The 110,383-nt window shown below is 62.8% G+C and carries 116 protein-coding genes, 1 tRNA gene and 1 riboswitch; of the genes, 71 read left to right on the top strand and 46 right to left on the bottom strand.

What is annotated here, in order from left to right; all coding sequences use genetic code 11:
- Positions 1-380: 380 nt before the first annotated feature.
- From rcdA to ftsH, 18 genes are all read left to right on the top strand, one after another.
- On the top strand, positions 381-908 hold the full coding sequence (rcdA, locus tag NKI01_RS03155; RefSeq protein ID WP_023719617.1) for a protease adaptor protein RcdA: 528 nt from the start codon (positions 381-383) through the stop codon (positions 906-908).
- Positions 909-1,213: 305 nt separating this feature from the next.
- Positions 1,214-1,726 (top strand): crossover junction endodeoxyribonuclease RuvC, encoded by a 513-nt coding sequence (gene ruvC / locus NKI01_RS03150; RefSeq protein ID WP_352480921.1) that lies wholly within the window; start codon positions 1,214-1,216, stop codon positions 1,724-1,726.
- A 56-nt stretch (positions 1,727-1,782) separates the two neighbouring features.
- On the top strand, positions 1,783-2,052 hold the full coding sequence (locus NKI01_RS03145; RefSeq protein WP_023719615.1) for an AbrB/MazE/SpoVT family DNA-binding domain-containing protein: 270 nt from the start codon (positions 1,783-1,785) through the stop codon (positions 2,050-2,052).
- Positions 2,030-2,452 carry a type II toxin-antitoxin system VapC family toxin gene (locus tag NKI01_RS03140; protein ID WP_352640139.1) on the top strand — a complete coding sequence of 141 codons (423 nt, stop codon included), beginning with the start codon at positions 2,030-2,032 and terminating at the stop codon, positions 2,450-2,452. The genes NKI01_RS03145 and NKI01_RS03140 overlap by 23 nt, the downstream gene beginning before the upstream one ends.
- A 13-nt stretch (positions 2,453-2,465) precedes the next feature.
- A complete protein-coding gene (ruvA, locus tag NKI01_RS03135; protein WP_352494155.1) occupies positions 2,466-3,086 on the top strand; it encodes a Holliday junction branch migration protein RuvA in 621 nt (206 codons plus the stop codon).
- A gap of 67 nt (positions 3,087-3,153) precedes the next feature.
- A complete protein-coding gene (locus tag NKI01_RS03130; RefSeq protein ID WP_352717049.1) occupies positions 3,154-3,438 on the top strand; it encodes an AbrB/MazE/SpoVT family DNA-binding domain-containing protein in 285 nt (94 codons plus the stop codon).
- Entirely contained in the window at positions 3,435-3,839 is a 405-nt protein-coding gene (locus NKI01_RS03125) for a type II toxin-antitoxin system VapC family toxin (protein ID WP_352640141.1), read from the top strand. The genes NKI01_RS03130 and NKI01_RS03125 overlap by 4 nt, the downstream gene beginning before the upstream one ends.
- Positions 3,836-4,876 carry a Holliday junction branch migration DNA helicase RuvB gene (gene ruvB, locus NKI01_RS03120; RefSeq protein ID WP_352454896.1) on the top strand — a complete coding sequence of 347 codons (1,041 nt, stop codon included), beginning with the start codon at positions 3,836-3,838 and terminating at the stop codon, positions 4,874-4,876. The genes NKI01_RS03125 and ruvB overlap by 4 nt, the downstream gene beginning before the upstream one ends.
- 125 nt (positions 4,877-5,001) lie before the next feature.
- Positions 5,002-5,472 (top strand): tol-pal system-associated acyl-CoA thioesterase, encoded by a 471-nt coding sequence (ybgC, locus tag NKI01_RS03115; protein WP_023719610.1) that lies wholly within the window; start codon positions 5,002-5,004, stop codon positions 5,470-5,472.
- Between the two features lie 296 nt (positions 5,473-5,768).
- On the top strand, positions 5,769-6,479 hold the full coding sequence (tolQ, locus tag NKI01_RS03110) for a protein TolQ (RefSeq protein WP_254816465.1): 711 nt from the start codon (positions 5,769-5,771) through the stop codon (positions 6,477-6,479).
- A gap of 9 nt (positions 6,480-6,488) precedes the next feature.
- The gene (locus NKI01_RS03105) at positions 6,489-6,947 is read left to right on the top strand and encodes an ExbD/TolR family protein (protein WP_352494160.1); all 459 of its coding nucleotides are present in this window, start codon (positions 6,489-6,491) and stop codon (positions 6,945-6,947) included.
- 8 nt (positions 6,948-6,955) lie between these two features.
- Entirely contained in the window at positions 6,956-8,113 is a 1,158-nt protein-coding gene (gene tolA / locus NKI01_RS03100; RefSeq protein WP_352961831.1) for a cell envelope integrity protein TolA, read from the top strand.
- Positions 8,114-8,193: 80 nt separating this feature from the next.
- Positions 8,194-9,465 (top strand): Tol-Pal system beta propeller repeat protein TolB, encoded by a 1,272-nt coding sequence (tolB, locus tag NKI01_RS03095; protein WP_502897679.1) that lies wholly within the window; start codon positions 8,194-8,196, stop codon positions 9,463-9,465.
- 44 nt (positions 9,466-9,509) lie between these two features.
- Complete coding sequence (locus NKI01_RS03090) at positions 9,510-9,887, top strand: four helix bundle protein (protein WP_352480916.1); 378 nt, start codon at positions 9,510-9,512, stop codon at positions 9,885-9,887.
- Between the two features lie 231 nt (positions 9,888-10,118).
- On the top strand, positions 10,119-10,625 hold the full coding sequence (gene pal / locus NKI01_RS03085; RefSeq protein ID WP_352480915.1) for a peptidoglycan-associated lipoprotein Pal: 507 nt from the start codon (positions 10,119-10,121) through the stop codon (positions 10,623-10,625).
- 187 nt (positions 10,626-10,812) lie between these two features.
- Positions 10,813-11,922, top strand: coding sequence for a tol-pal system protein YbgF (ybgF, locus tag NKI01_RS03080; protein WP_023719604.1), 1,110 nt, complete (start codon positions 10,813-10,815; stop codon positions 11,920-11,922).
- Between the two features lie 54 nt (positions 11,923-11,976).
- Entirely contained in the window at positions 11,977-13,398 is a 1,422-nt protein-coding gene (tilS, locus tag NKI01_RS03075) for a tRNA lysidine(34) synthetase TilS (protein WP_352961829.1), read from the top strand.
- A gap of 106 nt (positions 13,399-13,504) precedes the next feature.
- A complete protein-coding gene (gene ftsH, locus NKI01_RS03070; protein ID WP_023677989.1) occupies positions 13,505-15,430 on the top strand; it encodes an ATP-dependent zinc metalloprotease FtsH in 1,926 nt (641 codons plus the stop codon).
- Between the two features lie 596 nt (positions 15,431-16,026).
- Here the strand turns inward: ftsH and NKI01_RS03065 are convergent.
- A complete protein-coding gene (locus NKI01_RS03065; RefSeq protein ID WP_502896311.1) occupies positions 16,027-16,692 on the bottom strand; it encodes a hypothetical protein in 666 nt (221 codons plus the stop codon).
- An 874-nt stretch (positions 16,693-17,566) separates the two neighbouring features.
- Between NKI01_RS03065 and glmM the strand changes: the two genes are divergently transcribed.
- The 5 genes from glmM (at position 17,567) to serA (ending at position 24,108) form a co-directional block, all read left to right on the top strand.
- Complete coding sequence (gene glmM, locus NKI01_RS03060; RefSeq protein WP_352494163.1) at positions 17,567-18,919, top strand: phosphoglucosamine mutase; 1,353 nt, start codon at positions 17,567-17,569, stop codon at positions 18,917-18,919.
- A gap of 226 nt (positions 18,920-19,145) precedes the next feature.
- Positions 19,146-19,973, top strand: a complete 828-nt coding sequence (locus NKI01_RS03055; RefSeq protein ID WP_352961826.1) for an outer membrane protein — start codon at positions 19,146-19,148, stop codon at positions 19,971-19,973.
- A 234-nt stretch (positions 19,974-20,207) separates the two neighbouring features.
- Positions 20,208-20,957, top strand: coding sequence for an outer membrane beta-barrel protein (locus NKI01_RS03050; RefSeq protein WP_352480911.1), 750 nt, complete (start codon positions 20,208-20,210; stop codon positions 20,955-20,957).
- Positions 20,958-21,146: 189 nt separating this feature from the next.
- The gene (locus tag NKI01_RS03045; RefSeq protein WP_352480910.1) at positions 21,147-22,322 is read left to right on the top strand and encodes a phosphoserine transaminase; all 1,176 of its coding nucleotides are present in this window, start codon (positions 21,147-21,149) and stop codon (positions 22,320-22,322) included.
- 187 nt (positions 22,323-22,509) lie between these two features.
- A complete protein-coding gene (gene serA, locus NKI01_RS03040; RefSeq protein ID WP_352961823.1) occupies positions 22,510-24,108 on the top strand; it encodes a phosphoglycerate dehydrogenase in 1,599 nt (532 codons plus the stop codon).
- An 84-nt stretch (positions 24,109-24,192) separates the two neighbouring features.
- Here the strand turns inward: serA and NKI01_RS03035 are convergent, their stop codons facing one another.
- The gene (locus tag NKI01_RS03035; protein ID WP_352961821.1) at positions 24,193-25,095 is read right to left on the bottom strand and encodes a DMT family transporter; all 903 of its coding nucleotides are present in this window, start codon (positions 25,093-25,095) and stop codon (positions 24,193-24,195) included.
- A 216-nt stretch (positions 25,096-25,311) separates the two neighbouring features.
- On the opposite strand from NKI01_RS03035, the gene NKI01_RS03030 reads away from it, so the two are divergent.
- On the top strand, positions 25,312-26,610 hold the full coding sequence (locus NKI01_RS03030; protein ID WP_023680654.1) for an adenylosuccinate synthase: 1,299 nt from the start codon (positions 25,312-25,314) through the stop codon (positions 26,608-26,610).
- Between the two features lie 74 nt (positions 26,611-26,684).
- Positions 26,685-28,391 (top strand): hypothetical protein, encoded by a 1,707-nt coding sequence (locus NKI01_RS03025; protein WP_352961819.1) that lies wholly within the window; start codon positions 26,685-26,687, stop codon positions 28,389-28,391.
- A 31-nt stretch (positions 28,392-28,422) separates the two neighbouring features.
- Here NKI01_RS03025 and NKI01_RS03020 read toward each other — a convergent pair whose 3' ends face one another.
- The 4 genes from NKI01_RS03020 to NKI01_RS03005 are packed head-to-tail and all read right to left on the bottom strand — an operon-like array spanning position 28,423 to position 31,488.
- On the bottom strand, positions 28,423-28,722 hold the full coding sequence (locus NKI01_RS03020) for a CcdB family protein (protein ID WP_352480906.1): 300 nt from the start codon (positions 28,720-28,722) through the stop codon (positions 28,423-28,425).
- A complete protein-coding gene (locus tag NKI01_RS03015; protein WP_352850089.1) occupies positions 28,722-28,988 on the bottom strand; it encodes a type II toxin-antitoxin system CcdA family antitoxin in 267 nt (88 codons plus the stop codon). The genes NKI01_RS03020 and NKI01_RS03015 overlap by 1 nt, the downstream gene beginning before the upstream one ends.
- Positions 28,989-29,021: 33 nt before the next feature.
- The gene (locus tag NKI01_RS03010; protein ID WP_352788741.1) at positions 29,022-30,842 is read right to left on the bottom strand and encodes an ABC-F family ATP-binding cassette domain-containing protein; all 1,821 of its coding nucleotides are present in this window, start codon (positions 30,840-30,842) and stop codon (positions 29,022-29,024) included.
- Between the two features lies 1 nt (position 30,843).
- Positions 30,844-31,488: a thiamine diphosphokinase gene (locus NKI01_RS03005; RefSeq protein WP_023721026.1), complete on the bottom strand. Its 645-nt coding sequence runs from the start codon at positions 31,486-31,488 to the stop codon at positions 30,844-30,846.
- Positions 31,489-31,615: 127 nt separating this feature from the next.
- Positions 31,616-31,730: riboswitch (TPP riboswitch) on the top strand.
- A 43-nt stretch (positions 31,731-31,773) separates the two neighbouring features.
- Here NKI01_RS03005 and thiB point away from each other — a divergent pair.
- The 5 genes from thiB (at position 31,774) to NKI01_RS02980 (ending at position 37,422) form a co-directional block, all read left to right on the top strand.
- Complete coding sequence (gene thiB / locus NKI01_RS03000) at positions 31,774-32,787, top strand: thiamine ABC transporter substrate binding subunit (protein ID WP_352961817.1); 1,014 nt, start codon at positions 31,774-31,776, stop codon at positions 32,785-32,787.
- A 248-nt stretch (positions 32,788-33,035) separates the two neighbouring features.
- A complete protein-coding gene (thiP, locus tag NKI01_RS02995) occupies positions 33,036-34,652 on the top strand; it encodes a thiamine/thiamine pyrophosphate ABC transporter permease (protein WP_352961815.1) in 1,617 nt (538 codons plus the stop codon).
- On the top strand, positions 34,649-35,440 hold the full coding sequence (thiQ, locus tag NKI01_RS02990) for a thiamine ABC transporter ATP-binding protein (RefSeq protein WP_023721024.1): 792 nt from the start codon (positions 34,649-34,651) through the stop codon (positions 35,438-35,440). Before thiP ends, thiQ begins: the two co-directional genes overlap by 4 nt.
- A gap of 254 nt (positions 35,441-35,694) precedes the next feature.
- Positions 35,695-37,164, top strand: coding sequence for a M48 family metalloprotease (locus NKI01_RS02985; RefSeq protein ID WP_023721023.1), 1,470 nt, complete (start codon positions 35,695-35,697; stop codon positions 37,162-37,164).
- Positions 37,165-37,236: 72 nt separating this feature from the next.
- Entirely contained in the window at positions 37,237-37,422 is a 186-nt protein-coding gene (locus NKI01_RS02980; RefSeq protein ID WP_352640153.1) for a hypothetical protein, read from the top strand.
- Here the strand turns inward: NKI01_RS02980 and NKI01_RS02975 are convergent.
- Positions 37,419-38,276 (bottom strand): RNA polymerase factor sigma-32, encoded by an 858-nt coding sequence (locus NKI01_RS02975; RefSeq protein WP_031194549.1) that lies wholly within the window; start codon positions 38,274-38,276, stop codon positions 37,419-37,421. The genes NKI01_RS02980 and NKI01_RS02975 overlap by 4 nt on opposite strands.
- Positions 38,277-38,604: 328 nt before the next feature.
- Here NKI01_RS02975 and NKI01_RS02970 point away from each other — a divergent pair, with 328 nt between their 5' ends.
- From NKI01_RS02970 to NKI01_RS02960, 3 genes are all read left to right on the top strand, one after another.
- Positions 38,605-39,378 carry an amino acid ABC transporter substrate-binding protein gene (locus tag NKI01_RS02970; protein WP_023721021.1) on the top strand — a complete coding sequence of 258 codons (774 nt, stop codon included), beginning with the start codon at positions 38,605-38,607 and terminating at the stop codon, positions 39,376-39,378.
- Between the two features lie 121 nt (positions 39,379-39,499).
- Positions 39,500-40,180 (top strand): ABC transporter permease subunit, encoded by a 681-nt coding sequence (locus NKI01_RS02965; RefSeq protein WP_023721020.1) that lies wholly within the window; start codon positions 39,500-39,502, stop codon positions 40,178-40,180.
- Positions 40,177-40,950: an amino acid ABC transporter ATP-binding protein gene (locus NKI01_RS02960; protein ID WP_352588268.1), complete on the top strand. Its 774-nt coding sequence runs from the start codon at positions 40,177-40,179 to the stop codon at positions 40,948-40,950. The genes NKI01_RS02965 and NKI01_RS02960 overlap by 4 nt, the downstream gene beginning before the upstream one ends.
- A gap of 74 nt (positions 40,951-41,024) precedes the next feature.
- Here the strand turns inward: NKI01_RS02960 and NKI01_RS02955 are convergent, their stop codons facing one another.
- From NKI01_RS02955 to NKI01_RS02930, 6 genes are all read right to left on the bottom strand, one after another.
- Positions 41,025-41,606 (bottom strand): CarD family transcriptional regulator, encoded by a 582-nt coding sequence (locus NKI01_RS02955; RefSeq protein WP_006327799.1) that lies wholly within the window; start codon positions 41,604-41,606, stop codon positions 41,025-41,027.
- A 367-nt stretch (positions 41,607-41,973) separates the two neighbouring features.
- Positions 41,974-42,312: a ferredoxin FdxA gene (gene fdxA / locus NKI01_RS02950; protein ID WP_023721018.1), complete on the bottom strand. Its 339-nt coding sequence runs from the start codon at positions 42,310-42,312 to the stop codon at positions 41,974-41,976.
- Positions 42,313-42,460: 148 nt separating this feature from the next.
- On the bottom strand, positions 42,461-42,847 hold the full coding sequence (locus NKI01_RS02945; RefSeq protein WP_023721017.1) for an RNA-binding S4 domain-containing protein: 387 nt from the start codon (positions 42,845-42,847) through the stop codon (positions 42,461-42,463).
- A gap of 12 nt (positions 42,848-42,859) precedes the next feature.
- Positions 42,860-46,288 (bottom strand): helicase-related protein, encoded by a 3,429-nt coding sequence (locus NKI01_RS02940; RefSeq protein WP_352961813.1) that lies wholly within the window; start codon positions 46,286-46,288, stop codon positions 42,860-42,862.
- 716 nt (positions 46,289-47,004) lie between these two features.
- The gene (gene phbB, locus NKI01_RS02935) at positions 47,005-47,730 is read right to left on the bottom strand and encodes an acetoacetyl-CoA reductase (RefSeq protein WP_352588271.1); all 726 of its coding nucleotides are present in this window, start codon (positions 47,728-47,730) and stop codon (positions 47,005-47,007) included.
- A 104-nt stretch (positions 47,731-47,834) separates the two neighbouring features.
- The gene (locus NKI01_RS02930; protein ID WP_352480897.1) at positions 47,835-49,019 is read right to left on the bottom strand and encodes an acetyl-CoA C-acetyltransferase; all 1,185 of its coding nucleotides are present in this window, start codon (positions 49,017-49,019) and stop codon (positions 47,835-47,837) included.
- Between the two features lie 278 nt (positions 49,020-49,297).
- Here NKI01_RS02930 and phaR point away from each other — a divergent pair, with 278 nt between their 5' ends.
- Positions 49,298-49,906, top strand: a complete 609-nt coding sequence (phaR, locus tag NKI01_RS02925) for a polyhydroxyalkanoate synthesis repressor PhaR (RefSeq protein WP_023721013.1) — start codon at positions 49,298-49,300, stop codon at positions 49,904-49,906.
- A gap of 127 nt (positions 49,907-50,033) precedes the next feature.
- Here the strand turns inward: phaR and NKI01_RS02920 are convergent, their stop codons facing one another.
- Positions 50,034-50,480 (bottom strand): hypothetical protein, encoded by a 447-nt coding sequence (locus NKI01_RS02920; RefSeq protein ID WP_023721012.1) that lies wholly within the window; start codon positions 50,478-50,480, stop codon positions 50,034-50,036.
- A 101-nt stretch (positions 50,481-50,581) separates the two neighbouring features.
- Between NKI01_RS02920 and NKI01_RS02915 the strand changes: the two genes are divergently transcribed.
- A complete protein-coding gene (locus NKI01_RS02915) occupies positions 50,582-51,235 on the top strand; it encodes a TetR/AcrR family transcriptional regulator (protein WP_352494173.1) in 654 nt (217 codons plus the stop codon).
- A 42-nt stretch (positions 51,236-51,277) separates the two neighbouring features.
- On the opposite strand, the gene NKI01_RS02910 is transcribed toward NKI01_RS02915, so the two are convergent.
- Positions 51,278-52,426, bottom strand: coding sequence for a citrate synthase (locus NKI01_RS02910; protein ID WP_023721010.1), 1,149 nt, complete (start codon positions 52,424-52,426; stop codon positions 51,278-51,280).
- Between the two features lie 91 nt (positions 52,427-52,517).
- Here NKI01_RS02910 and NKI01_RS02905 point away from each other — a divergent pair, with 91 nt between their 5' ends.
- The 6 genes from NKI01_RS02905 (at position 52,518) to NKI01_RS02880 (ending at position 60,775) form a co-directional block, all read left to right on the top strand.
- Positions 52,518-53,606, top strand: coding sequence for a citrate synthase/methylcitrate synthase (locus tag NKI01_RS02905; RefSeq protein WP_352480894.1), 1,089 nt, complete (start codon positions 52,518-52,520; stop codon positions 53,604-53,606).
- A 201-nt stretch (positions 53,607-53,807) separates the two neighbouring features.
- Positions 53,808-54,590, top strand: a complete 783-nt coding sequence (locus NKI01_RS02900; protein ID WP_023721008.1) for a 3-hydroxybutyrate dehydrogenase — start codon at positions 53,808-53,810, stop codon at positions 54,588-54,590.
- Positions 54,591-54,616: 26 nt separating this feature from the next.
- Positions 54,617-55,747, top strand: a complete 1,131-nt coding sequence (locus tag NKI01_RS02895; protein ID WP_023721007.1) for a patatin-like phospholipase family protein — start codon at positions 54,617-54,619, stop codon at positions 55,745-55,747.
- A 379-nt stretch (positions 55,748-56,126) separates the two neighbouring features.
- A complete protein-coding gene (locus NKI01_RS02890) occupies positions 56,127-57,338 on the top strand; it encodes an efflux RND transporter periplasmic adaptor subunit (RefSeq protein WP_023721006.1) in 1,212 nt (403 codons plus the stop codon).
- A gap of 2 nt (positions 57,339-57,340) precedes the next feature.
- Positions 57,341-60,517, top strand: a complete 3,177-nt coding sequence (locus tag NKI01_RS02885; RefSeq protein ID WP_352961808.1) for an efflux RND transporter permease subunit — start codon at positions 57,341-57,343, stop codon at positions 60,515-60,517.
- A gap of 99 nt (positions 60,518-60,616) precedes the next feature.
- A complete protein-coding gene (locus tag NKI01_RS02880; RefSeq protein ID WP_023678456.1) occupies positions 60,617-60,775 on the top strand; it encodes a DUF3309 family protein in 159 nt (52 codons plus the stop codon).
- Positions 60,776-60,812: 37 nt separating this feature from the next.
- Here the strand turns inward: NKI01_RS02880 and NKI01_RS02875 are convergent, their stop codons facing one another.
- Positions 60,813-61,790 carry an SDR family oxidoreductase gene (locus tag NKI01_RS02875; protein ID WP_352961806.1) on the bottom strand — a complete coding sequence of 326 codons (978 nt, stop codon included), beginning with the start codon at positions 61,788-61,790 and terminating at the stop codon, positions 60,813-60,815.
- A gap of 92 nt (positions 61,791-61,882) precedes the next feature.
- Here NKI01_RS02875 and NKI01_RS02870 point away from each other — a divergent pair, with 92 nt between their 5' ends.
- The gene (locus tag NKI01_RS02870) at positions 61,883-62,794 is read left to right on the top strand and encodes a LysR family transcriptional regulator (RefSeq protein ID WP_023721003.1); all 912 of its coding nucleotides are present in this window, start codon (positions 61,883-61,885) and stop codon (positions 62,792-62,794) included.
- On the opposite strand, the gene NKI01_RS02865 is transcribed toward NKI01_RS02870, so the two are convergent.
- The 4 genes from NKI01_RS02865 to NKI01_RS02850 all read right to left on the bottom strand — a co-directional run bounded on the left by NKI01_RS02865 (position 62,752) and on the right by NKI01_RS02850 (position 65,860).
- Positions 62,752-63,933, bottom strand: a complete 1,182-nt coding sequence (locus NKI01_RS02865; RefSeq protein ID WP_352494176.1) for an MFS transporter — start codon at positions 63,931-63,933, stop codon at positions 62,752-62,754. The genes NKI01_RS02870 and NKI01_RS02865 overlap by 43 nt on opposite strands.
- Positions 63,934-64,102: 169 nt before the next feature.
- Complete coding sequence (locus tag NKI01_RS02860; protein ID WP_352480892.1) at positions 64,103-64,564, bottom strand: cupin domain-containing protein; 462 nt, start codon at positions 64,562-64,564, stop codon at positions 64,103-64,105.
- A 164-nt stretch (positions 64,565-64,728) separates the two neighbouring features.
- Positions 64,729-65,037: a DUF1244 domain-containing protein gene (locus tag NKI01_RS02855; protein WP_023721000.1), complete on the bottom strand. Its 309-nt coding sequence runs from the start codon at positions 65,035-65,037 to the stop codon at positions 64,729-64,731.
- Positions 65,038-65,062: 25 nt separating this feature from the next.
- Complete coding sequence (locus NKI01_RS02850) at positions 65,063-65,860, bottom strand: N-formylglutamate amidohydrolase (RefSeq protein ID WP_023720999.1); 798 nt, start codon at positions 65,858-65,860, stop codon at positions 65,063-65,065.
- Positions 65,861-66,145: 285 nt separating this feature from the next.
- On the opposite strand from NKI01_RS02850, the gene NKI01_RS02845 reads away from it, so the two are divergent.
- The 3 genes from NKI01_RS02845 (at position 66,146) to NKI01_RS02835 (ending at position 69,317) form a co-directional block, all read left to right on the top strand.
- Complete coding sequence (locus tag NKI01_RS02845; RefSeq protein WP_245278666.1) at positions 66,146-66,592, top strand: DUF1036 domain-containing protein; 447 nt, start codon at positions 66,146-66,148, stop codon at positions 66,590-66,592.
- Positions 66,589-68,019, top strand: coding sequence for a pyruvate kinase (gene pyk, locus NKI01_RS02840; RefSeq protein WP_352494178.1), 1,431 nt, complete (start codon positions 66,589-66,591; stop codon positions 68,017-68,019). Before NKI01_RS02845 ends, pyk begins: the two co-directional genes overlap by 4 nt.
- A 215-nt stretch (positions 68,020-68,234) precedes the next feature.
- Entirely contained in the window at positions 68,235-69,317 is a 1,083-nt protein-coding gene (locus NKI01_RS02835) for an NAD(P)H-dependent flavin oxidoreductase (RefSeq protein WP_352788774.1), read from the top strand.
- A 75-nt stretch (positions 69,318-69,392) separates the two neighbouring features.
- Here the strand turns inward: NKI01_RS02835 and NKI01_RS02830 are convergent, their stop codons facing one another.
- Together NKI01_RS02830 and ykgO are read right to left on the bottom strand one after the other, a co-directional pair.
- Positions 69,393-69,992: a tetratricopeptide repeat protein gene (locus NKI01_RS02830; protein WP_023720995.1), complete on the bottom strand. Its 600-nt coding sequence runs from the start codon at positions 69,990-69,992 to the stop codon at positions 69,393-69,395.
- 95 nt (positions 69,993-70,087) lie between these two features.
- The gene (ykgO, locus tag NKI01_RS02825) at positions 70,088-70,213 is read right to left on the bottom strand and encodes a type B 50S ribosomal protein L36 (protein ID WP_006327841.1); all 126 of its coding nucleotides are present in this window, start codon (positions 70,211-70,213) and stop codon (positions 70,088-70,090) included.
- Positions 70,214-70,449: 236 nt separating this feature from the next.
- Between ykgO and NKI01_RS02820 the strand changes: the two genes are divergently transcribed.
- Positions 70,450-70,872 (top strand): lysozyme inhibitor LprI family protein, encoded by a 423-nt coding sequence (locus NKI01_RS02820; RefSeq protein ID WP_023720994.1) that lies wholly within the window; start codon positions 70,450-70,452, stop codon positions 70,870-70,872.
- A 70-nt stretch (positions 70,873-70,942) separates the two neighbouring features.
- On the opposite strand, the gene NKI01_RS02815 is transcribed toward NKI01_RS02820, so the two are convergent.
- From NKI01_RS02815 to NKI01_RS02780, 8 genes are all read right to left on the bottom strand, one after another.
- Complete coding sequence (locus tag NKI01_RS02815; protein WP_352640164.1) at positions 70,943-72,019, bottom strand: 5-(carboxyamino)imidazole ribonucleotide synthase; 1,077 nt, start codon at positions 72,017-72,019, stop codon at positions 70,943-70,945.
- Positions 72,016-72,513: a 5-(carboxyamino)imidazole ribonucleotide mutase gene (gene purE / locus NKI01_RS02810; RefSeq protein ID WP_352961802.1), complete on the bottom strand. Its 498-nt coding sequence runs from the start codon at positions 72,511-72,513 to the stop codon at positions 72,016-72,018. The genes NKI01_RS02815 and purE overlap by 4 nt, the downstream gene beginning before the upstream one ends.
- Before the next feature lie 99 nt (positions 72,514-72,612).
- On the bottom strand, positions 72,613-73,818 hold the full coding sequence (locus NKI01_RS02805; protein ID WP_031194547.1) for an aminotransferase class V-fold PLP-dependent enzyme: 1,206 nt from the start codon (positions 73,816-73,818) through the stop codon (positions 72,613-72,615).
- 17 nt (positions 73,819-73,835) lie between these two features.
- Positions 73,836-74,297, bottom strand: coding sequence for a RidA family protein (locus NKI01_RS02800; protein ID WP_023678474.1), 462 nt, complete (start codon positions 74,295-74,297; stop codon positions 73,836-73,838).
- 34 nt (positions 74,298-74,331) lie between these two features.
- Positions 74,332-75,126, bottom strand: coding sequence for an amino acid ABC transporter ATP-binding protein (locus tag NKI01_RS02795; protein ID WP_352855444.1), 795 nt, complete (start codon positions 75,124-75,126; stop codon positions 74,332-74,334).
- 4 nt (positions 75,127-75,130) lie between these two features.
- A complete protein-coding gene (locus tag NKI01_RS02790) occupies positions 75,131-75,781 on the bottom strand; it encodes an amino acid ABC transporter permease (protein ID WP_352640167.1) in 651 nt (216 codons plus the stop codon).
- 1 nt (position 75,782) lies between these two features.
- Entirely contained in the window at positions 75,783-76,448 is a 666-nt protein-coding gene (locus NKI01_RS02785; protein ID WP_352917721.1) for an amino acid ABC transporter permease, read from the bottom strand.
- 71 nt (positions 76,449-76,519) lie between these two features.
- Positions 76,520-77,401: a transporter substrate-binding protein gene (locus NKI01_RS02780; protein WP_352917720.1), complete on the bottom strand. Its 882-nt coding sequence runs from the start codon at positions 77,399-77,401 to the stop codon at positions 76,520-76,522.
- Between the two features lie 127 nt (positions 77,402-77,528).
- Here NKI01_RS02780 and NKI01_RS02775 point away from each other — a divergent pair, with 127 nt between their 5' ends.
- Positions 77,529-78,332: an IclR family transcriptional regulator gene (locus tag NKI01_RS02775; RefSeq protein WP_352961799.1), complete on the top strand. Its 804-nt coding sequence runs from the start codon at positions 77,529-77,531 to the stop codon at positions 78,330-78,332.
- A gap of 34 nt (positions 78,333-78,366) precedes the next feature.
- Here NKI01_RS02775 and NKI01_RS02770 read toward each other — a convergent pair whose 3' ends face one another.
- The gene (locus NKI01_RS02770; protein WP_023678480.1) at positions 78,367-78,570 is read right to left on the bottom strand and encodes a YdcH family protein; all 204 of its coding nucleotides are present in this window, start codon (positions 78,568-78,570) and stop codon (positions 78,367-78,369) included.
- Positions 78,571-78,811: 241 nt separating this feature from the next.
- Between NKI01_RS02770 and NKI01_RS02765 the strand changes: the two genes are divergently transcribed.
- From NKI01_RS02765 to NKI01_RS02735, 7 genes are all read left to right on the top strand, one after another.
- Entirely contained in the window at positions 78,812-78,991 is a 180-nt protein-coding gene (locus tag NKI01_RS02765) for a YdcH family protein (protein ID WP_023678481.1), read from the top strand.
- 204 nt (positions 78,992-79,195) lie between these two features.
- The gene (gene ispG / locus NKI01_RS02760; RefSeq protein WP_352961797.1) at positions 79,196-80,449 is read left to right on the top strand and encodes a flavodoxin-dependent (E)-4-hydroxy-3-methylbut-2-enyl-diphosphate synthase; all 1,254 of its coding nucleotides are present in this window, start codon (positions 79,196-79,198) and stop codon (positions 80,447-80,449) included.
- 4 nt (positions 80,450-80,453) lie between these two features.
- Positions 80,454-81,308, top strand: coding sequence for a lytic transglycosylase domain-containing protein (locus NKI01_RS02755; RefSeq protein WP_352961795.1), 855 nt, complete (start codon positions 80,454-80,456; stop codon positions 81,306-81,308).
- A 174-nt stretch (positions 81,309-81,482) separates the two neighbouring features.
- Positions 81,483-82,679 carry a phosphoglycerate kinase gene (locus NKI01_RS02750; protein WP_352961793.1) on the top strand — a complete coding sequence of 399 codons (1,197 nt, stop codon included), beginning with the start codon at positions 81,483-81,485 and terminating at the stop codon, positions 82,677-82,679.
- A gap of 140 nt (positions 82,680-82,819) precedes the next feature.
- Entirely contained in the window at positions 82,820-83,845 is a 1,026-nt protein-coding gene (locus tag NKI01_RS02745) for a class I fructose-bisphosphate aldolase (RefSeq protein ID WP_352961791.1), read from the top strand.
- A 152-nt stretch (positions 83,846-83,997) separates the two neighbouring features.
- Positions 83,998-84,735 carry a DUF899 domain-containing protein gene (locus NKI01_RS02740; protein WP_023720981.1) on the top strand — a complete coding sequence of 246 codons (738 nt, stop codon included), beginning with the start codon at positions 83,998-84,000 and terminating at the stop codon, positions 84,733-84,735.
- Positions 84,736-84,820: 85 nt separating this feature from the next.
- Positions 84,821-85,552 (top strand): SGNH/GDSL hydrolase family protein, encoded by a 732-nt coding sequence (locus tag NKI01_RS02735; RefSeq protein WP_023720980.1) that lies wholly within the window; start codon positions 84,821-84,823, stop codon positions 85,550-85,552.
- A gap of 117 nt (positions 85,553-85,669) precedes the next feature.
- On the opposite strand, the gene NKI01_RS02730 is transcribed toward NKI01_RS02735, so the two are convergent.
- On the bottom strand, positions 85,670-85,831 hold the full coding sequence (locus tag NKI01_RS02730; protein ID WP_008873884.1) for a hypothetical protein: 162 nt from the start codon (positions 85,829-85,831) through the stop codon (positions 85,670-85,672).
- A gap of 203 nt (positions 85,832-86,034) precedes the next feature.
- Here NKI01_RS02730 and NKI01_RS02725 point away from each other — a divergent pair, with 203 nt between their 5' ends.
- From NKI01_RS02725 to NKI01_RS02715, 3 genes are all read left to right on the top strand, one after another.
- Positions 86,035-86,202: a hypothetical protein gene (locus tag NKI01_RS02725; RefSeq protein ID WP_023720979.1), complete on the top strand. Its 168-nt coding sequence runs from the start codon at positions 86,035-86,037 to the stop codon at positions 86,200-86,202.
- Between the two features lie 135 nt (positions 86,203-86,337).
- Entirely contained in the window at positions 86,338-86,745 is a 408-nt protein-coding gene (locus tag NKI01_RS02720; protein ID WP_023720978.1) for a hypothetical protein, read from the top strand.
- Positions 86,746-86,763: 18 nt separating this feature from the next.
- Positions 86,764-87,483 (top strand): helix-turn-helix transcriptional regulator, encoded by a 720-nt coding sequence (locus tag NKI01_RS02715; RefSeq protein WP_023678491.1) that lies wholly within the window; start codon positions 86,764-86,766, stop codon positions 87,481-87,483.
- A 61-nt stretch (positions 87,484-87,544) separates the two neighbouring features.
- Here the strand turns inward: NKI01_RS02715 and NKI01_RS02710 are convergent, their stop codons facing one another.
- The 3 genes from NKI01_RS02710 to NKI01_RS02700 all read right to left on the bottom strand — a co-directional run bounded on the left by NKI01_RS02710 (position 87,545) and on the right by NKI01_RS02700 (position 89,877).
- On the bottom strand, positions 87,545-88,240 hold the full coding sequence (locus NKI01_RS02710; protein WP_352961789.1) for a DUF1013 domain-containing protein: 696 nt from the start codon (positions 88,238-88,240) through the stop codon (positions 87,545-87,547).
- Between the two features lie 353 nt (positions 88,241-88,593).
- Positions 88,594-88,734, bottom strand: coding sequence for a DUF1127 domain-containing protein (locus NKI01_RS02705; RefSeq protein ID WP_023720976.1), 141 nt, complete (start codon positions 88,732-88,734; stop codon positions 88,594-88,596).
- Positions 88,735-88,866: 132 nt separating this feature from the next.
- Complete coding sequence (locus tag NKI01_RS02700) at positions 88,867-89,877, bottom strand: NAD(P)H-quinone oxidoreductase (RefSeq protein ID WP_352588315.1); 1,011 nt, start codon at positions 89,875-89,877, stop codon at positions 88,867-88,869.
- 124 nt (positions 89,878-90,001) lie between these two features.
- Here NKI01_RS02700 and NKI01_RS02695 point away from each other — a divergent pair, with 124 nt between their 5' ends.
- The 3 genes from NKI01_RS02695 (at position 90,002) to NKI01_RS02685 (ending at position 91,858) form a co-directional block, all read left to right on the top strand.
- Positions 90,002-90,196, top strand: a complete 195-nt coding sequence (locus tag NKI01_RS02695; RefSeq protein ID WP_023720974.1) for a DUF1192 domain-containing protein — start codon at positions 90,002-90,004, stop codon at positions 90,194-90,196.
- 95 nt (positions 90,197-90,291) lie between these two features.
- Complete coding sequence (locus NKI01_RS02690; RefSeq protein ID WP_352480880.1) at positions 90,292-91,539, top strand: MFS transporter; 1,248 nt, start codon at positions 90,292-90,294, stop codon at positions 91,537-91,539.
- Between the two features lie 31 nt (positions 91,540-91,570).
- The gene (locus NKI01_RS02685) at positions 91,571-91,858 is read left to right on the top strand and encodes an ArsR/SmtB family transcription factor (RefSeq protein WP_023720972.1); all 288 of its coding nucleotides are present in this window, start codon (positions 91,571-91,573) and stop codon (positions 91,856-91,858) included.
- 147 nt (positions 91,859-92,005) lie between these two features.
- Here the strand turns inward: NKI01_RS02685 and NKI01_RS02680 are convergent, their stop codons facing one another.
- Together NKI01_RS02680 and NKI01_RS02675 are read right to left on the bottom strand one after the other, a co-directional pair.
- The gene (locus NKI01_RS02680; protein WP_023720971.1) at positions 92,006-92,662 is read right to left on the bottom strand and encodes a glutathione S-transferase family protein; all 657 of its coding nucleotides are present in this window, start codon (positions 92,660-92,662) and stop codon (positions 92,006-92,008) included.
- A 61-nt stretch (positions 92,663-92,723) separates the two neighbouring features.
- Complete coding sequence (locus NKI01_RS02675; protein ID WP_352588320.1) at positions 92,724-93,590, bottom strand: alpha/beta fold hydrolase; 867 nt, start codon at positions 93,588-93,590, stop codon at positions 92,724-92,726.
- A 97-nt stretch (positions 93,591-93,687) separates the two neighbouring features.
- Between NKI01_RS02675 and NKI01_RS02670 the strand changes: the two genes are divergently transcribed.
- The 3 genes from NKI01_RS02670 to NKI01_RS02660 all read left to right on the top strand — a co-directional run bounded on the left by NKI01_RS02670 (position 93,688) and on the right by NKI01_RS02660 (position 95,051).
- A complete protein-coding gene (locus NKI01_RS02670) occupies positions 93,688-94,212 on the top strand; it encodes a winged helix-turn-helix transcriptional regulator (protein WP_023720969.1) in 525 nt (174 codons plus the stop codon).
- 76 nt (positions 94,213-94,288) lie between these two features.
- The gene (locus NKI01_RS02665) at positions 94,289-94,519 is read left to right on the top strand and encodes a hypothetical protein (protein ID WP_023720968.1); all 231 of its coding nucleotides are present in this window, start codon (positions 94,289-94,291) and stop codon (positions 94,517-94,519) included.
- Positions 94,520-94,619: 100 nt separating this feature from the next.
- Entirely contained in the window at positions 94,620-95,051 is a 432-nt protein-coding gene (locus NKI01_RS02660; RefSeq protein ID WP_023720967.1) for a GlcG/HbpS family heme-binding protein, read from the top strand.
- A 10-nt stretch (positions 95,052-95,061) separates the two neighbouring features.
- On the opposite strand, the gene NKI01_RS02655 is transcribed toward NKI01_RS02660, so the two are convergent.
- The 3 genes from NKI01_RS02655 to NKI01_RS02645 all read right to left on the bottom strand — a co-directional run bounded on the left by NKI01_RS02655 (position 95,062) and on the right by NKI01_RS02645 (position 96,742).
- The gene (locus NKI01_RS02655) at positions 95,062-95,463 is read right to left on the bottom strand and encodes a hypothetical protein (RefSeq protein ID WP_023720966.1); all 402 of its coding nucleotides are present in this window, start codon (positions 95,461-95,463) and stop codon (positions 95,062-95,064) included.
- Between the two features lie 198 nt (positions 95,464-95,661).
- Entirely contained in the window at positions 95,662-95,844 is a 183-nt protein-coding gene (gene rpmF, locus NKI01_RS02650) for a 50S ribosomal protein L32 (protein WP_006203806.1), read from the bottom strand.
- Between the two features lie 139 nt (positions 95,845-95,983).
- Positions 95,984-96,742, bottom strand: coding sequence for a transglycosylase domain-containing protein (locus NKI01_RS02645; protein ID WP_031194544.1), 759 nt, complete (start codon positions 96,740-96,742; stop codon positions 95,984-95,986).
- Positions 96,743-96,821: 79 nt separating this feature from the next.
- On the opposite strand from NKI01_RS02645, the gene NKI01_RS02640 reads away from it, so the two are divergent.
- Complete coding sequence (locus NKI01_RS02640; protein WP_352494184.1) at positions 96,822-97,739, top strand: polyprenyl synthetase family protein; 918 nt, start codon at positions 96,822-96,824, stop codon at positions 97,737-97,739.
- Between the two features lie 178 nt (positions 97,740-97,917).
- Here NKI01_RS02640 and NKI01_RS02635 read toward each other — a convergent pair whose 3' ends face one another.
- From NKI01_RS02635 to tkt, 3 genes are all read right to left on the bottom strand, one after another.
- Complete coding sequence (locus NKI01_RS02635; protein ID WP_023720962.1) at positions 97,918-99,807, bottom strand: potassium/proton antiporter; 1,890 nt, start codon at positions 99,805-99,807, stop codon at positions 97,918-97,920.
- Positions 99,808-100,025: 218 nt separating this feature from the next.
- Positions 100,026-101,036: a type I glyceraldehyde-3-phosphate dehydrogenase gene (gene gap / locus NKI01_RS02630; protein ID WP_023720961.1), complete on the bottom strand. Its 1,011-nt coding sequence runs from the start codon at positions 101,034-101,036 to the stop codon at positions 100,026-100,028.
- Positions 101,037-101,194: 158 nt separating this feature from the next.
- Entirely contained in the window at positions 101,195-103,186 is a 1,992-nt protein-coding gene (gene tkt, locus NKI01_RS02625; RefSeq protein ID WP_352847187.1) for a transketolase, read from the bottom strand.
- A gap of 260 nt (positions 103,187-103,446) precedes the next feature.
- On the opposite strand from tkt, the gene NKI01_RS02620 reads away from it, so the two are divergent.
- The 4 genes from NKI01_RS02620 (at position 103,447) to NKI01_RS02605 (ending at position 105,948) form a co-directional block, all read left to right on the top strand.
- Entirely contained in the window at positions 103,447-103,719 is a 273-nt protein-coding gene (locus NKI01_RS02620; protein ID WP_006200774.1) for a DUF4164 domain-containing protein, read from the top strand.
- Between the two features lie 4 nt (positions 103,720-103,723).
- A complete protein-coding gene (locus tag NKI01_RS02615) occupies positions 103,724-104,089 on the top strand; it encodes a cell division protein ZapA (protein ID WP_023720959.1) in 366 nt (121 codons plus the stop codon).
- 174 nt (positions 104,090-104,263) lie between these two features.
- On the top strand, positions 104,264-104,923 hold the full coding sequence (locus NKI01_RS02610; RefSeq protein ID WP_023720958.1) for a peroxiredoxin: 660 nt from the start codon (positions 104,264-104,266) through the stop codon (positions 104,921-104,923).
- Between the two features lie 152 nt (positions 104,924-105,075).
- Complete coding sequence (locus tag NKI01_RS02605; protein ID WP_352847189.1) at positions 105,076-105,948, top strand: MBL fold metallo-hydrolase; 873 nt, start codon at positions 105,076-105,078, stop codon at positions 105,946-105,948.
- A gap of 204 nt (positions 105,949-106,152) precedes the next feature.
- Here NKI01_RS02605 and NKI01_RS02600 read toward each other — a convergent pair whose 3' ends face one another.
- The 3 genes from NKI01_RS02600 to NKI01_RS02590 all read right to left on the bottom strand — a co-directional run bounded on the left by NKI01_RS02600 (position 106,153) and on the right by NKI01_RS02590 (position 109,176).
- Positions 106,153-106,668 (bottom strand): hypothetical protein, encoded by a 516-nt coding sequence (locus NKI01_RS02600; protein ID WP_352480872.1) that lies wholly within the window; start codon positions 106,666-106,668, stop codon positions 106,153-106,155.
- Between the two features lie 368 nt (positions 106,669-107,036).
- Positions 107,037-107,948, bottom strand: a complete 912-nt coding sequence (rpoH, locus tag NKI01_RS02595) for an RNA polymerase sigma factor RpoH (protein WP_352961786.1) — start codon at positions 107,946-107,948, stop codon at positions 107,037-107,039.
- A gap of 187 nt (positions 107,949-108,135) precedes the next feature.
- Entirely contained in the window at positions 108,136-109,176 is a 1,041-nt protein-coding gene (locus NKI01_RS02590) for an RluA family pseudouridine synthase (protein ID WP_352961784.1), read from the bottom strand.
- A gap of 26 nt (positions 109,177-109,202) precedes the next feature.
- Between NKI01_RS02590 and NKI01_RS02585 the strand changes: the two genes are divergently transcribed.
- The 3 genes from NKI01_RS02585 (at position 109,203) to NKI01_RS02575 (ending at position 110,155) form a co-directional block, all read left to right on the top strand.
- Positions 109,203-109,586: a fimbrial protein gene (locus tag NKI01_RS02585; protein ID WP_352480870.1), complete on the top strand. Its 384-nt coding sequence runs from the start codon at positions 109,203-109,205 to the stop codon at positions 109,584-109,586.
- Entirely contained in the window at positions 109,583-109,990 is a 408-nt protein-coding gene (locus NKI01_RS02580; protein ID WP_352961780.1) for a VOC family protein, read from the top strand. The genes NKI01_RS02585 and NKI01_RS02580 overlap by 4 nt, the downstream gene beginning before the upstream one ends.
- A gap of 90 nt (positions 109,991-110,080) precedes the next feature.
- Positions 110,081-110,155 (top strand) — tRNA-Glu (locus NKI01_RS02575).
- Positions 110,156-110,383: the final 228 nt, after the last annotated feature.

Below are 110,383 nucleotides of genomic sequence, written 5' to 3'. Positions count from 1 at the left end.
GGCGGCTTAGCCGGCCATCTGTGCTGTTACGGCACAGATGCTGGGCGCTTGATCGAAAAATATGCCCTGCGTTAAGGCTTTGTTAAGCTTTACAGGCGTTTACTATGTCCATCCAGTGATCTGGATTCTTACCGAGTGGTTGGAGCCACTTTGTTTGACGCCTCCCTGTTAAACTCCTGAGAGCCGCCTTATCCGCGGCTCTTTTTTTGTTCGCCAGCATGGAGCCCCTTGGGCCAAATGCGGCCGTTAACCGTTTGTTAAACATGTGCTTGCCTTCGCCGGCAGCGAAGCGCATTTTCAAGCTTCAGTCGTTTAGGCTGCCGGACATGGCGGCCAAGAGCCGAATCGGCCGGCTGTCAGGCAAGTGCAGGGGCGCAGCGATGAACGAGCCTTCGAAGGCGAGCGCGAACACCATCAAGCTGGCGGAGCGCCGGGTTTTCTCCCAATCCTTCAAGCCGCTCTATCAGGAAGGCATGGGCTTGGTCGAGCAGGCGGCCGAATATCTCGACGGCAAGGGCCGCGCCGAGGCCAAGAAGCTGTCGAGGCTGGCGGCGACGCTTTATGCGGCCGAGTCGATGCGGCTGACCACCAGGCTGATGCAGGTCGCCTCGTGGCTGCTTTTGCAGCGGGCGGCGAATTCCGGCGAGATGACCCGCGATCAGGTGGCTTCCGAAAAATCCAAGGTGCGTCTCGACACCGCCTCCGCGCATGACGAGGCGCCCGGCTGGGCCGAGCTGCCGACGGATTTCGTCGACCTCGTCAACCGCTCGCTGCGCCTGCAGGCGCTGGTGCGCCGCATGGACGAGGAGATCTATGGCGGCCTCGCCGAGGTGCCTCAGTCGAGCCGTCGCCTCAATCCGGTCTCCGACCAGATCACGTTGCTCAACACGGCTTTCGCCCGCGGCTGAGAGACCGTTTGGAAACTCTACTCCAGCGGCCATCTGGCGGCGTTTTCTCCGCTTACCTGCAGCGCCGCGTCCTTTTGGACACGCAAAGGACACTGCAGCACTTTGATTGCGCATGATCCCCTCGGGATCACGCGTGGGCTCACGGACCAAATGTCCGCTGCGCTCCGGTTCTCGAAACCACCACCATATGACTCGCCGGAGCGACTTTCGAAACGGTCTCAGAGGCTTTGTGGACATCACGAGCCCCGTTTCTGGTTTGTTCACATTTCGCTGGCATCGCTGCCCGCCGAAGGTAGACTTGGCGGATGGGGGAAGCGATTCGCATCATCGGCATCGATCCGGGGCTTAGGCGCACCGGCTGGGGCATCGTCGAAAGCCTTGGCAATTCGCTGCGCTTCGTCGCTTCCGGCACAGTACGGTCCGACGACAAGGCGGCGCTGGCGGTGCGTCTTTGCCAATTGCATGACGGGCTTGCCGAGATCCTGCATGCCACGATGCCGCACGAGGCGGCGGTCGAGCAGACCTTCGTCAACAAGGATGCCGCGGCGACGCTGAAACTCGGCCAGGCACGCGGCATCGCCATGCTGGTGCCGGCGCGCGCCGGCCTTGCCGTTGCCGAATATGCGCCCAACGCCGTCAAGAAGGCGGTGATCGGCGTCGGCCATGGCGACAAGAAGCAGATCCATATGATGGTCAAGGTGCTGATGCCGAAGGCGACTTTCGACACCGACGACGCCGCCGATGCGCTGGCCATCGCCATCTGTCACGCGCATCACAGGCAGAGCATCGCCTACAGGATGGCGATGCTGGCCGAATAAGTTTGTTCTTGACTTGTTCTCCAGTGAACAATAAGTAATACCAACGAGGTATTACCATGCGCGTTACCACCAAGGGCCAAGTGACCATCCCGAAGGAAATACGGGATCATCTGGGTATCGGCCCGGGCTCGGAGGTGGAGTTCGTCCCCACCGAGGACGGTGCTCGTGTCATTGCGGTCGACGAAAACATGTCGAAGGAGGAAGCCTCGCGCAGATTCAGCCAGATGCTCGGCCGTATGGCTGGTACGCTGGATCTGGGGGGCATGACGGCGGACGAATATGTGGAATGGCTGAGGGGCCCGCGTGAAGACCTCGACATTGATTGACACAAATGTCCTGATCGACGTTTGGGGTCCTGCCGGACAGGAGAGGAAATGGTCGGCGTCGGCGATCACCGCATGCCGGCGCGACGGCGCGCTTGTCATCAACACAATCGTCTGGTCCGAACTCGCGCCGCTGATTGCAACGGAGCAGGCCCTTCGCCAAGCAGCCGACATGCTCAAGATCGAGCGTGAACTCCTGCCGTGGGAAGCGGCCTTCCTCGCTGGTGTCACGCACTCCCGCTATCGCCGCGCCGGCGGCCTCCGCGAACGAGCGCTGCCGGATTTCTTTATTGGAGCCCATGCGGTTGTCGCTGGGCATCGCCTGCTGACGCGCGATGCCGCGCGCTATCGCAGCTATTTCCCGGACCTCGATATCATCTCTCCGGAAACCCACCCCGCATGATCGGCACGCTCAAATGATCGGCAAGCTAAAAGGCACGTTGGACGAGATCGACGAGGATTTCTGCATCGTCGACGTGCATGGCGTCGGCTATGTCGCCTATTGCTCGGCGCGCACGCTTGCCGCATTGCCGCCGCCCGGCGAGGCGGTGATATTGTTCATCGAGACCTATGTGCGCGAGGATATGCTGCGGCTCTATGGGTTCCAGTCGGTGCTGGAGCGCGAATGGTTCCGGTTGTTGATGAACAATGTGCAGGGCGTCGGCGCCAAGGTGGCGCTGGCAATCCTGTCGACGCTGGCGCCGGCCGACCTCGCCAATGCGATTGCGTTGCGCGATATCGCCATGGTCAGCCGCGCGCCGGGTGTCGGCAAGAAGGTGGCGGAGCGCATCGTCACCGAGTTGAAGAACAAGGCGCCGGCCTATGCGGGCACTGCCTCCGGCACCATCGGCCTGAGGCAGGAGCTCGGCGAGGGCGTTGCTTCGGCGCCGATTACAGACGCCGTCTCGGCGCTGGTCAATCTCGGCTATTCGCGCGACACCGCCGCCAATGCGGTGGCGGCGGCGCTGAAGACGGCAGGCGAGGAAGCGGACGCATCGAAGCTGATCCGCTTCGGGCTGAAGGAGCTGGCACGGTGAGACGTTGCTGGAAAGTGAAATTCCGACTACTATGTGATCGGTAAGAATTTTCTCCAGGAGTAAGAATATGGGCGCATATGCCAGTCTGACCTCCAAGGGACAGCTCACGATCCCAAAGGACGTCCGCGACGCCTTGTCGCTCAAGACAGGCGACACGATCGCCTGGACAGTCATGGATGGTTACCTGATCGGAACGCCGCGCAACCTCGGATTTGCCGACCTCGCCGGGTTCTTGGGAGATCCGCCTGGCGGTCCCGCTACGCTGGAGGAAATCGACGCCGCTATGCGGGATGCGGTCGGCCGGCATGTTGTCGGGGATAGACCAAATGACGGACAAGAGGGTGCCGCTTGACGTCGATCGGCATCGATACCAACCTTCTGCTTCGCATGGTGCTCAACGATGATCCGGAGCAGCGGGCGAAGGCGCTTGCGTTCGGCCGCGGCCTCAGTCTGGAAATGCCCGGCTTCGTGAGCTTGATCGTGCTGGTCGAATTCAGCTGGTCGTTGGCTTCGCGCTACAGGCAGCCCAAGGAACAGGTGCTGGCCGCGATCCAGAGGCTGCTCAAGATCAAGACGCTGGAGTTCGAAGACTTCGATGCCATCGTCATCGCGCTCGAACGATCGAATTCAGTGCAGGTCGACTTTGCCGACGCGTTGATTGCGGAGCACAATCGAAAATTAGGTTGCACGCACACGGTCACCTTCGATCAGCGCGCTGCCAAGGCCATTCCCGGTATGGAACTGCTCGCATGAGCCTTTCGCCACGCCTCATTGCTCCCGACAGACGCGGCGAGGACGCCGAGCAGACCTTGCGGCCGCAGACGCTCGGCGACTTCGTCGGCCAGGCTGCGGTGCGGGCCAATCTCAAAGTGTTCATCGAAGCCGCCAAGGGCCGCAGCGAAGCGCTCGACCATGTGCTGTTCGTCGGGCCGCCCGGCCTCGGCAAGACGACGCTGGCGCAGATCATGGCGCGCGAGCTCGGCGTCAATTTCCGCTCGACCTCGGGTCCGGTCATCGCCAAGGCCGGCGATCTCGCGGCGCTGCTGACCAACCTCGAAGACCGTGACGTGCTGTTCATCGACGAGATCCACCGGCTCAACCCGGCGGTAGAGGAAATCCTCTATCCGGCGATGGAGGATTTCCAGCTCGACCTGATCATCGGCGAGGGGCCTGCGGCGCGCTCGGTCAAGATCGACCTGGCCCGCTTCACGCTAGTCGCCGCCACCACCCGGCTCGGCCTGTTGACCAACCCGCTGCGCGACCGCTTCGGCATTCCGGTGCGGCTCAATTTCTATTCCGTCGAGGAACTCGAGCAGATCGTGCGGCGCGGCGCCCGCATCCTTGCCATGCCGCTCGGCGACGACGGTGCTTTGGAGATCGCCCGGCGGGCGCGCGGCACGCCGCGCATCGCGGGCCGGCTGTTGCGCCGGGTGCGCGACTTCGCCAGCGTTGCGGGCGACGGCCATGTCGACCGCAAGATCGCCGACGAGGCGCTGACGCGGCTGGAGGTCGACGGGCTCGGCCTCGACGCGCTCGACCGCCGCTATTTGTCGATGATCGCCCGGAATTTCGGCGGCGGGCCGGTCGGCATCGAAACCATCGCCGCTGGGCTTTCCGAGCCGCGCGATGCCATCGAGGACATCATCGAACCCTTTCTGATCCAGCAAGGCTTTATCATGCGCACTCCGCGCGGCCGCGTGCTGGCGGCCAATGCCTGGCGGCATCTCGGCCTCGACGCGCCGAAGGACCTGGCGCAGCAGCAGATCAGCCTATTCCAGGAAGAGCCGTAAGTTCCGCTGCTTATGGCTTCGGTGCTGGCAGTTCCCGGCCCCGCCCTCCAGGTCTTGATCATCGCCGGTCTATGCGCAAAACAGGTGTTGCTTAAAACAGGGCCCGTCGGGCCAAAAGGACAGCAATGGACGATCACCGTGAATCGGCATTGTCCGCCGGGCTTTCCGGCGCGCTGACGGAATTCGGCCATCGATTGATGGCGCGGGTCTATTATGCAGACACCGATTTTTCCGGCGTCGTCTACCACGCGCGCTATCTCGAGTTCTTCGAGCGCGGCCGTTCCGATTATCTGCGCTTGGCCGGCGTCCACCACACCGAGCTTGCCGAGGGCAAACATGGCGAGAAAATAGTCTGGGTGGTGCGGCGCATGGAAATCGATTTCCGCGGTTCGGCCCGCATGGACGACATCCTGACCATCGATACGCGCACCGACGAGATTTCCGGTGCGCGGATCGTCATGGCGCAGCAATTGAAGCGCGGCAGCGAAGTGCTGGTCGAGGCGCGGGTCGAAGCGGCGATCGTCGGCGACAACGGACGGCCGCGGCGCTTTCCCAAGGACTGGATCGCAGCTTTCATGCCAAGAACGCGCAAATAAAGATTCAGAGGCGGACGATCCCGGAACTTCCGGTCCACGCCAGAATCGCCGGGCGACCTATCAGGGCGCGGCAATGCGCCGCGCTGTACGTCCTAACCCATCCTTAACCATAACGGTCCATGAAGGGATTGGTTAAGATTGGAAGAATCCAAGCGCCTTCCTTTCACCAATATTTGCCCCGAAAAGGCCGCCAACGGTGCATTTGGGGTTATTCCGCCAGCCTAACGCGAACGGACCACAAGGGATGCCCATGGGCCAGCCGCCAGCCACGCCCGGAAAATCTTTAAGGACGTAACATGGAAAACATCGCTCTCGCCGAACCGGGCGCGCATTTATCGATTTGGGCCTTGTTCATGCAGGCCGGTTGGGTGGTCAAGCTGGTCATGATCGGCTTGCTCTGCGCCTCGATCTGGACCTGGGCGATCATCGTCGACAAGCTCGTCGCCTATGCCCGCATGCGGCTGGCGCTCAACCGCTTCGAACAGGTGTTCTGGTCGGGACAGTCGCTGGAAGAACTTTACCGCACGCTCGCCGACCGCAAGACGACCGGCATGAGCGCGATCTTCGTCGCCGCCATGCGCGAATGGAAGAAGAGCTTCGAGAAGGGCGCGAAATCGCCGCTCGGCCTGCAGACCCGCATCGACAAGGCCATGGATCTGGCGCTGACCCGCGAGATGGAAAAGCTCGAAGGGCGGCTCGGCTTTCTCGCCACCACCGGCTCGGCGGCGCCCTTCATCGGCCTGTTCGGCACGGTTATCGGCATCATGACCTCGTTCCAGGCGATCGCCGCCTCGAAGAACACCAGCCTGTCGGTGGTCGCGCCCGGCATCGCCGAGGCGCTGCTGGCGACGGCCATCGGCCTGCTCGCCGCCATCCCTGCCGTCATCGCTTACAACAAGCTGTCGTCCGACGCGAGCAAGATCGCGGTGCGCATGGAGGGGTTCGCGGATGAGTTCTCCGCCATACTCTCGCGCCAAATCGATGAAAAAGTCGCGCAGAAGGCCTGAGGAACGATCATGGGAATGTCCGTAAGCGCAGGTGGCGGAGGACGCGGCGGGCGCGGCCACAGGCGGCGCGGCCGCCATCACGCCTTGATATCGGAGATCAACGTCACGCCGATGGTCGACGTGATGCTGGTGCTGCTGATCATCTTCATGGTCGCGGCGCCGCTGCTGACGGTCGGCGTTCCGGTCGATCTGCCGGAAACTCAGGCCAAGCCGATTGCGGCCGACACGCAACCGATTACCCTATCAATCAATGCCGCCGGCCAGATTTTCATTCAGGAAACCGAGATCCCGATCGAGGAACTGGTGGCAAAGCTGCAGGCGATTTCGAAGACCGGCTATGACGAGCGCATTTTCGTTCGCGCCGACAAGGCAACCAATTATGGAGCGGCTCTGAAGGTCATGGGCTATGTCCAAGCCGCTGGCTACAAGAACATGAGTCTCCTGTCACTGCAGGAACAGGATCAGTAGACAAGAACATGCGGACCGGCCTCACCACATCGGTGATCTTGCATACGGTGGCGCTGGCCTTCGGCCTGTTCACGTTGTCCTCGCCGCCCGCGATGCCCGCGTCTGATGCGGAATCGGTGTCGGTCGAGATCGTGCCGATGGAAGCGACGGCACAGATCCTGCAAGGCGACAAGAAGGCTGTGATGCACGACAAGCCGGCGCCGGTGCCGACGCAGCGTCCCGACATCGTTCCCGACTCCCAGAAAGTCGGCGATAACAGCGTCGACACCGACAAGCCGCCGACACCTGAGCCCAAGCCCCAGCCAGTCGACATGACGGCGGCCCCGCCACCCGCGCCGACGCCGGTCGAAAAGCCCAAGCCCGAGGACGTGCCGAAGCCGAAGGAAGAGCCGAAGCCAATTCCCGCTACGGAGGTAGCGCCGGTGCCGCAGCCGAAGGAAGAGGTCAAGCCAGAACCGGTCAAGCAGACCGAGCCCAAGCCGACGCCGGCCAAGGAGCCGACGCCCACGCCGCCGCAGGACAAGACCGCCGCGATCGATCCACAGCCCGAGGTCAAGCCGGACGCCGTCGCCGAGGCGATTGCCAAGGAACCGCCAACCGAGGAGGCGCAGCTTCCCGACTCGGCCCCCGCGCCTGAGGCTCGGCCGAAGCCGCAGCCGGTCCAGGCCGAAAGCGCCAAGGCGCCGGAGCGCAAGGATGCCGACAAGCCGGTCAAGGAAGCCTCATCCAAGCCGAAATCGGACGACAAGCAATTCAACGCCGACGAGATTTCGGCTCTGCTCGACAAGCGGAAGCCGGCCGGTGGCGGCGCCAAGCGCTCGACCCAACAGTCTTCGCTCGGCGGCGACAAGGATCAGGGCCAGAAGCTCTCCAAATCGGAGATGGGAACCCTGGAAAATCAGCTTCAAGGATGCTGGACCCTGCCAGTCGGAGTGGAAGGCGCGGAGGATCTCGTCGCCGTGGTCCGCTTCAATCTTGACGCGTCGGGCAAGCTGGATGGCCGGCCTACTGTCGAAAAGTCGAGCGGAAACCGCCCGTTTGACGAAAGTGCCGTTCGCGCGGTTCAGAAATGCGACATGGCTGGCTTGCAGGTTCCCGCAGGCAAGCAGGACATCTGGTCCGACATCCAGGTCACTTTCGATCCGAGGGAGATGCTGGGCCTCTAGGCCGGCGCCCCCATAGAATCCTTGAAGAGAAGCGAGAAGACATGAAATCCATTCTCAAGCCGCTCCTGGCGATCGCAGCGATGGCGCTGGGCATGACCGTTGCTGCCACCCTGCCGGCGCGGGCGCTCGTTGAGCTCAACGTCAACAAGGGCAATGTCGAGCCGTTGCCGATCGCCATCACCGATTTCCAGGGCGGCGATGCGCTCGGCGCCGAGATTTCCGACATAGTAAGTGCCGACCTGAAACGCTCCGGCCTGTTCGCGCCGATCGACAAAAGCGCCTTCATCGAAAAGATCTCGAACCCTGATGCGACGCCGCGCTTCGAAGACTGGAAGGTGATCAATGCGCAGGCGCTGGTTACCGGCAGTGTCGGCAAGGAGGCTGACGGCCGTGTCCGCGCCCAGTACCGGCTGTGGGACACCTTCGCCGGGCAGCAGATGTCGGGCGAACAGTTCTTCGCCAACGACGCCAATACAAGGCGCGTCGCCCACATCATCGCCGACGCCATCTATGAGCGGCTGACCGGCGAGAAGGGCTATTTCGACACGCGCGTCGTCTTCATCGACGAGTCCGGTGCCAAGAATGCGCGCAAGAAGCGGCTTGCCATCATGGACCAGGACGGCGCCAACGTCCGCTATCTCTCGAACGGCAAGTCGATTGTGCTGACGCCGCGCTTCTCGCCCAACCGGCAGGAAATCACCTATATGTCCTACGAGAGCGGTCAGCCGCGGGTGTACCTGCTGCAGATCGAGACGGGGCAGCGCGAGCTGGTCGGCAATTTCCCCGGCATGACGTTTGCGCCGCGCTTTTCGCCGGACGGCCAGAAAGTAATCATGAGCCTTCTGCGCGACGACGGAAATTCCAACATCTTCGCCATGGACCTGAGAAGCCGCTCGACGACCAGGCTTACCAATTCGACCGCCATCGATACCTCACCGTCCTACTCGCCCGACGGCAGCAAGGTGGTGTTCACCTCGGACCGCGGCGGCCGGGCGCAGATCTATGTGATGGGCGCCGACGGCTCGGGCCAGACCCGCATCTCGTTCGGCGACGGCGTCTATTCGACGCCGGTGTGGTCGCCGCGCGGCGATCTCATCGCCTTCACCAAGCAGACCGGCGGCGAATTCCAGATCGGCGTCATGCGCACCGACGGTTCGGGTGAGCGCATCCTGTCCACCGGCTTTCAGCAGGAAGGGCCGACCTGGGCACCCAACGGCCGGGTGCTGATGTTCTTCCGCGATTCCAATGGCGGACCAAAACTTGTGTCGGTCGACCTCACCGGCCGCAACGAACAGTCGATCCCGACAGCGAACTTCGCCTCGGATCCGGCCTGGTCGCCGCTGCTCGAATAGAGGAACTGAGGAATTGACGAACTGACGAGTTGAAGAACTGAAGAATGGAGAAGCCAGGGGCCTACATCGAGCACGCGAGGGATTTGGAAGTCTATAAGCGCGCCTATGCGGTTTCCCTTGGGGTACACAGAGCCACGCTTGCTTTTCCGAAAATGGAGCAATACGCGCTCGCCGATCAACTACGTCGTTCCAGCAAGGCGATCTGCGCCAATTTGGCTGAGGGTTTTGCCAAACAGACCCGCTCCAAGCCCGAATTCGCACGCTTCATTTCGATGGCCATAGGGTCATGCAGTGAAGTGGAGACGTGGATTTCGTATGCGTTCGACCTCGAGTATATCACACAGGTGCAACGCGACGACTGGTTGCAATCCTATGCCCGCATCTACGGAATGCTGGTCAATCTCAGAGAGAAGCTGAGGTGATCTCTTTCCTCAATTCCTCAACTCTTCAATTCTTCAATTCCCTCTTTTTCATGTTTTGGCCGCATTTCCGCCTACGGTCCGCGCTCATTGTCGCCCTTGAGTAGCCCTCGGCAGAACGGTTGTGGACGGCAGCCGAAACCAAATTTTAACCGTGTTTCTTGAGCGCCGGTTAACCCAAACGTGGTTACTGGACGATCAATGAAATCACTCGAATTGCGAAGGAGAGGCGGCATGGGCCGTATCGCAGCACTTACCACAAACCCGGTCATGATCGCGCTGGTCGCGATGCTCGCGATCACCGGTTGCGCCTCGAAGAAGACGCCAAACAGCGCCGCCGATCTCGGCCTCAACGGCGCTGGTGCGGCAACGCCCGGGTCAGCCCAGGACTTTACCGTCAACATCGGCGACCGCATCTTCTTCGACACCGATTCGTCGTCGATCCGCGCCGATGCGCAGACGACGCTGGCGCGCCAGGCACAGTGGCTGAACCAGTACAAGCAGTATGCCATCGTCATCGAAGGCCATGCCGACGAGCGCGGCACGCGCGAATACAATCTGGCGCTCGGCGCCCGCCGTGCTGCCGCCACCCGCGACTTCCTGGTCGCCAAGGGCGTTTCGGCGCAGCGCCTGAAGACCATTTCCTATGGCAAGGAGCGTCCGGTCGCGGTTTGCGACGACATCTCCTGCTGGTCGCAGAACCGCCGCGCCGTAACCACCCTGGGCGGCGCCGGCTCCTGATCGGCATAAATGCAACACTTGGTGCGAAAGGCGGCCAAAGGGCCGCCTTTTTCATATCTGCCCGCTCCAAACAAAATTTGGCCGAAGTCTCACGTCCTGTTAAGAGCCGAGAGCGTCTGGCTAGTCCCAGTTGGCTGGTCTACTTCGAGTGAGAGGCGCGCAACAACGGTTTCACGGCGAGAGGCACATGCATTTCAGATCGGTCTTGAGCGGCACGCTTGCGCTGCTGCTCGTATCAAGTATCGCGGCACTTGCTGACGGGGCAAGCGGCACCGAGCAGTCATCGGAAAGCGGCTTTTCCTTCCATCTGCCGACGATCAAACTGCCCGGCATTTTCGGTGAAAAGAAAAAGCCGGATCAGGTTCAACTCGCGCAACAGGATGGCACCGGCACTCCGGCGCTGGAGGAACAGCTCCGGCAGATGAACGGCAAGATCGAGGAACTCAACTTCCAGGTCCTGCAGATGCAGGAGCAGATCCGCAAGCAGCAGGAAGACAACGAATTCCGCTTCCAGCAGTTGGAAGGCGGTCCGCAAGGCGCGCAGCAGCCGGCCGAGCAGAAGAAGTCCGAGGCGGCGCCCAACAGCGACAACCCCAACGGCGACAGTAACGTGGCGGAGGCGCCTGCAACGCAGGCTCCGGCCGCTGCCGACACGCCGCCAGCCGGCGACAAGAGCGTCGAGGACGTCATCGTCGAATCGCCCAACGGCGATCCCGGCAAGCTGATCCCCGGCGCGCCGCCCAAGACGTTCGGCACCATCACCGTCGACAAAAACGGCAATGTCGTCGAAGCCGATGGCAATGCGCAGGCGAACGCGCCGGAGCAGAATACGGCCCCAGCCAACGGCGCCAACGCAGCCGGCAACAAGGCCGGCAAATCCGACGATACGGTGGTCGCGGCACTCCCCTCGACCAACGACCCGGAGGAGCTTTACCGCAACTCTTACCAGTTCATCCTGTCGGGCGACTACAGCACCGCCGAACAGGGCTTCCGCGACCATATCGCTCGGTTTCCCCGGGACGCCAAAGCGGCGGACGCGCATTACTGGCTCGGTGAATCGCTGCTCGGCCAGCAGAAATACCGCGATGCGGCCGAGACTTTCCTCGCAGCCAGCAAGGACTATCCCAAGGCCAAGAAAGCGCCAGACATGCTGCTGAAGCTCGGCGTCTCACTGGTCGGGCTGAAGCAGCGCGACGTGGCCTGTGCCACCTTCAGCGAGATCGGCAAGCGCTACCCCGATATTTCCGGCGCGCTCAAGGAGCGGGTCAAGCAGGAAAGGGCACTCGCGGCGTGCTAGTTTTTCTGTTGCACGTCGTTGCCCCAAAACCGGGCCCACTTTTGGGCGACATGCATGACGCTCGACACCGAGCCTGATCTTTCGGATTTTTCGCGGATCGACTTTTCCAACGGCGCTGTTGTGGCCGTGTCCGGCGGCAGCGACTCGACCGCCCTTCTCCTCCTCCTCAAAGCCCATCTCGACCGTACCGCACCGGCAACGAAATTGCTGGCGGTGACGATCGATCACCAATTGCGGCCGCAAGCGGCAGCGGAAGCGCAAGCCGTGGCCAGGCTGTGCGCGGCGCGCGGCATTGCCCATCGCATCGTCGTCTGGTCGGGGCACAAACCAGCGACCGGCCTGCCCGCCGCCGCGCGCGAAGCCCGATACCGGCTGCTCGCCGAGGCCGCCGAAGCGGCAGGCGTCGGGCTGATCCTGACCGGCCACACCGCCGACGACCAGGCCGAGACCGTGCTGATGCGGCAAGCGCGTGACGAGGTGCCAAGTGAGGAGAGGCCGCGGGGCCTTGCCGGCATGGCGCCGGCAACCCTCTACGACTGGCGGTACTGGATCGTGCGGCCGCTGCTCGGCGTGCGGCGTGCGGCGCTGCGCGAATTCCTCCGGCGCGAACAGGTCGCTTGGGTCGAGGACCCGACCAATGCCGACACTGCTTTCGAGCGCCCGCGCGTCCGCGCAGCACTTGTTGAAGGCGACGATGCGCTTCGCATGGCTGAAACGATGGAGCTGGCCAGAAAGGCGGCGGTCGAGCGTGAGCAGTTAGGACAGCGCGCGGCCATGCTGATCCGCGGCTTGGCCTCCAGGCCGGCCGCCGGCCTCGTCCGCCTCGATCAGGATTTTGCGACGGTCGCCGACCGCCGGGCGGCTATTTATGCGCTGCGCATCCTGCTGGCGGCGACCGGCGGTACCGCCTTCCTTCCCGACCAGGCCCGCGGCGAAGCCCTTTTCGGCCGGCTCCGGGCCGGGCCGCTTTGTGCCACATTGTCGCGGAGCGTGGTCGATGCCCGGCGTACCGGCATCTTTCTGCATCGTGAGTTGCGCGATCTGCCGCCCGCTGTTGCGGTTTCCGACAATGCCCTTTGGGACGGCCGCAGACGGATCACATTGAGCGACAGTTCAGGTGCATTGTTGATCGCGCCGCTGTTGGTTGCCCCGCTCGGGGTGGCTCTTGCCGCAAAGCGGGCAATTGCCGGGCATGGCACGCCGGCAAGCCTTGTGCGTGCCGCCTTGGCCGCCGAACCAGCGCTATGGCGGGATGGCGAATGCCTTGGTCTGCCTGGGCAAGGCCCGGGTTTGCCTGAGGAAAGCCCGATGCCGGCGGCGGTCGCCGCATATCCGGCAGTCGCGCCCTTCGCCCGTTTCCTGCCGTCCTTCGATCTGGCGCCGGCCGATGCCGTCGCCGCGTTGCTTGGCGCGGCGCCGGTTCCAGCCGCGCCATTCGGCGGCCACAGTGCCGGCCTACCACGGGCGAAAGCTTAACCGAGACCTGCTGTTATGCTTGGCAAGGGGAGACGCTCTCCCTATGTTAGGGCCAAGTTTCCTCTCACGACGTGCGTCCGCCCAGCGGGCGCCAACGGGACAATTGATGAATCCAAATTATCGCAACCTCGCGCTCTGGGCGATCATAGCGGTCCTGCTCATCGCTCTCTTCAATCTTTTCCAGACGCCGCAGACGCGTGGAGCCTCGAGCGATGTCCCCTATTCGCAGTTCCTACAGGAGGTCGCGGCGGGACGGATCAAGTCGGTGACCATCGCCGGCGCCCGTATCTCCGGCAACTACACGGACAGCTCCAACGGCTTCCAGACCTATTCGCCTGGGGACCCGTCGCTGGTTTCGCGGTTGCAGGACAAGAACGTCACCATTAATGCGCGTCCTGAATCCGACGGCTCCAATTCGCTGTTCGGCACCCTGATCTCCTGGCTGCCGATGATCCTCATCCTCGGCGTCTGGATATTCTTCATGCGCCAGATGCAGTCCGGTTCCGGCCGCGCCATGGGCTTCGGCAAGTCGAAGGCGAAGCTGTTGACCGAAGCGCATGGCCGCGTCACCTTCCAGGACGTCGCCGGCGTCGACGAAGCCAAGGAAGATCTGGAAGAGATCGTCGAGTTCCTGCGCGACCCGCAGAAATTCCAGCGGCTCGGCGGCAAGATCCCGCGCGGCGTGCTGCTCGTCGGTCCTCCCGGAACCGGCAAGACGCTGCTCGCCCGCTCGGTCGCCGGTGAAGCCAACGTGCCGTTCTTCACCATTTCCGGCTCGGACTTCGTCGAGATGTTCGTCGGCGTCGGCGCAAGCCGCGTCCGCGACATGTTCGACCAGGCCAAGAAGAACGCCCCTTGCATCATCTTCATCGACGAAATCGACGCCGTCGGCCGCCATCGCGGTGCCGGCCTCGGCGGCGGCAATGACGAGCGCGAGCAGACGCTGAACCAGCTGCTGGTCGAGATGGATGGCTTCGAATCCAACGAAAGCATCATCCTGATCGCCGCCACCAACCGGCCCGACGTGCTCGATCCGGCGCTGCTCAGGCCGGGCCGCTTCGATCGCCAGGTGGTGGTGCCGAATCCCGACATCGTCGGCCGCGAGAAGATCCTGAAGGTGCATGTGCGCAACGTGCCGCTGGCGCCCAATGTCGACCTCAAGGTGATCGCACGCGGCACGCCGGGCTTTTCCGGCGCCGACCTGATGAACCTGGTCAACGAGTCCGCCCTGATGGCGGCGCGGCGCAACAAACGCCTCGTCACCATGGCCGAATTCGAGGACGCCAAGGACAAGATCATGATGGGCGCCGAGCGCCGCTCGTCGGCGATGACGCAGGCTGAGAAGGAGCTGACAGCCTATCACGAGGCCGGCCACGCCATCCTGGCGCTCAATGTGCCGTCGGCCGATCCGCTGCACAAGGCGACCATCATCCCGCGCGGCCGGGCACTCGGCATGGTCATGCAGCTGCCGGAAGGCGACCGCTATTCGATGAGCTACAAATACATGATCTCGCGCCTCGCCATCATGATGGGCGGCCGTGTCGCCGAGGAGTTCAAGTTCGGCAAGGAGAACATCACCTCAGGCGCCTCTTCCGATATCGAGCAGGCGACCAAGCTGGCGCGCGCCATGGTGACGCGCTGGGGCTTCTCCGACAAGCTCGGCCATGTCGCCTATGGCGACAACCAGGAGGAGGTGTTCCTCGGCCATTCGGTGGCGCGCACGCAGAATATCTCGGAAGAGACGGCGCAGATCATCGACGCCGAAGTGCGCCGGCTGATCGACGAGGCCTATTCGACGGCAAGGTCCATCCTGACCAAGAAGAAGAAGGAATGGATCGCGCTGGCGCAAGGCCTGCTCGAATACGAGACGCTGTCCGGCGAGGAGATCAAGCAGCTGATCGCCGGCAATAAGCCCGCACGCGACCTCGGCGACGACACACCGCCGAGCCGCGGCTCGGCCGTGCCGAAGTCCGGCCGCCGCAAGAAGGGCCCCGAGCCCGAAGGCGGTATGGAACCCCAGCCGTCAAGCTAGGCTCCGGCCCAGGAGAGATCGACTTCGAAACGCCGCGGCTCTGACCGCGGCGTTTTTCTTTGGGGAATGCGACCCTTCCTGCATCGCTGGAAATTGGCGAAAGTGACGATGACGGCCAATCTCCCCCCTCGCGGGGGAGATGTCCGGCAGGACAGAGAGGGGCGCGAAGGAACGCGGCCTTCTATCGTCCTCGTTGACGACTTCGGGAAGATCGACAAGGCGCGCCGGTGAAGGAAATTCGCAGTTTTTTGCCGACGGCGCCACATTTTGTTCTTGCTTTGTGCCGGCAGCTATGCTACTAATTTGCGTATGGTGCCAATTGGCTCCAACGACCCGCCCGCCGAGGCGGGTTTTTTGTTTCAGGCTCCTTCGACCAAACGTGGCGCGTGCTGCCGACCATCGATGTCGGCGGGACAGCGCCCCTCTCTGTCCTGCCGGGTCCTGCCGGACATCTCCCCCACGAGGGGGGAGATCGCTAGAGCGGCGGCCGACTGCGCGCGGATGCCGCCTCTTCGGAACGCGCGGCAGCATGCAGCAACAAAAAAGCCCGCGAACCTTGCGGCTCGCGGGCTCATGTCGTCGGATGATGGCGCTGGTCAGCTCTTCAGCTTGGCGTTGCAGAGGCTGTAGAAGCCGCCGCCCTTCTGGATCCACCTGAGGCCGCCCAGCGTGTTGGCGTCCTTGTTGGCGTAATACAGGTCGAGGCAGGTGTGCATGCGGCCCTTGGCCGGGGTCTCGGTAGCGTATTTCTTGGAGATCGCCGTCGGGAATTTCACGCCCTGGGGGGCGGTGATGGTCGGCGCTTGCGGATCGCCGGTGTACTTCGCATCGGGAGCCGGCAGGGTGTCGTCGTCGTCGGCTGCGCCGGCGCCGCATTGGCTCTTGCGGAAGTCGTTCCACTTCATGCCGTTCAAAGTATTGCCGGACTTGGCGGCCTGATATTTGGCGCTGCAATCAGCCATGCTGAGGCCTTTGCCGGTATCGGTCGCGGCAGCTGTCGTCGCCTTGGCAGGTGCCGCGGCAGGTTGTGCCGCTGCAGTTGCGCCGGCGGCGCATTCACTCTTGCGGAAATCGTTCCATTTCATGCCGTTGAGCGTGCCGGCAGCCTTGGCGGCCTGGTATTTGGTGCTGCATTCCTTGGCCGTCAGGCCCGGCGCAGCGTCGTCGGCGGTGGCTGCCGCAGCCTTGGTCGTGGCGGCGGGTTGTGCGGCTGCCGTCGCGTCGGCGGCGCACTGGGTCTTGCGGAAATCGTTCCACTTCATGCCGTTCAGCGTGCCGGCGGCTTTTGCCGCCTGGTACTTGGTGCTGCACTCCTTCGCCGTCAGCCCAGGCGCCGCATCGTCGCCGGCGGCTGCCTTGGTGGTGTCGGCGGCCTTGGCCGTGGCTTTGGCTGGGGCGGGATCGGTCGTAGCGGCGGTGGCATCGGTGCCGCATTGGGCCTTGCGGAACTGGTTCCAGTTCTGCCCGCCAAGCGTTCCCGCATCCTTGGCCGCGTTATACTTGGTGCTGCACTCGGCCATGGTCAGCGCATTGGCAGGCGCCGCCAGGAATAAGGTCGCGACGGCAAGGCCCGTCAAAGTGGCAAGTCGATGGATGAGCATGCGTTTTCTCCCTATGGCGGTTCATGATATGTCCCAGTGCAGCAATAGCGCTCAACGGCTGGTTGCGCCAGATGCTAAGTAGCGTAGAGACAATTTAGAAGTGCATTCTTTTCTTTAAGGTGATGAATTCGTTGCCGGGACTGTTTCCCAGCCAAGTTCGTCCGGGTGCATTGCACGGAGAGCGCGCATATGGCTCGTTCCCAGCGAGTACACTGCGTCGCATGACAGCCAGTCAAATCGGCGGGTGCGACGGACCTGAGCCTATCTCTGTCTGAAGCAGCGCGATGCGGATTCGGGTTCAAGGCCACACTGTCACAAACCAAAGGATCCAGATGAGGTTTGAGGTTGACGTTTCTGATGCTGCTGCCGCAACAAGGGCTCGAAACTTGAAAATCAACACATTAGCGTGACGCAAAACACACAAGACAACAATTTTCTAAGGATTGGTCGTCCATAATCATACAATGTGATGACAGAGCTCGGCCGATTTTATGGCATGAGATGCTCGGAAAGAACCATCGGGAAGCTGGCTAGCATGGCAGGACATTATTTCGGTACGGACGGTATTCGTGGGCGCGCCAACAAGTTTCCAATGACGGCGGAGGTCGCCATGAGGGTCGGCATGGCCGCCGGCCTCTCGTTCCAGCGCGGCAGCCACCGCCACCGCGTCGTGCTCGGCAAGGATACCAGGCTTTCCGGCTACATGATCGAGAACGCGATGGTGTCGGGCCTGTGCGCCGCCGGCATGGATGTCTTCCTGCTCGGCCCGATCCCGACGCCAGCGGTTGCAATGCTGGTGCGCTCGCTGCGCGCTGATATAGGGGTGATGATCTCTGCCTCGCACAACCCCTATTACGACAATGGCATCAAGCTGTTCGGCCCCGATGGCTACAAGCTGTCCGATGAGATCGAGGAGCGTATCGAGGGGATGCTCGACAAGGATATCGAACTGGCGCTTGCCGATTCTGATGGGCTCGGCCGCGCCAAACGCGTCGACGGCGTGCATGACCGCTATATTGAATTCGCCAAGCGCACGCTGCCGCGCTCGATGTCGCTGTCGGGCCTGCGCATCGTGGTCGATTGCGCCAATGGCGCCGCCTATAAGGTGGCGCCCGACGCGCTATGGGAACTCGGCGCCGAGGTCGTTGCCATCAATGTCGAGCCCAACGGCTTCAACATCAACAAGGAATGCGGCTCGACCCATCCGGCCGGCCTGCAAAAGAAGGTGCACGAGGTGCGCGCCGATATCGGCATAGCGCTCGACGGCGATGCCGACCGCGTCGTCATTGTCGACGAGAACGGCGCGATCGTCGATGGCGACCAGATCATGGCGCTGATCGCCGAATCCTGGCACCAGAGCGGGCGGCTGGCCGGCGGCGGGGTCGTCTCGACGGTGATGTCCAATCTCGGCCTCGAACGCTTCCTCGGCGACATGAACCTGCAGTTGCATCGCACCAAGGTCGGCGACCGCTATGTCGTCGAGCACATGCGTGCCCATGGGCTCAATGTCGGCGGCGAACAGTCGGGCCACATCGTGCTGTCCGATTTCTCGACCACCGGCGACGGCCTCGTCTCGGCGCTCCAGGTGCTCGCCTGCATCAAGCGGCAGAACCGGCCGGTCAGCGAATTGTCGAAGAAGTTCGAGCCGGTGCCGCAGCTGTTGAAGAACGTGCATATTTCCGGCGGCAAGCCGCTGGAGGAGGCGCCGGTCAAGGCAGCGATCGAAGATGCGCGCCATCGCCTCGGCAAGGCCGGGCGCTTGGTCATCCGGCCATCCGGCACGGAGCCGCTCATCCGTGTCATGGCGGAGGGCGACGACCCGCAGCTTGTCGAGTCCGTGGTCAACGACATCGTCGAGGTCATTTCGGAAACGCGCAGCGCCGCCTGATCTCCCTCCAATATCAGTTCAAAAAGCCCGCCTTGCCGGCGGGCTTTTTGTTGGATCGCCTGTCAGTCCTGCAACAGCAACGGCCGCCAGAATCCTCGGATTTTAGAGATTCGTGGTTAATCGATACGGTTAAACGCCTTTTAACCTTTCCGATTCATTATCCACAACTGAGGTCAATCATATTTCGGGCGCGTTCGCCGTTCGAGGGTTCTCAGGGGTGATAAGCATGTTCAACACAGCAAGAATGGCTCTCCTGGCCGCGCTGTTTGCCGGCGTCGGGCCGGCATTCGCCGTCGATTTCGTCGAGCCGCCGGTGGTCGAGGAGGCGCCGCCACCGATCGCCTACGAGCCGCCGGCCGAGTATGGCGGCTGGTATATCCGCGGCGATATCGACTATCACTGGTCGAAGTTTCGCGGTGGCGACTATATCACCTATGGACCGCCTCCCGGAACCGGCACTTTTGACAGCGGCAAGCTGAAGAGTGCCTTCTCGGCCGGTGCCGGCGTCGGCTATCAAATCGACCGGCACTTCCGCACCGACTTGACCGCGGACTGGATGAGCAAATCCACCTTCCGCGGCTCGACCAGCGGCATCTGCCTCGATGGAGATCCCTGTACTTCCGTCGATACCTCGTCCTATACGGCGCTGCTGCTGCTCGCCAACGCCTATGTCGATATCGGCACATGGCACGGTATCACGCCCTATGTCGGTGCCGGCATCGGCGGTGCCTGGGTTAAGTGGGATACACTCCACAACAGCGATGAAGACGGTGAATTCTTCCACCGCGGCGGCAAGGGCTGGCGTTTTGCCTATGCTGCCATGGTTGGCGCATCCTACTGTTTGACCGATCGCGTCAAGCTCGACGTCGGCTACCGCTACAGCCATATAAACGGTGGGAAGATGTTCGACTTCGGCAGCGGCGTCGGCCCCGGCTATGACGACGGCATCAATGTTCATGAGGTGCGCGGCGGCCTGCGCTATCAGTTCGGCAGATCGGACTGCGTTGAACCGGAACCTTATGTTCCGGAACCCGAGCCCGTCTACACCAAGTAGTCACTTCGAAATCGAGGAATTTTTCGACCGCCCGGCTGATGCCGGGCGGTTTCGTTTGGCTACCTGAAGATGCTGCGACGCTCTGTGACACCGTCCAGCTCGAGGGGTGCAAACGGATTAAATCAATTGCTAACGCCTTATTATCCTTAACCCGCACTTAACCACTATGGTTAACAATGCTCCCTGAAACGGCGCGCGCGATCGCGAATGCGCCAAGTTCGGGAGCCGAGGACAATGACATTCAAATCGCCTGTAGCACTGGCGCTTGCAGCAGTCGTCCTGATGCCGCTGACGCCGGCGCTTGGCGCCGATTACGATCCGCCGGTCTATGTCGACCAGGCGCCGGATTATGTGCCGGTCGAGGTTGGCTCGGGATGGTATCTGCGCGGCGATGTCTCCTATCTGGTGCAGAAGAGCTTCAAGGATGAGGATTTCGCCTTCACGCCCGCGAGCTTCGACGAAAAGGAAGATCCCATCTTCGCCAGCATCGGCTTCGGCTACCATTTCAACGACTACCTGCGCGCCGATCTCAACGTCGGCTATCTTCCCGGCAACAAGATCGACGTCGGCTATAACGACGGATCGACCGTGGCATCGGCGACCCTGAAGAACTATGCCTTCTCAGGCATACTCAATGGCTATGTCGACCTTGGCACCTATGTCGGAATCACACCTTATCTCGGCGCTGGTATCGGTGTCGTCCAGAGCAAGCGTCGCCTCTCGGCGAGCTACTTCACGGACAACGCCAACCCCGCCGACGATTTCGTCCTGCGTGACAACAAGACCCAATACTCCTTCGCCTACACGCTGAATGCCGGCCTTGCCTACCAAGTGTCCAAGAACGTCTCAGTCGATCTGGGCTATCAGTATTTTTCCGCGCCAGACGCCGAATATGTGACTGCGGAGAGCCTGACTTCTTTTCCGATCCGCAAAGGAATCAACAATCATCAAGTCAAAGTCGGACTACGCTACGACCTCTGGTAGGCTCGATCGAAGCCGAGGCGTTAACAATGGCGGGTCGTAGGCCCGCCGTTCGCATTTTTGCCCCGGGCGCTGGCAATATCCTGACAGCGACAAAAACTTTCCCCTTGACGCCGAAAGCCTGAACGCATATCGCCGTTCGTGGGCCACCCCTCCCCAACGAGGGGCCACTATCTGGAAGGATAGACCACGATGACGACGCATACGAAGCCCGGATTCCGTCCGGCAAATCCCAATTTTTCCTCAGGTCCCTGTGCAAAACGCCCCGGCTGGTCGGTCGAGGCGCTCAAAAATGCCGCGCTCGGGCGCTCGCACCGTGCCAAGATCGGCAAGACCAAGCTCGAACAAGCGATCGATCTGACGCGGGAAATCCTCCAGGTTCCGGCAGACTATCGCATCGGCATCGTGCCGGCCTCGGACACCGGCGCGGTCGAAATGGCGCTGTGGTCGCTGCTCGGCGAACGCGGCGTCGACATGGTCGCCTGGGAGAGCTTCGGCTCCGGCTGGGTCACCGATGTGGTCAAGCAGCTGAGGCTTGCCGATGTGCGCAGGTTAGAGGCCGACTACGGGGCACTGCCCGACCTGACCAAAATAGACTTCGACCGCGACGTGGTCTTCACCTGGAACGGCACGACGTCGGGCGTGCGCGTGCCGAACGGCGATTTCATCCCGGCCACCCGCAAGGGCCTGACCATTTGCGACGCCACTTCGGCGGCCTTTGCGCAAAAGCTCGATTTTCAGAAACTCGACGTCGTCACCTTCTCCTGGCAGAAGGTGCTGGGCGGTGAGGGCGCGCATGGCATGCTGATCCTCAGCCCGCGCGCCGTCGAACGCCTGGAAAGCTACAAGCCGGCCTGGCCACTGCCGAAGATCTTCCGCCTCACTTCCGGCGGTAAGCTGATCGAGGGCATCTTCAAGGGCGAGACTATCAACACGCCGTCGATGCTGTGCGTCGAGGACTATCTCGATGCGCTGCATTGGGCGAAGTCGATCGGCGGCCTCGATGCGCTGATCGCCCGTGCCGACGCCAATGCCGCCGTGCTCGATGGCTTTGTCAGGAAATCTTCCTGGCTCGGCCATCTTGCAGCCGACCCGGCGACGCGCTCGAACACATCGGTATGCCTTTCCTTCACCGATCCGGATGTCGCGGCACTCGACGCCGACGGACAGGCCGCGTTCGCCAAGGCAATTGTCTCGGTGCTCGACAAGGAAGGCGTCGCCTATGACATCGGCGCCTATCGCGACGCCCCGCCCGGCCTGCGCATCTGGTGCGGCGCGACGGTCGAGGCCTCCGACCTCGAGGCGCTGCTGCCTTGGCTGGACTGGGCCTTTGCCGCGCAAAAGGCGTCGCTCAAAGCGGCGGCCTGATCCCTCCCCCTCGAGGGGAGGGTGGCCCGAAGGGCCGGGTGGGGTCGCCTCCACCCGCTCAACGGCACGAGCTCAACGATCCACCATCCAGAAAGATTCGGCCGCATCCGGCCGCACCGACCCCACCCCGGCGCTTCGCGCCGACCCTCCCCTCAAGGAGGGACGCCAATCGCAAAGGACCAAGCCAATGCCTCGCGTTCTCGTCTCGGATAAACTTTCCACCACCGCCGTGCAGATCTTCAGGGATCGCGGCATCGACGTCGACTATTTGCCGGATCTCGGCAAGGATAAGGAAAAACTGCTCGAGGTGATCGACCAGTATGATGGGCTGGCCATCCGCTCGGCGACAAAGGTCACGGAGAAGCTGATCAACGCCGCGACCAGGCTGAAGGTCGTGGGCCGCGCCGGCATCGGCGTCGACAATGTCGACATCCCGGCGGCGAGCCGCAAGGGCATCATCGTGATGAACACGCCCTTCGGCAATTCGATCACCACTGCCGAGCATGCGATCGCCATGGTCTTCGCGCTGGCCCGCCAGATACCGGAGGCCAACGCCTCGACCCATGCCGGCAAATGGGAAAAGAACCGCTTCATGGGTGTCGAGATCACCAGCAAGACGCTGGGCATCATCGGCTGCGGCAATATTGGCTCGATCGTCGCTACGCGCGGCGTCGGCCTGAAGATGCATGTCATCGCCTTCGATCCGTTCCTGTCGGACAGCCGCGCCGAGGAGCTCGGCGTCGAAAAGGTCGAACTCGACGAGTTGTTCGCCCGCGCCGACTTCATCACGCTGCACACACCGCTCACCGACAAGACGCGCAACATCATCGATGCCGCGGCGATCGCCAAAATGAAGACCGGTGTGCGCATCATCAATTGCGCGCGTGGCGGGCTGGTCGTCGAGGCCGACCTGATCGCGGCACTGAAAAGCGGCAAGGTGGCAGGCGCCGGCATCGACGTGTTCGAGGTCGAACCGGCGGAGTATAATGAACTGTTCGGCATGGAGAATGTCGTGGCGACGCCGCATCTCGGCGCGTCGACCACCGAAGCGCAGGAGAATGTCGCCCTTCATGTCGCCGAGCAGATGTCCGACTATCTGATCAAGGGCGCCGTTTCCAACGCCATCAACATGCCGTCGATCACCGCCGAAGAGGCGCCGCGGCTGAAACCTTTCGTCAAGCTTGCCGAAGTGCTCGGCGCCTTTGTCGGCCAGGTCACCGAGGATCCAATCAAGGAGGTCGAGATACTGTTCGACGGCTCGACCGCGACGATGAACACGCGCGCGCTGATCAGCGCCACCCTTGCCGGGCTGATCCGGCCGCAGGTCTCCGACGTCAACATGGTGTCGGCGCCGATCATGGTGAAGGAGCGCGGCATCATCGTCGCCGAGGTCAAGCGCGACAAATCCGGCGTGTTCGACGGCTATATCAAGCTCACGGTCAAGACCGAGCATAGGACACGCTCGATCGCCGGCACCTGCTTCTCGGATGGCAAACCGCGCTTCATCCAGATCAAGGGCATCAATCTCGACGCCGAGGTCGGCCAGCACATGCTCTACACGACGAATGCCGATGCGCCTGGGATCATCGGCCTGCTCGGCACGGTCTGCGGCGAGAACGGCGTCAACATCGCCAATTTCCAGCTCGGCCGCAACCGGCCGGGCGGCGATGCCATCGCATTGCTCTATCTCGATGCGCCGTTCCCGGAAAAGGTGTTGGCGCAGGTGCGCTCGCACAAGTCGATCGACTCCGCCAAGCGGCTGCACTTCGACGTCGGCGCGGCCTGAAATTCGGTGGCCCCGTGTGCAGCAGCACACGGGGCGCTTCCACGGTCGTTGATGGACCGCAGTGAAACGTCGCGGCAAGCGACTTCATTCAGCGGCGGATATCGCCGTCTTCCGTCCGCTGTATTCGGCGAGGCCGATGCCGCCGAGCACCAGCGCGAGCGCCATCGCCTGATAGAGCTGGAACGTCTCGCCGACGATCAGCACCGACAGCAGCGTACCGAAGATCGGCACCAGGTTGATGAACAGGCCGGCCCGGTTGGCGCCGATCAGCTCGTTGCCCCTGATATAGAAGATCTGCGATATGACCGAGGCACCGATGGCGGTATAGAACGCGACCGCCCAGCCGCGTGCATCGGGGACGATGACCTTGCCGGCGGCAATCTCCCACAGGAAGAAAGGCAGCGATGTGATGAGTGCGGCAACCGACAGCGCCAGCATCAGGCTCTGCCAGCGGATGACTGGCTTCAGCCGCAACCCCACCGAATAGAACGAGTAGCAAAGCACGGCGACCAGCATGATGGCGTCGCCGAAGTTGAGATCCAGCCTGAGAAGCTGGCGTGGATCGCCATGGCTCGCCGTCACCGCGACGCCGGCGATGGTCAGCACGACGCCGATGATCTGCACGCCGTTGACGCGCAGGCGAAAGAACACGAAATTGGCGATGATGATGACGATCGGGATCGCCGCCTGCTCGATCGAGACGTTGATTGCCGTGGTGTAGTTAAGCGCCGTGTAGAAGATCGTGTTGAAGAAGGCGAAGCCGCAAGCGCCGAGCCCGCCAAGCAGCAACCAGTGCCTGCGCACCACCGACCAGTCTTGGCGCAGCGTTGCCCAGCCGATCGGCAGCAAGATCAGAACCGCCAGCAGCCAACGCAGGAAGACAAGTGTCATCGGCGAGATATGACCGACCGCCAGCTTCCCCGCCACGGAGTTGCCGCCCCACAGCAAGGTGGTGAACAGCAGGAACAGATAGGCGGCTCGATGCATCGTGAAGTCCCGGCCAGGCGGAGAGAAATGCGCGGTCGATGCGGGCCTATTGCGGCAGCTCGCGCAAGTAAATGATGTCAAAGGCGAAAATTGTTGTGCCTCGGAGCGTTTTGGGCGGCAAAGAATGGTCGCGCTCGCCCGGTCTTGACGCTATAGAGGCCTGTCGTTTCGAACCGTTTCAAGCTGCCTGGCGCGGCATCTCAAGGGAAAAGAAGCATGGCCAATGTGGTGGTCGTCGGCTCGCAATGGGGCGATGAGGGCAAAGGCAAGATCGTCGACTGGTTGTCCGAGCGCGCCGACGTTGTCGTGCGCTTCCAGGGCGGCCACAATGCCGGCCATACGCTGGTCGTCGATGGCAAGGTCTACAAGCTGTCGCTGCTGCCGTCCGGCGTGGTGCGGCAAGGCAAGCTGTCGATCATCGGCAATGGCGTCGTCTTCGATCCGCACGCTTTCGTCGCGGAGGTGGCGAAATTGAAGGCGCAGGGCGTCGAGGTGACGCCGGACCGCCTGAAAATAGCCGAAAACACCGCGCTTATCCTGTCGCTGCACCGGGAGCTGGACGGATTTCGCGAGGACGCCGCTTCCAATTCCGGAACGAAGATTGGCACGACCCGTCGCGGCATCGGTCCGGCCTACGAAGACAAGGTGGGCCGACGCGCGGTCAGGGTGATGGATTTGGCGGATTTGGAAACGCTGCCCTTGAAGGTCGACAGGCTGCTGACGCACCACAATGCGCTGCGCCGTGGGCTCGGCCATGCCGAGGTCACGCATGAGGCGATCATGAGCGAGCTGATCTCGGTCGCCGACGAGATTCTGCCCTATATGGACCGGGTCTGGAAAATCCTCGATGACAAGCGCCGCGCCGGCGAGCGCATCCTGTTCGAAGGCGCGCAAGGCACGCTGCTCGACATCGACCATGGCACCTATCCGTTCGTTACCTCCTCCAATACGGTTGCCGGCCAGGCCGCCGCTGGATCCGGCGTCGGCCCGGGCGCCATCGGCTATGTGCTCGGCATCACCAAGGCCTACACGACGCGCGTTGGCGAAGGCCCGTTTCCAACCGAACAGAAGAACGAGATCGGCGAGTTCCTGGGCACGCGCGGCCATGAATTCGGCGTCGTCACCGGCCGCAAGCGCCGCTGCGGCTGGTTCGATGCCGTGCTGGTCCGCCAGGCTGTCGCCGTCAACGGCATCAAGGGCATTGCGCTGACCAAGCTCGATGTGCTCGATGGGCTGGACGAGATCAAGGTCTGCACCGGCTACCGCCTCGACGGCGAGGCGATCGATTACCTGCCGGCCAGCCAGGGCGCGCAGGCGCGCGTCGAACCGGTCTACGAGACGCTGGAGGGGTGGAAAGGCACCACCGCCGGCGCGCGCAGCTGGAACGACCTGCCGGCCCAGGCGGTGAAGTACGTCCGCTACATCGAAGAGCTGATCGGCGCGCCGGTCGCACTCCTTTCCACCAGCCCTGAACGGGACGACACGATACTTGTGACCGATCCGTTTCAAGACTAGTTTCTCAGCCTTTCCGGGCATTGCGGCTGATTTGCGGGGGCCGGCCCAGAAACAAAATGCAGGTCGACTGAAGCATGGTAGATTTTGTTTCTGTTCTGAAAAAGACGCTCGACAATCTCGGCGAGCCGTCGGCGGAGGTGCGCGCCAGGGTCTACGACAAGGCCCGTTCGACGATTGCAAAGAAGATTGCCGAACGCGATCCACCGCTTGCGCCGTCGGACGTCGCCAGGCAGAAGCGTGCACTCGAAGATGCCATCGCAAGCATTGAGCGAGAGTATGGCAAACCGGCGCCGGCATCCGATCCGCTGGCGGAGCTGGAGGACATCTTCTCCTCCATCGACCGCAACAAGAACCAGCCCAGCCATGTCCGCCAGCCGGCCAAAACCGAGCCGGCCAAGACCGAGCCGGCAAAGACCGGGCCGGCACAGACTGGGCCGGCATGGCAGCCCACGCCCGCCAAGCCGGCGTCGAACTGGCAAAAGCCGCAGCCCGTCGCTCTTTCTCAGGAGCGCGCTGGTCCGCCGCCGTCCGACATGGATCTTCCGACAGCCGATGACCAAGACGGGGTTTTTCGGGGCGATGACTTTTCCAACGACGGCGACCCCGCGGAGGACAGGTTCCAGCGGCTCCATCCTGCCGAGCGCAGGCGCAGCTATGGCGGTGTGATTGCCGCTGCCGTCGCCTTGCTGGTCATTGCCGGTGGCGGTTACGGCATGTGGCTGAACAAGGATGCGTTCGGCAGCATGCTCGGCCTCGACGGGACCAAAACCGTCGCCACCGAACCGCTGGTAAAGCCAGCCCCGGCCAAGCCGGTGGCCGATGCGGCCGTCCCGGCCGCCGCGCCTCCGACGGAGGCCGGCGAAGGCGCGAAGTTCACGCAGCGCCTGACGCCCGAAGGCCACCAGGTCGATCCCGGCCCCGCGGCCGGGCAGGCGGGCATCGGCGAAGGCGAATCCGTCGCCGCGCTGACCACGCCGCCGTCGGCCGCACAAACGCCGACCAGCCCGGTACCCGCCGCGCCGGCACCGGCCGCGCCCGCAGACGCGCAAGCCACGGCCAATGCTCCAGCAGTCGACGGGTCCGCTGCACCAACTCCCGCAACGCCGCCCGCCAACGGGGCGGCAGCGCCGGCCGATGCTGCAGCTGTCCCGCCAGCGCCTGCAGCGGCCGCCACACCGCCCGTGGCGGCAGCGGCACCGACGGTAGTTCCGCCGGAAGCCGCGCTGGCCGTCGGCCAGAAAGCGATCTTCTACGAGGAGCGCACCAGCACCGCTCAAGGCTCGGCCGAGCCCGGCAATATCGTCTGGTCACTGGTGCAGGAATCGCCCGGCGGCGACCTGCCGCCCGAGCCGGCGATCCGCGCCGAGGCGACCATTCCAGGCAAGGATATCCAGTTGCGCATGACGATCCGTCGCAACACCGACCAGACACTGCCGGCCAGCCATATCATCGAGATGATCTTCCTGACGCCTGACGGCTTCGAGGGCGGCGGCGTCGACAACATCCTGCGTGTCGCCATGAAGGGCTCCGAGCAGGATGCCGGCAGCCCGCTGATCGGCATCCCGGCCAAGATCGCCGACGGTTTCTTCCTGGTTGCGCTCAACGATACCAAGGCAGATGAAGACGCCAATCTGACCTTGCTCAGGGGCCAGGACTGGATCGACGTGCCGGTCGTCTACAAGACCGGGCGGCGGGCGCTGCTCACGATGGAAAAGGGCATTCCGGGCGAGAAGGTGTTCGACGAGGCGCTGAAGGCCTGGCAAACCAAGACGGCGGGTTGAGGCCGGCTCACCAGCCCAACCCCTCTTTGGCTCAGAAGCCTTGGAACAACATGTCGATTGCGCTCACGATGTCGTCGTGATGGCGAGAAAGATTTCCTTCGGCAATGGGCAATTCAGATGTCATCAAGGCTGACATGAATTGAGTGACCATGACATGGTCCTTACCGTTGATGGTGAAGATAGGATTTAGCCGGCGGCCCGGCACTGGAGCCTTATTGGCTGGCATCAGCGGGACGACTACCTTGGTGTCGAGCCGTCCCAGAAGGTCGGACTGGAGATCGAGAAGATAACCGTCGCCTTCGGCAGTCTGGTAGAAATCATAACGCGCCATCAAAACAGCCGGTGCTTGGCCAGAGGCAAGCCGTTGCGCCTGACATAGTCATTGGAACTCTCGATCGCTTCCTTGTTTTCCTCCTGCCATCGCCGGGTTTTTTCGGCCGAAATCGCCTTGGCGATACCCTCTTCTGCAGCGCGGGATATATTGATGCCCAACGCCTTGGCGTCCTCGATCAATCCGGAGTCGATCGATGTATTAACCGACTTTCTTTGGGTTTTTGGATTCGATCGAGGCATGGAGCCGCTCCCATTTATGCGCATAATGTAGGCGCATATGAGCGTGCATTCAACCTCTCACCCCTCCATCTCTTCGCGCAGCATCTCGAGTTCCAGCCATTCCTCTTCGAGCGCTTCCAGCGTGGCGCGCTCCTTGTCGAGCGCGGCAATCGTCTTCTGGAACGACGCCGGGTCGCGCTCATAATAGGCCGGATCGGCGATGTTGTTCTCCAGCCGCGAGATCGAGGCCGACACCGCCTCGATCTTCTTGGGTAAGGTTTCCAGCGCGAATTTCTGCTTGAACGACAGTTTCTTGGCCAGGCCCCTGCTAGCGGCCGCTTCGCTCCTGCTTGCCGCCGTCGCCTCGCCGGTCTCTGCCTTCGGCCGCGCCTTGCGGTCGTCCAGCCTGGTGCCGCCGCGCTGCGCCAGCATATCGGAATAGCCGCCGGCATATTCGATCCAGCGGCCGTCGCCATCCGGCGCGATGATGCTGGTCACCGTGCGGTCGAGGAAATCGCGATCGTGGCTGACCAGGATCACCGTGCCGGCAAAGCCGGCGACCAGTTCCTGCAGCAGCTCCAGCGTCTCCATGTCGAGATCGTTGGTCGGCTCGTCGAGCACAAGCAGGTTTGCCGGCCGCGCCAAAACGCGGGCGAGGATCAGCCGTGCCCGCTCGCCGCCCGAAAGCTCGCGCACCGGCGTGCGCGCCTGTTCCGGCTTGAACAGGAAGTCCTTCATGTAGGACACGACGTGGCGCTGCTCGCCATTGATGACAAGGTTCTCGCCGCGTCCGTCGGTGAGATACTGCGCCAGTGTCTCCTGCGGATCGACGGCCTCGCGCTTCTGGTCGAGCGTGGCGATCTCCAGGTTGGTGCCGAGCCGCACCGTGCCTGCGTCCGGCTTCAATTCGCCGGTCAGCATCTTCAATAGCGTCGTCTTGCCGGCGCCGTTCGGCCCGACCAGACCGACGCGATCGCCGCGCTGGATGCGTGTCGAGAATCCCTTGACCAGGGTCAGATCGCCAAAGCTCTTCTCGATGTTCTTGGCTTCAATCACCAGCTTGCCGGATTCGGCGGCGTCGCTGGCTGTCATCGTCGCCGCACCCTCGGCGCCACGATGACCGCGAAAGCGCTGGCGCATGGTCTGCAACTCACCGAGCCGGCGCATGTTGCGCTTGCGCCTTGCCGTCACGCCATAGCGCAGCCAGTGCTCCTCGCGCACGATCTGGCGGCCGAGCTTGTGCTGCTCGCGCTCTTCCTCCTCCAACACCGTGTCGCGCCATTCCTCGAAATAGGCAAAGCCCTTATCGAGACGGCGGGTCTGGCCGCGGTCGAGCCAAATTGTGGCGCGTGACACGCGTTCGAGAAAACGGCGGTCATGCGAGATGACGACCAGGGCCGAGGAGGTGCGGGCAAGCTCCTCCTCCAGCCATTCGATAACCGAAAGGTCAAGATGATTGGTCGGTTCATCGAGGAGAAGAATGTCGGGCTCGGGCGCCATGACGCGGGCGAGTGCCGCGCGCCGCGCCTCGCCCCCGGAGAGGTCGTTCGGCCGTTCCTCGCCGGTCAGGCCGAGATGCTCTATCAGATAGGTGGCGCGGTAGGGATCATCGGCGGGCCCGAGCCCCGCCTCGACATAGGCGCGAACGGTCGCAAAACCGTCCATGTCGGGCATTTGCGGCAAATAGCGCACCGTCGCCGAAGGCTGGCGGAAGACTTCGCCGTCCTGCGGTTCGATCAGCCCGGCAGCGATCTTGAGGAGCGTCGACTTGCCAGAGCCGTTGCGCCCGACCAGGGCGATCTTGTCGCCAGCTGACGCCGTCAGGGCGGCACCGTCGAGCAGCGGCGCGCCGCCAAAGGTCAGCTTTATCCCGTCGAGATTGAGAAGCGGCGGCGCCATGTCAGCTTTCAGGTAGGGGAAAAGGATGCGCGAGCAGCAGCGCGCGGCCGCTGGCCAGCGCGATTTCCAGCCGGCCCTTGACCTCGTTGGAAATGGTCAGCGACGAGCCGAAGGCAACCTCGACATGGGCGAGCGGCCATTTGGCGCCGGTGACTGTCAGGCCGGCGAGATCCGAAAAGCCGAGCACCGAAAACAGCGTACCGTCGACATAATCGAAGCCAGTCTTTCCAGGCAGCAAAGGAATGCCTTCCTGTGCGCCGCTGGTCAAAAGCACTTCCGTTCCGCCTTCCGCCAGCCGGACGCTGAGCGCCAAATGCAGGAAGATGTGGTCGGTGCGTTTGCCGCCGAAGGCGCCTGCGAGCACAAGGCTGGTCGCACCGCGTTCGAGCGCGGCGGCGATAGCGAGTTCACCGTCGGTCTTGTCCTTTTCGGCGGGAAACACCTGCCGTGGCACAGCGGCCAGATCCTCCGGCAAATCGGCAGGCACGGAATCGAAATCGCCGACCCAGAGTTCCGGCATCAGGCCCAGCATAAGGGCATGGCCGATACCGGCATCGGCAGCGATGACGCGGGAGCCTTCGACCTGGCGGTCGAGCAGCGGCGTGCGGATGAGATCGCCGCCAAGCAGGATGGTGAATGTGCTCATATCTCGTGGCCCTTACCAGCCCTGCCCCGGAAACGGAAGATGAAACGGCAGATGAAACAGGACGCCGCGCTTTGGATGCCCGGCAAACTTCCGCTTGCGCAGCACTTCGGCCGGGCCTATGTGTCGAAACGCTCTAACGGGGTGCCGGACGCGATCTTCGCGGACCGGCTGAGAGGCAAGACTGCCAACCCGCTGAACCTGATCCGGTTTGTACCGGCGGAGGGATTAGACGTTTCGGACAGCCCGACGCCTCAATTCCTTTCAACGCGAACGAAGGAGGCGCCGATGCGCAGTTTTTTCCACTCTCTTGCCTCGATTATCCTGCTTGCGGCATCCGCGCTTGCCCTACCGGGGCAGGCATCGGCACAGGATAAGCTGACCGTCTATACCTATGAAAGCTTCACCGCCGATTGGGGTCCGGGACCGGCGGTGAAGAAGGCCTTCGAGGCCGAGTGCACCTGCGTCGTCGAATTCGTCTCGGTCGCCGACGGCGTGGCACTGCTCAACCGTGTGAAGCTGGAAGGGGCCGCGACCAAGGCCGATATCGTGCTTGGCCTCGATACCAATTTGACGGCGGACGCCAAGGCAACCGGCCTGTTTTCGCCGCATGGCGCCGTGACGGACGTCAGTGTGCCGGGTGGCTGGAGCGACGATATCTTCGTGCCGTTCGACTATGGCTATTTCGCTATCGTCTACGATAGCGAAAAACTGAAGAGCCCGCCGAAGAGCCTCAGGGAATTGGTCGAGGGCGATGCCGGCGACAAGATCGTCATCCAGGATCCGCGCACCTCGACGCCGGGCCTTGGCCTGCTGTTGTGGGTCAAGTCGGTCTATGGCGACAAGGCTCCGGAAGCCTGGGCCAAACTCAAGGCAAAGGTGCTGACGGTGACGCCGGGCTGGAGCGAGGCCTACGGCCTGTTCACCAAGGGTGAGGCGCCGATGGTGCTGTCCTATACCACTTCGCCAGCCTACCACATGGTTGCCGAAAACACCTCGCGCTACCAGGCGGCGTCCTTCGAGGAAGGCGAATATCTGCAGATCGAGGTCGCTGGGATCACCACCAAGGGCGCGAAGAACCCGCTGGCGGAAAAGTTCATCGCCTTCATGACCGGGCCGAAATTCCAGGATCTCATTCCCGAAACCAACTGGATGTTCCCGGCCGGCAAGACCGACAAGCCGCTCAATCCGGCGTTCGACAAGCTTGTCAAACCGACCAAGACGTTGCTGTTCAGCCCGGAAGAGGTCGCGGCAAATCGTAAGGCTTGGGTCGATGAGTGGCTTGCGGCGATGAGCAAGTAGGATTCCATATGGTGTTCGTTCCCGCCCACCCCCCTCTGGCCTACCGGCCATCTCCCCCGCAAGGGGGGAGATTGAGCTCTCAGCCGCTTTCGCCAATCTCCACTGCGGCAGGAATGAGCGGGGCAACGAAGCTGCCGATCTCCCCCCTTGCGGGGGAGATGGCCGGTAGGCCAGAGGGGGGTGGGCGGGAACACGACCTCAGCCAAGTTCCTCCTCTCAGCACCCATCGTTAAGCTGGGTAGCGCGAAATGCAGGCTCGCCGTCCTGACTCCCGCGTCGCTGCCGGTATCGTCGCGCTCGCCGCCATCGCGCTGCTGATCGGCGGGGCATTCGCCGGGCTCGTCGTCGAAGCCATGCGCGACCTGTCGGGCGCCGCCTCCGCCTTTGATTCTTATCTCCTCCGTGTTGCCCGCTTCACGCTCTGGCAGGCTCTGTTGTCGACCCTGCTCTCCGTCGCACCGGCGCTGTTCGTCGCGCGCGCGCTGTCGCGGCATCCACAGTTTTTCGGGCGAGGCTTTGTCCTGCAGCTTTTCGCCGTGCCGCTGGCGCTGCCGGCCATTGTTGCCGCACTCGGTGTCTTGGCACTCTATGGCCGCGCCGGGTATTTCGCCGGCTTGCTCGGTGCGATTGGCGGCCAGAACTGGCCCGGCATCTATGGCCTATCGGGTATTCTCGTCGCCCACGTCTTTTTCAACCTGCCGCTGGCAACGCGACTGTTCCTGGAAGCGTTGCAGACGGTGCCGGCTAACCAATGGCGGCTGGCGAGCCAGCTTGGCATGGGTGCTGCGCCGGCCTTCCGGCTGATCGAATGGCCGGCGTTGCGTGCGGCCCTGCCGGGCGTTGCCGGGCTCGTTTTCATGCTGTGCATCACCTCCTTCACCATCGTGCTTACGCTCGGCGGCGGGCCGCGCGCGACGACGCTGGAGGTTGCCATATACCAGGCGCTGCGTTTCGACTTCGACCCGGCGCGGGCGGTGACGCTGACCTTGTTGCAGATTGCCCTGACCTTCGTCGTCGTGCTGGCACTAACGCGGCTTGGCGCCAATATGACCGGCGACGCCAATCTGCCGGTAGCCCCGCGCCGGTATTTTTCAGCCGGTGCGGCCGAGACCGTGCTGAACGCACTGGTGATCGGGCTGGCACTGCTGTTTGTCGCCGGACCGATGGCGGCTACGCTGTCGGCCGGGCTTGGCGCCGATCTCGGCCGCCTGGCCGGCGAGAGCGCGGTGCGGCAAGCGACGGCGACCAGTGCCGTGCTCTCCCTCCTATCGGCGCTGCTCTCCTTGGCGTTGTCGCTGTCGCTGGTTATGGCGCGCCGGGCGCTGGCGCTCACCCGGCGGACCGGCAGGCGGACGCTGCTCGAACACCTGGCCGACACCGGTGCGGGGTTCGTCCTGGTGGTGCCGCCCATCGTCATCGGTGCCGGCTGGTTCCTGCTCCTGCGCAGCGTCAGCGATGTCTTTGCGATCGCCCCTGTCATGGTGGTTGTGGTCAATGCGGTGATGGCGATGCCGTTCGCCATCCGCGCCATCCGCCCCGCCTATGACGCGGCGAGCGAACGCCACGAACGGCTCTGTGCACAGCTTGGCATCTCGGGCTGGAACCGGTTGCGTCTGGTCGACTGGCCGTCGCTGCGGCGGCCGCTCGCCACCGGCTTCGCCTTCGCCATGGCGCTGTCGCTCGGTGATCTCGGCGTCATTGCGCTGTTCGGCAGCGATTCCGTGCAGACATTGCCCTATCTGTTGCTGGCGCGCATGGGCAGCTACCGCACCGAGGATGCGGCCGGCCTGGCGCTGCTGCTCGGCCTTGTCTGCCTGGCGCTTGTGCTGACCGCGAACTGGCTGGGAAGGAGGGAGAAATCATGATGCCGATCAGCCCGGAACGGTCGATTTCGGTCGAAAAAGGCGCGGCCGTGCGGCTCGATAATGTCTCGTTCAGCTATGGTGAAACGCCGCTTATATTCGATGTCGATTTCCCGGCGTCGGAAATCACCGCCATCATGGGGCCGAGCGGTTCGGGAAAGTCGACGCTGCTCAATCTGGTGGCCGGTTTCGAAGCGCCGCGGTCAGGCCGCGTGCTCATCGGCGGCGCCGACGTCAGCACTGCGCCGCCATCAGCGCGGCCGGTATCGATGGTGTTCCAGGAAAACAACCTGTTTGCCCATCTGTCCCTCGAGCAGAATGTCGGGCTCGGCCGCTCGCCTTCGCTCATGCTGAGCGAGGCTGACCGCGCCGCAATCGCCGCAGCGCTGAAGCGCGTCGGCCTTGCCGGCAAGGAAAGCCGGCTGCCGCGCGAACTCTCCGGCGGTGAGCGGCAGCGCGTCGCGCTCGCTCGGGTCCTGGTGCGCGACCGGCCGGTGTTGTTGCTCGACGAGCCGTTCGCTTCGCTCGGACCGGCACTGCGCGACGACATGCTCGACCTGGTCGCCGACGTCCATTCGGAGCAGCGCATGACGGTGCTATTCGTCACGCACCAGCCGGACGATGCGCGCCGTATCGGGCAAAACATGGTTTTCCTGGATGGTGGCACGGTTGCCGCGACGGGCACTGCGGCCGATTTTTTCGTCGGGGCTGGACCGGAGGCATTCCGACGCTATATCGGCTCGGGTCCGTTTGCGGCTGGATCACGAGATGTTGCCCGGAAGCGGACATAATTTATGGTCAAACCGGCGGAAGGCGAAGCGGCGCTTGCTTGCCATGGTCGAGGTAGTGTGGCTAGGTCCGCCAGGAGCTGGTCCGGCTTAGACCGTGATTTGCCCTTGCTGCCTCGTATCTGTCGGACGCACGAAGGACGCCGTAGCACTTGATTTTGCGCGTGATGCTTTCCGGAAATCGCGCCCGATTTTCGCGGTCACGTGCCAGGACTTGAAAGGAAGCCGATCTGCCGACCGGCATCGACAATCGGAGGGTGAAACCGCTGGCGCGCTTTCTGGCGCTGGCCGGTCTTGCCGTGGCGCTGGCAAGCTGCCAGATGTTCACGCCTCCCGACGTGCAGGAATCAGGCTTTCAGCCCTCAGACAAGCCGATCACGGTCGACAATGTCGCCGCCAACGGCAAGCTCGCCCAACTGGCGAAGGCGCAGCACCCGCGCATCCTCGCCACCTATGGCGGAGAATATTCCGACCCCAAGCTCGAGCGCATGGTGGCCAAGATCGTCGGCAGACTGACCGTAGTGTCGGCCAACCCGACCCAGACCTACCGCATCACCATCCTCAACTCGCCCAACGTCAATGCCTTCGCGCTGCCGGGCGGCTATCTCTACATCACCCGGGGCCTGCTGGCCTTGGCCAACGATTCAGCCGAGCTTGCCGCCGTCATTGCGCATGAGATGGGCCACGTTACGGCCAATCACGGCCTGCAGCGCCAGCAGCTGGAAGCCGAAGAGGGGTTGGCGACCAAGGTCGTTTCGGATGTGCTCGGCGACAACCCGACGGCCAAGGCGGCGCTGATCCGCGGCAAGCTGAGGCTGGCCCAGTTCTCGCGCAATCAGGAGCTGGAGGCCGACGCCATCGGCATCAAATCGATCGGCGAAGCCGGTTTCGATCCCTACGCCGCCGGCCGCTTCCTGCAATCGATGTCGGCCTATACCGATTTCCGCTCGATCAGCGGCGCCACCGACGCCAGCCTCGACTTCCTGGCGACGCACCCCAACACGCCGCAACGTATCGACCTCGCGCAGCGCCACGCCCGCCAATTCGGCGCGCCCGGTGTCGGATCACGCGACCGCGATTCATTCCTTTCCGGCGTAGACGGGCTGCTTTACGGCGATACACCGGAGGAAGGCTATGTGCGCGGCGAAACTTTCCTGCATCCTGGCCTCGGCGTGTCGTTCTCGGTGCCCAATGGCTTCATCATCGACAATTCGGCAGCGGCGGTGACGGCGACAGGCCCGGGCGACATCGCCATCCGCTTCGACGGCGTTTCGATCGACAAGGGCCGCTCGTTGACCGACTACATCCGCAGCGGCTGGGTTGCCGGCCTCGACGACAGCAGCGTGCGCCAGGAGACGATCAACGGCAACGAAGCGGCAACCGCGCATGCTGGCGCCGATGGCTGGCAATTCGATATTGCGGTGATCCGCGCCGGCGGCCAGGTCTACCGCTTGCTGACCGCGGCGCCTTCGGCCAGCACCTCGCTGAGCACGGTGGCGCGCTCGGTCAGCGGCTCGTTCCGCATCCTGAGTGCTGCCGAGAAGGCGGCGTTGAAGCCGCTGCGTATCCGCATCGTCACGGTGCAGCCCGGCCAGACAATGGGCTCCCTGGCCGCACAGATGGTCGGCGTCGACCGCAAGCTGGATTTGTTCAGGGTGCTCAACGCGCTGTCGCCGGGCGCCGCCGTTTCGGCCGGCGACAAGGTCAAGATCGTCACCGACAAGTAATCGCGACGCTGCTTGTGTAAGGGCCAGAGCCTGAATACCGTGGCAAGCTGCGCGCCATGCAACGAGGCGGTTTTGTACACTTTCTTCAATTTCATGATGAAAACGCTGGTCGCTAAAGCGGAGCGCAGCAGGTTTCCAAGGTTCTTTGTGGTGGTCTGCTGCCTGCTTTCGATTTCACTGGCGGTAGGCCTGACATATGTCAAACAGCATCAACCGGGCAGCGGGCAAGAAATAATCAGCCAGGACGTGGCACGTTAGGCTGCGAGAAATTCCGGGTTCTGCTTCACCAAAGCTGCCTTGAGCTTTTCCATGGCGCGCGCCTCGATCTGCCGGACACGTTCCTTGGAGATGCCGAGCGTCTCGCCGAGCGCTTCGAGCGTCGCGCCCTCGTCGCTCAGCCGGCGCTCCTCGATAATCCTGAGTTCTCGCGCATTGAGCGCGCCGAGCGCCGTCTTCAGCCAGACAGAGCGGCGTTCGACATCGATCGTGTCGCCGACGACCTCGTCGGGCAGCGGGTCATCCGAAACCAGGAACTCCATCCGCTCGGTTGCGCCCGCATCGTCGGCAAGCGGCGTGTTGAGCGAGCTGTCGGGTGCCGAAAGGCGGGAATCCATCATCGCCACATCGGCCTCGGAAACGCCGAGAGCCGCCGACACTTCGCGGTAAAGCGTGGCATTCGACGTCTGCTCGGCGCCGTTTGCCAGGCGGGCGCGCAGGCGCCGCAGGTTGAAGAACAGCGCCTTTTGCGCGGAGCTGGTGCCGCCGCGCACGATCGACCAGTTGCGCAGGATATAATCCTGCATCGAGGCGCGGATCCACCATGTCGCATAGGTCGAGAACCGCACCTCGCGCTCGGGCTCGAAACGGGCCGCGGCCTCCAGCAGCCCGACATGGCCTTCCTGGATCAGGTCGCCCAGGGGAAGGCCGTAGTGGCGGAACCGCGACGCCATGGAAATAACCAGCCGCATATGGGCGACGGTGATGCGGTGCAGCGCGTGCTGGTCATTGTTCTCCTTCCAGCGCAGCGCCAGGAGATGCTCTTCGTCGCGCTCCAGGTAAGGGGCTTTCATCGCCGCGCGAACCATGGTCCGTCCTGCACTGTCTTGCATCATGCCGCGCTCCTGCTTCAGGCGTTGCGGTGCGATCGCTGAATCGTGAGTTGGCGCCGATGGTTGAAATGGCGGCGCCGCGCCCTACAACAGCCAAGAACGTGCGATGCGGGGGAATGTTCCCCCGGACTGTCATGCCGATTGCGCTGTTCCAGGCGATTCGCCATCGGCCTTGACTCAGCCGGGTGCCGCCGGGAGGTGTTGGTTGAGAATGGGATTTCAAGGGCGCGAGATTTTTGAAATTTAGTTTCTTATTTTGGCATCGCGCATCTGTCATTTTCCGGCACTCGCAACGACGCCGGACATCGGCCAAGGACGGGATCACAGAAAAATGAAATGGCTCAAATCGCTCATTATCGCCGGAACGCTGCAGGTTCTGGCAATCGCCGCCGGTCATGCCGGCGCCAATCTCGACCAGATCAAGCAGTCCGGCGTCTTCAAGGTCGGCACGGAAGGAACCTATGCGCCCTTCACCTATCATGATGCTTCCGGCGCGCTGGTCGGCTTCGACGTCGAGATCGCCCGGGCCATCGCCGAGCGCCTCGGCGTCAAAGCCCAGTTCCTCGAAGGCAAATGGGACGGGCTGATCGCCGGTCTCGACGCCAACCGCTACGATGCCGTCATCAACGAGGTCGGCATCACCGAGGCGCGCAAGGCCAAATATGATTTCTCCGATCCTTACATCGCCTCCAAGGCGGTGCTGATCGTGCGCGGCGACAACACCGACATCAAGGGTTTCGCCGATCTCAAGGGCAAGAAGGCGGCGCAGTCGCTGACCTCGAATTTCGGCAAGCTGGCTGAAACCAATGGCGCCGAGCTCGTCGGCACCGACGGCTTCGACCAGTCGATCCAGCTTCTTCTCACCGGCCGCGCCGACGCCACCATCAACGACAGCCTGTCCTTCCTCGACTTCAAGAAGCACAAGCCCGACGCCAATGTGAAGATTGCCGCGCAGGAAGAAAACGCCGACTATTCCGGCGTCATCGTGCGCAAGGGCGATCCGGAACTGGTGGCCGCCATCAATAAGGCGCTGGCCGACATCAAGGCCGACGGTACCTACCAGAAAATCGCCGATACCTATTTCGGCCAGGACGTTTCGAAGTAAACGGCTTTTCTCGCGTGGGCCGAATGCCGGCCCGCGTCGTTCATGTCGCGGCGAGCTGTCTTTGACGGCCCGCCGCTTTCGCGTGATATGAGCGACGGCAATCTGGCAAGGAGGAGGCTTCGTGCCGCACTGGCTGCAATTGATGCTGGAATCCCTGCCTACGCTGCTGTGGGCTGCACTGATCTTCACCGTGCCGTTGACGCTGCTGTCGTTTGCATTCGGTCTTGTCCTCGGTCTGGTCGTGGCGCTTGTCCGGCTGTTCGGTCCCAAACCGCTGGTCGCCGTGGTCCGGTTCTACGTCTGGATCTTCCGCGGCACGCCGCTTCTCGTGCAACTGTTCCTTATCTTCTACGGCCTGCCATCGGTCGGCATCCTGCTCGACGCCTTTCCGGCAGCACTGATCGGCTTTACCTTGAACATCGGCGCATATTCGTCGGAAATCATCCGCGCCGTCATTGGTTCGGTGCCGAAGGGCCAGTGGGAAGCGGCCTATTCCATCGGCATGACCTGGGCCCAGGCAATGCGGCGCACCATTCTTCCACAGGCGGGGCGCGTCGCCGTGCCGCCGCTGTCCAACACCTTCATCTCGCTGGTCAAGGATACATCGCTCGCCGCCGCCATTACCGTGCCCGAGATGTTCCAGGCGGCGCAGCGCATTGTCGCCACCACCTATGAGCCGCTGATCCTCTATGTCGAGGCAGCGGCTCTGTACCTGGTCATGAGCTCCGTGCTGTCGGCCTTGCAGGCCCGATTGGAAACGCGGCTTAACCGCTATGGTGGCTTCCTGGAGGCGCGTGCATGATCGGCCTCACCAACATCGAAAAGCGTTTCGGCGACAATTTGGTGCTGAAGGGTGTGACCGTCACTATCGAGGAAGGCAGTGTCACCGCGCTTGTCGGGCCATCGGGCGGCGGGAAAAGTACGCTTTTGCGCTGCATCAACCTGCTCGAACTGCCGACTTCAGGCACGGTGCGGATCGGCGACGATGCACTCGAATTCCACCCCGGCGGCAGGGTCTCGACCAGGGATATCCAGCGGCTGCGGCTGCAGACCGGCATGGTGTTCCAGAATTTCCAGCTGTTTCCGCATCGCACCGCGATCGAGAACATCATGGAGGGGCTGGTGACGGTGCTTAAATGGCCCAAGGAAAGGGCGCGCGAACGGGCGCTCGCCCTGCTCGAAAAGGTCGGCATGGCGCACAAGGCCGACGCCTGGCCGGCGACGCTGTCAGGCGGCCAGCAGCAGCGCGTGGCGATTGCCCGGGCGCTGGCGCCGTCGCCGAAAGTGCTGCTCTGCGACGAACCGACCTCGGCACTCGATCCGGAACTGGCGCAAGAGGTGGTCGACGTGCTCGGCAAGCTCGCCAGCGAGGGCACGACCATGGTGATGGCGACGCATGATCTGAGGCTCGCCTCCAAGATCGCGCGGGAAGTGGTGTTCCTCGATGCCGGCAACATCGTCGAACAAGGGCCGGCCGCGGTGCTGTTCAGCAACCCGGAGCGCCAGCGGACCAAGCGGTTCATCGCCACGCTGAAGCAGGAGGCGGAAAGGGAGGGCGGTGTCGAAGGTTAGATATGCATTCGCCGATCCCAAAAATAAAAACCCGGCGCGAGGCCGGGCTTTTCTGAATTCGAAGGCGAAAAGGCTCAGGCGGCCTCTTCCTGCTCGGCTTCCTCGTTGTCGGCCTTGGCGCCGCGCTTCGGGCCCTTGTTGAGGTTCACCTCGATAAGGCGCACCGCTTCGGTCTCCGACATGCGGTTGACGGCCGCGATCTCGCGGGCCATGCGGTCGAGGGCCGCCTCGTAGAGCTGGCGCTCGGAATAGGACTGCTCCGGCTGGTTGTCAGCGCGATAGAGGTCGCGCACCACTTCCGAGATCGAGATCAGATCGCCGGAGTTGATCTTGGCATCATATTCCTGGGCGCGGCGCGACCACATGGTGCGCTTGACGCGGGCCCGGCCCTGCACGACCTTCAGCGCGCGCTCGACATAATCCTCTTCCGACAGCTTGCGCATGCCGATCGAGGTCGCCTTGGCGACTGGCACCTTCAGGCGCATCTTGTCCTTCTGGAAGTCGATGACGAACAGTTCCAGCTTGTGGCCCGCGACTTCCTGCTCATCGATCGAGACGATCTGGCCGACACCATGCGCCGGATAGACGATGTACTCGCCGGTCTTGAAACCGTGGCGCGCTGCGGTGGACTTCTTCTGCGGGGTGATCGTTGCCATTACGCCCTGAACTCCTTGTTGTGGTACCGGCATCGTGCCGGCCCGAACTCGTGCGACCGGGGTGACCGGTCCTTAGCCACACAACGATGAACTCACCGGAAGGCCAGGACCGGCAAATCGCAACATTGCGACCGCCTGCCCCAGATCGCTCTGGTCCGGATTGAGAAATTCACCTTTCAGTGATTTGGGGCGTTTGCGCCATAAATCGACGTTGTGTCACCGGCATGTTGGGCTGATATAACACAAAAAGTCGGAAGAATCAAGGTTTTGCTGCACGCGCGAAGGCCATGCGCCATCGCCGCCTGTCAAGGCAGTTAATGTATCACGTCTGTTACGCCGCGTCAGGCTGCCGCAATCAGCGCTCTCGTTAATCGCCTTCGCCGGGCTCCGGGGAGAAATATTTCTCGAATTTGCCAGCTTCCCCGTCGAAGGATTTGGCGTCGGCCGGGGGCTCCTTCTTGGCGGTGATGTTGGGCCATTTATCGGCATATTCGGTGTTGATCTGCAGCCATTTGTCGAGGCCCGACTCGGTGTCGGGCTTGATCGCGTCGGCCGGGCATTCCGGTTCGCAGACGCCGCAGTCGATGCACTCGTCCGGGTGGATGACGAGCATGTTCTCACCTTCGTAGAAACAGTCGACCGGACAGACCTCGATGCAGTCCATGTATTTGCATTTTATGCAATTGTCGGTCACGACATAGGTCATTGGTCGGCTCCGGGACGTCCCATTTTGTTGGGCTTTTTTGGTGAGGTAACGCCTTTGTCCGCCGCTGGCAAGGGCAGCCCTTGCCAGCGGTGCCGGGGTTTCCGGAATGGAATTCCAGAGGCCCGGCAAAGCGGAAGTTCGACCTTGCTCAATCGTCGCCGAGCAGGTGGTCGGTCTGGCGGCGTTCCTTCTTCGTCGGGCGACCGCTGCCGGCCTCGCGCAACGGCGGCACCGCATCCGGAAGCGCCTCGCCCTTGGGCGCGGGGGGCGGCGACATGTCCTCGTAAAGCAGGCGGGCTTCTTCGGCCGGGCCGCGCCGTGCGCCGGTGCCAAGGACTTTCCAGACGAAGATCCGCCGCTCGAGCGTGATGGTCAAAACGTCACCCGGCCGGACCGTATCGGATGCCTGCGCTGCTTTGTCGCGATTGATGCGGACGCGTCCGGTGACGACCAGCTTGGCTGCCAGCGTGCGTGATTTTACCGCGCGCGAGAAGAACAGCCACTTGTCGATGCGCTGGCGGGCATCAGTGACCATCGGACGAACAGCTTACTTCTTCAGCTGGTCGCGCAACGCGGCGAGCTTGGCGAAGGGCGAGTCCGGATCGAAGCGGACCGGGCGTTCCTCACGCGGCTTTGGCTGGAAGGCGGGCTTTGCGCCTTGGGCGCCGCCTTTGCCGTCCTGCCGTCCAGCCTTCCAGTCGGGCCGGTTTTCGCGCCGGTCGAGGCGTTCGCCTTGCGGCTTGCCGGCGCGCTGCTCTGCCGCCTCGCCTTGCGGCTTGGGCTTGAACTTGCTGCGGTCGAAGCGTGGCTTGCCGGCGCCGTCGCGCTGATCGTGGCGCCCTTGACGGGCGGGCCGGTCGCCCGGCGTCGGTTGCCCGCCGGCATCTACCGGCGCATCGCTGCGGCCGTCCGGCGCAGCTTGACCATTGCGCGGGCGACTGTCCCGATGATTGTCCCGGGGGCGGTTGTCATGCTGGCGATGACGCGGGCGCTGGTCGAAACGACCCTGCCGCCACAACAGCACAGGTTTTGGCTCCTCGGCTTCTGGGGCAGCTTCGCCGGCGACGGCTTCCGCCGTTGCTGCAGGTTCGGCCGGCGATGCTTCCATAGTGTCGGAAACCGGCGGCTCTGCCGGTGCCGTAGCCTCAGTTTCCGCCCCAAGTTCCGTCCTTGGCTCAGCCGCTGGTTCCGCAGGCGCTTCAGCAGTCGCCTCGGCGGCGGGCTGGGTCTCTTGCGTGACTTCTGCCGCAGCTTCAGGGGCTGGAGCTTCCGGCTGGTCTTCCGCGACAGGCTCTGCCGCCGCTTCGGTCACGGCTTCGGCCGCCTCCGCAACAGGAGCCGCATCCGACACAGGCTCCGAAGCCTCCGCCGAAACCTCCGCCGGCGGCTCTGCCGCGGCAGCTGCTTCCGCCATCCTCGCCTGCTCGGCTCGCGTTGCCTCTTCCGCCGCCTGCTTTGCAGCGGCCGCTTCACGCGCGGCATTGTCCTGTGCTTCGAGCCGCGCCTTGACCTCGGCCGCCGGCTTGGCATCGGCGCGATAGCCGAGCCCCTTCAGGATTTCTTCCATGTCGTCGGCGGTGGCGCCGAGGATCGACATCATCGGCGGCGTCACCATGAAGGACTGACCGTCATAGGCGCCGTCGGGGCGAGGTCCGAGGCCCGGCTTCCAGTTGGTCGCCGGCCGGATCAGGTCGGCCAGCCGTTCGAGAATATCGACGCGTACAGCACGCCGGCCAAGATTGCGGTAGCCCGCCAGCTTGTAGAAGGTCTTGTCGAAGGTTGGATCGATGACCACCGAGGTGCGGCCGGAGGCCAGTGCGTGAACGACATCGCCGAAGCCGGGCTTGTCCTTGCCGTCGTTTCTCAGCGCCCACAGCATCGTTATCAACCCGGCCGGCGCCGGCTTGATCAGCGCCGGCACGAAGACATGGTAGGCGCCGAAGCGCACGCCGAGACGGCGAAGCGCCGCGCGGCCCTCCTGGTCGAGCGACTTCATCTCGTCGGCGATGTCGCGACGGTTGATGAGGCCGAAATGCTCGACGAGCTGGAAAGCGATGCCGCGGCCGATGCCGGTGATCTGCTCGGCATTCTTGAGATCGACCAGCGGCTTCAGCAGGGATTCGATCTGGAAATTGACGAAGCGCTCGGCGCGCGCCGCAACCTTGTCGCGGGCCGGGCCGGTGAGTTGCTCGTCGGCGAGCAGAACGAGACGCGGCTTCAAAGCGTCTTCGCCAGCGACCAGCGTGCCGATCGGCGCGCCGATCCAGCGCAGCGTGCCATCCGAACCCAGCGCGATGTCGCCATTGGCCGAGGCGCCGAAGCGTTCGGCACGCGCCTCGAACTCGGCGGCAAGCGCCTTCTGCGCCGCCGCCCGCACCGCCTTGGCGTCCTCGCCGCCGGCGCTCTGGTCGGCGGTGAAGCGGAAACCCTGCAACTCGCCGACGTGATGGCCTTCGACGAGGACGGTTCCGGTTGGGCTGATTTCGGCTTCAGGCATCGTGTTTTCTCTAAGGCGCCGCATGAGGACGGAAGTCCTGCGGTCTACAAAACGTTTCGTCAACCGCTCATGCAGCGCATCCGACAGTCTGTCTTCGATTTCGCGCGTCTTTTCCTGCCAGTGTGCCCGATCGGCCAGCCAGCCGGGCCGGTTGGAAACGAAGGTCCATGTGCGGATCTGGGCAATCCTGTGCGATAGCGTGTCGATATCGCCTTCAGTGGTGTCGGCCCGGCGCACCTGCTCGGCCATGTAGTTCTCGTCGACATGGCCGTGCCTGGCAAGGTCCATGTAGATGGAGGCGATCAAGTCGGCGTGCTGGGCCGGCGCGATCTTCCTGTAGTCGGGCAGCGCGCAGGCTTCCCACAGCAGCGCCACCCGCCTGGCGTCGGTGGTGAGTGCCCGGATGTCCTCGTCGCGCGACAGATGCTCGAGCGCCTGCGCGTCCACGGCCGGCAGTGCGCGCGTCAGGCCTTCGACCGGGGCGTTGGTCTCGATCGAGCGCTTCAGCGCATCGAGGTTGGCGAAATCGAAATGCGCGGTACGCCACTGCAGCACTTTCACCGGATCGAAATCATGCGCCTCGATCTTCTTGACCAATTCCTCATCCAGCGGATCGACCTGGCCGGTGACGCCGAAGGTGCCGTCGCGCAGATGCCGGCCGGCACGGCCGGCAATCTGGCCGAGCTCGGCCGCGGTCAGGTTGCGGTACTGGTAGCCGTCGAATTTGCGATTCTGGGCGAAAGCGACGTGGTCGAGGTCGAGGTTGAGGCCCATGCCGATGGCGTCGGTGGCGACGAGGTAGTCGACATCGCCCGACTGGAACAGCGCCACCTGGGCGTTGCGGGTGCGCGGGCTGAGCGCGCCGAGCACGACGGCGGCACCGCCCTGCTGGCGGCGGATCAGCTCGGCGATGGCATAGACCTCGTCGGCCGAGAAGGCGACGATCGCGGTGCGCCGCGGCAGGCGGGTCAGCTTCTTCGAGCCGGCATAGGCAAGATGCGACAGCCGTGGCCGGGTCACCACCGACACGCCCCGCAGCAGGCGCTGCAGAATGCCGTGCATGGTGGCCGCACCCAGCAGCAGCGTCTCCTGGCGGCCGCGCAGATGCAGGATGCGATCGGTGAAGATGTGGCCGCGTTCGAGATCGCCAGCGAGCTGGACCTCGTCGATGGCAACGAAGGCGGCGTCGGTCTCGCGCGGCATCGCTTCCACCGTGCAGACCGAGTATTTCGCGCCCGCCGGCTGGATCTTTTCCTCGCCGGTGATGAGCGCAACCTTATGGGCGCCGACCTTCTCGCAGACGCGCGTATAGACCTCGCGGGCAAGCAGCCTGAGCGGTAGGCCGATGACGCCGCTCTCATGCGCCACCATGCGTTCGATGGCGAGATGGGTCTTGCCGGTATTGGTCGGGCCGAGCACGGCCGTTACGTCTCGACCCGACAGGATCAGCGGTTCAGTGTGTTTCGGATGGATGTTCATCGGCCTGGAAATAAGGCTCTCTGCCTCGCATTGTCGGGAGCGCGCCCATATTGGCCGCGTATGACAGGCGACACATAGGGATTTCGGGCGCGAAGCGAAAGCGGAATGTGCCGAGGGCAGGCTGATTGGTCGGTTCGAAGCCAGAAATCTGTTCCCGATTAACAGTTGGAACGAGTCTGGAACGAATCAGCGACGAATCACTGACTCGCGCTGATTCAGGTTTTGTTCACGGCTACATCTGGGATTTCTGCCGGCGAGTCTCACCACATGCTGAATCACAGAAACTGGCCCGATTCATGCAGGCGGCATTCAAACGAGCACCACCGTTAACCTTTGCCGGTGAATGATCGTGGCCGGCCAATCTGCTTCGCCCAACATTATGAAATTATTGATGTTTCCTAATGCGCTTTAATCATTCGAGGGTGTTTTCGGCTCTCGCCGTTAACGTTCCGCTCAAAGCCGGAACGAATCGGCGACGAATCAGCGATAGGCAAAGTTTCTTGGTTTGTTCACCGCAACATGTTGTGTTGTGAACAGCTTTTCCACCGAGAATCCACAGGCTGCCGGGCCGTTTGTGCACAGGCTGCGCAGCGGCCGTTAACCTTTGCGTGCCGGATTGGGGGGAGATCTTGCGACGGGAAGACCGCTATAGAAACGGGCCGTTTTGCAGGCCCGTTCGTCCAAGCGCGTATCTATCTCAACGTAAAGATAAACGGTCAGGCGATGTACTGCCCGCCATTGGCTGATATGGTCGAGCCGGTGATGAACCCGGCATCGTCGGAAGCGAGGAAGACGACGCAGCGCGCGATCTCCTCCGGCTCGCCGAGACGGCCGACCGGGATCTGCGGAAGGACACGCTCGTTGAGCACCTTCCCGTCCATCGCTTTGACCATCTCGGTGGCGATGTAGCCGGGGCAGATGACGTTGACGGTGATGCCGGCGCGCGCGCCTTCCTGGGCCAACGCCTTGGTGAAGCCGATATCGCCGGCCTTCGAGGCCGAATAATTGACCTGGCCGACCTGCCCTTTCTGGCCATTGATCGAGGAGATGGTGATGACGCGGCCGAATTTGCGGTCGCGCATGCCGCCCCACAACGGATGCGTCATGTTGAAGACGCCGGAAAGGTTGGTGTCGAGGACCTCTTTCCATTGCTCGCGCGTCATCTTGTGGAACATCGCGTCGCGCGTGATGCCTGCATTGTTGACCAGCACCGATACGGGACCGAGATCGGCCTCTACCTGTTTGATGCCGGCAGCGCAGGCCTCGTAGTCGGCAACCGACCATTTGTAGACCGGGATGCCGGTCGCTGCCTTGAACTTTGCTGCCGCTTCCTCATTGCCGGCGTAGTTTGCGGCAACCGAATAGCCGGCGCTTTTCAAGGCGACCGATATCGCCGCGCCGATGCCGCGCGACCCGCCTGTGACGATTGCAACCTTTGTCATGTGTCCTCCCGGGCAATGCAGATGACTGAGCGTTGAAGCGGTAGGGTTTGCCCTCTATTCCCTACTCGCTTTGCGCCAGTATCCTATTCGTATCGCTTATCTCATCACAATGCTTCCACGCACATGGCAACGCCCATGCCGCCGCCGATGCACAGCGTGGCAAGACCTTTCTTGGCACTTCTGCGACGCATTTCGTAGACCAGCGTGTTGAAGATGCGGGCGCCCGAGGCGCCGACCGGATGGCCGATGGCGATGGCGCCGCCATTGACGTTGACGATGGACGGGTCCCAGCCCATGTCCTTGTTGACGGCGCAGGCCTGCGCGGCGAAGGCCTCGTTGGCTTCGACCAGATCGAGGTCGCCGACCGACCAGCCGGCCTTGGCCAGCGCCTTGCGCGAGGAGGGGATCGGTCCCGTCCCCATGATCTGCGGGTCAACGCCGGCGGTCGCCCAGGAAACGATACGCACCAGCGGCGTGATGCCGCGCCTTGCGGCTTCCGCTTCGGTCATCAGCACCACGGCGGCGGCGCCGTCATTGATGCCGGAAGCATTGGCTGCTGTCACCGTGCCGTCTTTGTCGAAGGCGGGCTTGAGCTTGGTCATGGCGTCGATCGTCGCGCCATGGCGGATGTACTCGTCCTGGTCGACTATCGTGTCGCCCTTCCTGCCCTTGACTGTGAAGGCAACGATCTCGTCGTTGAATTTTCCGCCTTTCTGCGCAGCCTCGGCCTTGTTCTGGGAAGCCAGTGCGAACTGGTCCTGGTCGTCGCGGGTGATTTGGAACTGGCGGGCGACGTTCTCCGCCGTGTTGCCCATATGATAACCATAGAAGGCATCGGTCAGGCCGTCCTTGATCATGGTGTCGATCAGCTTGAAATCGCCCATCTTGACGCCACCGCGCAGATGCTGCGCATGCGGAGCCATCGACATCGATTCCTGGCCGCCGGCAACGATGATTTTTGCATCGCCCTGGGCGATCTGCTGCATGCCGAGCGCGATGGCGCGCAGGCCGGAGCCGCAGAGCTGGTTCAGGCCCCAGGAGGTCGCCTCCTGCGGCACGCCGGCGGCCATGGCCGCCTGCCGCGCCGGGTTCTGCCCTTGAGCCGCGGTCAGGATCTGGCCGAGAATGACCTCGTCCACCTCCTTGCCGTCGACGCCGGCGCGGGCAAGCGCTTCCCTGACGGCGACGGCACCCAGTTCATGAGCTGGCGTGTTGGCGAAGGCGCCGTTGAAGGAGCCGACAGGCGTGCGCGCCGCACTGGCGACAACGATGGCGTTGGAAGCGGACATGTTCTTCTCCAGACTTTCGGGGAGCGATTTCGGGTGCCGTCGGAGACTTTTCTTGCCCTTTCCACAACCCGAGTCAAACCCGAAATGGGCATGGCGTTCCTCCGCGGCAAGCAGGCCGCGCGTCGCTGCGATGACGGCCCATCCGTGCTGCGCAGCATAAAATGTTCCCGCACTGCACAAACAGCTTGGATTCATGACGCTTTTGCGCATATCCTTTAACAAGGCGCAATCGTTACCGGCGGCTTACTTAAGCTGGCCGGTGTCCGGGGAGGATGCAGATGGCCGCGAAAGACGAACCTATTGTTATCAAGAAATATGCCAATCGCCGTCTCTACAATACGGGCACCAGCACCTATGTGACGCTCGAGGATCTCGCAGAAATGGTCAAAAAAGGCGAGGACTTTACTGTCCAGGACGCCAAGACCGGCGACGACATCACGCATCCGGTGCTGACCCAGATCATCTTCGAGCTGGAGAACAAGGACGGGCAGAACATGCTGCCGATCCCGTTCCTGCGTCAGCTCATCGCCTACTACGGCGACCAGATGCAGATGATCGTGCCAAGCTTTCTCGAACAGTCGATGCTGGCCTTCTCGAAGGAGCAGGAACGCTTTCGCGAGCAGATGAAAGATGCCCTCGGCAAGTCGCCGATGGACATGATGAAGATCGCGACGCCGATCAAGGTGCTGGAGGAGCAGACTCGGCGTAACATGGAAATGTTCCAGAACGCCATGCGGCTGTTCACGCCGTTCCCGCCTGCGGGGTCTGCGCCGGCAGCAGCACCGGCCGAACAGGCCAGGAAAGAAACACCGGAAAAACCGGACGACCTTCAGGAGCTGAAGGAGCAGATCGCCGCGATGCAGCGCAAGCTCGACACGATGTCGTGACTGCCGGCCGGCGAAGCGCCGGCCCAAAATTTCCCTCAGCAGGCCTGTGTCAGAAAACATCTTCGCCTCGAAGGTGAAGATGTCATCCACGCTCTATTTTGTGGCACGCTCTATTTCGTGGCATGCCCTATTTCGTGGTCACCGTCACCAGAGCGGTAACAGGTTTGCCGTCTACTAGAATGGGCCGGTGATGATCATCGGCAAGAAGCACGCCGATCACGTGTCTGCCGGCGGCATCCGGGCAATGGCCGAAACGGGCCTTGATAAGATCACCGCCAAAGTCGCTGTTCATGCTGTTGTACGGCTTGCCGGGGATGTTGCAGGTGTCTCCGTTGGGATCGATCTTCATATGCACGTGGCCGCATTGCTTGATTTCCCCGCACTCACCCGCAGTGAGCAGCCTGAAGTTGCTCCTGACGACAACGCCTATCGCCTTCTCAGGAGAATTGCCCAGTTCGACAACTGAACCTGCCGTCGGCCAGACGACTTCCAGGGTGGGCCGATCCTCGGCCTCGGCAGATACGAGCGACAATAAGGAGAAAGCGAGGGCAGTCGTTGCGGTGATGCGAAACATGGTAACCTCCGTTGCGATGTAAACATTGATTACATACGCGGCGCTCGAACACAAGGGAAATAATCAGTGATTACATTCCGCTCTCGTGCTATTTGACTGAGATGACCAAGACAACTGATTCCGACGAAGCCGGAGATGCCAAGCGATACCATCACGGCAATCTCGTCGAGGCCTTGATCACGGCAACCGTGGAGATCATCGAGGAGCGGGGAGCCGAGCATGTGTCCGTACGCGAGGCCGCAAAACGTGCCGGCGTTTCGCCCGGCGCGCCATTCCGGCATTTTCGATCGAAAACAGCGCTGCTCACCGCGGTCGCCGAACAGGCCATGGATCGGCTGACAAAGGCCGTTGCCAAGGCGCGGTCGAAAATCGACAGCGCAGATCCCATTGAGGCCTTCGAAGCAATCGGACAAGGCTATCTGGAATGGGCAATTAGCAACCCCACGCATTTCCAGATCATCAGTTCCCGAACCCTGATTGATTTTGAAGGGTCGGACAGCCTTCGTGATCAGAATGAGGCTATTCGGCGGACGATGATCGACTTGCTGACGCAAGCGCAACAACAGGGTCGGCTTGCTCCAGGCACCGACTTTGATCATCTTGTGCTTGCCGCGCGTGCACTCGTTTATGGATTGGCACGCATGGCGATCGATGGTCATTTCCGGGAATGGCATCCGTCCGAGCCGCCAGCCCTGGCCGCGCAGCGGGCTCTCCGACTTTTCATGAGCCGGATGACCATTCCATCTAAAGCTTAATCCGCCAGCACCCAAAAAAAGGGCCCGCGATTGCGTCGCCAGCTAATGGAACTCCGGCAGCGGTCCCTGGTAGCGGGCGCGTGGTCTGATCAGGCCGCTGCTTGTCACCTGCTCCACGGCATGCGCGGCCCAGCCGATGCTGCGGCCGAGCGCAAACAAGCGAAACGGCGCATCGGACGGCAAACGGAGGCTGCGCGTCAGCGCGGCCAAGGCGAAATCGACGTTCGGGCGCATGCCCGTTGCCGCAAAGGCCGCATCGCAAAGCCGTAACAGCCCATCATCGACATCGATCGCGGCCAGCAACGGTTCCGCACGCGGATCGCCGTCGGGATAAAGCGGATGGCCAAATCCGGGCAGTGGCCTGTCGTGACCGAGCCAGCGTCCGACAGCCGCATCCGGCCCCAATCTCTGCGCATCCTCCGCCAGCATCATGACCGCCTCCGCGGCGCCGCCATGGCGCGGACCGGAGAGCGTGGCGAGGCCAGCAAGCAGGCAGGCCGAAACAGGTGCACCGGTGGACGCGGCGACCCGCGCGGCGAAGGTCGATGCGTTCAGTTCGTGATCGGCCAACAGCACCAGCGAGCGGCGGATCAAGTCTGCGCCGGCTGCATCGAGGGACCAGCCCTGCGCCAGTCGTTCGTGCACGGCACCGATTCCGCGAACCGCGCCGAGCGCCTGGGCCAGAGCGGCGATGGCGCCGGCCGCATCGTGGTTGAGCGAAGCCGCCCTGCGGCCGAGCGAAGGCCGGCCCTTGGCCGCCAACGCGGCCAATTCCGCGAAGGCAGCCGGCCGGCCAGTTGCGCCGTTGCCATGGCGGCTCGCCGACACGAACGACACTGGTGCGTCAGATGCCCAAAGCAGGTTTGCCGTCTGCTCCAGCGTGGCAGTCTCGCAGAGTGCAACCGCATCCTGGCCACGATAGACGAGGCGGCCGTGCAAAACGGTCGAGATCGTGGTGGCGATCGCCGGCTCACCCCAGGCAATTGCACTTTCGGCGATTGCCTGGGGATTTCGGCCGCGCGCCCGGCGGCTCGCCAGCGCCGCGATGTCGTCGGCGCGATACTGGCTGCGGCGTGGGTCGGCCCGATCCGGCCGCATGCCGATGCGTCCGCGGCTGACATAGGCATAGAGCGTCTGGGCGCGCACCTTGAGGCGCTCCAGGGCTTCGTCCCGCGTCAGCCACTCAGTCATGTAAACCTGGCACGTTGATTCGGTTGATCAAGATTGATGGTCCAGCCGCCAACCCTTATCTACGACCCGGAAAGGGTCAAGGAGAAAACCAATGGCGAATGGGCTCGATGATGTGGTGGTGGCAGAAACGGTGCTCTCCGATGTCGACGGTCTTGGCGGCCGCCTGACCATCCGGGGCCATTCGTTGCCGGAACTGGCAGGCCGCTGGAAATACGCCGACGTGGTTCGGCTGCTGTTCGACGGCTCTTTCGACGATCTTCCCGGCGAAAAGGAGCTGGCGAAAGCGATCGGCCGGGCGCGCAGTGAAGTGTTCGAGCGGATCGAACCCTTGCTGCCGTTTCTCGCATCCCTCGATATCTACAGCGCGATGCGCGCCGGCATTGCCCTACTGCCGGACGGCGACAAATTGCCGGACGCGCTCAGGCTGGTTGCGGCACCTGCCGTGCTGACGCCGGCCTTGCTGCGCTTGCAGCGCGGCGAAAGCCCAATTGCGCCTGATCGCAAGGCCGATCATGCCGCCGACATGCTGCGGATGCTGACCGGCATGGCGGCCTCGCCGAAGTTGGCGAAAGCGCTCGATACCTATCTTGTGACGGTTTGCGACCATGGCCTCAACGCATCGACCTTCGCCACGCGCGTGGTCGCCTCGACGCAGGCGGGGCTTACTTCGGCGGTGCTGGCCGGACTCGGAGCGCTCAAGGGGCCGCTGCATGGCGGCGCGCCAGGTCCGGTGATCGAGATGCTGGATGCGATAGAGGCGCATGGCGACGCCGCCATCTGGCTGCGCGACGAGATCGCGCGCGGCCGCCGCATCATGGGCTTCGGGCATCGCATCTACCGTGTGCGCGATCCGCGTGCCGACGTGCTGAAAGCGGTGGTGCGGCAACTCGGCGCCGAGGGCGAAGCCGGCCACCGGCTGGCGTTTGCCGAAAGCGTGGAGCAAGCGGCGCTTGAAGTGCTTCGCATCGCCAAGCCGTCGCGCTCGCTCCAGACCAATGTCGAGTTCTTCACAGCACTTCTGCTGGAGGCCGCGGGCTTTCCGAAAGAGGCGTTCACCAATGTCTTTGCTGCCGGGCGCGTCGCCGGCTGGATCGCCCACGCCCGCGAGCAGCAGACGAGCGGACGGCTGATCCGGCCGCAGTCGCGCTATATCGGGCCGGTGCCGGACCTCGTCGCCTAAGGATTTTCCCCCGCATGCTTTGCGGAAACCGGCCCCGCTACAGCCGGTGCCAGACACTCTCTCGTCAAGGTGAGAGAGGTCCTCATGACAAAAATTTCATGTCATTGCTCCACACATCCGCTGTTCTTGGGTGGCAGAGAGCCTATATGCTGCAGTGCAGCATGGTTCCGCGGGAGCCCGCCTCGAAAGGAATAAGCCGCCTTGACCGCCAGAAAAACCGCCATCGTCACCGGTTCCACCTCGGGCATCGGCCTGGCCATTGCCCACGCGCTCGCGGCCGAAGGCTGCAACATCGTCGTCAATTCCTTTTCCGACACCGCCGACGACCACGCCATCGCCGACGCAATTGCGAAACACCACAAGGTCCAGACCGCCTATGTCAAGGCTGACATGTCGAAGCCGGCCGAGTGCCGGGCTCTGGTCATGAAGGCAGCCGAGACATTCGGCTCGGTCGACATCCTGGTCAACAATGCCGGCATCCAGCATGTCGCGCCGGTGGAAAGCTTCCCGATCGAGAAGTGGGATGCGATCATCGCCATCAACCTGTCATCGGCCTTCCACACCATCGCCGCCGCCATCCCGTTGATGAAACAGGCCGGTGGCGGCCGGATCGTCAACGTCGCCTCGGCCCATGGGCTGGTGGCCTCGCCGTTCAAGTCGGCCTATGTCTCGGCCAAGCACGGCATTATGGGCCTGACCAAGACGGTCGCCCTGGAACTGGCGCGCGACAAGATCACCTGCAATGCCATTTGTCCCGGCTATGTGCTGACGCCGCTGGTCGAGGCGCAGATCCCCGACCAGATGAAGGCCAACAAGATGGACCGCGAGACTGTGGTCCGCGAGGTCATGCTCGAAAAGCAGCCGACCAAGGAGTTCGTCACCGTCGAGCAGGTTGCGGCGGCGGCAGTGTTCCTGTGCTCGGATGCGGCAGCGCAGATCAACGGCACGCACATCTCTGTCGATGGCGGCTGGACCGCTCAGTGAGCCGTCCAGCGGTCAAGGGTCACGCCATGCCGAAAAACGGCAAGGCGGAGGAGCCAAAGAAGATCAACATCGCGCTGCAAGGCGGGGGTTCGCACGGGGCGTTTTCCTGGGGCGTGCTCGATCGGCTGCTCGAGGACGGGCGCCTCGATATAACGGCGGTTTCGGGCACCAGCGCCGGCGCCATGAATGCCGTCGCGCTGGCCGACGGCTTCGTTCGCGGCGGCGTCGAGGGCGCACGGCGGAAACTTGATGATTTCTGGCGTGCGGTGGCGGCAAAGGGCCGCTTCAGCCCAGTGCAGCGCATGCCGTGGGACGTCGCCTGGGGCAATTGGTCGATCGAGAACACGCCCGGCTATTTCCTGTTCGATACGATGTCGCGGGTATTTTCGCCCTATGTCGCCAATCCGCTCGCCATCAATCCGCTGCGCGATGTGGTCGAACGTGAGATCGATTTCGACAATGTGCGCGCCTGCAAGTCGATGGAACTGTTCATTTCCGCGACCAATGTCGAGACCGGCCAGTTGCGTGTCTTCTCGGACGGCGAGATCGACCTCGACACGGTAATGGCGTCGGCCTGCCTGCCGCAATTGTTCCGCGCCGTCGAGATCAAGGGCGTGCCCTATTGGGATGGCGGCTATGGCGGCAACCCGGCACTGTTCCCGTTCTTCAAGACGGCGGCCACTGAGGACGTGCTTTTGGTGCAGATCAATCCGGTGGTCCGCGAAGGGACGCCGAAGAGCGCCAATGAGATCCAGAACCGCATCGACGAGATCACCTTCAATGCCGGGCTGTTGCGCGAATTCCGCTCGATCGCCTTCGTCAAGGAACTGATCGCCGCCGGCCGATTGCCGCACGGCGAATATCGCGACATCCGCATGCACCGCATCGATGCCGACGAAGCGTTCAAGGATCTGTCGGCATCGTCCAAGGTCAATGCCGAATGGGCGTTCCTTGCCTATCTGCGTGACCTCGGCCGCACCGCAGCCAGTGATTGGCTGGAAGAAAATTACGACGCCGTCGGCAAGCGGCCGACGATCGATCTGTCCGGCGAGCTCGACGACGGCTTGAAGCCGGTGCGCGGGCCGGCGCCGGGCCGGCGGGTCAAGGAGTTTCTTGCGGCGCGCAAGCAGCCCGAGGCCGCCCGCCGTCCGGCCTAGAACGATTTACCGTTTCACGGAAACGCCGAACCGCTCTATCTTTTTTGACGCAATTCCGGACGGAAAACCGTTTCACACTTTTCCTGGAATTGTTCTGGCTCCCCCGCAAAGCAGATGACATCGCAATCTGTCCAATCATCCTGACACTTGCTGCCATACCGCTGTTTTGGCGATCAACAGCCGATGCTGCAGCCGCATCTTTGCGGACAAAGCAACAATCCATCAACTTTTCTGACTATATTGCGACGCAACTTTAAGGTAGAAGCGCGCTTCGCCGATCACGGCAATTTGAATACGGCCTCGCGCGCACCCATATCGGCGACGCGCCCCAAGTAGAAGATGCGGCCTGGCCGAACCCCGCGCACTGGAAAAAATGACGATGCCGAAATTCAGGTTTCACAAGCTTGCAGCCATTGTTGTGCTCATCGGGTTCGCCGGCTGGATGGCGACAGGCGAATTCTCGTCCGTCGGCAGCGCGTCCGCCGACAACAAGCCCAAGGCAGGAGAGGTCGAGCAGCCCAAGGCCGCCGACTCAGGCAAGCCCCAAACTGGCGAACAGGGGGCTGCCAAGCCGGGGACTGCCGAGGCAGAACAGCCCAAAGCGGCCTTGCGGACGGTCGCGATCATAACCCCGCCGCGGCGCATCTATGCGCGCGCTATCCGCATTTCCGGACTGACCGAAGCCGACAAGCGCGCGGTCCTGGCGACACGCGTCGCCGGCGTCATCGACAAGCTGCCGGTCAAGCAGGGTCAGCACGTCAAGACCGGCGACCTGATCCTGATGCTTGCCGCCGAGGAAAAAATCTCGGCGGTCGACAACGCCAAGCAGCTTGTCGTGCAACGTGAGGCCGAGCTGGCTGCGGCCCTGCGGTTGATGAAAACCGGCAATCTGCCGACGCTGCAGCTCGATACGGCCCGTTCCAACCTGACGCTGGCCAAGTCGCAACTGGACGCCGCGCAAGCCGAACTCGACCGCAACGAGGTGAAGGCGCCCTTCGACGGTGTCATCGACCGGGTGCCGGTGGAGCTTGGCAGTTCCGTCATGCAGGGCGGCGAGGTGGCGACCATTCTGAAGCTCGATCCGGTGATCGCCCGCGGCGAAGTCAGCGAGCGCGATCTCGGCTATCTGAAGATCGGTGACGAAGCCAATGTGCGCCTGGTCAGTGGCCAGACCGTCAAGGGTACGGTGCGCTACATCAGCCGGGATGCATCTTCGGCAACCCGTACCTTCCGGGTTGAAGTCGCTATCCCCAATGCCGATGGGTCCGTACCGGCCGGCATGACGGCAGAAATTGCGCTCAGCGCCCAGCCGACCGACGCCGTGATGCTGCCGCGATCGGTGGTGACGCTCGGCGACAAGGGCGACCTCGGCATCCGCGCCGTCGACAAGGATGACAAGGTCGTGTTCTTCCCGATCGACCTGGTCGACGACACGCCGACCGGCCTGGTGCTCGGCGGCATTCCGGCCGACGCCCGCATCATCGTCGCTGGCCAGGAGCTGGTGAAGGAAGGCGAAGTGGTCAAGCCGGTCGAGGCCGACCAGGCGACCATTCAAAAGCTGTTGGGCGAAGCGACGACCGGGACGCAGTAATCATGGACATCGTCAAACTTGCAATCAGCAATGCCCGGCTGACCATTGCGGTCCTGGTCTTTCTCATCCTTGCCGGTGCGGTCGCCTACCAGTCGACGCCGAAGGAAGCGGAACCCGACGTTCCGATTCCGATGATGTATGTCAGCCTGATCTACCAGGGAATCTCGCCGGAAGACTCCGAACGCCTCCTGCTGCGGCCGATGGAAGCCAAGCTGAAGAGCCTGAAGGGCCTCAAGGAGATGCGCTCGGCCGCCTTCCAGGGCGGCGGTTATGTGCTGGTCGAATTCCAACCACAGACGGATCTCGCCACCGCGCTGCAGGACACGCGCAGCAAGGTGCAGGACGGCAAGGCCGACCTGCCGCAAGCGGCTGAGGAGCCCGTGGTCTCCGAGGTCAACATCTCCGAGTTCCCCGTCCTGGTCGTGACGCTGTCGGGCGAGGTGCCCGAGCGCGTGCTGACGGCGGCGGCGCGCGAGTTGCGCGACCGCATCGAGGAAGTGCCTGGCGTGCTCGAGGGCTCATTGCAGGGTGCGCGCGACGACCTCGTCGAAGTGGTCATCGATCCGATGAAACTTTCGTCCTACGGGCTGCAGCTCGACCAGTTGATCGGTGCGGTCGGCGCTTCCAACAGTCTTGTCGCCGCCGGCAACATCGAAGGATCCGAGGGCAAATACGCAGTCAAGGTGCCCTCGCTTATCGAGACACCAGAAGATGTGGCGGCGCTTCCGGTCGTCGCCGGCCCCAACGCGGTGGTGCAGGCCAAGGATATCGCCACCGTCCGCTCGACCTTCAAGGACGCCGAGACGGTTACCCGCCTGGACGGCAAGCCGGCGATTGCCATCGAGGTGAAGAAGCGCATCGGCTCCAACCTGATCGATACGATTGGCAAGGTCAGGGAGGTGTCCGACGCCTTCATCGAGACGATGCCGGAGGGCATGCACGTCACCTACACGCAAGACAAGTCCGTCTTCGTGAACCAGTTACTCGGCGACCTTCAGAACCACGTGATGATCGCCGTCATCCTGGTGTTCATCGTCATTCTCTACGCGCTGTCTGGCCGTGCCTCGCTACTGATCGGATTGGCCATCCCCTCATCCTTCCTGATCGGCATCCTGTTGCTGGCGATGATGGGCTACACGATCAACATGATCGTGCTGTTCAGCCTCATCCTGGCGGTCGGCATGCTGGTCGACGACGCTATCATCGTCACCGAATTCGCCGAGCGACGCATGAGCGAGGGCATGCCGAAGGAACAGGCGTTCGCGCTTGCGGCCAAGCGCATGGCCGGCCCGGTCATCGCCGCGACGATGACGCGCATTGCCGCCTTCTCGCCGCTGTTGTTCTGGCCGGGCATCATCGGCGATTTCATGAAATACATGCCGATCACGTTGATCGTGACACTCTCGGCCTCGATGCTCTATGCGCTGGTCTTCGCGCCGACGCTGGGCGCCATATTTGCCAAGGCGCCGGCTCATCACCCCGACGACAATCGCGACGGCTGGTACATGGCCGTGGTCAAGCAGGCGGTGCATTATCCCATCACCGTGCTTGTCCTTACCGTCGCGCTGTTGTTTGGCGTGGGCTACGCCTATTCGAAATTCGGCGCCGGCGTCGAATTCTTCCCGAATGTCGAGCCTGACTACGGCCTGCTCTATGTCCACGCCCGCGGCAATCTTTCGCTTGCCGAAATGGACGCGGCCACCAAGACGGCGGAAAATCGGCTGCTCGGCTGGCCGGGCGTGAAGTCTGTCTATACCCGTGTCGGCAAGACGCAGGGCGGCGGCCAGGACGTTCCGGAAGACGTGGTCGGCGTGATCCAGTACGAATTCGTCGACTGGCGCGAGCGCAAATCGGCGAACTCAATCCTCGACGAACTGCGCGTCGTGATGGCCGGCATTCCCGGTGTCGACGTCGAGGTTCGCGTGCCGGAAGCCGGCCCGCCTACCGGCAAGCCGATCCAGATCAGGCTTTCGGCCGTCGATCCGAAGGGTCTTGACGACAAGGCCCGCGCCGTCGCCGCGCGCATTACCAAGGTGCCCGGCGTCATCGATATTTCCGATGGCCTGGCGCCGCCCGGCGTCGATTGGGCGCTCGAGGTCGATCGCGCCAAGGCGGCGCAGTACGGCATCAGCCCGACCGCGGTCGGAACGGTGGTCCAACTGGTGACCAACGGGCTGAAGCTCAGCGAGTACCGCCCCGCCGGCGCCGACGATGCCGTCGACATCAGACTGCGCCTGCCCGAGGATCGGCGCACGCTGTCGACGCTCGACGAACTCAGGGTTCAGACCGCGCAAGGCTCGGTGCCGATCTCGAACTTCGTCGTACGCAAGCCGGAGCCGACGGTCGGTATCCTCAATCGCATCGACGGCGCGCGAACGGTGGTCGTCCAGGCCAACGTCGCTGCCGGCGCCCAGGTGGCTGCCGTCCAGCAGGAGGTCACCAAAGCTGTCGCCGACATGAACCTCGGCAGCGGCATTCGCTGGAAGCTTGCCGGTTCCAATGAGGACAGCGCGGAGGCCGGGGCCTTCCTCAGCAAAGCCTTCGGTGCCGCGATCTTCCTGATCTTCATTGTGCTTCTGGCGCAGTTCAACAAGTTCACCAGCGTCTGGCTGGTGCTGTCCTGCGTGGTCATGGCGACGATCGGCGTGTTCCTAGGGCTGCTGCTGACGGGAGAGGCATTCGGCATCGTCATGTCGGGCATCGGTGTCATCGCGCTGGCCGGCGTGGTGGTGAACAACAACATCGTGCTGATCGACACCTATGACCGGTTGCGCGAAGAGGGCTGGGACAAATACGAAGCCGTTCTGCAGACCTGCCGCGAACGTGCCCGCCCGGTGGTGCTGACGGCGGTGTCGGCGATCCTCGGCGTGCTGCCGATCGCTTTCGGCCTCGGCCTCGAAATCTTCCATCACGAGACGACGATCAACGCGCCGTCGACGCAATGGTGGATTTCGCTGTCGTCGGCGATCGTCTTCGGCCTGTCCTTCGCCACCGTGCTGACGCTGGTGGTGACGCCGTCAATGCTGATGGTGTTCACCCGCGCCAAGGTCAAACCCGGTGCGCGTCGGGGCTGGTTCAGTCGCCTGTTCGGGCGCGGCAAGGCCGAGATCTCCTCGGAAGGCCTGGAGGCCGATCTGGGCGCCGAACCGGCGATCGCCTTCCCGAAGGCCGCCGAATAGAGGCTGAATCGCCGTCCTGATCAAGCAAAGGCCGCCCGGGAACAATGGGCGGCCTTCTGCATTGTTCCGTCATTGCAACCTCAAAGCGAGGATTTTCTGATGACGATAAGCACCATTCTCATCATTATCCTTATTCTTATCCTGATTGGCGCGGTTCCGGCGTGGCCGCATTCGCGGTCCTGGGGTTACGGACCATCCGGCATCGTCGGCGTCATCCTGATCGTTGTCCTGGTGCTGCTGTTGATGGGCCGGATCTGACCGCAATCATTGGTCCCCGACAAGCGGCGGATGACCGTCAGGCCATCCGCCTTTTGTCAGATTGCTTCTGCGCTGCCTTCACCGTGGCGATACCGATGTCTTCAAGCGCTTCCGACACTGCATTTTCCAGCGGCGTGTGGGGGATCGCACCGATAATGCCTTCAAGCCCGCCTGAAACCAGCCGGTGCGGCTCGAAGCGGAGATAGGACATCGAAACGATCTCGCGCCACATCGCCACAAACGGGCTGCCGGCACGCAGCACCCACCACGGCATCGACGTCAGTTTCAACGTGCGCCCGAGCGCCTTCTCAGCGGCCGCCTTGATCTCGAGATCGGTCACCGCATGGCCGGGAAAGTTCAGCGCCTCGTAGGAGCCGAGCTTGTCGAGATTGTCGGCCAGTCCGACGAAAGCCTTGGCCAGGTCGGGCAGATAGGCCCATTCATGCACGAGATCGACCGGCCCTGGGGCGGTATAGACGCCCTTGGTCATCTTGGCGGCAACGACCAGATCGAACCACGATCCGCTGCCGGTGCCGCCGAAGAAGTCACCGGCGCGCAGCAGGATGGTGCGCACCCGACCCGCGTCGGCCTCGCGGCGAAACAGGTCTTCCATGGCAACGCGGATGCGGCCCTTTTCCGTCGTCGGACGAAACGGCGTGTCCTCGGCGATCACCGCCGGCATCGGCGAGCCGTAATTGTAGACGGTGCCCGGGAAGAGATGCAGTGCGCCATTCGCCCGGCAGGCAGCCATCACATTCTCGGCCATCGGCAGGCATTTGCTCCAGTCGGTGTAGAGCGGGTTGAGGCCGTTGAAAATGATATCGACGCCTTCGGTCGCGCGGATCAGCGCAGCACGGTCGAGCGCGTCGCCGGCGATCGCCGTGGCGCCTTTGAGTTCCGCCGGCACCTTGCCGCTGCGGGTGACGGCACGGACATCGTAGCCGGCATTAATGAAGGCCTTGGCCACCGTGCGGCCGAGCCGGCCATTGGCGCCGAGAATTGCCATCTTGGTCATTGTTTGTCTCCATGTTTGCGTATGACCCAATATGATCTCCTCGCAAACGAATGGAAATTGACGAAAGCTGGCGGTCTGATATTCAATTTTGAATGGATATAGACTGGAACCTGATCAAGAGTTTCGTCACGGTGGCGGAGACCGGGAGCCTGTCGGCCGCCGCGCGAAAGCTTGCCGCAAGCCAGCCGACACTCGGCCGCCACATCGCCGAGCTGGAGCAGGCGCTCGGCGTCACCTTGTTCCGGCGCGGGCGGCGCGGCTATGCGCTCACGGAAGCGGGCAGCACGCTTTTTGAACGGGGCCGCGCGGTGAGCGAGCAGGCGAGCGCATTTTCGCTGCTGGCCCTGGGATCGGTCGAAGCGATCGAGGGCACGGTGCGCATTGCCGCCAGCGAGGTGGTGGCGGCCTATGTGCTACCCGAGATGACGGCGCGGCTTGCCGTCGAGGAACCCGGCATCGAGGTTGAGATCGTCGCTTCGAACCAGGTCGAGAATCTGCTGCGTCGCGACGCCGACATTGCCATCCGCATGGTCAAGCCGGCGCAGAATGAACTGGTCGCGCGCAAGGTGACCGACATTCCGCTCCGCGCCTGCGCGGCAAAATCCTATCTCGACCGGCGTGGCCGTCCGCGCGAGGCCCGCGATCTTGCCGAGCACGATCTGGTCGGCTTCGATCGCAGCGATGAAATCATTCGCGGCTTCGCTCAATTCGGGGTTCCGCTCAACCGCAATGCCTTCCGCTTCAGGACCGACAACCACATAGTTTTGTGGGAGGCACTGCGGGCGGGAAACGGCATCGGCTTTGGCCAGCAGCCGCTGGCCGAGCGCGATGCACTGGTGGAAATCGTGCTGCCGGACCTCCCGCTGCCGACGCTGCCGGTGTGGCTGGCCATGCACCGCGACGTGCGTACCAGCGTCCGCATCCGCCGCGTCGCGGATTTCCTCTACGAACAGTTCAAGCGCTATTCAGCCGGTGCAGGCTCGGCAGCAAATTCGGCGCGGTGAGCGAGCCCGGCCATCAACAGCACGACTATCAGCAACCCGGACAGAGCGACGAAGATCGGGCCGAAGCTCGAGTGTTCGGCGATGAAGCCGATCGCCGAAGGCGCCACCAGGATGCCTGAGTAACCCATTGTGGTGACGACGCTCATGCCGGTGCCGGGCGCCATGCCCTCCTGGTTGCCGCCGGCCGAAAAGATGATCGGCACCATATTGGCAATACCCAGGCCGCAAAAGGCAAAGGCGGCAATGGCCAGCCACGGCGAGGGAGCCAGCCCGGCCACCAGCATGCCGGCTGCAGCGGCAAGCGCCGACGCGCGCAGCGTCGTAACGGCACCGAAACGGTTGCGGACGCCATCGCCGAGAAAGCGCATGACGGCCATGACGCCGGAAAAGGCGGCATAGGCCAGGCCTGCGATAGCAAGATCGGCGCCGAGCTCCTGCCTGAGATACAGCGCTGCCCAGTCGAGCACCGCGCCTTCGGAGATCATCGTCAGCAGCGCCATCAGCCCGACCAGATAGACAAGCGGGTTTGCCGGCAGGGCGAATTTGTGATGCTCGGCGACCGGATGCTTGTCCTCGGCGATCAGGTAGCGGATCGCTACCGCGATGACAGCAAAGGCAAGCGCCGTCACCATCGTCGCATGCGCGAGATGACCATAGTTCTGGATGGCGAAACCGCCCAAAGCGCCGCCTGCGAAACCGCCAAGGCTCCAGAAACCGTGCGAGGACGACATGATGGCGCGGGACAGCCGCCGTTCCACCGCCACCGCATTGGCGTTCATGGCGACGTCCATGCCGCCGATCGAACCGCCGAAGATGAACATGGCGATGGCCGCCAGGGGCACATTGGGGGCCAGAGCCACCATCAAAAGACCGAAGCTGCCGGCAAGTCCGAACCAGCGCAGCACGGTGCGCGAGCCATGCTTCGAGATCAGATGGCCGCACCAGGTCATGGCGGTGACGGCGCCGGCGCCGAACAACAGGATCAGCAGGCCGAGCGTGAATTTGCTGATGTCCAGCCGGGTCAGGAACACCGGGATCTGCGGCGCCCAGCTGCCGGTCAGGAAGCCGTTGGCGAGGAAGATGCCGGCCACGGCCCAGCGTCCACGAATCGCGATTTGCGTGATTTTCTGCGCGTCCATCGGGTAGAATCCGGTCCGGAAATGGCTTTGCGCGGCAAATTAGATCGATTCAATTCACAGTCAAGCGCTCTTCGCCGAAAGTGCTTGGACCAGACGGCGCCACAAGGCGCCGGTGGACACTACGTCCTCTCGTGTCGGCCAACCACCTCGGTGGTCCACTCCAAAATCTCTACGGCTCGGGATAAGGCGCGCCATCCTTGTGCACAAACCGGCCGTCAGCGTTGGTGCTCATCATGTCGATGTCGGAGCAGGTGGTTACGTCGGCGGGCCAACGCGAACCAACTTCGAGATAGATCGCAACTGCGCCCGATTTGTTGATCATGTGATGGCCGTTGCCGGAGCCTTTCGGAAAGGCCGCGCAATCACCCGCGCGCAGCACCGTCTCGCCGGCATCTTCGACGAGCGTCAGCTCGCCTTCGAGCACGTAGACGAACTCGTCTTCGTGCGAATGCCAGTGGCGCTGGCTCGACCAGTTGCCCGGCGGCAGGCGCATGAGATTGATGCCGAAGTCGGTGAGCCCGCCGGCGTTGCCCAGCCGCTGCCGCACGCGTTCGGCACAGGGTGCATCGAACGGAGGTGGATAGGATGAGCCCTTGCGTCCGGGTACGTCGGCGACGTCGATCTTAGGCACGGCAGTCCTCCCATTTGGGGCAAAAACCATTCGTGAAGGTCGTTCAGTGCGATGGATTGTGACCTGGAACGGTTCATCGTTTCACGGAAACGCCGAACCGTTCCATCCTTTTGTCTTGACGCAATTCCGGACGGAAAACCGTTCACACTTTTCCTGGAATTGCTCTAGTGGTCCCTGGGGCGTCTTGCCTCGAACTCGGCCTTCTTGGCATCGGAGGCCTCGATCTGGTTCAGTGCCTGCCACTCGGCATAGGCCATGCCGTAGATGATCTCGCGCGACTGGTCCTTGCTGAGTTCGACACCCTCGGCTTGCGCCGCATCGCGGTACCAGTTGGACAGGCAGTTGCGGCAGAAGCCGGCGAGGTTCATCAGGTCGATGTTCTGCACGTCGGAACGCTCGCGCAGATGCGCGACCAGCCGGCGGAAGGCAGCGGCTTCGAAATCGCGCTTTTGTACGTCGCTGAGTTCGGTCATGGCTTGTTGGCCTCCTTGGCCTCCATCATGCCGGCCCGGTGCGCGAGCCGAATATTTTCACTGCATGTATATCGGCACGTCGATCTATCGCGTCAACGATCGGCGCCAGCCGTTCGGCCCAGGCGAGCGCACCCTTCCGGTCGGCGATCAGGTCCTGGCGGATCTCGATAAGCGCATGGGCAAAGCCGTTGACGATAGCGTGCCTGAACATGGTATCGCCGCGCAGTGCGCCGTCATAGGGTTCGTTGTCGCCGACGACGAGGCTCTTGTCCTCGGCGAGCATGTCGATCAGCGGCCGCGCAACGCGATCGTCGAGATCCCATAATATGCCGACATGCCACGGCCGCACGAAGCCCTGCATGGTCGGTGTGAAGGAATGCACCGAAAAGATGAAGGGCGCCTGCGCTGACGCTTGCGCCACCGAGGCGATCATGGCGCCGACGGCGTCATGATAGGGGCGGTAAAAGCGATCCAGCCGTCTTTCGCGTTCCTCCGGCGCCATGGGATAATTTCCCGGGATGACGGTGCCGTCATAGAGCTGGCGAATCAGCGTTGGATCGTCCTCGCCGCGATTGGGGTCGATCAGCAGTCGCGAAAAATTGGCAAGCACCGCCGGAACGCCGAGCAGACTTGCGAGTTCGCGGGTTACAGTCTCGACGCCGATGTCGTAGGCGATGTGGCGGTCGAACTCCGCCGCGGGCAGGCCGAGGCTGCCATACTCCTCCGGCAGGTCGCGGCGGGCGTGATCGGCCAAAAGCACCATGCCGCGCTTGCGATCGCCTTCGACGATGTCGAAAGGCGCGAAAACTGTGGATCGGGTCATTGGCGGGAAAGGTCTGTTCGCTGGCTTCCGGGGAGGGTGGTACCGTCATTCCACGAAGAGAACGCTCGCGCAATGCCGTTGTTTGGCCACGGTTTCTGCCAAAAAACTGAGCAGGGGCGACCGTAAGCGCGCCAGAGCCTTCTAAATCGATTGGATTGGACAGATCGGCGCGTTGACATGCGTACGGACTTTTCCGAAAAGGGGCGTTGAGAGATGCAAATGTGGTTCTTGAGGGGTTTCGGGATGGGTTTCGCCGGCAGGCTGCGTGTGCGCCATGCCTTGGCCATGCCGCTCCTGATACCGGCCATGGGCCTTTTTGTGGTGATTTCGGCCTCGCCGGCACGCGCCGATTTCCGCGTCTGCAATGCCACGCAGAACCTGGTCGGCGTCGGCATCGGCTATCGCGCCAAAGCCGGCTGGATCACCGAAGGCTGGTGGCACATCGAAGGATCGAGCTGCAAGACGCTGATCGAGGGACCGTTGTCATCAAGGTTTTACTATCTTTATGCAGAAGACGCCGAGCGCGGCGGACGCTGGGATGGCCCGATCAACATGTGCGTGGCCGAAAAAGAGTTCAAGATCGCCGGCGTTACCGATTGCGTCGCCCGAGGCTTTCAGCGCGCCGGATTCCAGGAATATGACACGGGCGAGCAGGCAAGCTGGATGGTCCAGCTGACTGACGAGCCCGCAACGGATGGCGCTCCAGCCGCCCCGGGAACAAACAGTCAATGAGACGCAGCCGCAAGGTCAAGATCCTCGCCACCATCGGTCCGGCCTCCTCGTCCGAGGAGATGCTGAAGAAGCTGTTCGAAGCCGGCGCCGACGTGTTCCGCATCAATATGAGCCACACCGACCATGAATTGATGCGTACGCTCGTCGGCCGTATTCGTGCCGTCGAGGAGGCGGTCGGCCGGCCGATCGGCGTTCTCGCAGACCTGCAAGGGCCAAAGCTGCGCGTCGGCAAGTTCGCCAACGGCAAAGAGGTGCTGACCGTCGGTCAGACCTTCACGCTCGACGACAATCCCGAACCCGGCAATTCGACGAGGGTCTACCTGCCGCATCCTGAAATCCTGCGTTCGGTCGAGGCTGGTCATCGCCTGCTGATCGACGACGGCAAGCTCGAGCTCAAGGCGGTCAGCAGCAACGGCAAGGCGATCGTCTGCACCGTCGTCGCCGGCACGATCATTTCCGACAAGAAGGGCGTCAGCCTGCCCGACACCGACCTGCCGGTCGGAGCGCTGACGGAAAAGGACCGCCGGGATCTCGACGCGGTTCTGGCGACCGGCGTCGACTGGGTGGCACTGTCCTTCGTGCAGCGGCCCGAGGACCTGGCCGAAGCACGCAAGATCGCACGCGGCCGGGCGCTGATCATGGCCAAGATCGAAAAGCCGCAGGCCGTCGCCCGGCTGGCCGAGATCATTGAACTTTCGGATGCGCTGATGGTTGCCCGCGGCGATCTCGGCGTCGAGATGCCGCTCGAAGCCGTGCCTGGCATCCAGAAGCAGATCACTCGCGCCGCGCGCCGTGCCGGCAAGCCGGTGGTGGTCGCCACGCAGATGCTGGAATCGATGATCACCGCGCCGGTGCCGACACGCGCCGAGGTGTCGGACGTTTCGATCGCCGTGTTTGAAGGCGCCGACGCGATAATGCTTTCGGCGGAGTCCGCCGCCGGCGCCTATCCGGTCGAGGCGGTGGCGATGATGAACCGGATCGCCACCAAGGTCGAAACCGACCCGACCTATGCCGGCATCATCAACGCGCAGCGCTCGGAACCGGAAGCGACGGGAGCCGACGCCATCTCGCTCGCCGCCCGCGAAATAGCCGAGACGCTTAAGCTGTCGGCGATCATCACCTATACCGCGTCCGGCACAACCGGCTTGCGCGCCGCGCGCGAGCGGCCGCAGGTGCCGATCGTGGCGCTGTCGCCGATCCTCAACACGGCGCGGCGGCTGTCGCTGCTGTGGGGCACGCATTGCGTCGTTTCTCCCGATGCCATCGACCTCGACGACATGGTCGATCGCGCCTGCCGCATCGCTTTGGACGAAGGCTTCGGCAAGCCCGGCGACCGCGTCATCATCACGGCCGGCGTGCCGCTGAGGACGCCGGGCTCGACCAACATGCTGCGCATCGCCTATGTCGGATCGGAAGTCGGCCGCTAATGTCGGCTGCGGCTGCCGGATGGGCCGGCTGCATGGCGCGTCGTAAACGCGGCGCCAGCCCGGCGCGTCGACCGCAGTCGGGTTAGGATCGACGCCGAACTCCGCCAGCTTGCATCAGCCTGTGGCCGGCCGTGAAGCGGTTCGAAGGCCCTATCCGACTTGAGCTGGAAGTCAGTTAAGGTAATCTCTCCTGGGAGAAAGAGGAGGGTGATCCAATGTGGATGCGCACTGATCTTCTGGAACTCCTCGGCATTGAACACCCGATAATCCAGGCGCCGATGAGCGGCATCACCACACCGGAACTCGCGGCGGCAGTCAGCAATGCCGGGGCACTAGGCTCGCTCGGATGCGGTATTCTGCCTGCGGAGGCTATCCGCGAGCAGCTCACGGCGACGCAGCACGCCACCAATCGTCCGATCAACGTCAACTTCTTTGCGCACCCGCCGCCGGCACGCGATGATGCGGCAGCCCAAAGTATGCGCGACCGCCTTCGCGGCCGCTATGAGGAGGTCGGCCTCGGACCGGTACCCGAGCCGGGCGAGCCCTTCCCCACCTTCGATCGTGAGCGTCTCGAAATTGTGCTCGAGCTGCGCCCGAAGGTGGTCAGCTTCCACTTCGGCCTACCCGACACCGCAATTGTGCAGCAGTTGAAAGCGGCCGGCTGTACTGTCTTGTGTTCGGCTACCACCGTCTCGGAAGCGCGCCAGCTTGAGGCAGGAGGGGTGGACGCCATTATCGCGCAGGGATACGAGGCGGGTGGGCATCGCGGCACATTCACTGGCGACCCTGCTATCGGCACAGCCGGCACTATGGCCCTCGTACCACAGATTGTTGATGCCGTGCGGGTGCCTGTAATTGCTGCCGGCGGTATCTTCGACGGTCGCGGCATTGCTGCCAGCTTTGCACTTGGTGCATCTGGTGTGCAGATCGGCACGGCTTTCCTGGCCTGTCCTGAAGCCAATGTGCAGCCAGTCTATCGCGTAGCATTGCGCTCGGCCAACGACGAGAGCACGTCGGTGACTCGCTGCTTCACTGGCCGCCCAGCGCGCGTGGTGCGCAACCGGTTTGTGATGGAAATGGCTGGTGAGGAAGATGCTGCGCTGGCGTTTCCGCTACAGGCGAGTCTGGTCATGCCGCTTTCAATGGCAAAGGATGAAAGCAAGCGGGCTGACTTCTTGCCTATTTGGGCCGGGCAGGGCGTTGCGAAGCTGCGGGAGATGCCGGCCGCCGCCCTTGTGGAGAAACTCGTCACGGAAGCAAGCGGCATAGATCGGGCCGATAGGGGAGTAGGGGAGTAGGGGAGTAGGGGATGTGTTCCGGAGTGCATCTACACCACTCACATACTGCCTTACTCCCCTATTCCCTTACTGGTCTCAAATGCCTTCGCCGGCAAGCTCTTCGGAAAGTGCGGCGACCTGGTCCTGGGCGCTGCGCATCATCGGATAGATGCCGAGAACGCGCTGCCAGGCCTCGAGCGCCGACTGCTTGTGGCCGGTTTCGGCCATGATCTGGGCCAGGCCGGAAAGCGCGCCGAAATGGCGTGGTTCGAGCTGCAGGGTACGGTCGATGTCCGACATCGACTTCCCGTAGTTCTTCATCATGAAATGAACCGTGGCGCGCCGGTTCCAGCCTTCCGCATAGGTCGGCTGCAGGGTTACCACCTGATCGAGGAAATCGAGCGCAACATCGAATTTCTGGTTTTCAGTCGCCTTTTGCGACCATTGCATCATCAGGTCGATCGAGGCACTGCCCGACTGGGACCACTCGCTGCCGATGCGCCCGGCGATGCGCTCGGCCGCCTTTTCGTTGCGTTCGCGCTTGAGATCGGCAAACAGCTGATCGAGCCGCGCCTGTTTCGTCATCACAACCGGAGGTGCTGTCGGCCGATTTGCTGTCGGATCTTCAGCCCACGCCGGCAGCGAGACAGCGCTGGAAACGAAGAAAGCCGTGAAAAATGCAAAAAGAATCCGCATCGCGGGAATCTAGCCCCCGACGCCGGATCGTCAAACTGAATTTAGCGTGAGAGGCGTATCATGCGCACGGAGGCGCGCAGCCTCCGGTCAAAAACTCAACCCTGGCGCGCCTTGTAGCGCGGAGCGGTCTTGTTGATGATGTAGACGCGGCCCTTGCGACGAACCAGCTGGTTGTCGCGGTGACGCGCCTTCAACGCCTTGAGCGAATTCTTGATCTTCATGGTCTTGCCCGTCGGTCTGGGCCCGGTCCCGGGCCGAACTATTAAGGCGCGCCCACAGACGCGCCTTTGAACTGTGCGTGGCTCATAGACGAGGAGCCTTGCCCGTGTCAACCGCAAGCGCGTTGCCTAAACGATACGGACCGTTTCGTATCATCGAAATACCCGCCAACGGCGCCTTGCGGCATTGCGCGGGCTTGAGACGGCTGGAATGATGCGGTTGCGAATTGGAGATCATCATGCGCCGAATTCTTGTGTCCGCCTGTCTTGCCGTCCTTGCGGCAGGTTCTGTTGCCCATGCGCAGGAATGCGACCGCAACGACGACAGCCAGCAGATGATGAACATCTGCGCCGACGCGGACTACAAATCCGCCGACGCCAAACTCAACAAGGCCTACCAAGAGCTCATCAGCGCAAGCGATGCAAAAGCCAGGAAGCTGTTGCAGACGGCGCAGCGCGCGTGGATCGCCTTTCGCGACGCGGAATGCAGCTATTCCGCCGCGGACAGCGAAGGCGGCTCGATCTATCCGATGCTGATATCGGAATGCCTGACGCGGCTGACCGACGACCGCACCAAACAGCTCACCGCCGATTCGACCTGCGCGGAAGGCGATGTGAGCTGCGCCAGCCCCGACGAGGACGAGAGCGGCGACATCCAGTAAGCGTAGGTTCTAACTTTTGTTTGAGCATGATCGTTCCCGAAAACCGGATTCCACTTTTCGGGATCATGCTCTAGCTGCGGCGGCTCACGCGCGTGAAATGGCCCATCTTGCGGCCGGGCCGCGCCTCGGCCTTGCCATAGAGGTGCAGCATCAGATCGGGCTCGGCGAGAAGTTCAGGAACGCGCCGGATGTCGTCGCCGATCAGGTTTTCCATGACGCAGTCGAACTGCCGTGCGGGATTTCCCAGCGGCAGGCCGGCGACGGCGCGGATGTGCTGCTCGAATTGCGAGATGGTGCAGGCGGCCTCCGTCCAGTGGCCGGAATTGTGGACGCGCGGCGCAATCTCGTTGGCCAGCAGCGAACCGTCGGCCAGGACAAAGAATTCGACGCCGATGACGCCGACATAGTCGAGCGCTGCAAGTATCTCGGCCGCCGCCGTTTGAGCCGCAGCCGCCGTGTCGGACTTCACCCCGGCCGGCAGCGTCGAACTGTGAAGAATACCGTTGCGATGGACATTCCAGGCCGGATCGTAGGCGGCGAGCGAACCGTCGATGCCGCGCGCGGCGATCACCGAAATCTCGCGCTCGAAGGCGACGAATGATTCCAGGATCAACGGCACGTTGCCCATCGCCTCGCAAGTGCCGGCAAAGCCGCCTGTTTCCATGTTGCGGAAGACACGCTGGCCCTTGCCGTCATAGCCCATCCGGCGCGTCTTCAATATGCCGCTGCCGTTGAACTTTTTCAGCGCGGCCGTCAGTTCCTCGTCATTGTCGACGGGGCTGAAATCCGCGGTCGGTATGCCGATGCCGTTGAGGAATTTCTTTTCCGCCAGCCGGTCCTGAGCCACTTCCAGTGCGCGTGCCGGCGGATAGACCGGGACCGTGGTGGCAAGTGCCGCGGCGGCCGCAACCGGAACGTTCTCGAATTCGTAAGTAACGACGGCACTGGCCGCAGCCAGCTCGCCGAGCGCGGCCGCGTCGTCGTAGGCGGCGACGATCTGCCGGTTGGCGACCTGTGCCGCCGGGCAGTCTGGCTGCGGCTCCAGCACGACGATGCGGTAGCCGAGGCGGGCCGCGGCCATCGCCAGCATGCGGCCGAGCTGGCCGCCGCCAATGATGCCGATGGTCGATCCGGCGGGCAGGCTCACGGCGTGTCCACGGGCTCGGCGGCCACCTTGGCGGTCTGTGCGGCGCGCCAACTATCCAGCCGGGCGGCAAGCTTTTCGTCGCTCAGTGCCAGCACCGCGGCAGCCAGAAGGGCAGCGTTGGCAGCGCCGGCCTTGCCGATGGCCAAAGTGCCGACCGGAATGCCGGCCGGCATCTGCACGATGGATAGCAGCGAATCCTGGCCGGACAGCGTCTTCGATTCCACCGGCACGCCGAACACCGGCAGTGGCGTCATCGCTGCCGTCATGCCCGGCAGATGCGCCGCACCGCCGGCACCGGCGATGATCACCTTGTAGCCGGCGCCCTTGGCGCCCTTGGCGAAGTCATAGAGCCGGTCGGGAGTGCGGTGGGCCGAGACGATCAGCCGCTTGTGCGGAATGCCAAGCGCCTCAAGCGTTTCGGCGGCGTGGCGCATCGTCGCCCAGTCGGACTGGCTGCCCATGATGATGGCGACGTCGGCGCGGTGATTGTCCAAGCTTCTGCTCCCCGGCGGCAAACGCGCGCATTAGCGGAAATCGAGGGGAGCCGCAAGGATAGGAGCGTCCCGCACTCGGGCGAATGGCGCCATCGCTACCTAATCCGGCCAGCGCAAAGCCCCGGCAGACTGCTTGCGAGCGGACTTCATCGCATCCGCGGGCCGCTCAGCAGCGCTCAACACCGCCCGCAGGCGCTCGGCGACGATCTCCGCCTCGCCGGGGTGCAGATTGCACGGATCAAGGAAGAAGTGGCCGCGCTCGACCTCGTGGTTGCGAACGATAATGGGGGGCGAACCCGCCGCCAGTGCCGAGGCCAGCCCGGCGGCGGTGAACCGGCTTTCGGGCGCAACAAACACCTGCAGGCGCTCGAGAGGATTTCCGGTCGGATCGGGAATGATGTTTGCTGCGATGCCGGGCAGGCCCTGCAATGCGGTTTGCCACAGATGCAGTGCGGCTTCTTCCCGCTGGCGGATGCCGGCATGGTCGCGCCGTTCCCAGGCTTCCAGGGCCGCCATGGTGCCGGCAATGCTCTCCTTGCCGACCTTCATGGCGCGCGCAACGCCGCGGTTCTGGAGATAGGCGGCCCGCACCAGATCCTTGCGGCCGGCAACGATGCCGCTTGTCGGCCCTGAGAGAAATTTGTGCCCGCTATAGACGACAATGTCGGCGCCGCGCGCCAGAAAGCCGCGCAAATCGTATTCCGAGGCGGCGTCGACGATCACCGGCACGCCCTTGGCGTGGCAGATCTCGCAGAACTCTTCGAGCGAGAGCATGCCGTATTGCACGGTGTGGTGCGCGACGACGTAGAGGGCTGCCGCCGTCCGGTCCTGGATCGCCTCGCCTACATGATAGTCCTGCGTAACGCTGACCGTGCCGGCGGGCACTGCCTTGGCTCCGGCAAGCCGGATCGACTGGTCGATCGGCGCGCCATAATTGACGATGTGGCCAAGCTGGACGATGACCTCCGATTTGAGGCCCTCGGTGTCGTCCGGCAGCCGCTCGATCGCAAGAAGGCTGGTTCCGGTCATCGCGCCGGCAATCGCCATGGTTATGCCGCTGGCGCAGCATGCGGTGATAAAGCCGGCCTCGCCGCCGGTGAGGCGTGCAATCACCGTGCTTGCGGCGCGCTGCAGATCGTCCATCTCGACCCATTGCGAGGCGATTTCCGACATTGCGGCAATCGCTTCCGGCACGATGATCGAAGCGCCGAGCGCCGTCATCGTTCCGGAAACATTAATGATCGGGCGAAGGCCGAGCCGTTCGCGGATTGTCGTATTGGAACGGTCAGCGGAATAGGTCGTCATCTCTGTAGATCCTGTTTTCAGGCGGCGATCTCGACGACCGCCTCGATTTCAACTGTGATGTTGCCCGGCAGCGAGCCGACACCGATCGCGGAACGGGCGTGTCCGCCAAGCGTATCAAAGACGGCCGCGAAAAGATCGGAACAGCCATTCACCACCTTGGGGTGCTCGCTGAATGTCGGCGTTGCATTGACAAAGCCAAGCAGCTTGACGACGCGCACGATGCGGCCGAGGTCGCCGGCCGCGGCATGCATGACGGCGAGCAGGTTCAGGCCGGTGAGACGGGCATGCCCATAGGCCTCCTCCACGGAGACATCCTCGCCAACCTTGCCGGTGCAGAGCGCGCCATCAGCGCGCAACGGCCCCTGGCCGGAGAGGAAGATCAGCCGTCCGCTCTCGGCATAGGTGACGAAGTTGGCGATGGGCTTCGGCGGCTCGGGCAGCGTCAGGCCCAATTCCGCGAGCCGGATGTAAGGCGTCATAAAAGCTCCTTGCGACAGCTTTCGCCGTCCGGTGTCAAAAATGCGAGGCGCGAAACCGCGCCAGGAAGCTGCGAAGGCGTTCATTGTCGAAGTCCGCAGCCAGAATCTCGGCGGGAGGTCCGACGGCACTGACGCCGCCATCCGCCATGAAAACGATGCGGCTCGATGCGTCGCGTGCAAAAGCCATCTCGTGCGTGACCATCAGCATCGTCATGCCGTCTTCGGCCAGACTACGTACGACCTCGAGCACCTCGCCAACCAGTTCGGGGTCGAGCGCCGAGGTTATCTCGTCGAGGAGCAGGATCTTCGGCTCCATCGCCACGGCGCGGGCGATGCCGACGCGCTGCTGCTGGCCGCCGGAAAGCTCGGCCGGCAGACTGTCGGCCTTGTGGGCGAGCCCGACCCGGCCGAGCCAGTGCTCGGCAATGGTGCGGGCCTCGGCATTGCTCTTGCCGCGCACCTTGCGCAGGCCGAGCATGATGTTGCCGGTCGCAGTCAAATGCGGAAACAGATTGAAGCTCTGGAACACCATTCCGGTCTCGGCGCGCATCGCCGCAAGGTCGCGCTCGCTGCGTCGCTGGCGTGTTCCCGCCTCGCGGTAGCCGACCTCTTTACCGTCGATACGGATCGAGCCGTTATCATAGCTCTCCAGGAAATTGACGCAGCGCAGCAGGGTGGTCTTGCCGCTGCCGGATGGGCCGATGACCGTCACCACCTCGCCGCGCGTCACCTTGAGGCTGACCGAGCGCAGGACCTCGACGGATCCAAAGGCTTTGGAGACCTCGGAGATATCGAGAAGCGCCGGATTTGCGTGCGAGGCTTTGGACATCTTGTTATTCCCGGATGAAGGAGAAACGCCGCTCCAGCCGCCGGCTGGCCAAGGAGAGGGCGTAGTTGACGGCGAAGTAGACGAGCGCGCCGAGGATGTAGAGCGGCATCGCCTCATAGGTGCGGCCGATGACCTGGTTGATCGCTTGCATCAGGTCGGTGATGCCGAGCAGCGAGACCAGCGCGCTGCCTTTCACCGCGTCGGTGACGCCGTTGATCCAGGGCGGCAGGAAGCGCCTGAACGCTTGCGGAAAAATGACGTAGGCCAGCCGCTGGCGGAAGGTCAGCCCGATCGCCATCGCCGCCTCGGACTGACCCTTGGGAATCGAGCCGACGGCGCCCCTGAGATACTCGACGACTTGTGCGGTCTTGAAGAGGGTGAGGGCGAGTACGGCCGCCCAAAAGGACTCAAGATGCAGTCCCACCGCGGGCAGGCCGTAATAGACGAAGAAGATCAGCACCAGGATCGGAATGCCGCGTATGGTGTCGCTGAAGACGCGCACTGCCCAGCGCAGCGGAGCCGGACCATAGACGAGGCCGACACCCATCAGCACGCCGGCGATAAGCGATAGCACCACAACCAGCAGCGACACCCACAAGGTTACGGCAAAGCCTTCGGCGAGGAACGGCAAGGCATAGATGATCTGGCTCAGCATGTCAGCGCGCCGCCTTGAACCGGCGCTCGACCAGCCGCAGCGCGAAAAGCAGCGCGTAGCCGGTCAACAGGTACATCGCAGTCACCACCAGATAGACCTCGACAATGCGGAAGGTGTTGAAGTTGATCCACTGGGCGCCATAGGTGAGCTCGGGTACCGAGATGACCGACGCCACCGACGTGTCCTTGAAGAGCGATATGAAAGTGTTGGAAAGCGCCGGCAGCGTTATGCGCAGCATCGTCGGCAAGCGTACATGGAGCAGTCTCTGCCAAGGGGTCAGGCCAATCGCCTTGCCGGCGTCGAGTTGTCCGCGCGGCACCGCCTCGAGCCCGGAGCGGAACACCTCGACCAGATAGGCGCCGCTGTAGAGCGACAGCGTGGCAATGAACGAGGTTTGCGCGCTGTAGGCGATATCGACCACGGTCGGCAGGCCGTAGAAGACCAGGTAGACGAGCAGGATCAGCGGCACGTTGCGGATGAATTCGACATAGCCCGCGATGACGGTCCGCACCGCTCGCCCGGCCGACACGTACCAGACCGCCAGAAGCAGCCCGATGACGATGCCGAGCGCGATAGAGATGACGGCCAGCTCAAGGCTGAGCAGCAGCCCGCCCCAGAGCTTGTCGAAATGCCGCCAGATCAGGTTGAAGTTGAGGGTATAGCCCATGCGTCCTGCTTAGTGCCGACAGTCCGGGAACGAGGCGGAAGGGCGCCGGAGGCATCCTTCCGCCTGATGGATCAGATAACCGGGAATCCAGGATGGCGGGCCGGCGGCTCCTGTCCGAAATAATCCTTGAACGCAGCGTCGTAGAGTGCCGTTTCATGGCCGAACATGGCGATAGCGAAGGTCTGGTTGACGAAGGTCAGCCAGTCGAGGTCGCCCTGCCGCAGTGCGGCACCATAAAGCATCGAGAACCAACTCTTGCCGGCATCGAAGTATTTGTCCGGATTGCGCGAGGCGAGCCAGCGGACCGTCGACAGATCGACGGCGGCGGCGTCGGATCGTTTCGATTCCAGTGCCTGCAGCACGTTGGCCTGCGTGTCTATCTGCATCACCTGCGCCTCCGGCAGGACGATGCGCACGTTTGCCTCGGCATCGACGTTTTGCAGGATGGAAATCCGGGTCGCCGAACCGGCGGCAAGCAGCTTGTCGAAGGTCTTGTTCTCTGCGTTCGGAAGGGTCAGCAAGGCAATGCCCTCGACGTAATAGGGCCGAGAGAAGTGGATCAGCTGCGAGCGCTGGGCGGTCATGGTCATGAACTGGATGGTGATGTCGACCTTGTTGGTGGTCACGTTCGGAATGCGCTGGGCCGGATCCTGCATTACGAATTCGACTTTGGTCGGATCGTCGAAAAGCCCCTTGGCGAGAATGCGACCCATGGTGATGTCCATGCCCACCAGTTCGCCGGCATCGTTCTCGAAGTGCCAGGGCGCGTTGGTGCTGCCGGTGCCGACGATCACCTTGCCGCGCTCGAGAACGGTGCGCAGCAGGCTGTCAGGCGCTGCCTGGGCCGCAGCTTTCTGGACATCGACCGCAGTGGCGGCACTCATCACTCCGGCCGTTGCAAGCCCGGCCATTCCCAGTTTCAGAAATTCACGCCTTTTGGATGTGTCGTTCACGGCGACCTCCTTCGTGTTGTGTTCCCCGTTGGACCAGCAGCGCAGGCATCGGTTGCAACTGACGTCATTGTCCCTTACAAAGGACGCCTGTACTCTGTACAAGACAGATTAACATCAGGAATCGATAATGCAAGAAGGCAATGCCTTGGCCGCTCGACCGGACGCCGGTCTGGACGAAGACAAGAACTCGGGTTCTCGGGAGAAGGGCCTCAACCGGGTCCTCCAGATTCTGGAGTTTCTTCACGCGACCCAGCGCGCGATCGGCATTGGCGATCTTGCCAGAGGGGTGAATGCACCGCGGTCGACGACCTATACGCTGGTGCGCTCGCTGGTTGACGCAGGCCTGCTGGAGATGGCCGGAGACGGCAATCGGGTCTATTTTGGAAAGAAGCTCTATCTCTACGGAATGGACTATGTGCGGGGCAACGACCTGCTCAGGCGAGGGCGCCAGGAAGTCGACCATCTGTCACGCGAGACCGGCGAGACCTCGGAGCTGTGCATGCTGCAAAGCGGCCGCTACACCATCGTCCATTCAAGCCCGGGAACCAGGCCATTCAGGATCAGCTCGGCGACGGGTCTGCAAATACCGCTCCCCTGGACAGCTTCCGGGCGACTGCTCCTCGCCGGCTTCGAAAGGGCAGCGATCGAGGATATGGTCTCGGAAGACGACCTCGTACTGCCGGACGGCCGCAGGTTGCAGCTCGACGATTTCATAGCCGATATCGCGGTGGCCAAGTCGGCCGGCTACTGCGTCACCTCCGGCCTTGTCGATGCCTACACGAAATGCCTGGCCGCGCCGGTCTTTTCGGCGCCGGGCAGGGTCGAGGCGACGATGTGCCTGGTGGTTCCCATCGATACCTCGACCGAAAAGACCGATGACCTGATAGAGCTGTTGCTCGAGCGCGCCGCGCGGCTTTCGATCGCGGCATAGGCCGCCTTTCCAGCAGGCCAGCGCCGGCGTCCGTTCAAGCGATAATGTCTGGAATGATCTTGTCTTCGAGCGCCATCAGCCTGTCCTTCAGGAAAAGCTTCTTTTTCTTCATGCGCTGGATCTGCAGCGGGTCGCAATTCATGGCGATCATCGCATTGATGGCCGCGTCGAAATCGGCGTGTTCCTGCTTCAGCCGGGAATATTCGAGGCGGATATCTGCCTGTTCCTGATCGGACATTTTTACCGTCTGCACGTCTGCGGCGCCCAAACTATGGGCCTGATTGGGCGGGACCGGGGGTCTTCTTGCACCGGCGCGCAGCCCATACCACATTTCATATTGTCGTGGAATGCTACCACGCAGCATTCGACATCGGTGCGCGATGGTGGCACACTGTCATTATGCCGTCACAGAAGCGAGCCTGCGGTGGACGTGCCATGACGGCTGCAATCCGAGGAAACCATGAAAGGGAGAACCAATCATGTCTCTTGCATCCCATCTTGATGAGCTGCAGCGGAAACACGGCGACATCGAACGCGAAATCGACGATGCGATGACCCATCCGTCGGTAGACGACCTCGAAATCGTGAATCTCAAGCGGCGCAAGCTGGCGCTCAAGGACGAGATTGAAAAACTGAAGGCGAAACCGACGACGCATTGACGCCCATCCAGGACTAGCTGCGCCGCCTGGCGCGCGATTTCTTTCCGGTGACATGTCTCTATGCTGCCGGAAACGCTTATGGATTTGCGGCAAGCTGCCGTCTTGCCATTTCCGATTTGCTAGGTCTGCGCGCCAGTCGCCATTGACAAGCCATCTTTGCTCCTCCACCTCATGCCCGGACCTTCAAGATTAAAGGCAGCCGGCATGACCGGATATTTTTCCTCACCCTTCCCGCGCCGCAGGTCGGTCGGTGTCGACGTCGGCGGCGTGATGGTCGGCGGCGGCGCCCCAGTCGTCGTCCAGTCGATGACCAACACCGACACGGCCGATGTCGACCAGACGGTGGCGCAAGTGGCGGCGCTGCATCGCGCCGGCTCCGAGATCGTGCGCATAACGGTCGACCGCGACGAAAGCGCTGCCGCTGTGCCGGCCATCCGCGAGCGACTGGAGCGGCTCGGGATCGACGTGCCGCTGGTCGGCGATTTCCATTACATCGGCCACAAGCTCCTGGCCGATCATCCGGCCTGCGCCGAGGCCTTGGCCAAGTACCGCATCAACCCCGGCAATGTCGGTTTCAAGGACAAGAGGGATCGGCAGTTCGCGGCGATCGTCGAGATGGCTATCCGATACGACAAGCCGGTGCGCATCGGTGTCAACTGGGGTTCGCTCGACCAGGAGCTGCTGACCCGGCTGATGGACGACAACCAGGCCCAAGGCTTTCCGCTGACCGCGCAGGAAGTGACGCGCGAAGCGATCGTGCAGTCGGCGATCCTGTCGGCCGAAATGGCCGAAGAGATTGGCCTTGCGCGCGAGAAAATCATCCTCTCGGCCAAGGTCAGCGGCGTGCAGGATCTGATCGCCGTCTACACCGAGCTTGCCACCCGTTCCAACCATGCGCTGCACCTCGGCCTGACCGAGGCCGGCATGGGCTCGAAAGGCATTGTCGCATCATCGGCTGCGATGGGCATCCTTCTCCAGCAAGGCATCGGCGACACCATCCGCATCTCGCTGACGCCGGAGCCGAACGGCGACCGCACACGCGAAGTGCAGGTGTCGCAGGAGCTGTTGCAGACCATGGGCTTCCGGCAGTTCGTGCCGATCGTCGCCGCCTGCCCGGGCTGCGGCCGCACGACCTCGACCGTGTTCCAGGAGCTTGCCCAGAACATCCAGGCCGACCTGCGCAAGAACATGCCGGTGTGGCGCGAACAATATCCCGGCGTCGAGAACCTCAAGGTCGCGGTGATGGGTTGCATCGTCAACGGTCCGGGCGAATCCAAACATGCCGATATCGGCATTTCGCTGCCCGGCACCGGCGAGATGCCGACCGCCCCGGTATTCGTCGACGGCAAGAAGGCGGCGACGCTGCGCGGCCCGTCGATTGCCGCGGATTTCGAGAAAATGGTTTCCGACTACATCGAACGGCGGTTTGGGCAACACGGCAAAGCCGCGGCGGAGTAGTTCGATGCGGCGTTTGCTTGGGGCGACGCTGGCTGTCATTTGCGGGCTGGGCTGGGCGACGGCCGTCCAGGCCGATCCGCCGCGGCCGGCCAAGCAGAAGCTGATCGATCGAGTTTGCGATCTTATCGAGACGCATGCCGACCAGAACGGCCTGCCCCGGGATTTCTTTGCCCGGCTGATCTGGAAGGAGAGTCGCTTCGATCCCAATGCGGTCAGCCCCGTCGGTGCGGAGGGTATCGCCCAATTCATGCCGGGTACCGCCAAGATGCGCGGGCTCGCCAATTCGTTCGATATCGAGCAGGCTATCCCGGCCTCGGCAAAATACCTCGCCGAAATGAAGACCGGCTTTGGCAATCTGGGCCTCGCCGCAGCCGCATACAATGCCGGCGAGAGCCGGGTGACGCGCTGGCTGAATTCCGGCGGCTTCTTGCCGATGGAGACCGAAAGCTACGTTTTGGACGTCATGGGCGAGCCGGCCGACAGGTTCACCGATGCCGCGTATGCCGGCGTCATCCGGCCGCTCGACAAGAAGGCGAGCTTCGCTGCCGCCTGCCGCACGCTGCCGGTGATCATGTCCAGAACCGTGCCGATGTCGTCGATCAACATCAAGCCATGGGGCGTGCAGGTGGCCGGCAATTTCCGCCGCGCCGCGGCGCTCAATCAGTGGAGCAATGTGAAACGGCGGTTTCCAGCCTTGCTCAGCGGTCGCAATCCGGTGGTCAGCCGGGTGCGCACACCGATCGGCAGGCGCGGCATCTATGCGGTGCGGATCGGCGCCGACACCAAAGCCAAGGCCGACGATATTTGCCAGAAGCTGCACAGCGTCGGCGGCGCATGCATTGTGGTGCGCAACCGGTAAAGCCATATGTCGGCGCGTTTCGCGCCATTGCTGCCCATCTCGCTCCCGCTGGGCGCTTCATCTTCGACACGCGATCACATTTTCCGTGAACCCTTAAGCAGAACCGTCAGGCAGGTCTTGCATCGTCGTTGATGCGGGGTAAGGTCCCCGCGATTTTTCGCGAAAGGGATCAGCATGGCCGACTTCAAGACACTGGACGACATCGGCAATATCAGCGGCAAGCGTGTGCTGGTGCGTGTCGACCTCAACGTTCCCGTCACTGAGGGCAAGGTCACCGACGCCACCCGCATCGAGCGCATTGTACCGACCATCGCCGAGCTGTCCGGCAAGGGCGCCAAGGTCATCCTGCTTGCACATTTCGGTCGTCCCAAAGATGGACCGGCGCCGGAATTCTCGCTCGAGCCGATCGCCAAGGCGACGGCGGACGTGCTCGGCCGTCCGGTTGGCTTTGCCACCGACTGCATCGGCGACAAGGCCGCGAGCGCCGTCGCCGCCATGGAAAGCAGCGATGTGCTGCTGCTCGAGAACACCCGCTTCTACAAAGCCGAGGAGAAGAACGACCCGGCCTTCACCGAAAAGCTCGCCGCCAACGGCGACATCTTCGTCAACGACGCCTTCTCCGCTGCGCACCGCGCCCATTCGTCGACGGAAGGGCTGGCGCACGTGCTGCCGGCCTTCGCCGGGCGCACCATGCAGGCCGAGCTCGATGCGCTGGAAAAGGGCCTCGGCAATCCCGTCCGCCCGGTTGTCGCCATTGTCGGCGGGGCCAAGGTCTCGACCAAGATCGACTTGTTGATGAACCTGGTGAAGAAGGTCGACGCGCTGGTCATCGGCGGTGGCATGGCCAACACGTTTCTCGCGGCACGCGGCACCGACGTCGGGAAATCCTTGTGCGAGCACGATCTCGCGACCACCGCCAAGCAGATCATGATCGAGGCGGCCGAGGCCGGCTGCGCCATCATCCTGCCCGCCGACGCCGTTGTCGCCAGGGAGTTCAAGGCCGGTGCCGCAAGCGAGACCGTCGCCATTGCAGACGTACCAGCCGACGGCATGATCCTCGATGTCGGCGCGAAAACCGTGAAAACCATTGCCGAATGGATCGACCGTGCCGCGACGTTGGTCTGGAACGGGCCGCTCGGCGCCTTCGAGATCGAGCCGTTCGACCATGCGACGGTGGCGACGGCCAGGCACGCGGCAGCGCGCACCAAGGCCGGCAGGCTGGTCTCGGTGGCCGGCGGCGGCGATACGGTGGCCGCCCTCAACCATGCCGGCGTCAGCGATGATTTCACCTATGTCTCGACGGCCGGCGGCGCTTTCCTCGAATGGATGGAAGGCAAGCCCTTGCCCGGCGTCGACGTCTTGAAGCGCTGAGCGCGGCGTTAATAACAGCGCGAAGCAGTGCGCTCGCGATTTTCAATCGATTCGCGCTTCTCCGACGAAAGGGTTCGACTTGAACCTGCGTTGCTCTGGTGGTCTGCTGGGTACGGGTCAATTCTTTCAGGAGAAGCACGATGAGCGAACGTCTCGAGGACATTGCCGCCGCGATGGTGGCCAACGGCAAGGGCCTGCTGGCTGCCGACGAGAGCTCCGGCACTATCAAGAAGCGCTTCGACGTCATCGGCGTCGAGTCGACCGCCGACAGCCGCCGCGACTATCGCGAGATGATGTTCCGCGCCAGCGATGCAATGACCAAGTACATTTCCGGCGTTATCCTCTATGACGAGACCATCCACCAGAAGGCCGCCGACGGCACGCCGCTGGTCGACATCATCAAGGCATCAGGCGCCATTCCCGGCATCAAGGTCGACGCCGGCGCCAAGCCTCTGGCAAGATTTCCCGGCGATACCATCACCGAAGGCCTGGACGGCCTGCGCGAACGCCTCGCCGACTATTACAAGCTTGGCGCCCGCTTTGCCAAATGGCGCGCGGTAATCGACATCGATGTTGCCAAGGGGGTGCCTTCCGCCACCTCGATCGGCTCGAATGCCCATGCGCTCGCCCGTTACGCCGCGCTTTGCCAGGAAGCCGGCATCGTGCCGATCGTCGAGCCGGAGGTGCTGATGGACGGCGCTCATGACATCGACACTTGCTACGAGATCAGCAAGGCGACACTGACAAAGCTATACACCGAGCTCTATGCGGCCCGCGTCGTCCTCGAAGGCACCATCCTGAAGCCAAACATGGTTCTCGCCGGCAAGAAATCGGGCAAGGTCAGCAGCCCCGACCAGGTCGCCGAAAGGACGATAAAACTGTTCCGCGAGACGGTGCCAGCCGCGATCGGAGGCATCGCCTTCCTTTCGGGCGGACAATCGGACGAGCAAGCGACCGCCAACCTCAACGCCATCAACGCCATCGGCCCGCATCCGTGGAAGCTGACCTTCTCCTACGGCCGCGCCTTGCAGGCCGCTCCGCAGAAGGCCTGGAGCGGCAAGGCGGCGAACGTCGCCGCCGCGCAGGCCGCCTTCGCCCATCGCGCCCACATGAACCATCTGGCAGCGCTTGGACAATGGCAGCCGTCGCTGGAGCAAGCCGCTTAACCGAATCCATCTTGCGTTTCTCCCGACCCGGGCCACGTGCCCGGGTTTTGCTTGAAAGCAGCAAGGGCTGCAATTTTCTTGCAACTGAAAATGCAGCTCTGTGTCGGCATTCCTCGCTGCCGAACGTCCTCCGTGAAAAGAGGAGCAGACCTATGCCAAACAACAAGACCGTTTCGCAGGAAGACTGGTTTCAGGCGCACAAGGCGCATCTGGCGCGCGAAAAGGAATTGACGCGCTTTCGCGACCGCGTCGCCGCCGAACGCCGCGAATTGCCATGGCTGAAGATCCGCAAGGACTACGTCTTCGAGACCGAGCAAGGGCCAAAGAAACTGCCCGACCTGTTTGGCGGCAACAGCCAGTTGATCGTCTACCATTTCATGTTCGGGCCGGGCGCCGATTATCGTTGCGAGGGCTGCTCGTTCCTTGCCGACCACATCGACGGCGCCAACCAGCATCTCAGGCACCACGATGTTTCGCTTGTGGTGGTGGCGCGGGCTCCGCTGGCCGAGCTTCTGCCCTACAAGCAGCGCATGGGCTGGAAATTCGACTGGGTGTCGTCCTACGCCTCGGACTTCAACTTCGATATGCAGGTGTCATTCACCGACAAGCAGATCGCGGCCGGCGACACGACCTACAATTTCGAGCGGCGCGCGCGGAGATCGAAGGACCTTCCCGGCACCAGCGTGTTCTATCGCGACGAGAAAGGCGACATCTTCCTGACTTTCATCTCGCGCTCCAGAGGCGGCGATCCGCTGATCGGCGCCTATCACTATCTCGACCTGACGCCGAAAGGCCGCAACGAAACCGGGCCGCATCATAGCCTCGCCGACTGGGTGCGGCTGCATGACGAGTATGAAGACCAATCCGGGACGCATGACTGCTGCCATTGAGGCGACAGGCTGTCGCTGCAAGGTCGTTCACCTTCAGTGCAACATGCGCTAAGTGCTGTTCGCTGTGCCTTAAAAGGGATTTGCCATGCGGCGCTTTCCGACCCTTCTCACCTGGCTCGCCTTTCCGGTCTATGTCTGGCAAGGACTTGGCGTGCGTCGCCGCACCACCCGCATGCTGCCGGCACAAGGTCCGGTCATGCACGAGATATCAGGCCAGGCGCCGGCAATCTCGCTGCTGGTGCTCGGCGATTCCTCCGCCGCCTCAGTCGGCATCGGCAATTCCGAAAACGGATTGGCCGCGCAACTGGCCGTTCTAATTGCGCAACGCACCGGCCGCACCGTGCGCTGGCGGGCAGCCGGCTTCAACTCGGCAACCTCTGGCCAGATCCGCGATCATGTGCTGCCCAATCTGTCGGCCGATCCGTGGACGCATATCGTGCTCGCCATCGGCACCAACGACACCAAGAATTTTCATTCGGTACCGCGCTTCAAGCGCGATTTTGGCGGCCTGCTCTACGCGCTGCGCGCCAAATGGCCGGAGGCGCGCGTGGTGTGGTCGCCGGTGCTGGAGTTCACCCGGGCGCCGGCAATGCCGCCGCTGCTCGGCAAGATCCTCGAGATCCGCGCCGGCGAGATGAACCGGATGGGCGAGCGCCTTTGCCTCGAGCGCGGCGCCATACCGGCGCCCCGCCTGCCGATCACCGACGCCGAGGCCGGCTTTGCGTCGGATGGATTTCATGCTTCGGAAGCCGGCTACCGCGCCTGGGCGGAACATCTGGCCGGCTTGGTGCTCGCCAACGAACCGGGCGTCGCGTAGCGGCTGCCGGCACTAAAGCGCGTCGCGTTCGATTGGCCTCATGCGACGCTACTTTAGGTTCTTTGTTTTATGTATGTCGTTGGCGCAAAACCGCTGCACACTTTTGCGCGACATGCATTACGTCCAGTGTCCGAGCACCGCCGTAATCGAAATCGCCGCCATAGCCAACAGCGCCAGCTTCCAGAAATCGCTGCGCCGCTTCAGCCCCGGCCAGCCGAGCGGCTTGATGAGCTGGATGACCATCATGGCGATGATGACGAGCGCGAGAAGTTTCGACATGCAGCCTTTGATCAGCATCGCGGCTGGCTGTCAAAGCGGCTCCGCGATCGCGGTCTTTCCACCGCGGCACGCCTGTTTTCAGCACTGTTCGATCACTTCGGTGGACAAATCGGAACGCCGGTCGCGAGAGCCGCACCCTCCTGACAGACTGCTGTCAGTAGGGGTGTGCGATAGTGCCTGCATCGAAAGAGAGGAGACCAGCCATGAACGGTTTTACCATTCTGCGTAGCGTGCAGCACTATGTCGGCAAGATCCGGACGATGCGCAATGAGATCCGCACCCAGCGTTTCATGAACACCCTGCCGGCGGACATCCGCAAGGATATTGGCTGGCCGGACATGTATGGCGACCGCCACAATGGCGGCAATTGAGGCAATCTTTCTGCCCGGCGTCTGGATGCGGCCCGGCGATAAACAGGCATGCTGAAGCCTCCTGACAGTATGGTGTCAGGAGGCTCGTGCCATAGTGGGATGGCCGTCAGAGACGGACGGCCGAGAGGACGATCGATGAAAAGCTGGACCGACAGGCTGAACACGCCTGGCATCAACGGCATAACACCGTCGCCACGCACCATCGCTGATGTCGTCGAAGGCCAGCCGATGCTGGTTCCCACAGCTCGCCAGGTCGATGCATTCATCTGCGCCATCCCCGAAGGCATGGATATGGATATCCGGGCTTTGCGCACCGCGCTCGCCATCGAGCACGGTGCCGAGGTGACATGTCCGGTCACCATCGGCTATCATCTGCGTACCGTCGCCGAGGCCGCCAACGAGGATCTTGAGCGTGGCATGGCGCTGGGCGACATTGCGCCGTTCTGGCGGGTGCTCGACGCAAGCACGCCGACAACGAGGAAACTGTCCTTCGGCGCGGCCTCCGTCGCCGCGCAGCGCAAGCGCGAAGGGCTAGAGCAATAGACGCCGAGGGACCATACGATGCGCCGCGCCGACAGGCTCTTCCAGATCGTGCAGCACCTGCGCGGTGGCCGTCTGGTCACCGCCCAGAAGCTGGGCACGTGGCTCGAGGTTTCCGAGCGGACCATCTATCGCGACATCGCCGACCTGCAGTCGACCGGCGTGCCGATCGACGGCGAGGCCGGTGTCGGCTACATGATGAGGGAGGGTTTCGACCTTCCGCCGCTGATGTTCACGCGTGACGAGATCGTCGCGCTGGTCGCCGGCGCCCGCATGGTGCGCGCCTTTGGCGGCGCGGCCATGGCGCGAGCCGCCGACGAGGCGCTGGTCAAGATCGGCGCCGTGCTGCCCGACGCCGAAAAGGACCGCATCGCCCGCACCGAGATCCACACGCCGATGTGGGTGGTAAGCGACGCCGCCCGCGAAGCCATCGACCTGATTGAGCGGTCCATCGAGAAACGTCAGGTGCTGACCATCGACTATTCGGATGAGGCCGGCCGCAGCACCGCGCGCGACATCCGCCCACTCGGCCTGTGGTTCTGGGGCAAGGTGTGGACCTTGGTCGCCTGGTGCGAGATGCGCGGCGATTTCCGCGCCTTCCGCATCGACCGCATCGCCTCCGTGGTCATCGCCGGCCGCACCTTCAAGCCGGAGCGCGGCAAGCAGCTCGCCGATTTCTACCGCGCGGTGGAACGCAGCGAGGACTACGGCATGGCACCGGACCGGGCGGCGCGAAGCTGACACGGAAGATCGAAAAAAAAGCCCGCTTGAAAGCGGGCTTTTTGTTTTGGATGCGAGACCTCTATTCCTCTTCGTCCGTATCCTTGTCCTTCGACTTCAGCGCCGAAAGCTTGGCGAAGACGGCGTTGGCGTCGAGTTCGCGGTCCTCGTCCTTCGGCTTTTCCGGCGCCGGCACCAGCCGTTCGGTCAAGGCGGCCGGCAGCAGCGTATCGCCGACCGGCTGCGCCTGCTCGCGGCCGCGCGAGGCGCGGTTGATTTCCATGTCGAGGTCGATCTGCGACGTCAGGCCGAGCGTCACTGGATCCATCGGCTGGAGATTGGCGGAGTTCCAGTGTTTTCTGTCGCGGATCTGGTCGATCGTCGACTTCGTCGTGCCGACAAGGCGGGAAATCTGCGCATCCTTGAGCTCGGGATGGTTGCGCACCAGCCAGAGGATGGCGTTGGGCCGGTCCTGGCGCTTGGACAGCGGCGTGTAGCGCGGACCCTTGCGCTTGGATTCCGGCACCCGCACCTTGGGATCGGAGAGCTTCAGCCGGTGGTTCGGGTCCTTCTCGGCGTGCGCGATCTCGTCGCGAGTGAGCTGGCCGGTCATGATCGGGTCCATACCCTTGATGCCTTGCGCAGATTCGCCGTCGGCGATCGCCTTGACCTCAAGCGGATGCAGTCCGCAGAACTGCGCGATCTGCTCGAAGGAAAGCGCTGTGTTGTCAACCAGCCAGACGGCGGTCGCTTTTGGCATCAGCAGCGTATTGGCCATTAAAAAATCCTTCTCGTTCGCCCGCGTTCCCGCGCGGGCGGTGGTTTACAGCCACCAAAATGGGAAAATCGCGGTCTATATAACTGCTCGCTCGCCATTTCGCAATGTTTTTGGCAGGCGCGCGTCAAGGACGGCATGGCGGCGCGACCAGCAGACCGCGAAGGGTCGGCACATGAAGCCATGCAGTCGAAAGCTTCAAAAAGACAAAGCCCGCCAGACCAAGGTCGGGCGGGCTCGGAACCGGCGACGGAAATCCGTCTGCTACGGCTCTGGCTTCTAAGGCTTGATCCCGAACCGCGGCTCGGCGTTGCGGAAAAGCAGCGCCCGGTCTTCGGACAGGATCGTGCTCGAGATCAAAGCCCTTGGCGGGCGATTCTCTCTATGTCGCCGCGGTTGATGCCGAGATCATTGAGCTGACGAGCGTTCAGCCGGTTCAGTTCGCGCACGGTTTCGTTGTACATGCGCCAGTTACGGAAAGCGCGGATCGGGTTCATGGTAGTCCTCCATCGTTTCGATGCCGCGTAAATAGGCATCGGCGATGAAAAATTGAACAGACGCTTTTGCATGGCGGCAATGCGTTTGTTGCATTGCACCATTAAGCCTTCGTTCAGCCTGTTTACCGGCCGTCAGGCGACATCGAGCACAATCTTGCCAATGTGCTCACCCTCCTCCATCCGCTCATGCGCCCGCCAGGCTTCCTTGAGCGGGAAGATCGTGTCCATCACCGGTGCAACCTTGCGCGTGCCGAGCAGCGGCCAAACCTGCGCCTCCAGCGCAGCCGCGACTGCCGCCTTGAACTCCACCGTGCGTGGCCTGAGCAGCGAACCCGTGTGCACGAGCCGCTTGGCCATGATTTTGAAGAAATCGGCGCTCGCCACCGCTCCGCCCTGCGTCGCGATCTGGACGATGCGGCCCTCCACGGCCGCAGCCTCGTAGTTTCGCGCGACATAATCGCCGCCGACCATGTCGAGGATGACGTTGGCGCCCTTGCCGCCGGTTGCCTCCTTGACCGCGGCGACGAAGTCCTCCTCGCGGTAGTTGACCGTCCGGTCGGCGCCGAGCTTGAGGCAGGCGTCGCATTTCTCCTTGCTGCCGGCGGTGGTGACGACATAAGCGCCGAAAGCGGCAGCAAGCTGGATCGCCGTCGTTCCGATACCCGATGAGCCGCCATGCACGAGCAGCGTCTCGCCGCTCTTCAGGCCGCCGCGCTCGAAGACATTGTGCCAAACAGTGAAGTAGTTTTCCGGCAGCGCCGCCGCTTCGGTGTAGGTAAAGCCGGCGGGCAGCGGCAGCACGCTGCCGGCATGAACCTTGACATATTCGGCATAGCCGCCGCCCGCCGTCAGCGCGCAGACCCGGTCGCCGACGCGCCAGCGCGATATCTCGTCGCCGAGGGCGGCGACTTCGCCCGCCGCTTCCAGGCCCGGCAGATCCGACGCACCCGGCGGCGGCGGATAGGCGCCCTTGCGCTGCTGCACGTCGGGCCGGTTGACGCCGGCGGCACGCACCCGGATCAGGATCTCGCCAGGGCCGGGTACCGGCACGTCGCGGGTTTCCGGTTTCAGCACCCGCGGCCCGCCCGGCTCCGAGATGGCGATCGCCATCATCCTGGTCGGAATTTTCTGTGCGTTCGCCATGAATTTTCCCGTCGTGTTTCGCCGGTTTCTAGCGCCAGCTGTTGCCGGCCATTTGCATCCATACCCCTGCCCTATGTATGCTCATTGGCAAATCAGGCAAATGGGCAATCACGGAGGAGCGACGATGGCGGTCTTCGACGACGAACCCAAGAAGAAAGCGCGCCCGCACGAGATCGGGCAGGATCTGTCGCTGCTTTCTGTCGATGAATTGTCCGAGCGGATCGGCATCCTGCGCGGCGAGATCGCCCGGCTGGAAGCCGAGCTCATGACCAAGGGCTCCACCAAGTCGGCGGCAGAGGCGCTGTTTCGCCGCGGATAGTACTGCGGGCAATTCCAAAAGCTCGGGCACGCCGCCGAAAAGCCCGAATGCCGCTGTCTCCAGACCTGTGCCCCGAACCCCAGCCGGATTGAACAATGTTCGCAAGCTACAGACCGATCCTCTCGCTGCTGCGCGGCACCGCGTTCCTGCTGGCGGCATCCGGGCTGCACGGGCTGCTGTTGCCGCTGCGCGGCCAGGTGGAGGGCTTCTCGACCGCATCGCTCGGCCTGATGGGCACGGCTTGGGCCGGCGGCTTCGTCACCGGCTGCTTCTTTGCGCCACGCATCGTGCGCCGCGCCGGTCATGTCAGGGCTTTCGGCGCCTTTGCCGCATCGGGAGCGATCGTCGCACTGCTCACCGGCCTGATCATTGATGAATATACCTGGATCCTGCTGCGCGCCTTCACCGGCTTCACCATGGCCGGTGCTTTCATGGTCATCGAAAGCTGGCTGAACGAGAAGGCCACCAACGAAAACCGCGGCACCGTCTTCGGCCTCTACATGATGGTCACCTATGCCTCGATCATGGGCGGTCAGATGATCGTTGCCGGCGGCGATGTGAAATCGGCGTCGCTATTCATGATCACCGGCATTCTGTTTTGCCTATCACTGATCCCGACGGCGGTCTCGACGGCGTCGCACCCCAAGCCGCTGCAGGACGTGTCGCTTGACGTCAAAGGGCTCTACGTCAATTCGCCGGTGTCGGCGATCGCCTGCGTGCTGATCGGCATCGCCAACGGCGCCTGGGGCACGCTTGGTGCCGTTTATGGAGCTCGCATCGGCATCTCGACGGCCGAGATCGCGCTCATGATGAGCCTGGTGGTCATCGCCGGCGCCGCCATGCAGCTTCCGGCCGGGCGGCTCTCCGACACGACGGACCGTCGTTTCGTGCTGGCGGGCGCGGCTTTCGGCGCTGCGCTGTTCGCCATCGCCATCTTCCTGTTCGAACCGCGCTCCGGCGTCTTCGTTATCGTCTGCACCGCCGCCTACGGCGCCTTCGCCTACACGCTCTATTCGATCGCGGTGGCGCATGCCAACGACCATGCCCGATCGGAAGACTTCGTCAAAGTGTCGGGCGGCCTGCTGCTGCTTTATGGCTTCGGCACGATGATCGGCCCGCTGCTGGCCGCCGGCCTGATGGGCTGGATGCGTCCCGAGGGGCTGTTCCTGGCTACTGCGTTGGCGCATCTCTGCCTGGCCGCCTATACGCTGCTGCGCATCAGCCGTCGCGCGCCGGTGCCAATCGAAGGCCGCGATGCCTTCAAGACCCAGCCGGCCGACCGCTCGGTGACGCCGGAAGCGTTGCGGCTCGACCCGCGCAGAAAAGCTGAAACCGACGGTTGAGATTCGAGACGCTTTGCCCCACAAATAAGGCATGATGCTTTCCGACGCCTTCATGGCGATTGCCGATCCCAACCGGCGCTATCTCTTGGAAGAGCTCCGGCGCGGACCGAAGACCGTCAACGAACTGGCCTCTGGCTTGCCGGTGTCCCGCCCGGCCGTTTCGCAGCATCTGAAGGTGCTGCTTGATGCCGGGCTGGTCAACGCCAAGCCGGAAGGCACCAGGCGCGTCTATACGGTCAGCAATGCCGGCTTCCTAAAGCTCAACATCTGGCTCGACCAGTTCTGGGATGCAGAGCAGCTCGGTTCACCCGGAAGCTGAGAGGCGTCGTCCGCGCGTCGGGCAGCTCGTGCAGCCTCGGGCCTGGAGCAATTCCAGGAAAAGTGTGAAACGGTTTTCCGTCCGGAATTGCGCAAAAAACAAAAGGATAGAGCGGTTCGGCGTTTCCGTGAAACGATGAACCACTCTCTAGCCGTTGTTGTAGGGGAAGAGCTTGAAATAGGGCTGCGCTTCCTCGATCACACGGGCAACCGACGGGCGCCGCAGCAGCCGGTCGTGATAGCGCCTCACCGCAGGATATTTGTCGCCGAACGGCTCGACCTTGTTAGCGTAGAACAGCGCGGGGGCGGCGGCGCAGTCGGCCATGGTGAAGCTCCCGCCCACCGCCCATGTCCTCGACTGCATGTCCTGTTCGATGACGGCGTAGGAGCTGCGCAGCTGGGCGCGCGCCTGCTCGACGCCGAACGGATCGGTCTTGCCCTCCGGCCGCAGCCGGTCGCCGACGATCTTCTGCATCGGTTCCTGGACGTAGAAGTCATAGAAGCGGTCGGCGAGCCGGGTCTGGCGAGCGAGATCGACATCGGCGGGGATCAGTTCGGCCGGCCCAGGATAATACGCGTTGAGATATTCGATGACGATTGTCGATTCCGGCACGGTCCGATCCAGCGCTTCATCACGCAGTACCGGCATCTTGCCGAGCGGCCACAATTTCAGAAACGCCACGCGCGACTGTTCATTGCCGAGATCGACGACAACGGATGTGAATGGCGTGCCGTTCTCATAGAGCGCGATCAGCGGCTTCCAGCAGAAGGAGGCCAGTGGATGAAGATGCATAGTCAGGGACATTGGTTGTCGTTCCTTGGGTGGTTCGTCTCGCGGAAATTCGGTGTTGAGGTCAGGCTTGGTACTATTTGGCTTGGCTGTGGGTGACGATGGCATCGATGATCGCGGCCCAGTCGTCGGGATGCAGCTCGTGGCCGCCGCTCTCGATCCGGACCAGCCTTGCGCCGGCGACCGCGTCGGCAAGAGCGGCGCCATGCTCGACTGGAAAGATCGGATCGTCGGTGCCGTGGATAACGAGGAGCGGGATCTTCATCTCGTGCAGCCGCCCCGTCCAGTCCTCGCCGCTCCGATCTTCGCCGCTCCCATCTTCGCCGCTCTTGAGCATGAAATGATTGGTGGCGCTTAGAAAGCCGCCGGACCGGTCGTAATCCTGTTCGACGAAAGCCCGCGTGCGCTGCTCGTCGAATGAGCGTGCGGTGCCGGTGAGCGCATACGCGTCCTTGACGATGAAATCGACCGCCTGGCCACGGTCAGACCAGTCGACCTTCGCGCCTTCGTCCGAATGTTTCCTGTAGGCCTCGGTGGTTCCGGGCAGATGCGACGTATCAATGCCCAAGGGCGAGCTGCTGATCACCGTAAGCGAAGTGACACGCGACGGGTATTTCAACGCAACGAGCTGCGCAATCACGCCGCCCATCGACATGCCGACCACGTGCGCCTTTCGGATTCCCTGGTCGTCAAGGACGCGGATGGCATCGTCCGCCATGTCGTCGAATGTATAAGGCGGCTCGCCCGGCGCGTATTTCGTCGAACGGCCGGTATCGCGATTGTCATAGCGGACCACGAAGCGACCCTCGCCGGCCAGCTTCCGGCAAAACGCTTCCGGCCACCAGAGCATGGAAGCCATGGCGCCCATGATCAACAATACCGCCGGATGTGCCGGATCGCCGAACGTCTGGGATACGATTTCGGGGTGTTCGGCGTTTCTCATGGCTTTCCTCCTCGGGTCGCGAATCTGATTGCAATTTGCAATCGGTTGCACGATATTAAAACCGATACGATAATGCAACCGGTTTTTGGAGATTCGCATGAACATCGATCGCCGGTCCGGATGTCCGATCAATCTGTCGCTCGAAGTGTTCGGCGATCGGTGGAGCCTGATCATCCTTCGCGACATCATCTTCGGCGGCAGACGCCACTTTCGCGAGCTGCTCAATGGCTCGATGGAGGGCATCGCCTCCAACATCCTCGCCGACCGGCTGAAACGGCTGATGGAGCTCAGCATGCTGACCAAGGCGGACGATCCCTCCCACAAGCAGAAGGCGATCTACAGCCTGACCGAAATGGCTATTACGCTGGTGCCGATCCTGGCGCATCTCGGCGCCTGGGGCCGCGTCTGGCTCCCGGTCAGCGAAGAGCTCTCTATCCGTGCCGAGCTTCTGGAAAAAGGCGGCCCGCCGATGTGGGATAAGTTTATGAACGAGTTGCGCCACGAGCATCTAGGTGCGTCTCCCGCCCCATCTGGACCCACCGTGCGCGCGACCTTGCAGGCCGCATACGATGCGGTGATCGCCCGCAATGCGGAGCGAGTCGGGTGCGATCCGGCGCCATGACCAACTTATTTTCCCAATTGCGGGCTGGCTCTGCTATCAAGGGACTGAAGATAATTTACCGGATTGGATAACGCTCTTGGTCGAGAACTCTAAGGACACTGCCCGTGCGCGGGCCGATTTGCGTTTCAAGAAACAGGAAGAGGCAGCCACGGTGCGCCAGAAGGCCATGGCGGAATATGTCGCCGAGAGCGACGCTCGCCAGGCCAAAACCAACAAGCTGCGGGCGCTGCGCCTCGCCAAGGAAGCGGAAGACCTGGCCAATGCGCCTCCGGCGCCGGTGAAGAAGTCCCGCGCCAAGAAGAAATAAGCCGGCGCTCCTTGGATCGCATTGCTTCGTTTCGTACGCGGAACAGTTTTCACCGCGATCTGTTCTGCCGGTTGATAACTGGCGCGTTTAGGAGGCGGCCATGACCGCACTGACGCTCGACAAAGCCCTTGAGATCATCGCCGCCGCCTTTGCCAAGGGTGCCGAGCTCAAGCTCAGGCCGCTTGGCGTCTCGGTGCTCGATGCCGGCGCCCATCTGGTCTCGTTCCAGCGTCAGGACGGCGCCTCGTTCCTGCGTCCGCAAATGTCGGCCGGCAAGGCCTATGGCGCGCTCGCTATCGGCATGGGCTCGCGCCGGGTGGAGGCTTTCGCCAAGGAGCGCCCGCATCTGATAGCCGGCGTCTCCGACGTGTCGGGCGGACGCGTCCTGCCGGTCGTCGGCGGCGTGCTGATCCGCGATAAGGCTGGCACGATCATCGGCGCCGTCGGCATTTCCGGCGATACGTCGGACAATGATGAAACGGCAGCCATCGCTGGCATCGAGGCGGCTGGCTTCACCGCCGACCCGGGCTGAGCCGGAATCCTTAATTCATGTTGATGTCGCGGCTGGCCGACCGCATCGACACCGAAAAGCCGGCCAGCACGTCGATCAGTGCTATGACCATCAGTGTGAAGAAAACGGAATGGGCGGCGCCCTTCACCAGCAGGAATTCGACCAGATAGGCCACAAAGACGAAGGTCGACAAAAGGTGGTCCATGATCGAGGCATTTGTCGTTCGCGTCGACTTCACCACTTCGACGAACAAGAAGATCAATGCGATCAGCACGATGAGATCGCCGAGGGTCATCGAGAACACCCCGCCCGACATCATCCGGACCGAAAACATTTCGGTCGCCCACGGGTCGTCGCCGCTGCCGAATATTCCCAGAAGCCCGAGATTGTAGAGAATGAAAGGCACGATCAGCAGCGGAATGGCACCGAACATGTGGCGGCTCCGGTTGGACTGATCTTTGTAGAGTGCGCCCGGCGTTCGCCGTCAAGAATTTTCGTGCGGCCCATAAACACGGACAAAGACGGCGTGAAACAACAATGTCAGCCCCGGTCGACACGATCAGTTGTCGACGAACGCAAAAAGACCGGCCAGTGGCCGGTCTTTTGCAATAATAAACCGTCGAAAGCTGTCTCAGCTTTCCTTCGGCTCCAGCACCTGGCGACCGCGATACATGCCGGTCTTCAGGTCGATATGGTGCGGACGGCGCATCTCGCCGGAGTTCTTGTCCTCGACATAGGTCGGGGCCTTCAGTGCGTCGGCGGAACGGCGCATGCCGCGCTTCGACGGAGAGGTTTTTCGTTTCGGAACGGCCATGGATATGCTCCACTACATGGTCAAAACGCCCCGGCGGCCCTCGTGAAAGGGCCACGTCAGGGGCCGGAATCTGAGAAAGTCGGCTGCCTATACACGCCCGATGGCGTTTTGGCCAGCGTCGCGGTGTTTTTTTTTGACACTATCGCAGGCAGCCGACATAGGCGCCGGCGCGGCCCGCGCGCCGTTCGATCAACGCGGCAAGCCGCCTCAGTCCCGGCCCGGGCTTCGCCGGATTGCGCACGATCGGGTTCGGCAAGGTGACGGCAAGCAGCGCTGCCTGTCGGCGCGACAGCTGTTTTGCCGAGACGCCGAAATGATGTTGGGCGGCGGCCTCGATGCCGTAGATGCCCGGTCCCCATTCGGCGATGTTGAGGTAGATCTCCATGATCCGCCGTTTCGACAGCACCGCATCGAAATAGACGGCCAGCGGCAGTTCGACGACCTTACGGACCGAGCCCAACGGCCGCGACCATAGATAAAGGTTCTTTACCGTCTGCATGGTGATGGTCGAGGCGCCACGCGTCATCTCGCCGGCGAGCGCATCGTCGACGACGCCGCGCAACTCGCCTAGATCGACGCCGCGATGGAAACAGAACTGCCCGTCCTCCGACATGATGACCGAATATGCCAGCACCGGCGCCACATCATCGATAGAAACCCAGCGCCGATCGTAGCCGGAAAACGTCGCGAGGTCCTTCAGCATCAATGTCGACACCGGGTGCACGAATGACGGCAGGTACAGAAAGGTCAGAACCACCGGCATCAGCGCCAGCACGATGGCGACAGCGATGCCGCGCCGGACCCAGCGTTGAAGACCGATGCGGCTGCCGCGTCTCGGTCTCGCCATGTCCAACCCTTCGGTTTCGTGATCGACGATCGGTTCCGCCAAGCCACCCAATCCGCGCTACTCCCTGCCCCCGGCATAATGGCGCTTGGCTTCTTGCGCAACGTCTGAGTGTCGGCTACCGCTCCCGACCATGACGAAAGACGACCAAATGGCGTTCGAGGCTGCACTTATTGCCCGGGCAGTTCCGCTCGAGGCGCTGCTGAGGCGGTTGCTCGACGGACGCACGCTTTCAGGCGAGATCGCGCGGCCGGAACGCCTGATGGCCGCGATGCGACATGGCGTTCTGAACGGCGGCAAACGACTGCGCCCCTTCCTGGTCATGGAAAGTTCTGCACTGTTTTCAGCCGACGTCGAGCCGGCGCTGCGCGTCGCGGCAGCGCTCGAATGCGTGCACTGCTATTCGCTCATCCATGACGATCTGCCGGCCATGGACGATGACGATATGCGCCGTGGCCAGCCGACCGTGCACAGGGCTTTCGATGAAGCGACCGCCATTCTTGCCGGCGACGCCTTGTTGACGCTTGCCTTCGACATCCTTGCCGACGAGGCGACAATGCTGCCGGCCGAGCGCAGGGCAGCGCTGGTGCTGGCATTGGCCCGCGCCGCAGGGGCCGGCAGCATGGTCGGCGGCCAGATGCTCGATCTCGAGGCCGAACAAAGCCGGCCGGACGAGGCTGGCATCATTCGGCTTCAGGCGATGAAAACCGGTGCGCTGATCCGCTTTGCCTGCGAAGCGGGCGCCATCGTTGCCGGCGCGCCGTCGGGCGACCGCGAAAGGCTGGCCGAGTTCGGCTCGGCGATCGGGCTTGCCTTTCAGCTTGCCGACGATCTGCTCGACCTGACCGCCGACGCGCATCAGATGGGCAAGGCAACCGGCAAGGATGCCGCGGCCGGCAAGGCGACGCTGGTCGCGCTGCACGGACCGGACTGGGCGCGGGACCAGCTCCATGGCCTCGTCGACCAAGCTCATGCGCTGCTCGAGCCCTATGGCGAACAAGCCGCGCTTCTGAAACAAGCGGCGCAGTTCGTTGCGGCCCGCAACAATTAAGCTGCCCCCTATGGCGCGCCGTACAGCCACGGAGAATTGGCGACTGTTCGGCCAGATGCCCTCGCAGCCGGCCGATCGGGATGATTTCCGGCGATGTCGGACCACATGGACTCGCCACGCCAGTTGCCGAACCATTCTTCAGCCTCGCGGCAGGGCTCCGCGGCTCGGGTCGACGCGGTCAGCCTTCGCCAGTTGTCTTTTCCACCACGGGCTGCGGAACCGGTTCCATTTCGGCCACCGCCTCGACCGCTCGCGCTTCGGCCGGCTTGCGCCGGTTGCGGATGAAGGCGGCGATACGGTCGCGGATTTCGCCGGCGCTGAGGAACACCGGAACGCGTGCCACCGGCGCGGTCGGCTCGAAGGATAGGCCAAGGCCGGTGATCCTGCCCTTGTCGTCGACATCGCGGACGATCAGCTCGATCGGACCGAGCAGCACGCGGTCGGCATATTCGGCGTGGCCGCCGAGCCGCGCCGTGACCAGATCGCCAATGGTGAGCTTGCGTTCCGCTTCGGTCAGGCCCGGCGCGTAGGCGGTCTCCAGTTCCTCGGCGGAGCGTGACGGATCGACGGCAAAGGCGCCGAAGAAATCCGCATCCTCGGGATCGACCACGGCACGGCTGGCGAACAGCTTGTCGAGCAGGCGCGGATAGCGGTCCGGCACGAAGATGTAGACATGATCGCCAGCCGCCAGCCGGCCCATATCCTGGAAGCGCATCGAGCGTCCGTCTCGCAGCACAAGCGACGGCCGCGCCCAGCGCGGAATGCGTTCGCCCCGCGCCACCGGGCTGCCGGGTGCCACACGGTAGGCAAGAAGCTCATGATGGGCGGAGCCCGGCAGTTCCAATTCGACCTTGTCGAGCGGTCCCAGGCGGGCCGGCACGATAAGGCCGAGGCGGCGCGCCAGCGGCCCGACGGTCCATCCCTGGATGACCAGAGAGACCAGCACGATGATGAAGGCGGTGTTGAAGATGAGGCGGCCGTTCTCAAGACCGCCGAGCAGCGGCGTGATAGCAAGCAGGATCGACACGGCGCCACGCAGGCCAACCCATGAGACAAAGGCGACTTCCGGGCGTGGCAGACGGAACGGCACCAGGCATAGCCAGACGGCGACTGGCCGTGCGACAAATATCAGGAACAGTCCGAGCAGCACCGCCGGCACCAGGATCGCCGGAAATTGCGAAGGCGTCGCGAACAGGCCGAGGATCAGGAACATGATGATCTGCGCCAACCACGACATCCCGTCCTGAAAGCGCTTGAGGATGGTGACAGCCCGGATATCGGAATTGCCGGCGATCAGGCCCGCGAGATAGACCGCCAGGAAGCCGGAGCCGCCGACGGCGCCGGCGGCGGCAAACACCATCAGCGACAGCGTCAGCACGAAGATCGGCAGCAGGCCGTGATCTAGATTGAGGCGATCGACAAGGCGCACGATGGCCATGCCGCCGAGAATACCGATGACCGCACCGAGCCCCATGTTGACAAGGAAACCGACGGCAAGATCGGTAACCAGCACCTTGGCCTCGGGGTGGGTGTTGGCGGCGATGACCTCGACCAGCGTGATGGTCAGGAAGATGGCGATCGGGTCATTGGTGCCGGATTCCACCTCGAGCGTCGAACGCACGCGCTCGCGCAAATTGATCTCGCCGGCGCGCAGCAGGAAGAACACCGCCGCGGCGTCGGTCGAGGCGACGGCGGCACCGAGCAGGAAGGATTCCAGCCATGTCAGGTCGAGCAAATAATAGGCGGCGGCGCCGAACAGGCCAGTGGTCAAAAGGACGCCGAAGGTCGCCAGCGACAGCGCCGGCCCGGCCGCCTGCCGCAAGGCATTGAGCGGCGTGCCGAAGCCGGAATCGAAAAGGATCACCGCCAGCGCCAATGAGCCGGCAAAATAGGCAAATCGGGCATTGTCGAAATGGATTCCGAGACCGTCGGTTCCGGTGGCAAGGCCGATGCAGAGAAACAGCAGCAGGAGGGGGGCGCCGAAACGGAAGGCGATCAGGCTCGAAAACGCGGCGGCAACGACAAGTGCTGCGCCAACGAGCGTCACCAGATAGATACCATGCTCCATTCGTTGGTCGCCCCTAGTCGATATGCTCCGGCATCACGGGAGAGTGGGGCGAAGACATGGCCGCTGCAAGGCAGCAGCGCGGCTTTTCGCCCTACGCTGCCGATAGTCGAATGTTTTGGCACCTCCGAGCAGCGGAGGCTGCCTCGGGGGGGCGTGCTGCAACGAAAAACGCCCGGACTGAGCCGGGCGTTGTCCAAGTCGAGAAGATGGTTCTGCGATCAGGCGATGGTCTTGCCGAAGGCGACAGCGGTGTCGCCCATGCGGTTGGAGAAGCCCCACTCATTGTCGTACCAGGCCAGCACCGAAACGAAATTGCCGTCCATGACCTTCGTCTGGTCGAGCGCCACGATCGAGGAGTGCGGATCGTGGTTGAAGTCGATAGAAACATTGGGATGACGAGTGACGGCAAGGATGTCCTTCAGCTTGCCGTTCGAAGCGGCGATTACCGCGTCGTTGATTTCCTGGACGGTGGTCGACCGCTTGGCGATGAACTTGAAATCGACCAGCGAGACGTTCGGGGTCGGCACGCGGATGGAGATGCCGTCGAGCTTGCCCTTGAGCTCGGGCAGTACCAGGCCGATGGCCTTGGCGGCACCGGTCGAGGTCGGAATCTGCGAAAGCGCGGCGGCGCGGGCGCGGTAGAGGTCCTTGTGCATGGTGTCCAGCGTCGGCTGGTCGCCAGTATAGGAGTGGATCGTCGTCATCATGCCCTTCTCGATGCCGACGGCCTCATTCAGCACGGCCGCCAGCGGCGCCAAGCAGTTGGTGGTGCAGGAGGCGTTCGAGATGACGATGTGGTCCTTGGTCAGCTTGTCGTGATTGATGCCATAGACGACGGTGAGGTCGGCCCCCTCCGCCGGAGCGGAGACGAGAACGCGCTTGGCACCGGCGGTCAGATGGGCGGCGGCCTTGTCGCGGGCGGTGAAGATGCCGGTGCATTCGAGCGCGATGTCGATGCCGAGTTCCTTCCACGGCAGTTGCGTCGGATCCTTGATCGCGGTGACCTTGAATTTTTCCTTGCCGACGATGATCTGATCGCCGTCAACCGTCACCTCATGCGGAAAGCGGCCATGCACGCTGTCGAAGCGCAGCAGATGCGCGTTGGTCTCGACCGGGCCGAGATCGTTGACGGCGACGACGTCGATATCCTTGCGGCCGGATTCGTGGATGGCGCGCAGGATGTTGCGGCCGATGCGGCCGAATCCATTGATGGCAACTCTGACGGTCATTGTTCTCTCCCTGGGAGTTGGGGGCCGAAGATCAAGTCCGCAGCTTCATAACGGCGGACGGGCAAAGAATCCAGCCGCCGAGGCTCGGATTTAAATCGATTAGTGCTCCGCCGGCCGGCAAAACCGCTATGCCAGCCTTTGCGGATCGGGGCTTAATTTCATTTGCCGTGCAGACGGGCTTCCGCCGCCTTCACCGTTGCTTCGGCGGTGATGCCGAAATGCGGATAGAGCTGTTCGATCGTGCCGGAGGCGCCGAAGCCGGTCATACCGATAAAGATGCCTTCGGTGCCGATGAAATAATCCCAGCCCTGACGGATGCCGGCTTCGATGGCAATCTTGAGCGGCGCATTGCCGATCATCCTGCTGCGATAGTCGGCGCTCTGCTTGTCGAACAATTCGAAGCACGGCACCGAGACGACGCGGGTAGCATGGCCGTGCTTTTCCAGCGCCTCGCGCGCGGCCAGGGCGATCTCGACCTCGGAGCCCGAAGCGAAGATTGTCACCGCCGCCTCGCCACTTGCGGCGGCAAGTTCATAGGCGCCGCGGCTGGAGAGGTTTTCCGCAACGAAGTCGTTGCGTACCGTCGGCAGGTTCTGCCGGGTCAGCGCCAAAGTCGAAGGCGTCTTTTCCGATTCAATGGCCAGCTGCCAGCATTCCGCGGTTTCCACCGCGTCGGCCGGGCGGAAGACATTGTGGTTCGGGATGGCGCGAAGTGCTGCCAGATGCTCGACCGGCTGATGGGTCGGGCCGTCTTCGCCAAGGCCGATGGAATCATGGGTCATGACGAAGATCGAGCGGATGCCCATCAACGAGGCAAGCCGCATCGCCGGACGGGCATAATCGGAAAAGCACATGAAGGTGCCGCCATAGGCGATAATGCCGCCATGCAGCGTCAGCCCGTTGAGCGCGGCCGCCATGCCGTGCTCGCGAATGCCGTAGTGGACATAGCGCTGGCCGTAATCGTCGGCAGTGATGTTCTTGGTCTGGCTGGTCTTGGTGTTGTTGGAGCCGGTCAAATCGGCCGAGCCGCCGATGGTTTCGGGCACGGCGCCGTTGATGACCTCCAGCGCCATTTCCGACGATTTGCGGGTGGCGACCTTCGGCTTGTCGGCGGCGAGCTTCTTCTTGTAATCGCCAATGACAGCATCGAAGTTGGCCGGCAGCGTGCCACCGATGCGGCGTTCGAATTCGCCGCGCAATTTGGTGTCGGCCTTGGCAAGGCGGCTTTCCCAGTCGGTGCGCGCCTTGACGCCGGCCCGGCCGGCGGTACGCCATGCGTCGAGGATATCGGCCGGAACCTCGAACGGCGGATAATCCCAGCCGAAGAATTTTCTGGCGCCGGCGATTTCCTCGGCGCCGAGCGGCGAGCCATGCGCCTTGTTGGTACCGGCCTTGGTCGGCGCGCCGAAGCCGATCGTCGTCTTGCAGGCAATCATCGTCGGCTTGTCGGAGTGGCGGGCCGCTTCAATGGCATAGGCGATCGCTTCCGGGTCCTGGCCGTCGATATGGCTGGCGTTCCAGCCGGACGCCTGGAAGCGGGCGACCTGATCGGTGTTGTCGGCCAGCGACACCGGGCCGTCGATGGAGATGTTGTTGTTGTCCCAGAAGACGATCAGCTTGTTCAGCTTCAGATGTCCGGCAAGCGCGATGGCTTCCTGGGACACGCCTTCCATCAGGCAGCCGTCACCGGCCAGCACATAGGTGTAGTGGTCGACGAGATCGTTGCCGAAAGCGGCATTCATGATGCGCTCGCCGAGCGCGAAACCGACCGAATTGGCAAGGCCCTGGCCGAGTGGGCCCGTCGTCGTCTCGATGCCGGCGGCATGGCCGTATTCCGGGTGGCCCGCGGTCCTCGACCCCAATTGGCGGAACTGCTTGATCTGGTCGATGGTGATGTCTTCGTAGCCGGTCAGATAGAGCAGCGAGTAAAGCAGCATCGAGCCGTGGCCGGCCGACAGGATAAAGCGGTCGCGATCCGGCCAATGCGGGTTCTTCGGATCGTATTTGAGAAAGCGGGTGAACAGCACGGTGGCGATGTCGGCACAGCCCATGGGCAGCCCGGGGTGGCCGGAGTTTGCCTTCTCGACGGCGTCCATGGCGAGAAAACGGATCGCATTGGCCATCCGGTCATGTTGTTCGCGCGAGGTCATGCTTCCTCCAAAATGGGGGTTTGGGCCTTGGGAAAGCCCTTGAAAAGGGTGCGCGACACATAGCAGGCGCGGCCTTTTAGTCAACAAATCGGTGTGCTTTTGCCGGTCTTGTGATGGCCATGCACCACTTACATTAGCGTTAGCAGGGGACAGTCGCGATCGCTTTATTGACGTGCGGTTCACACGGCGCGTAATGTTTCAGGGATAACGCGTTCTGAACGTGGATGATTCGGTGATGGGCAGGGCGCAGGACGAAAGCCATGACCGGGGAAACGACCCTCAAGGAAGTCATTGCCAGGCTGGGTAAGGCCATCGAAGGGCTGGAAAACGCCGTCGCGGCCAAGCTCGAGCACGAGCGGGACTATTCGGAAGCCGAGGCCGAAGTGCAGCGGATGAACGCCGACCGCTCGCGGCTGGCGCAGGAACTCGACAATTCCGAGGCCCGCGCCGAACGGCTGGAAGATGCCAACAAGGAAGTGTCGCGAAGGCTGGTGACAGCCATGGAGACCATCCGCGCGGTACTGGACAGGTAGGCCAATGGCACAAGTCACGGTTTCCATCGACGGCAAGCAGTATCGGATGGCCTGCGACGAGGGCCAGGAAGAGCATCTGATCGATCTTGCCGAGCGCTTCGACCGCTATGTCTCGCATCTGAAGGATTCTTTTGGCGAGATCGGCGACCAGAGGCTGACCGTGATGGCCGGCATCATGGTCATGGACGAGCTTTCAGAACTGCAAAAGCGGGTCAAGGGCATGGAAAGCGAAGTGCTGACGCTGCGCAAGACGCGCGACGACGCACTGACCAAGGCCGACAAGAACGATTCCGTGCTGACCGGGGCGCTCGGCGCGTTGGCCCAGCGCATGGAAGACCTGACGACGACGTTAGCAGTGAGCAAGGCCTGAGCCAGCGCAGCGAAAATTCCTGCTGCATTTGCCGAGAAGCAATGAAAATATTTCGCCGCCGGCCTCGATGCCGGCGCAACAGCCGTTTGAAGGATGACGCCGGAGTGGTAGAAAGGCAAAAGCAGCGCCGGTCAACGCCGGCTGCGATCTGCACTCACAAGGTAGGGACATGTCATGAGCCTCCGCATCAACGATATCGCGCCGGACTTCACCGCTGAGACCACGCAAGGACCGATCAGCTTCCATGAATGGATCGGCGACGGCTGGGCGGTATTGTTCAGCCATCCGAAGAACTTTACGCCGGTTTGCACAACCGAACTCGGCACGATGGCCGGGCTCGAAGGCGAGTTCAGGAAGCGCAACGTTAAGATCATCGGCATCTCGGTCGATCCCGTCGAAAGCCATGGAAAGTGGCAGAACGACATCAAGACGGCGACCGGCCATTCGGTGAATTACCCGCTGATCGGCGACAAGGATCTCAAGGTCGCCAAGCTTTACGAGATGCTGCCGGCGGGTGCCGGCGAGAGCTCGGAGGGCCGCACGCCCGCCGACAATGCCACGGTGCGTTCGGTCTACGTCATCGGGCCCGACAAGAAGATCAAGCTGGTCCTCACCTATCCGATGACGACGGGCCGCAACTTCGACGAAATCCTGCGCGCCATCGATTCCATGCAACTGACCGCCAAGCACCAGGTGGCGACGCCGGCGAACTGGAAGCAGGGCGAGGACGTCATCATCACCGCTGCTGTCTCGAATGAGGATGCCATCAAGCGCTTCGGCGCCTACGAGACAATCCTGCCATATCTCAGGAAAACCAAGCAGCCTTCCGCCTGAGCAAGCAGAGGCGGCACGGAGAAATTTTTGGTTTTCCTAGCCGTGTGAGCACGGGGTGCTTGACGACGCCTGGTTGACGGACAACCATGCCTTTCATTTGCCGTGGCTGAGAAAATCATTCCTGCCACGGTGAGAGATCAAGGGGGCTGGGATTGGACGCATTATCGGCCAGGTCGCAGGTCACCGGCTTCTATGACAAGCCGAGCGGGTCCGTCCAGTATGTGGTCGCCGACATGGCGACCCGCAAATGCGCCATTATCGATCCGGTGCTCGACTTCGACGAAAGGTCCGGTGCAACGGCAACGAAAAACGCCGACGCCTTGCTCGACTTCGTCAGGGAAAGCGGGCTGGAGGTCGAGTGGATCCTCGACACGCATCCGCATGCCGACCATTTGTCCGCCGTCCATTATCTGAGGGGGAGAACCGGAGCGCCGACGGCAATCGGCGAGAGGATCATCGACGTCCAGAAATTGTGGAAGGTGATCTACAACTGGCCGGAATTCCCCGCCGACGGTTCGCAATGGGACAGGCTGTTCGCCGACGGCGCGACTTTTTCGGTCGGCGGCCTTCCGGCAAGAGTGCTGTTTTCGCCGGGCCACACCCTGGCCTCGATTACTTACGTCATCGGCGACGCCGCCTTCATCCACGACACGCTGTTCATGCCGGACAGCGGCACCGCAAGGGCAGACTTTCCCGGCGGCAGCGCCGAGCGGCTCTGGCGTTCGATCGAGGACATCCTGGCACTGCCGGACGAGACACGTCTGTTCGTCGGTCACGACTACCAGCCGGGTGACCGCGAAGCGCGCTGGGAAAGCACGGTCGCGGAACAGAAAGCCGGCAACATCCATGTTGCCGGCTGCAAGACGGAAGCCGACTTCGTCGCGCTCCGCCAAGCCCGCGACAGGACGTTGCCGATGCCGCGGCTGATCCTGCACGCGCTGCAGGTCAATATGAATGGCGGACGCCTGCCGGAACCGGAATCCAACGGGCGGCGCTATCTGAAATTTCCGCTCGATTGCCTCTGAGGAGATGGGTCGCTGGCACTACAAATGCCATTTCAAACTCGGCGCCCGCTCATCGTTCCGAGATGGTCATCTAAGTTATTGATTAAGTTATTGATCCTGATTCGATTTTTGCGATGTGTGAATCCGATAGGTCGCCATACGGGAGAAGGTGGCGGCAGCCGGATGAGGAGCGGCGCAGACGCCAGCTAAGTGTTTAGTCCAGCGTCAGGGTTTTGTTCGGCGGGCTAAATGTTCATACGTGATTTGCCAAGGATCGCTCTCGGAAGATCTTTCCTCGCCAATCCAATGGAAGCTGTTGGCAGTGATCTCAGTGAAACGCCATCGAGTTTTCAGACCGCGCGAGTCATTGCCGAGCTGGACAATGTCCTTACCCTCGGCCCGGCCGATCTGGCGCGAGTGATCCCGGTTGAGCGGGTCGTTCCATATGATATGCCAGCCATCGATCCCAGGATCGAAGATGCGCAAGGTTGTGCCATACATCGTCGACGGCGCAGGGCGCTTGGGCCTGATCCAAACGTCCTGAATCGCGCGGCCTTCGAGCACCCAGCCAAAATGGCATTCGCCATCCCATTTCTGGATTGTCCCGTCATCGAGGTAGTGGACCGTGTCCATTTCCCAGCTTCCAATTAGCCATCCATACAGGTCCATGTCTTTCGCTCGGTCGGCTGGGGGACCTTCGGATCCGAGAGCGGTCAGAAACGGAGAAATCGTCATCGTCATATCGCCTTTCGTTTCCGAACAGACGAGTTCAACTGCCCGGCGCGGCCCCGGCGGCCCGTTGTCGCCCGCCTGCCGCAAGCGCCGCCTTGTGGAATTTTGCGACGGAAGCCCGTGTCGGCGCCGGAACATTGCCGCCACAGCTTGCAGCGTTGCGGTTTCCAGAGCTTGGGGAAAATTGCGATAATGCCGCTATCGATGGGATCGTCTGCGGACACGATGGCGAGGCTACTGAGCAGTTTATGGCAGTGGATCGGACATCCGCGAAGGCGCCGCGGAACTGGCAACCTTCTAAAATAACGGCGGCGCCAGTTACCTGACGCCGCCGTTATTTGTTTCTACCGGCCGTTATTTGTTTCTATCGGAAGGCTTTACGCCGCCGGCTGCGCCTCGATGGTGCGCAGCGCCTGCATCTGGCGCTTGGCTGCGGCCTTGACCGCGTCCTGCACCTTCTCGAAGGCGCGCACCTCGATCTGGCGCACGCGCTCGCGGCTGATATCGAACTCGGCCGACAGCTCTTCCAGCGTCAACGGCTCATCGGCGAGGCGGCGCGCCTCGAAGATGCGGCGTTCGCGGTCGTTGAGCACGGCAAGAGCGCCCGACAGCATGCCGCGCCGGTTTTCCAGCTCGTCCTGCTCGATCAGCATCTCTTCCTGGCTTTCGTGATCGTCGACCAGCCAGTCCTGCCATTCGCCGGATTCGCCTTCGCTGGCCCGGATGGGCGCATTGAGCGAGGCATCGCCCGACAGACGGCGGTTCATCGACACGACTTCCGCTTCCGAGACGTTCAGCCGGGTGGCGATCTCGGTAATCTGGTCGGGCTTCAAATCGCCTTCGTCGAGCGCCTGGATCTTGCCCTTCACCTTGCGCAGGTTGAAGAACAGGCGCTTCTGGTTGGCGGTGGTGCCCATCTTGACCAGGCTCCACGAGCGCAGGATGTATTCCTGGATCGAGGCCTTGATCCACCACATCGCATAGGTGGCGAGACGGAAGCCGCGCTCCGGTTCGAATTTCTTGACGGCCTGCATCAGGCCGACATTGCCTTCCGAGATCACCTCGCCGATCGGCAGGCCGTAGCCGCGATAGCCCATGGCGATCTTGGCGACGAGCCGAAGGTGGCTGGTGACGAGCTTGTGCGCAGCCGTGGTGTCATCATGCTCGGCGTAGCGCTTGGCGAGCATGTACTCTTCCTGCGGCTGAAGCATCGGAAAACGGCGGATTTCTTCCAGGTAGCGGCTGAGGCCGCCTTCGCCGGAAACGATACTGGGTAGTGACTGGGCCATGATAGCGCCCCCTCTCTATTGGAGTGATGCCCCCGAAACGCGGCAGGCATGTGGCGCGAATGCCAAAGGCACATTCGCGCCAACCGACATATATAGGAACAAAACCAGAAAGACAGGCATTTGTTCAACACGAAACAGTGTGTCACGCTGAAGTGAACAACGCCGGTCAGGTTTTCAGGTGGTTGGTTCAAAGCTTGCGGAAGCCGTCGACGAGTTCCTCCATCTCCCACGGTATCGGTGCTTCGAACCTCATCGTTAAATGGGTATCCGGATGCCGAAATGCAAGGAGGCGGGCGTGCAAAGCTTGTCGCGGAAATGCTTTCACTTTGCTGGTTAGCGGCTCAGGCAACCGGTTGGCCTTGGTGCGGAAAGCCTGGCCGTATTCGGGGTCGCCAATCACCGGATGGCCGATATGGGCCATGTGGACGCGTATCTGGTGGGTGCGACCGGTTTCCAGCCGGCATTCGACCAGGCTCGCCGTGGCGAATTCCTGCTGCTGCTCGCCAAAGCGCTCAATGACGGTGAAATGCGTTATGGCGTGGCGGGCATCGTCGCGGCCTTGCGGCACCACGGCGCGGCGTACCCGGTCGGCGGCGCGGCCAAGCGGCGCGTCGACCATCCCCGTCGGCCTTGCCGGTATGCCCCAGACCAACGCCAGATAGGCGCGCTCGAGATCGCCGGTCAGGCCGTGGTCGGCAAAGGCCTCCGACAACGCCTTGTGGGCGCGATCGGTCTTGGCGACGACCATGACGCCACTGGTCTCCTTGTCGAGGCGATGGACGATGCCCGGCCGTCTCACCCCGCCGATGCCCGACAGGCTGTTGCCGCAATGATGGATCAGCGCGTTGACCAGCGTGCCGGTCCAGTTGCCGGCGCCGGGATGCACGACCAACCCGGCCGGCTTGTTGATGACGATCAGCTCGCTGTCCTCGTAGAGGACATCCAGCGCAATATCTTCGCCTTGCGGCTCCGCCGGTTCCGGCTCCGGCATGTCGACCGACACGCTGTCACCTTGTGCCATCTTGCGCTTCGTCTCGCTGGCTGGCCTGCCGCCGATCCTGACCGCGCCCTGCTTTATCAGCATCTGCACCCGGCTGCGCGACATGTCGGGGCCGAGCCTGGCCGCCAGCCATTGGTCGAGCCGTTGGCCGGCCGCATCGGCGCCGGCCTCCAGCACGATCTGTCTGGCCCCTATTAATTGTCTGACCTCTTCGTTATGAGCGCTCATCGAAAACAGTTCCGGAATCTGCTGCCATGGCCCGGCCGCTTGCCGACGAAGACGAGGAAAAGCCGCTCGACCCCGAGGTCGAAAAGGTGCGGAGGAAGCTCGTCCGCTTCGTCGCCATCAATCTCGGCCTGCTGTTCCTCGCCCTTATGGTGGTGATCGCGGCGCTTGTCTACAAAGCGCGCAATGCACCGCCTGTCAGCCCTCCGCTGAGCAGCGACATCCAGGTGCCGATCGGCGAACCGGTCAATGGCGACATCGTGCTGCCGGTCGGCGCCAGGGTGGTCAGTCAATCGCTCTCCGGCAATCGCCTGTCGATCGACGCCGAGCTGGCAGACGGCAGCCGCGCCATCTTCGTCTATGACATCACCGAACGACGCATCGTCGGCCGTTTTTCGATCAGGAACAAATGACCGGTTTTGCCGAACACCGCAGCATTGCCACGGTCGCGCTCGTCGTCGCAAATTATGACGAGGCGATCGCCTGGTATGTCGACCGGCTGGGTTTTGTCCTCACCGAAGATGTCGATCTCGGCGGCGGCAAACGCTGGGTCACGATCACGCCAGGCAACGGGCAGGGGGCGCGGCTGCTTCTGGCCGAAGCATCCGGCGATGCGCAAACGGACGCCGTCGGCAACCAGGCCGGCGGGCGGGTTTTTTTGTTCCTCGAAACCGACGCTTTTGCCCGTGACCATGCGCTGATGCTCGAAAAGGGCGTCGAATTCCGTGAGGCGCCCCGGCACGAGACCTATGGCACTGTGGCGGTTTTCGCTGATCTCTACGGCAATCTCTGGGACCTGATCGAGCCAAAACGCTAGGCTTGCAGCGGATATTTCACCGGCGCGACAGGCAGCCTTAAGCCTAGTTGCTTTTTGCCAGCCGTCAGCCTATATCGCCGGTTCTTGAACGCGCCCATCGTCTAGCGGTCAGGACACCGCCCTCTCACGGCGGGAACAGGGGTTCGATTCCCCTTGGGCGTACCAAGTCTCTCCAAGCTCTCCGCAAACCATCAATCCGATCCATCGCCTTGGGTCGCGGCGGGTTTGGCTCATTGCCGCTCAGTCATGGCTTCGCACGATACCAAGATATGCTGCGAACGACACATCCACGGCGCGCTCAACCATTCGATAGTGTCCTGAAGGTTCTGCAAAAAGTTTTGGAGAGAGAACGGCGCTTGCTCTGAAGGGCGAGCGGCCATGGCACGGTGGTGA

This window comes from Mesorhizobium sp. M0815 (assembly GCF_040319995.1).
Lineage (GTDB): Bacteria > Pseudomonadota > Alphaproteobacteria > Rhizobiales > Rhizobiaceae > Mesorhizobium.
This window is presented reverse-complemented; position numbering and strand designations above follow the sequence as displayed.

Excerpts from the sequence above, each read along its gene's own strand:
- thiQ (WP_023721024.1), top strand. The coding sequence starts at position 34,649 with ATGATGCCGATCAGCCCGGAACGGTCGATTTCGGTCGAAAAAGGCGCG.
- NKI01_RS03030 (WP_023680654.1), top strand. The coding sequence starts at position 25,312 with ATGGCCAATGTGGTGGTCGTCGGCTCGCAATGGGGCGATGAGGGCAAA.
- tolB (WP_502897679.1), top strand. The coding sequence starts at position 8,194 with ATGGCGCTGGGCATGACCGTTGCTGCCACCCTGCCGGCGCGGGCGCTC.
- NKI01_RS02700 (WP_352588315.1), bottom strand. The coding sequence starts at position 89,877 with ATGGCGAACGCACAGAAAATTCCGACCAGGATGATGGCGATCGCCATC.
- NKI01_RS03145 (WP_023719615.1), top strand. The coding sequence starts at position 1,783 with ATGCGCGTTACCACCAAGGGCCAAGTGACCATCCCGAAGGAAATACGG.
- NKI01_RS02970 (WP_023721021.1), top strand. The coding sequence starts at position 38,605 with ATGAAATGGCTCAAATCGCTCATTATCGCCGGAACGCTGCAGGTTCTG.
- NKI01_RS02615 (WP_023720959.1), top strand. The coding sequence starts at position 103,724 with ATGGCACAAGTCACGGTTTCCATCGACGGCAAGCAGTATCGGATGGCC.
- ruvB (WP_352454896.1), top strand. The coding sequence starts at position 3,836 with ATGAGCCTTTCGCCACGCCTCATTGCTCCCGACAGACGCGGCGAGGAC.
- NKI01_RS02710 (WP_352961789.1), bottom strand. The coding sequence starts at position 88,240 with ATGGCCAATACGCTGCTGATGCCAAAAGCGACCGCCGTCTGGCTGGTT.
- NKI01_RS02895 (WP_023721007.1), top strand. The coding sequence starts at position 54,617 with ATGCCGAAAAACGGCAAGGCGGAGGAGCCAAAGAAGATCAACATCGCG.
- serA (WP_352961823.1), top strand. The coding sequence starts at position 22,510 with ATGCCTCGCGTTCTCGTCTCGGATAAACTTTCCACCACCGCCGTGCAG.
- NKI01_RS03045 (WP_352480910.1), top strand. The coding sequence starts at position 21,147 with ATGACGACGCATACGAAGCCCGGATTCCGTCCGGCAAATCCCAATTTT.
- NKI01_RS03090 (WP_352480916.1), top strand. The coding sequence starts at position 9,510 with ATGGAGAAGCCAGGGGCCTACATCGAGCACGCGAGGGATTTGGAAGTC.
- NKI01_RS02685 (WP_023720972.1), top strand. The coding sequence starts at position 91,571 with ATGATGCTTTCCGACGCCTTCATGGCGATTGCCGATCCCAACCGGCGC.
- NKI01_RS02720 (WP_023720978.1), top strand. The coding sequence starts at position 86,338 with ATGAAAAGCTGGACCGACAGGCTGAACACGCCTGGCATCAACGGCATA.
- rcdA (WP_023719617.1), top strand. The coding sequence starts at position 381 with ATGAACGAGCCTTCGAAGGCGAGCGCGAACACCATCAAGCTGGCGGAG.
- NKI01_RS02670 (WP_023720969.1), top strand. The coding sequence starts at position 93,688 with ATGAACATCGATCGCCGGTCCGGATGTCCGATCAATCTGTCGCTCGAA.
- NKI01_RS02695 (WP_023720974.1), top strand. The coding sequence starts at position 90,002 with ATGGCGGTCTTCGACGACGAACCCAAGAAGAAAGCGCGCCCGCACGAG.
- NKI01_RS02675 (WP_352588320.1), bottom strand. The coding sequence starts at position 93,590 with ATGAGAAACGCCGAACACCCCGAAATCGTATCCCAGACGTTCGGCGAT.
- NKI01_RS02800 (WP_023678474.1), bottom strand. The coding sequence starts at position 74,297 with ATGACGCCTTACATCCGGCTCGCGGAATTGGGCCTGACGCTGCCCGAG.
- thiP (WP_352961815.1), top strand. The coding sequence starts at position 33,036 with ATGCAGGCTCGCCGTCCTGACTCCCGCGTCGCTGCCGGTATCGTCGCG.
- NKI01_RS03035 (WP_352961821.1), bottom strand. The coding sequence starts at position 25,095 with ATGCATCGAGCCGCCTATCTGTTCCTGCTGTTCACCACCTTGCTGTGG.
- NKI01_RS03010 (WP_352788741.1), bottom strand. The coding sequence starts at position 30,842 with ATGGCGCCGCCGCTTCTCAATCTCGACGGGATAAAGCTGACCTTTGGC.
- rpoH (WP_352961786.1), bottom strand. The coding sequence starts at position 107,948 with ATGGCCCAGTCACTACCCAGTATCGTTTCCGGCGAAGGCGGCCTCAGC.
- NKI01_RS02835 (WP_352788774.1), top strand. The coding sequence starts at position 68,235 with ATGTGGATGCGCACTGATCTTCTGGAACTCCTCGGCATTGAACACCCG.
- NKI01_RS02735 (WP_023720980.1), top strand. The coding sequence starts at position 84,821 with ATGCGGCGCTTTCCGACCCTTCTCACCTGGCTCGCCTTTCCGGTCTAT.
- NKI01_RS02845 (WP_245278666.1), top strand. The coding sequence starts at position 66,146 with ATGCCGCTCCTGATACCGGCCATGGGCCTTTTTGTGGTGATTTCGGCC.
- NKI01_RS02905 (WP_352480894.1), top strand. The coding sequence starts at position 52,518 with ATGGCGAATGGGCTCGATGATGTGGTGGTGGCAGAAACGGTGCTCTCC.
- NKI01_RS02705 (WP_023720976.1), bottom strand. The coding sequence starts at position 88,734 with ATGAACCCGATCCGCGCTTTCCGTAACTGGCGCATGTACAACGAAACC.
- NKI01_RS02725 (WP_023720979.1), top strand. The coding sequence starts at position 86,035 with ATGAACGGTTTTACCATTCTGCGTAGCGTGCAGCACTATGTCGGCAAG.
- NKI01_RS02610 (WP_023720958.1), top strand. The coding sequence starts at position 104,264 with ATGAGCCTCCGCATCAACGATATCGCGCCGGACTTCACCGCTGAGACC.
- NKI01_RS02620 (WP_006200774.1), top strand. The coding sequence starts at position 103,447 with ATGACCGGGGAAACGACCCTCAAGGAAGTCATTGCCAGGCTGGGTAAG.
- NKI01_RS02660 (WP_023720967.1), top strand. The coding sequence starts at position 94,620 with ATGACCGCACTGACGCTCGACAAAGCCCTTGAGATCATCGCCGCCGCC.
- NKI01_RS02870 (WP_023721003.1), top strand. The coding sequence starts at position 61,883 with ATGGATATAGACTGGAACCTGATCAAGAGTTTCGTCACGGTGGCGGAG.
- NKI01_RS02690 (WP_352480880.1), top strand. The coding sequence starts at position 90,292 with ATGTTCGCAAGCTACAGACCGATCCTCTCGCTGCTGCGCGGCACCGCG.
- ispG (WP_352961797.1), top strand. The coding sequence starts at position 79,196 with ATGACCGGATATTTTTCCTCACCCTTCCCGCGCCGCAGGTCGGTCGGT.
- NKI01_RS02960 (WP_352588268.1), top strand. The coding sequence starts at position 40,177 with ATGATCGGCCTCACCAACATCGAAAAGCGTTTCGGCGACAATTTGGTG.
- NKI01_RS02975 (WP_031194549.1), bottom strand. The coding sequence starts at position 38,276 with ATGATGCAAGACAGTGCAGGACGGACCATGGTTCGCGCGGCGATGAAA.
- NKI01_RS02910 (WP_023721010.1), bottom strand. The coding sequence starts at position 52,426 with ATGACTGAGTGGCTGACGCGGGACGAAGCCCTGGAGCGCCTCAAGGTG.
- NKI01_RS02940 (WP_352961813.1), bottom strand. The coding sequence starts at position 46,288 with ATGAACATCCATCCGAAACACACTGAACCGCTGATCCTGTCGGGTCGA.
- NKI01_RS02930 (WP_352480897.1), bottom strand. The coding sequence starts at position 49,019 with ATGTCCGCTTCCAACGCCATCGTTGTCGCCAGTGCGGCGCGCACGCCT.
- NKI01_RS02875 (WP_352961806.1), bottom strand. The coding sequence starts at position 61,790 with ATGACCAAGATGGCAATTCTCGGCGCCAATGGCCGGCTCGGCCGCACG.
- NKI01_RS02880 (WP_023678456.1), top strand. The coding sequence starts at position 60,617 with ATGACGATAAGCACCATTCTCATCATTATCCTTATTCTTATCCTGATT.
- ruvA (WP_352494155.1), top strand. The coding sequence starts at position 2,466 with ATGATCGGCAAGCTAAAAGGCACGTTGGACGAGATCGACGAGGATTTC.
- ruvC (WP_352480921.1), top strand. The coding sequence starts at position 1,214 with ATGGGGGAAGCGATTCGCATCATCGGCATCGATCCGGGGCTTAGGCGC.
- gap (WP_023720961.1), bottom strand. The coding sequence starts at position 101,036 with ATGACCGTCAGAGTTGCCATCAATGGATTCGGCCGCATCGGCCGCAAC.
- NKI01_RS02715 (WP_023678491.1), top strand. The coding sequence starts at position 86,764 with ATGCGCCGCGCCGACAGGCTCTTCCAGATCGTGCAGCACCTGCGCGGT.
- ybgF (WP_023719604.1), top strand. The coding sequence starts at position 10,813 with ATGCATTTCAGATCGGTCTTGAGCGGCACGCTTGCGCTGCTGCTCGTA.
- ykgO (WP_006327841.1), bottom strand. The coding sequence starts at position 70,213 with ATGAAGATCAAGAATTCGCTCAAGGCGTTGAAGGCGCGTCACCGCGAC.
- ybgC (WP_023719610.1), top strand. The coding sequence starts at position 5,002 with ATGGACGATCACCGTGAATCGGCATTGTCCGCCGGGCTTTCCGGCGCG.
- NKI01_RS02775 (WP_352961799.1), top strand. The coding sequence starts at position 77,529 with ATGCAAGAAGGCAATGCCTTGGCCGCTCGACCGGACGCCGGTCTGGAC.
- NKI01_RS03065 (WP_502896311.1), bottom strand. The coding sequence starts at position 16,692 with ATGAAGTGGAACGATTTCCGCAAGACCCAGTGCGCCGCCGACGCGACG.
- phaR (WP_023721013.1), top strand. The coding sequence starts at position 49,298 with ATGGCCGCGAAAGACGAACCTATTGTTATCAAGAAATATGCCAATCGC.
- NKI01_RS02750 (WP_352961793.1), top strand. The coding sequence starts at position 81,483 with ATGGCCGACTTCAAGACACTGGACGACATCGGCAATATCAGCGGCAAG.
- NKI01_RS02680 (WP_023720971.1), bottom strand. The coding sequence starts at position 92,662 with ATGTCCCTGACTATGCATCTTCATCCACTGGCCTCCTTCTGCTGGAAG.
- NKI01_RS02785 (WP_352917721.1), bottom strand. The coding sequence starts at position 76,448 with ATGGGCTATACCCTCAACTTCAACCTGATCTGGCGGCATTTCGACAAG.
- NKI01_RS02885 (WP_352961808.1), top strand. The coding sequence starts at position 57,341 with ATGGACATCGTCAAACTTGCAATCAGCAATGCCCGGCTGACCATTGCG.
- NKI01_RS02920 (WP_023721012.1), bottom strand. The coding sequence starts at position 50,480 with ATGTTTCGCATCACCGCAACGACTGCCCTCGCTTTCTCCTTATTGTCG.
- fdxA (WP_023721018.1), bottom strand. The coding sequence starts at position 42,312 with ATGACCTATGTCGTGACCGACAATTGCATAAAATGCAAATACATGGAC.
- NKI01_RS03005 (WP_023721026.1), bottom strand. The coding sequence starts at position 31,488 with ATGAGCACATTCACCATCCTGCTTGGCGGCGATCTCATCCGCACGCCG.
- NKI01_RS02945 (WP_023721017.1), bottom strand. The coding sequence starts at position 42,847 with ATGGTCACTGATGCCCGCCAGCGCATCGACAAGTGGCTGTTCTTCTCG.
- tolA (WP_352961831.1), top strand. The coding sequence starts at position 6,956 with ATGCGGACCGGCCTCACCACATCGGTGATCTTGCATACGGTGGCGCTG.
- NKI01_RS03130 (WP_352717049.1), top strand. The coding sequence starts at position 3,154 with ATGGGCGCATATGCCAGTCTGACCTCCAAGGGACAGCTCACGATCCCA.
- glmM (WP_352494163.1), top strand. The coding sequence starts at position 17,567 with ATGGCAGGACATTATTTCGGTACGGACGGTATTCGTGGGCGCGCCAAC.
- tkt (WP_352847187.1), bottom strand. The coding sequence starts at position 103,186 with ATGACCTCGCGCGAACAACATGACCGGATGGCCAATGCGATCCGTTTT.
- phbB (WP_352588271.1), bottom strand. The coding sequence starts at position 47,730 with ATGACAAAGGTTGCAATCGTCACAGGCGGGTCGCGCGGCATCGGCGCG.
- NKI01_RS02590 (WP_352961784.1), bottom strand. The coding sequence starts at position 109,176 with ATGAGCGCTCATAACGAAGAGGTCAGACAATTAATAGGGGCCAGACAG.
- tolQ (WP_254816465.1), top strand. The coding sequence starts at position 5,769 with ATGGAAAACATCGCTCTCGCCGAACCGGGCGCGCATTTATCGATTTGG.
- rpmF (WP_006203806.1), bottom strand. The coding sequence starts at position 95,844 with ATGGCCGTTCCGAAACGAAAAACCTCTCCGTCGAAGCGCGGCATGCGC.
- NKI01_RS02850 (WP_023720999.1), bottom strand. The coding sequence starts at position 65,860 with ATGACCCGATCCACAGTTTTCGCGCCTTTCGACATCGTCGAAGGCGAT.
- NKI01_RS02865 (WP_352494176.1), bottom strand. The coding sequence starts at position 63,933 with ATGGACGCGCAGAAAATCACGCAAATCGCGATTCGTGGACGCTGGGCC.
- NKI01_RS02915 (WP_352494173.1), top strand. The coding sequence starts at position 50,582 with ATGACCAAGACAACTGATTCCGACGAAGCCGGAGATGCCAAGCGATAC.
- NKI01_RS02830 (WP_023720995.1), bottom strand. The coding sequence starts at position 69,992 with ATGCGGATTCTTTTTGCATTTTTCACGGCTTTCTTCGTTTCCAGCGCT.
- NKI01_RS02640 (WP_352494184.1), top strand. The coding sequence starts at position 96,822 with ATGACGAAAGACGACCAAATGGCGTTCGAGGCTGCACTTATTGCCCGG.
- NKI01_RS02580 (WP_352961780.1), top strand. The coding sequence starts at position 109,583 with ATGACCGGTTTTGCCGAACACCGCAGCATTGCCACGGTCGCGCTCGTC.
- NKI01_RS02855 (WP_023721000.1), bottom strand. The coding sequence starts at position 65,037 with ATGACCGAACTCAGCGACGTACAAAAGCGCGATTTCGAAGCCGCTGCC.
- NKI01_RS02765 (WP_023678481.1), top strand. The coding sequence starts at position 78,812 with ATGTCTCTTGCATCCCATCTTGATGAGCTGCAGCGGAAACACGGCGAC.
- pyk (WP_352494178.1), top strand. The coding sequence starts at position 66,589 with ATGAGACGCAGCCGCAAGGTCAAGATCCTCGCCACCATCGGTCCGGCC.
- NKI01_RS02890 (WP_023721006.1), top strand. The coding sequence starts at position 56,127 with ATGCCGAAATTCAGGTTTCACAAGCTTGCAGCCATTGTTGTGCTCATC.
- thiB (WP_352961817.1), top strand. The coding sequence starts at position 31,774 with ATGCGCAGTTTTTTCCACTCTCTTGCCTCGATTATCCTGCTTGCGGCA.
- NKI01_RS02820 (WP_023720994.1), top strand. The coding sequence starts at position 70,450 with ATGCGCCGAATTCTTGTGTCCGCCTGTCTTGCCGTCCTTGCGGCAGGT.
- NKI01_RS02790 (WP_352640167.1), bottom strand. The coding sequence starts at position 75,781 with ATGCTGAGCCAGATCATCTATGCCTTGCCGTTCCTCGCCGAAGGCTTT.
- NKI01_RS03015 (WP_352850089.1), bottom strand. The coding sequence starts at position 28,988 with ATGCGCATAAATGGGAGCGGCTCCATGCCTCGATCGAATCCAAAAACC.
- NKI01_RS02795 (WP_352855444.1), bottom strand. The coding sequence starts at position 75,126 with ATGTCCAAAGCCTCGCACGCAAATCCGGCGCTTCTCGATATCTCCGAG.
- NKI01_RS02585 (WP_352480870.1), top strand. The coding sequence starts at position 109,203 with ATGGCCCGGCCGCTTGCCGACGAAGACGAGGAAAAGCCGCTCGACCCC.
- NKI01_RS02635 (WP_023720962.1), bottom strand. The coding sequence starts at position 99,807 with ATGGAGCATGGTATCTATCTGGTGACGCTCGTTGGCGCAGCACTTGTC.
- NKI01_RS02600 (WP_352480872.1), bottom strand. The coding sequence starts at position 106,668 with ATGACGATGACGATTTCTCCGTTTCTGACCGCTCTCGGATCCGAAGGT.
- NKI01_RS02755 (WP_352961795.1), top strand. The coding sequence starts at position 80,454 with ATGCGGCGTTTGCTTGGGGCGACGCTGGCTGTCATTTGCGGGCTGGGC.
- NKI01_RS02770 (WP_023678480.1), bottom strand. The coding sequence starts at position 78,570 with ATGTCCGATCAGGAACAGGCAGATATCCGCCTCGAATATTCCCGGCTG.
- pal (WP_352480915.1), top strand. The coding sequence starts at position 10,119 with ATGGGCCGTATCGCAGCACTTACCACAAACCCGGTCATGATCGCGCTG.
- NKI01_RS03105 (WP_352494160.1), top strand. The coding sequence starts at position 6,489 with ATGGGAATGTCCGTAAGCGCAGGTGGCGGAGGACGCGGCGGGCGCGGC.
- NKI01_RS03020 (WP_352480906.1), bottom strand. The coding sequence starts at position 28,722 with ATGGCGCGTTATGATTTCTACCAGACTGCCGAAGGCGACGGTTATCTT.
- NKI01_RS02745 (WP_352961791.1), top strand. The coding sequence starts at position 82,820 with ATGAGCGAACGTCTCGAGGACATTGCCGCCGCGATGGTGGCCAACGGC.
- NKI01_RS02740 (WP_023720981.1), top strand. The coding sequence starts at position 83,998 with ATGCCAAACAACAAGACCGTTTCGCAGGAAGACTGGTTTCAGGCGCAC.
- ftsH (WP_023677989.1), top strand. The coding sequence starts at position 13,505 with ATGAATCCAAATTATCGCAACCTCGCGCTCTGGGCGATCATAGCGGTC.
- NKI01_RS03055 (WP_352961826.1), top strand. The coding sequence starts at position 19,146 with ATGTTCAACACAGCAAGAATGGCTCTCCTGGCCGCGCTGTTTGCCGGC.
- tilS (WP_352961829.1), top strand. The coding sequence starts at position 11,977 with ATGACGCTCGACACCGAGCCTGATCTTTCGGATTTTTCGCGGATCGAC.
- NKI01_RS03025 (WP_352961819.1), top strand. The coding sequence starts at position 26,685 with ATGGTAGATTTTGTTTCTGTTCTGAAAAAGACGCTCGACAATCTCGGC.
- NKI01_RS03050 (WP_352480911.1), top strand. The coding sequence starts at position 20,208 with ATGACATTCAAATCGCCTGTAGCACTGGCGCTTGCAGCAGTCGTCCTG.
- NKI01_RS02655 (WP_023720966.1), bottom strand. The coding sequence starts at position 95,463 with ATGTTCGGTGCCATTCCGCTGCTGATCGTGCCTTTCATTCTCTACAAT.
- NKI01_RS02730 (WP_008873884.1), bottom strand. The coding sequence starts at position 85,831 with ATGTCGAAACTTCTCGCGCTCGTCATCATCGCCATGATGGTCATCCAG.
- NKI01_RS02805 (WP_031194547.1), bottom strand. The coding sequence starts at position 73,818 with ATGACGACCTATTCCGCTGACCGTTCCAATACGACAATCCGCGAACGG.
- NKI01_RS02955 (WP_006327799.1), bottom strand. The coding sequence starts at position 41,606 with ATGGCAACGATCACCCCGCAGAAGAAGTCCACCGCAGCGCGCCACGGT.